The organism is Aquisphaera insulae, from assembly GCF_011064615.1.
Taxonomy (GTDB): Bacteria; Planctomycetota; Planctomycetia; order Isosphaerales; family Isosphaeraceae; genus Aquisphaera; species Aquisphaera insulae.
Genome location: NZ_JAALJH010000003.1, coordinates 57,672 through 172,553, shown reverse-complemented (window position 1 = coordinate 172,553; position 114,882 = coordinate 57,672). Strand labels below are relative to the sequence as shown.

General features: G+C 68.9%; 93 protein-coding genes (2 of these 93 running past the window's edge). 53 read left to right on the top strand and 40 right to left on the bottom strand.

Annotated elements, in window-relative coordinates:
• The 4 genes from G6O54_RS03015 to G6O54_RS03000 all read right to left on the bottom strand — a co-directional run.
• On the bottom strand, window positions 1-85 hold the beginning of the coding sequence (locus G6O54_RS03015) for a DinB family protein (protein ID WP_165220007.1). Its footprint begins 434 nt before the window's first position; 85 of the gene's 519 nt are visible here — the first part of the coding sequence; the start codon lies at window positions 83-85; its stop codon lies off the left edge, out of view.
• A 25-nt stretch (window positions 86-110) separates the two neighbouring features.
• Window positions 111-938: a class I SAM-dependent methyltransferase gene (locus tag G6O54_RS03010; RefSeq protein ID WP_165220005.1), complete on the bottom strand. Its 828-nt coding sequence runs from the start codon at window positions 936-938 to the stop codon at window positions 111-113.
• 39 nt (window positions 939-977) lie between these two features.
• Window positions 978-1,865: a glycosyltransferase family 2 protein gene (locus tag G6O54_RS03005; RefSeq protein WP_165220003.1), complete on the bottom strand. Its 888-nt coding sequence runs from the start codon at window positions 1,863-1,865 to the stop codon at window positions 978-980.
• A 327-nt stretch (window positions 1,866-2,192) separates the two neighbouring features.
• Window positions 2,193-2,936 carry a hypothetical protein gene (locus G6O54_RS03000; RefSeq protein WP_165220001.1) on the bottom strand — a complete coding sequence of 248 codons (744 nt, stop codon included), beginning with the start codon at window positions 2,934-2,936 and terminating at the stop codon, window positions 2,193-2,195.
• Window positions 2,937-3,443: 507 nt separating this feature from the next.
• Between G6O54_RS03000 and G6O54_RS02995 the strand changes: the two genes are divergently transcribed.
• Genes G6O54_RS02995 through G6O54_RS02985 form a run of 3 tightly spaced genes read left to right on the top strand, consistent with a single transcriptional unit; the run spans window position 3,444 to window position 5,877 of the window.
• Window positions 3,444-4,061, top strand: coding sequence for a hypothetical protein (locus G6O54_RS02995; protein WP_165220000.1), 618 nt, complete (start codon window positions 3,444-3,446; stop codon window positions 4,059-4,061).
• Window positions 4,058-5,530, top strand: a complete 1,473-nt coding sequence (locus G6O54_RS02990; protein WP_250846691.1) for a DCC1-like thiol-disulfide oxidoreductase family protein — start codon at window positions 4,058-4,060, stop codon at window positions 5,528-5,530. Before G6O54_RS02995 ends, G6O54_RS02990 begins: the two co-directional genes overlap by 4 nt.
• The gene (locus tag G6O54_RS02985; RefSeq protein ID WP_165219998.1) at window positions 5,527-5,877 is read left to right on the top strand and encodes a hypothetical protein; all 351 of its coding nucleotides are present in this window, start codon (window positions 5,527-5,529) and stop codon (window positions 5,875-5,877) included. The genes G6O54_RS02990 and G6O54_RS02985 overlap by 4 nt, the downstream gene beginning before the upstream one ends.
• A gap of 101 nt (window positions 5,878-5,978) precedes the next feature.
• On the opposite strand, the gene G6O54_RS02980 is transcribed toward G6O54_RS02985, so the two are convergent.
• Window positions 5,979-7,568 (bottom strand): M20/M25/M40 family metallo-hydrolase, encoded by a 1,590-nt coding sequence (locus G6O54_RS02980; RefSeq protein WP_165219997.1) that lies wholly within the window; start codon window positions 7,566-7,568, stop codon window positions 5,979-5,981.
• 48 nt (window positions 7,569-7,616) lie between these two features.
• Window positions 7,617-7,739: a hypothetical protein gene (locus G6O54_RS38330; RefSeq protein WP_256368968.1), complete on the bottom strand. Its 123-nt coding sequence runs from the start codon at window positions 7,737-7,739 to the stop codon at window positions 7,617-7,619.
• A gap of 236 nt (window positions 7,740-7,975) precedes the next feature.
• On the opposite strand from G6O54_RS38330, the gene G6O54_RS02975 reads away from it, so the two are divergent.
• The 5 genes from G6O54_RS02975 to G6O54_RS02955 all read left to right on the top strand — a co-directional run bounded on the left by G6O54_RS02975 (window position 7,976) and on the right by G6O54_RS02955 (window position 10,323).
• Window positions 7,976-8,218 carry a hypothetical protein gene (locus tag G6O54_RS02975; RefSeq protein WP_165219996.1) on the top strand — a complete coding sequence of 81 codons (243 nt, stop codon included), beginning with the start codon at window positions 7,976-7,978 and terminating at the stop codon, window positions 8,216-8,218.
• A 41-nt stretch (window positions 8,219-8,259) separates the two neighbouring features.
• Entirely contained in the window at window positions 8,260-8,607 is a 348-nt protein-coding gene (locus G6O54_RS02970; protein WP_165219995.1) for a hypothetical protein, read from the top strand.
• 62 nt (window positions 8,608-8,669) lie between these two features.
• A complete protein-coding gene (locus tag G6O54_RS02965; RefSeq protein WP_165219994.1) occupies window positions 8,670-9,413 on the top strand; it encodes a hypothetical protein in 744 nt (247 codons plus the stop codon).
• A gap of 88 nt (window positions 9,414-9,501) precedes the next feature.
• Entirely contained in the window at window positions 9,502-9,849 is a 348-nt protein-coding gene (locus tag G6O54_RS02960; RefSeq protein ID WP_165219993.1) for a VOC family protein, read from the top strand.
• 60 nt (window positions 9,850-9,909) lie between these two features.
• Entirely contained in the window at window positions 9,910-10,323 is a 414-nt protein-coding gene (locus G6O54_RS02955) for a Rossmann-fold NAD(P)-binding domain-containing protein (protein ID WP_205678655.1), read from the top strand.
• A 13-nt stretch (window positions 10,324-10,336) separates the two neighbouring features.
• Here G6O54_RS02955 and G6O54_RS02950 read toward each other — a convergent pair whose 3' ends face one another.
• Window positions 10,337-11,047, bottom strand: coding sequence for a zinc metallopeptidase (locus G6O54_RS02950; protein ID WP_165219991.1), 711 nt, complete (start codon window positions 11,045-11,047; stop codon window positions 10,337-10,339).
• Window positions 11,048-11,170: 123 nt separating this feature from the next.
• The gene (locus tag G6O54_RS02945) at window positions 11,171-12,043 is read right to left on the bottom strand and encodes a dienelactone hydrolase family protein (RefSeq protein ID WP_165219989.1); all 873 of its coding nucleotides are present in this window, start codon (window positions 12,041-12,043) and stop codon (window positions 11,171-11,173) included.
• A 379-nt stretch (window positions 12,044-12,422) separates the two neighbouring features.
• Here G6O54_RS02945 and G6O54_RS02940 point away from each other — a divergent pair, with 379 nt between their 5' ends.
• Window positions 12,423-13,091, top strand: coding sequence for a tetratricopeptide repeat protein (locus G6O54_RS02940; RefSeq protein ID WP_165219987.1), 669 nt, complete (start codon window positions 12,423-12,425; stop codon window positions 13,089-13,091).
• 30 nt (window positions 13,092-13,121) lie between these two features.
• Here G6O54_RS02940 and G6O54_RS02935 read toward each other — a convergent pair whose 3' ends face one another.
• The 7 genes from G6O54_RS02935 to G6O54_RS02905 all read right to left on the bottom strand — a co-directional run bounded on the left by G6O54_RS02935 (window position 13,122) and on the right by G6O54_RS02905 (window position 24,835).
• Complete coding sequence (locus G6O54_RS02935) at window positions 13,122-14,543, bottom strand: monooxygenase (protein ID WP_165219985.1); 1,422 nt, start codon at window positions 14,541-14,543, stop codon at window positions 13,122-13,124.
• Window positions 14,544-14,755: 212 nt separating this feature from the next.
• Window positions 14,756-16,327 carry a permease gene (locus G6O54_RS02930; protein ID WP_165219983.1) on the bottom strand — a complete coding sequence of 524 codons (1,572 nt, stop codon included), beginning with the start codon at window positions 16,325-16,327 and terminating at the stop codon, window positions 14,756-14,758.
• Window positions 16,328-16,384: 57 nt separating this feature from the next.
• Window positions 16,385-17,308 carry an AAA family ATPase gene (locus tag G6O54_RS02925; protein ID WP_369432122.1) on the bottom strand — a complete coding sequence of 308 codons (924 nt, stop codon included), beginning with the start codon at window positions 17,306-17,308 and terminating at the stop codon, window positions 16,385-16,387.
• A 62-nt stretch (window positions 17,309-17,370) separates the two neighbouring features.
• On the bottom strand, window positions 17,371-19,677 hold the full coding sequence (locus G6O54_RS37730; RefSeq protein WP_165219979.1) for a transglutaminase-like domain-containing protein: 2,307 nt from the start codon (window positions 19,675-19,677) through the stop codon (window positions 17,371-17,373).
• Window positions 19,678-19,705: 28 nt separating this feature from the next.
• On the bottom strand, window positions 19,706-20,974 hold the full coding sequence (locus tag G6O54_RS02915) for a DUF58 domain-containing protein (protein ID WP_165219977.1): 1,269 nt from the start codon (window positions 20,972-20,974) through the stop codon (window positions 19,706-19,708).
• A gap of 39 nt (window positions 20,975-21,013) precedes the next feature.
• Window positions 21,014-22,699, bottom strand: a complete 1,686-nt coding sequence (locus G6O54_RS02910; RefSeq protein WP_165219975.1) for a sigma-70 family RNA polymerase sigma factor — start codon at window positions 22,697-22,699, stop codon at window positions 21,014-21,016.
• Window positions 22,700-23,503: 804 nt separating this feature from the next.
• Window positions 23,504-24,835: an IS701 family transposase gene (locus tag G6O54_RS02905; protein ID WP_165219973.1), complete on the bottom strand. Its 1,332-nt coding sequence runs from the start codon at window positions 24,833-24,835 to the stop codon at window positions 23,504-23,506.
• A 98-nt stretch (window positions 24,836-24,933) separates the two neighbouring features.
• On the opposite strand from G6O54_RS02905, the gene G6O54_RS02900 reads away from it, so the two are divergent.
• The gene (locus tag G6O54_RS02900) at window positions 24,934-25,230 is read left to right on the top strand and encodes a MafI family immunity protein (RefSeq protein WP_165219971.1); all 297 of its coding nucleotides are present in this window, start codon (window positions 24,934-24,936) and stop codon (window positions 25,228-25,230) included.
• Between the two features lie 74 nt (window positions 25,231-25,304).
• Here G6O54_RS02900 and G6O54_RS02895 read toward each other — a convergent pair whose 3' ends face one another.
• Window positions 25,305-25,736, bottom strand: a complete 432-nt coding sequence (locus tag G6O54_RS02895) for a hypothetical protein (protein WP_165219969.1) — start codon at window positions 25,734-25,736, stop codon at window positions 25,305-25,307.
• A 184-nt stretch (window positions 25,737-25,920) separates the two neighbouring features.
• Here G6O54_RS02895 and G6O54_RS02890 point away from each other — a divergent pair, with 184 nt between their 5' ends.
• Window positions 25,921-26,982, top strand: coding sequence for a PP2C family protein-serine/threonine phosphatase (locus G6O54_RS02890; RefSeq protein ID WP_165219967.1), 1,062 nt, complete (start codon window positions 25,921-25,923; stop codon window positions 26,980-26,982).
• A gap of 175 nt (window positions 26,983-27,157) precedes the next feature.
• On the opposite strand, the gene G6O54_RS02885 is transcribed toward G6O54_RS02890, so the two are convergent.
• Complete coding sequence (locus tag G6O54_RS02885; protein ID WP_165220150.1) at window positions 27,158-27,832, bottom strand: choice-of-anchor E domain-containing protein; 675 nt, start codon at window positions 27,830-27,832, stop codon at window positions 27,158-27,160.
• 886 nt (window positions 27,833-28,718) lie between these two features.
• Between G6O54_RS02885 and G6O54_RS02880 the strand changes: the two genes are divergently transcribed.
• Window positions 28,719-32,348: an SdrD B-like domain-containing protein gene (locus G6O54_RS02880; RefSeq protein ID WP_165219965.1), complete on the top strand. Its 3,630-nt coding sequence runs from the start codon at window positions 28,719-28,721 to the stop codon at window positions 32,346-32,348.
• 119 nt (window positions 32,349-32,467) lie between these two features.
• Here G6O54_RS02880 and G6O54_RS02875 read toward each other — a convergent pair whose 3' ends face one another.
• On the bottom strand, window positions 32,468-33,364 hold the full coding sequence (locus G6O54_RS02875; protein WP_165219963.1) for an RluA family pseudouridine synthase: 897 nt from the start codon (window positions 33,362-33,364) through the stop codon (window positions 32,468-32,470).
• Between the two features lie 417 nt (window positions 33,365-33,781).
• Here G6O54_RS02875 and G6O54_RS02870 point away from each other — a divergent pair, with 417 nt between their 5' ends.
• A complete protein-coding gene (locus G6O54_RS02870) occupies window positions 33,782-34,303 on the top strand; it encodes a hypothetical protein (protein ID WP_165219961.1) in 522 nt (173 codons plus the stop codon).
• Between the two features lie 252 nt (window positions 34,304-34,555).
• Window positions 34,556-34,879: a TMEM14 family protein gene (locus G6O54_RS02865; RefSeq protein ID WP_165219959.1), complete on the top strand. Its 324-nt coding sequence runs from the start codon at window positions 34,556-34,558 to the stop codon at window positions 34,877-34,879.
• Between the two features lie 7 nt (window positions 34,880-34,886).
• Here the strand turns inward: G6O54_RS02865 and G6O54_RS02860 are convergent, their stop codons facing one another.
• On the bottom strand, window positions 34,887-35,642 hold the full coding sequence (locus tag G6O54_RS02860; protein WP_165219957.1) for a DeoR/GlpR family DNA-binding transcription regulator: 756 nt from the start codon (window positions 35,640-35,642) through the stop codon (window positions 34,887-34,889).
• Between the two features lie 175 nt (window positions 35,643-35,817).
• Here G6O54_RS02860 and G6O54_RS02855 point away from each other — a divergent pair, with 175 nt between their 5' ends.
• The gene (locus tag G6O54_RS02855) at window positions 35,818-37,059 is read left to right on the top strand and encodes an MFS transporter (protein ID WP_250846689.1); all 1,242 of its coding nucleotides are present in this window, start codon (window positions 35,818-35,820) and stop codon (window positions 37,057-37,059) included.
• A gap of 78 nt (window positions 37,060-37,137) precedes the next feature.
• Window positions 37,138-37,995 carry a Cof-type HAD-IIB family hydrolase gene (locus G6O54_RS02850; protein ID WP_165219955.1) on the top strand — a complete coding sequence of 286 codons (858 nt, stop codon included), beginning with the start codon at window positions 37,138-37,140 and terminating at the stop codon, window positions 37,993-37,995.
• Window positions 37,996-38,005: 10 nt separating this feature from the next.
• Here the strand turns inward: G6O54_RS02850 and G6O54_RS02845 are convergent, their stop codons facing one another.
• Window positions 38,006-39,790: a trehalase family glycosidase gene (locus tag G6O54_RS02845; protein WP_165219953.1), complete on the bottom strand. Its 1,785-nt coding sequence runs from the start codon at window positions 39,788-39,790 to the stop codon at window positions 38,006-38,008.
• A 271-nt stretch (window positions 39,791-40,061) separates the two neighbouring features.
• Window positions 40,062-40,844: a hypothetical protein gene (locus tag G6O54_RS02840; RefSeq protein WP_165219951.1), complete on the bottom strand. Its 783-nt coding sequence runs from the start codon at window positions 40,842-40,844 to the stop codon at window positions 40,062-40,064.
• A gap of 529 nt (window positions 40,845-41,373) precedes the next feature.
• Between G6O54_RS02840 and G6O54_RS02835 the strand changes: the two genes are divergently transcribed.
• The 5 genes from G6O54_RS02835 (at window position 41,374) to G6O54_RS02815 (ending at window position 48,048) form a co-directional block, all read left to right on the top strand.
• Complete coding sequence (locus G6O54_RS02835; RefSeq protein WP_165219949.1) at window positions 41,374-42,129, top strand: TetR/AcrR family transcriptional regulator; 756 nt, start codon at window positions 41,374-41,376, stop codon at window positions 42,127-42,129.
• Between the two features lie 224 nt (window positions 42,130-42,353).
• Complete coding sequence (locus tag G6O54_RS02830; RefSeq protein ID WP_165219947.1) at window positions 42,354-43,532, top strand: efflux RND transporter periplasmic adaptor subunit; 1,179 nt, start codon at window positions 42,354-42,356, stop codon at window positions 43,530-43,532.
• Between the two features lie 13 nt (window positions 43,533-43,545).
• Window positions 43,546-47,208 carry an efflux RND transporter permease subunit gene (locus G6O54_RS02825; protein ID WP_165220148.1) on the top strand — a complete coding sequence of 1,221 codons (3,663 nt, stop codon included), beginning with the start codon at window positions 43,546-43,548 and terminating at the stop codon, window positions 47,206-47,208.
• Between the two features lie 103 nt (window positions 47,209-47,311).
• On the top strand, window positions 47,312-47,629 hold the full coding sequence (locus tag G6O54_RS02820; RefSeq protein ID WP_165219945.1) for a hypothetical protein: 318 nt from the start codon (window positions 47,312-47,314) through the stop codon (window positions 47,627-47,629).
• A 14-nt stretch (window positions 47,630-47,643) separates the two neighbouring features.
• Window positions 47,644-48,048, top strand: a complete 405-nt coding sequence (locus tag G6O54_RS02815; protein WP_165219943.1) for an HNH endonuclease — start codon at window positions 47,644-47,646, stop codon at window positions 48,046-48,048.
• A 362-nt stretch (window positions 48,049-48,410) separates the two neighbouring features.
• Here G6O54_RS02815 and G6O54_RS02810 read toward each other — a convergent pair whose 3' ends face one another.
• A complete protein-coding gene (locus G6O54_RS02810) occupies window positions 48,411-49,202 on the bottom strand; it encodes a hypothetical protein (protein WP_165219941.1) in 792 nt (263 codons plus the stop codon).
• 206 nt (window positions 49,203-49,408) lie between these two features.
• Between G6O54_RS02810 and G6O54_RS02805 the strand changes: the two genes are divergently transcribed.
• On the top strand, window positions 49,409-50,563 hold the full coding sequence (locus G6O54_RS02805) for a hypothetical protein (protein WP_165219939.1): 1,155 nt from the start codon (window positions 49,409-49,411) through the stop codon (window positions 50,561-50,563).
• Window positions 50,564-50,728: 165 nt separating this feature from the next.
• Here the strand turns inward: G6O54_RS02805 and G6O54_RS02800 are convergent, their stop codons facing one another.
• Together G6O54_RS02800 and G6O54_RS02795 are read right to left on the bottom strand one after the other, a co-directional pair.
• Window positions 50,729-51,208, bottom strand: coding sequence for an STAS domain-containing protein (locus tag G6O54_RS02800; protein WP_165219937.1), 480 nt, complete (start codon window positions 51,206-51,208; stop codon window positions 50,729-50,731).
• A gap of 85 nt (window positions 51,209-51,293) precedes the next feature.
• Entirely contained in the window at window positions 51,294-52,238 is a 945-nt protein-coding gene (locus tag G6O54_RS02795; protein WP_165219935.1) for a hypothetical protein, read from the bottom strand.
• A 567-nt stretch (window positions 52,239-52,805) separates the two neighbouring features.
• On the opposite strand from G6O54_RS02795, the gene G6O54_RS02790 reads away from it, so the two are divergent.
• Window positions 52,806-53,378, top strand: a complete 573-nt coding sequence (locus G6O54_RS02790) for an ECF-type sigma factor (RefSeq protein ID WP_165219933.1) — start codon at window positions 52,806-52,808, stop codon at window positions 53,376-53,378.
• A complete protein-coding gene (locus G6O54_RS02785) occupies window positions 53,368-56,337 on the top strand; it encodes a serine/threonine-protein kinase (RefSeq protein ID WP_165219931.1) in 2,970 nt (989 codons plus the stop codon). Before G6O54_RS02790 ends, G6O54_RS02785 begins: the two co-directional genes overlap by 11 nt.
• 61 nt (window positions 56,338-56,398) lie before the next feature.
• Here the strand turns inward: G6O54_RS02785 and G6O54_RS02780 are convergent, their stop codons facing one another.
• The gene (locus G6O54_RS02780; protein ID WP_165219929.1) at window positions 56,399-56,782 is read right to left on the bottom strand and encodes a hypothetical protein; all 384 of its coding nucleotides are present in this window, start codon (window positions 56,780-56,782) and stop codon (window positions 56,399-56,401) included.
• Between the two features lie 456 nt (window positions 56,783-57,238).
• On the opposite strand from G6O54_RS02780, the gene G6O54_RS02775 reads away from it, so the two are divergent.
• Window positions 57,239-59,242 carry a DUF1549 domain-containing protein gene (locus G6O54_RS02775; protein WP_165219927.1) on the top strand — a complete coding sequence of 668 codons (2,004 nt, stop codon included), beginning with the start codon at window positions 57,239-57,241 and terminating at the stop codon, window positions 59,240-59,242.
• Window positions 59,243-59,282: 40 nt separating this feature from the next.
• Window positions 59,283-60,599 (top strand): DUF1501 domain-containing protein, encoded by a 1,317-nt coding sequence (locus G6O54_RS02770; RefSeq protein WP_165219925.1) that lies wholly within the window; start codon window positions 59,283-59,285, stop codon window positions 60,597-60,599.
• Between the two features lie 385 nt (window positions 60,600-60,984).
• On the opposite strand, the gene G6O54_RS39030 is transcribed toward G6O54_RS02770, so the two are convergent.
• The gene (locus G6O54_RS39030; protein ID WP_250846698.1) at window positions 60,985-61,407 is read right to left on the bottom strand and encodes a hypothetical protein; all 423 of its coding nucleotides are present in this window, start codon (window positions 61,405-61,407) and stop codon (window positions 60,985-60,987) included.
• On the opposite strand from G6O54_RS39030, the gene G6O54_RS39025 reads away from it, so the two are divergent.
• The 7 genes from G6O54_RS39025 to G6O54_RS02735 all read left to right on the top strand — a co-directional run bounded on the left by G6O54_RS39025 (window position 61,345) and on the right by G6O54_RS02735 (window position 71,934).
• On the top strand, window positions 61,345-62,280 hold the full coding sequence (locus G6O54_RS39025) for a HEAT repeat domain-containing protein (RefSeq protein WP_250846697.1): 936 nt from the start codon (window positions 61,345-61,347) through the stop codon (window positions 62,278-62,280). The two genes, G6O54_RS39030 and G6O54_RS39025, sit on opposite strands and share 63 nt — an antisense overlap.
• A 331-nt stretch (window positions 62,281-62,611) precedes the next feature.
• Window positions 62,612-63,427 (top strand): hypothetical protein, encoded by an 816-nt coding sequence (locus G6O54_RS02760; RefSeq protein WP_165219921.1) that lies wholly within the window; start codon window positions 62,612-62,614, stop codon window positions 63,425-63,427.
• Between the two features lie 492 nt (window positions 63,428-63,919).
• On the top strand, window positions 63,920-65,032 hold the full coding sequence (locus tag G6O54_RS38500; protein ID WP_165219795.1) for a hypothetical protein: 1,113 nt from the start codon (window positions 63,920-63,922) through the stop codon (window positions 65,030-65,032).
• A 127-nt stretch (window positions 65,033-65,159) separates the two neighbouring features.
• A complete protein-coding gene (locus tag G6O54_RS02750) occupies window positions 65,160-65,732 on the top strand; it encodes a hypothetical protein (protein ID WP_165219919.1) in 573 nt (190 codons plus the stop codon).
• A gap of 352 nt (window positions 65,733-66,084) precedes the next feature.
• Window positions 66,085-69,648, top strand: a complete 3,564-nt coding sequence (locus tag G6O54_RS02745; RefSeq protein WP_165219918.1) for a Tex-like N-terminal domain-containing protein — start codon at window positions 66,085-66,087, stop codon at window positions 69,646-69,648.
• Window positions 69,649-69,858: 210 nt separating this feature from the next.
• A complete protein-coding gene (locus tag G6O54_RS02740; protein WP_165219917.1) occupies window positions 69,859-71,070 on the top strand; it encodes an ABC transporter permease in 1,212 nt (403 codons plus the stop codon).
• Window positions 71,071-71,184: 114 nt separating this feature from the next.
• Complete coding sequence (locus G6O54_RS02735) at window positions 71,185-71,934, top strand: ABC transporter ATP-binding protein (RefSeq protein ID WP_165219916.1); 750 nt, start codon at window positions 71,185-71,187, stop codon at window positions 71,932-71,934.
• Here G6O54_RS02735 and G6O54_RS02730 read toward each other — a convergent pair.
• Both G6O54_RS02730 and G6O54_RS02725 read right to left on the bottom strand, forming a co-directional pair.
• On the bottom strand, window positions 71,918-72,901 hold the full coding sequence (locus G6O54_RS02730; RefSeq protein ID WP_165219915.1) for an NAD(P)H-quinone oxidoreductase: 984 nt from the start codon (window positions 72,899-72,901) through the stop codon (window positions 71,918-71,920). The two genes, G6O54_RS02735 and G6O54_RS02730, sit on opposite strands and share 17 nt — an antisense overlap.
• Before the next feature lie 69 nt (window positions 72,902-72,970).
• A complete protein-coding gene (locus G6O54_RS02725) occupies window positions 72,971-74,191 on the bottom strand; it encodes an FG-GAP repeat domain-containing protein (protein WP_250846687.1) in 1,221 nt (406 codons plus the stop codon).
• A gap of 211 nt (window positions 74,192-74,402) precedes the next feature.
• Here G6O54_RS02725 and G6O54_RS02720 point away from each other — a divergent pair, with 211 nt between their 5' ends.
• Window positions 74,403-74,879 carry a hypothetical protein gene (locus G6O54_RS02720; protein ID WP_165219914.1) on the top strand — a complete coding sequence of 159 codons (477 nt, stop codon included), beginning with the start codon at window positions 74,403-74,405 and terminating at the stop codon, window positions 74,877-74,879.
• Between the two features lie 4 nt (window positions 74,880-74,883).
• Here the strand turns inward: G6O54_RS02720 and G6O54_RS02715 are convergent, their stop codons facing one another.
• Window positions 74,884-75,858 carry a S1 family peptidase gene (locus tag G6O54_RS02715; protein WP_165219913.1) on the bottom strand — a complete coding sequence of 325 codons (975 nt, stop codon included), beginning with the start codon at window positions 75,856-75,858 and terminating at the stop codon, window positions 74,884-74,886.
• 287 nt (window positions 75,859-76,145) lie between these two features.
• On the opposite strand from G6O54_RS02715, the gene G6O54_RS02710 reads away from it, so the two are divergent.
• Window positions 76,146-76,610 (top strand): TIGR03067 domain-containing protein, encoded by a 465-nt coding sequence (locus G6O54_RS02710; protein WP_165219912.1) that lies wholly within the window; start codon window positions 76,146-76,148, stop codon window positions 76,608-76,610.
• 86 nt (window positions 76,611-76,696) lie between these two features.
• On the opposite strand, the gene G6O54_RS02705 is transcribed toward G6O54_RS02710, so the two are convergent.
• The 5 genes from G6O54_RS02705 to G6O54_RS02685 form a co-directional block, all read right to left on the bottom strand.
• Entirely contained in the window at window positions 76,697-78,391 is a 1,695-nt protein-coding gene (locus G6O54_RS02705; protein ID WP_165219911.1) for a hypothetical protein, read from the bottom strand.
• Between the two features lie 388 nt (window positions 78,392-78,779).
• A complete protein-coding gene (locus G6O54_RS02700) occupies window positions 78,780-79,268 on the bottom strand; it encodes a DUF1569 domain-containing protein (RefSeq protein ID WP_165219910.1) in 489 nt (162 codons plus the stop codon).
• 16 nt (window positions 79,269-79,284) lie between these two features.
• The gene (locus tag G6O54_RS02695) at window positions 79,285-79,716 is read right to left on the bottom strand and encodes a hypothetical protein (protein ID WP_165219908.1); all 432 of its coding nucleotides are present in this window, start codon (window positions 79,714-79,716) and stop codon (window positions 79,285-79,287) included.
• Between the two features lie 2 nt (window positions 79,717-79,718).
• The gene (locus G6O54_RS02690) at window positions 79,719-80,522 is read right to left on the bottom strand and encodes an inositol monophosphatase family protein (protein WP_165219906.1); all 804 of its coding nucleotides are present in this window, start codon (window positions 80,520-80,522) and stop codon (window positions 79,719-79,721) included.
• Between the two features lie 127 nt (window positions 80,523-80,649).
• Window positions 80,650-81,186: a hypothetical protein gene (locus G6O54_RS02685; protein WP_165219904.1), complete on the bottom strand. Its 537-nt coding sequence runs from the start codon at window positions 81,184-81,186 to the stop codon at window positions 80,650-80,652.
• Between the two features lie 216 nt (window positions 81,187-81,402).
• Between G6O54_RS02685 and G6O54_RS02680 the strand changes: the two genes are divergently transcribed.
• From G6O54_RS02680 to G6O54_RS02625, 12 genes are all read left to right on the top strand, one after another.
• A complete protein-coding gene (locus G6O54_RS02680) occupies window positions 81,403-83,079 on the top strand; it encodes an O-linked N-acetylglucosamine transferase, SPINDLY family protein (protein WP_165219901.1) in 1,677 nt (558 codons plus the stop codon).
• 66 nt (window positions 83,080-83,145) lie between these two features.
• A complete protein-coding gene (locus G6O54_RS02675; protein WP_165219899.1) occupies window positions 83,146-83,583 on the top strand; it encodes a GntR family transcriptional regulator in 438 nt (145 codons plus the stop codon).
• Window positions 83,580-84,545 carry an ABC transporter ATP-binding protein gene (locus G6O54_RS02670; protein ID WP_165219897.1) on the top strand — a complete coding sequence of 322 codons (966 nt, stop codon included), beginning with the start codon at window positions 83,580-83,582 and terminating at the stop codon, window positions 84,543-84,545. The genes G6O54_RS02675 and G6O54_RS02670 overlap by 4 nt, the downstream gene beginning before the upstream one ends.
• On the top strand, window positions 84,542-86,050 hold the full coding sequence (locus tag G6O54_RS02665; RefSeq protein ID WP_165219895.1) for a transposase: 1,509 nt from the start codon (window positions 84,542-84,544) through the stop codon (window positions 86,048-86,050). Before G6O54_RS02670 ends, G6O54_RS02665 begins: the two co-directional genes overlap by 4 nt.
• Window positions 86,051-86,096: 46 nt before the next feature.
• Window positions 86,097-86,777 (top strand): ABC transporter permease subunit, encoded by a 681-nt coding sequence (locus G6O54_RS02660; RefSeq protein WP_165219893.1) that lies wholly within the window; start codon window positions 86,097-86,099, stop codon window positions 86,775-86,777.
• Between the two features lie 155 nt (window positions 86,778-86,932).
• A complete protein-coding gene (locus tag G6O54_RS02655; RefSeq protein ID WP_250846686.1) occupies window positions 86,933-87,943 on the top strand; it encodes a 6-bladed beta-propeller in 1,011 nt (336 codons plus the stop codon).
• Window positions 87,944-88,099: 156 nt separating this feature from the next.
• Window positions 88,100-89,623 carry a methyltransferase gene (locus G6O54_RS02650; protein ID WP_165219891.1) on the top strand — a complete coding sequence of 508 codons (1,524 nt, stop codon included), beginning with the start codon at window positions 88,100-88,102 and terminating at the stop codon, window positions 89,621-89,623.
• The gene (locus G6O54_RS02645; RefSeq protein ID WP_165219889.1) at window positions 89,610-90,362 is read left to right on the top strand and encodes a YkgJ family cysteine cluster protein; all 753 of its coding nucleotides are present in this window, start codon (window positions 89,610-89,612) and stop codon (window positions 90,360-90,362) included. Before G6O54_RS02650 ends, G6O54_RS02645 begins: the two co-directional genes overlap by 14 nt.
• A gap of 111 nt (window positions 90,363-90,473) precedes the next feature.
• Complete coding sequence (locus G6O54_RS02640) at window positions 90,474-91,049, top strand: ECF-type sigma factor (protein ID WP_165219887.1); 576 nt, start codon at window positions 90,474-90,476, stop codon at window positions 91,047-91,049.
• A 219-nt stretch (window positions 91,050-91,268) separates the two neighbouring features.
• Window positions 91,269-93,446 carry a serine/threonine-protein kinase gene (locus G6O54_RS02635; RefSeq protein ID WP_165219885.1) on the top strand — a complete coding sequence of 726 codons (2,178 nt, stop codon included), beginning with the start codon at window positions 91,269-91,271 and terminating at the stop codon, window positions 93,444-93,446.
• Window positions 93,447-93,678: 232 nt separating this feature from the next.
• On the top strand, window positions 93,679-96,048 hold the full coding sequence (locus tag G6O54_RS02630; protein WP_165219884.1) for a DUF1592 domain-containing protein: 2,370 nt from the start codon (window positions 93,679-93,681) through the stop codon (window positions 96,046-96,048).
• Window positions 96,049-96,135: 87 nt separating this feature from the next.
• On the top strand, window positions 96,136-97,455 hold the full coding sequence (locus G6O54_RS02625) for a DUF1552 domain-containing protein (protein WP_165219883.1): 1,320 nt from the start codon (window positions 96,136-96,138) through the stop codon (window positions 97,453-97,455).
• Window positions 97,456-97,503: 48 nt separating this feature from the next.
• Here the strand turns inward: G6O54_RS02625 and G6O54_RS02620 are convergent, their stop codons facing one another.
• Window positions 97,504-99,258 carry an amidase gene (locus G6O54_RS02620; protein ID WP_165219882.1) on the bottom strand — a complete coding sequence of 585 codons (1,755 nt, stop codon included), beginning with the start codon at window positions 99,256-99,258 and terminating at the stop codon, window positions 97,504-97,506.
• A gap of 215 nt (window positions 99,259-99,473) precedes the next feature.
• On the opposite strand from G6O54_RS02620, the gene G6O54_RS02615 reads away from it, so the two are divergent.
• Entirely contained in the window at window positions 99,474-100,871 is a 1,398-nt protein-coding gene (locus tag G6O54_RS02615; RefSeq protein WP_165219881.1) for a Gfo/Idh/MocA family protein, read from the top strand.
• A 49-nt stretch (window positions 100,872-100,920) separates the two neighbouring features.
• Here the strand turns inward: G6O54_RS02615 and G6O54_RS02610 are convergent, their stop codons facing one another.
• The 5 genes from G6O54_RS02610 to G6O54_RS02590 form a co-directional block, all read right to left on the bottom strand.
• Window positions 100,921-101,868, bottom strand: coding sequence for an N-acetylglucosamine kinase (locus tag G6O54_RS02610; protein ID WP_165219880.1), 948 nt, complete (start codon window positions 101,866-101,868; stop codon window positions 100,921-100,923).
• A complete protein-coding gene (murQ, locus tag G6O54_RS02605) occupies window positions 101,865-102,782 on the bottom strand; it encodes an N-acetylmuramic acid 6-phosphate etherase (protein WP_165219879.1) in 918 nt (305 codons plus the stop codon). The genes G6O54_RS02610 and murQ overlap by 4 nt, the downstream gene beginning before the upstream one ends.
• Entirely contained in the window at window positions 102,779-104,224 is a 1,446-nt protein-coding gene (locus G6O54_RS02600) for a sodium:solute symporter (RefSeq protein WP_165219878.1), read from the bottom strand. The genes murQ and G6O54_RS02600 overlap by 4 nt, the downstream gene beginning before the upstream one ends.
• 107 nt (window positions 104,225-104,331) lie before the next feature.
• Entirely contained in the window at window positions 104,332-105,519 is a 1,188-nt protein-coding gene (locus G6O54_RS02595) for an anhydro-N-acetylmuramic acid kinase (RefSeq protein WP_165219877.1), read from the bottom strand.
• 186 nt (window positions 105,520-105,705) lie between these two features.
• Window positions 105,706-108,117: an RNA polymerase sigma factor gene (locus G6O54_RS02590; protein ID WP_165219876.1), complete on the bottom strand. Its 2,412-nt coding sequence runs from the start codon at window positions 108,115-108,117 to the stop codon at window positions 105,706-105,708.
• Between the two features lie 389 nt (window positions 108,118-108,506).
• Here G6O54_RS02590 and G6O54_RS02585 point away from each other — a divergent pair, with 389 nt between their 5' ends.
• From G6O54_RS02585 to G6O54_RS02565, 5 genes are all read left to right on the top strand, one after another.
• Complete coding sequence (locus tag G6O54_RS02585) at window positions 108,507-109,535, top strand: AAA family ATPase (protein ID WP_165219875.1); 1,029 nt, start codon at window positions 108,507-108,509, stop codon at window positions 109,533-109,535.
• Between the two features lie 64 nt (window positions 109,536-109,599).
• Window positions 109,600-110,511, top strand: a complete 912-nt coding sequence (locus G6O54_RS02580; RefSeq protein WP_165219873.1) for a DUF58 domain-containing protein — start codon at window positions 109,600-109,602, stop codon at window positions 110,509-110,511.
• Complete coding sequence (locus G6O54_RS02575; protein ID WP_165219871.1) at window positions 110,508-112,535, top strand: BatA domain-containing protein; 2,028 nt, start codon at window positions 110,508-110,510, stop codon at window positions 112,533-112,535. Before G6O54_RS02580 ends, G6O54_RS02575 begins: the two co-directional genes overlap by 4 nt.
• Before the next feature lie 2 nt (window positions 112,536-112,537).
• Window positions 112,538-114,736 carry a hypothetical protein gene (locus tag G6O54_RS02570; protein WP_165220143.1) on the top strand — a complete coding sequence of 733 codons (2,199 nt, stop codon included), beginning with the start codon at window positions 112,538-112,540 and terminating at the stop codon, window positions 114,734-114,736.
• A gap of 54 nt (window positions 114,737-114,790) precedes the next feature.
• On the top strand, window positions 114,791-114,882 hold the start of the coding sequence (locus G6O54_RS02565; RefSeq protein WP_165219869.1) for a hypothetical protein. It continues 3,193 nt past the right edge of the window; 92 of the gene's 3,285 nt are visible here — the first part of the coding sequence; its start codon is at window positions 114,791-114,793; the stop codon falls past the right edge of the window.

The window sequence follows — 114,882 nt, the reverse complement described above, 5'->3', positions numbered from 1 at the left end:
TCTCGAACGAGGCCAGGGTCGTGCGATGGACAGCATCCTCGTACTCGAGCCATCGGCAATAGCTCGCGATGATCGTGCCCGGCATGGTTTCGGATCCTCCGAGGGTAAGGTCATCGGCCCGGCGTCGCGATCGGCGCCCCGGCCTTCTGCGTGTTGTTGTTCGGGCTTGCGGTCCCCGGCTTGTCCTCGGGCTTCTCGAAGACGATGACGTGCTGCCAGGGGAGGAACTCGTGCGAGTCGACGAATCGGAAGCCCTGGGGCTCGACCTCGCGGCGGGCCTGCTTGAGGGTCATCTTGTGCTCGGGCTTGATGGGGACCTCCGGGTCCTCGCCTCGGAACTCGACCAGGACGAGTCGGCCGCCGGGTCGGAGGGCCTTGAAGAGTCCCTTCAGCAGGGTCTCCGGGTCGGTCGCCTCGTGGTAGACGTCCACCATCAGGATCAGGTCCACCTTGCCGTCGGGGAGCTTCGTGTTCCGCTGGGTGCAGAGCAGCGGCTTGATGTTGGCCAGCCCCGCCTGGCGGGCGTTCCGCTCGAGCATGGTGATCATCTCGGGCTGGACGTCGGTGGCCAGCACGGTCCCCTTCTCGCCCACGCGGCGTGCCAGGCGAATGCTGTGGTACCCGGCCCCGGCGCCGACGTCCGCCACCGTGTCGCCGGGCCGGATCTTGAGCGCATCGAGCATCGCCTCGGGCTGTTCCTCCTCCACGCGGGTCTCGCGGAAGAGCCAGTCCACGCCCTCCCACGACATGACGTCGGCGATCCGCCGGCCCTTGTAGAAGCCGGGGCGGTCGGCCCTGGCCCTGGCCGCAGGCTGGCCCGCGGGCCGCTCCTGGGCGGACGCCTCCCCTGCGATGGCGATCGCGGCGATCAGGCCCACCGTCGCGATCGCCCGGATGGGCCTGGAATCGCGGGCGCGATGTCGATCCGGTCGCCGCATGGCGTCCCCCTTTGGCGATGGTGGCCGCCGGCCGCCGGGTCAATCGGCGAGGGCGTAGCGGACGATGCAGTAGAGCGCCTGGAATCCGTCCTTGATGCCGATCTTCTTCCCTTCGCGGTAGGTCCGGCCGTGGTACGAGACCGGGATCTCGTAGATCCGGCAGAGCCGGGAATGGCCGGCCTCGTCCTTGATCTCGTGCCGGGCCACCTTGGCGGTGACCTCGGGCTCGAAGCCGAACCGGTCGCTCTTGAGCACGATCCCCTGGATGATCTCGCGGCGGAAGAGCTTGTAGCAGACTTCCATGTCGGTGAGATTCAGGTTCGTGAACATGTTCGAGAGCAAGGTGAGGCCGCGGTTGGCGACCGAGTGCCAGAAGTAGAGCACGCGGTGGGTCTCGCCGATGAACCGCGATCCGAAGACGACGTCGGCCTTGCCCTCGATGATGGGCTGGAGGAGCTCGGGATACTGCTCGGGCTCGTACTCGAGGTCGGCATCCTGGACGATGACGACGTCGCCGGTTGCGTGCTGGAACCCGGTCCGGAGCGCCGCGCCCTTGCCGCGATTCACCTCGTGACAGACGACGGTCAGGTCGCCGTCGGTCTCGGCCATCTCGCGGAGGATCTCGCGGGTGCCGTCCTTCGAGCAGTCGTCCACGACGATGATCTGCTTGGGGATGGGGACCGCCCGGACGCGGCGGAGGATCTCGTGGATCGTCTTCCGCTCGTTGTAGGCGGGGATGACGACGGAGAGGACGAAGCCCGCCGGGAGTCGATAGACGCCCAGCTTGCGGCAGTAGGCCTCGCCCAGGGTCTCGATGAGCCATTCCCGCCGTCGTTCGTCGCCCTCGACGTCGGGGATCGATGCGGGCGGGCTCCCCGGCCCGTCGGCGGGCAATGATGGCGTCTCGATCGAGGAAGTCTCGTGCATCGCCTGATCGGCCTCCGGTCCGGGCCGGCCCGGGGATCGCGTGCTTCCGCCCCGGCGTGGGGACGTCGCCCGGACCCGAGCCCATGTGCTCCCGCGCGACGGCCGCTCGATCAATCGCGGCGGCCGGTCGACAATTCAGGATAAGCAACCGGAGAAATCAGGGGAAGGCGATTGCCGCGCGCAACAAAAACCGCCCGGGGCAGGGCCCTGCCCCCAGCGGCTTTGGCGAGGGCGGGTTTGGGCCCGCCTCCGCTTTTCTCGGCCCCCGGCCGATCCCCGTTCGGATCGGCCGGGGGGAGCAAATCTCTGCCGAGCCCGCGACGAGGCTCAGACGGCCGGCTTGGGGGTACCGGGGACCGCGGGGGTGGTCGGGATTGACGGCACCGGCGGGGTGGGGACGCCGGGCGCGGGCGGGGTGGTCGCACCCGGGACCGGCGGGGCCGGCGGGGTGGTCGTACCGGGGAGCGGCGGGACCGGGGCCGAGGTCTCCTCGGGCTTGGCCGGCTTCGCGGTCGGCTTGTCCGCGGCCGGGGCGGCGGGGGCCGAGGCCGGTGCCGGGGTCGTCATGCCCTGGCCCGAGCTCATCGGCGTCTCATAGATCGGCATGCTCGAGCCGAAGACGGCCGGCGAGTAGTCGCCGTACACGCCCGCGTACGAGCCGCTGTAGCAGCCCGAATAGCAACTGTCGTAGCTGGCCGGGAAGCACGAGTCGCAGTCGCTGTAGGACTTGTGATGCCGGCCGAAGAGGCCGCATCCGCCACCGCCGCCATAGCTCTTCCGCCCGAAGCAGCTAAAGAGGCCGCCGAACAGCCCGCAGCGCTTCCGTCCGCTGTAGCAACTGTCGTAGCTGCCGCCGTAGCAGCTATCGTAGGCCTCGCCGTAGCAGCCGCTGTAGCAACTGCTGTAGCTGGCCGCGTAGCAGCCGCTGTAGCACGAAGGCTCGACCACGGTCGAGTAGTCCGAGCCGTAGCAGCCGCCGCTGTAGCACGACGGGGTAAATGTCACGTCACACGACTTGTGATGACAGCCCAGCCCGCTGAGCGCCATCAGCATCACGATCGTCCCTTGCATGTCTTTTCTCCGGGTGCGTGATCAACGGGTCGCGCAGCCGCACGACCAAACCGGCACCTGAACCCGTTGCGAATTCGGAAATGGCCGGCCAATACCGGGCATCGCTCGCCCCGCAGAGCTTGCGCACGCCCTCTGTCCCTGCGATCTGCCCTGGTCCGCAATCTTTGCTCAGAACGGTCAAATTCTAAGTCCGGACTCCCGGCCGTGCAACATGACTCGTCAGAATGGTGAGGAGACACAGGCTGGATAAAATGATTGTGCGGGTCATCTTGGTCGGACGACGCAGAGGCTGCGGGTTTCCTCGCCCGGATCGGCCGGCCGGGTTATGCTCGATGCGGTCTCCGGGCTAACGGCAGGGTGATTGAGGATCGCGAGGCGCCGATGGGATCGAGATCGCCGAGGAAACGAGGGCAGCCGCGGGCGGATGAGCTCGCGATCCCCGCGGTGGTGGAGCCTGGTCGGACGCCCGCCGCCGAATCGAGGGGGACGAGCCCGGAGGCAGGTCCCGTGGCCGGGGGTTCGGGCTCGGAAGCCGTCGTCTCCCCCACCTGGCCGAGGTGGGCGAAGGTCGTGGTGAGCCTGGCAATCCTCTACCACGTCGCCGCGGTGGTCGCCGGGGCCATCGGGGTGCCGCCCTCCTCACCCCTGGAGCGCCGGGTCGCGGACGCCTTCACGGCCTATCACGACCTGGTCGATCAGGGGTACGCGTATCGGTATTACGCGGAGCCGCCGCCGACGCCGGTCGCGACGGCGGTCGTCCGGTTCGACGACGGTCGACCGGACGTGACGGTCCGGCTTCCGGATCGGTCGCTGGGCGGCCCCAGGATGCGACACCAGCGGCAGCTCGCCCTGGCCAATGCGCTGTTCGCCGACGTCCAGGAGGCGAAGCGGGCGGGCCTGGAACCGAGCCGGAGCCGGATGGGCCGGGCCTATGCACGGCACCTCGGCGCCGCCTTCCCCGGGAGCCGGAGCGTGACCCTGCACGTCCAGCAGCATCTCATCCCGAGCCCGGACCACGTCCGGCGGGCGCTCGCCGCACCCGGGAACGCCGGCTTCGATCTCTTCGACGAGGACCTCTTCACGTCGCCCGAGTGGGTGGGAGACTACGAGTGCGATCGATCGTGAGCGAGCCGTTGGCGTACCTCCGCGAGCTGGTCCGGTCCGTCCGCCAAGGCTGGGACGCCTTCTTCTTCCGGCCGGCCGACCCGACGCCCCTGGGCCTGGTCCGGATCGTCACGGCGAGCCTGGCGCTCTGGAGCCTCTTCGTCCTGGGGCTGGACCTGCACGACCACTTCGGATCGAGCGGCTGGGCCGACCCCGCCCTGATCCGCCAGAACCAGCTCGAGCGGCAGCCGTGGGCCTGGTCGTTCTGGTTCCTGGTCCCGGATTCGCTGCTGCGGCCAGCCTGGCTCGGTTGCCTCGCGGTCTTCGGGCTCCTCGCCGCCGGCTTATTCAGCCGGATCGCCGCGGTCGTCGGCTGGATCATCTACGTCTCGACCGTGCGGCGGGTGCCGATCGCGCTCTTCGGCTTCGACCAGGTGATCTCCACCTTGCTCTTCTACCTGATGATCACCGGGGCCAGCGGGCAGGCCCTGTCCCTGGACCGATTTCTGAGGAGATGGCGAGACGCCCGGGGCGTGGCGGCGTCGCGGGCGTTCGTCGCGGGCGTCGGCCGGCTCGTCTCGCCGCGAATCCCGGCGGTGCCGGTGCCGACGGTCTCGGCCGGCCTGGCGCTCCGTCTGATCCAGCTCCACCTGGCGTTCATCTACCTGATGGCCGGGCTGGCGAAGCTCCAGGGGCCGTCGTGGTGGAACGGGACGGCGCTCTGGGGGACCATGATGGCCGGCGAGTTCGTCACCCGGGACTTCTCCGGCCTGGCCGAATGGCCGCTCCTCATCAACTTCCTGACGCACGCCAGCATCGCCTTCGAGATCCTCTACCCGGCGCTGATCTGGGTCGGCATCCTTCGGCCGCTCTTTCTCGCCGGGGCCGTGGCGCTCCACCTGGGAATCGGCTACGTCGCGCCGGGCCTGGCCGAGTTCGGGCTGGCGATGATCGGCGCCAATCTCGCGTTCGCCTCCGGGCCGTGGTTGAGGAGCCTGGTCGCCGGCCGGTCCGGGTCGCAGCCGGCGCTGCGGGTCCTCTTCGACGGCCAGTGCCCGCGGTGCCGGGCCACGATGGCCGCGCTGACCGCGGCGGATCCGGACCACGTCCTGGAGCCGATCGACCTCAACGCCGTCGAGCCGGCCTCGGTCCACCCGTCGCTGACGAAGGCGGCCTGCATGGCCTCGATGCACGCGGTCGCGGCCTCCGGGAAGGTGTACGGCGGATTCGACGCGATGCGGGCCATCGGGGGCCGACTGCCGCTGGCCTGGCCGCTCGCCGTGGCGGCCTGGATTCCGGGGGTCGCATGGATCGGTCGCAGGGTCTATAATCGGATCGCCGGCGCACGCACCCGGGACGTCCCCTGCACGGATGCCGCCTGTTCGCTCCCAGGGCAAGGACCGGCTTCGACGAGTCCTGATCGCGACCGAGATCCCCGGGAGCCTCCCCGCCCGGCTCCGATTCCCGCCCAGGAGATGCAGCCGCAATGAGTTCGAATTCTCAGGCCGAGGCCTCGCCCAAGAGGTCACTCGGCAGCCGGACCGGCACCGTGGAGGGCGTCTCACACCTGTATGTCTTTGAGCCCGGCTGGCGGACCAGCATCAAGCGCGGCAGCCACCGCGAGTTCTGCCATTCCCAGGCCCCGGGGCAGGATTTCTACCATCGCCTGCAGGACGGAGAGATCTACCTCCATCAGGGCGAGGAGAAGCTCTGCCTGAGCTGCGCCAGCCGTCGCGGAATCCTCTGCAATGAACCTCGCGGGCTGAGGAACCCGATCGACATCTCCCTGGCCGACTCCGCCGAGCTCCCCACCTTCCGACCCGACGATAACCTGTGAGGCCGGGAGGACGGACCACGGAGGCACGGAGAAGACTTCGGGACGGGCGGGCTATCATCCTTTAGAAGCCGGCGCCGTCCGGCGACCGGGTGAGCCGTGGCCTACCGGGCTTTTCCGTCCGGTTTGATCTTCGCCGGTGGCTGATCGGACGTCGCGAACGTCCAACCCAGGCGAAAGGCCGCGCGGGCGACGCGGGCGGACTTCTCGAAATCGGCCTTCTCGACGTCGTCGGTCGGCCGGTGATAGTCCTCGTGGATGCCGGCGAAGAAGAAGATCACCGGCACGCCCTTGTGGGCGAAGCTGGCGCTGTCGGTCCGGTGGAAATACTCGTCGGAGTCATAGACGACCTCGAGATCCTCCGCCTTGCAGGAGCGGACGGCCGCGGGGACGAGGGCGTTGTACTCGTCGTGGTCCGGCGACGGCGTCACGCCGATCTTGTGGGGATCGTTGCGGCTGACCATGTCCAGGTTGATGTCGGCGACGACCTTGTAGCCCTCCGGAAGCGTCATGTGCCCGGCGAACCACTGGCTGCCGAGGAGGCCCTTCTCCTCGCCGGAGACCCACAGGAACGCCACGCTCCGGGCCGCCCGGGGCGCCTGACCGAACGCCTCGGCAATCTCGAGCAGGGTGCTCGTGCCCGAGGCGTTGTCGTCGGAGCCGTTGAAGATCTCCCCCTTGTCGTTCACCCCCACGTGGTCGTAATGCGCGCTGAAGACGACGATTTCCTTCTTCTTCTCCGGATCCGAGCCGGGGAAGTAGCCGATCACGTTGCGATCGGATTTCGGCTCCTTGCGGGCGGCGAAGGTGAAGTGGGCACGGAGGTCGAGCACCGGAATGGGCTTGCTGTCGGCGGCCAGCGACAGACGGGCGGCCAGGACGTCTCGGACTGAATCCGCCAGGCCGATCGCCGGGATCTCGGCCGAGGAGGAGGCCAGTCCCATGACGGGCCGTTCGAAGCCCATGGCGCGGGCGTCCAGCGCCCGGGCGTCGGCCGGCCATCCGCGGCCGGGGGGTGGGATGATGAGGACGCCGATCGCCCCGTGTGCGCGAGCGGCGGCGAGCTTGGCAAACGGGTTGAAGGCCGGCCTCGGGCCCTGGGGCGCGGCCGTCGCGTCGGGCTGGCCATCGAACACGAGCACAAACTTGCCGCGGCTATCGATCCCCGCGTAATCGTCGACTTTCGGGTCGGACTGCGAGCGGCCGTATCCGGCGAAGACCACCGGGGCGTCGATCTCACCGGCCATCAGCCCGCGAGGGTAGAAGAAGAACTCGCTCCCGAGCTTGCAGGGGACGACCTGCCGGGCCCCGTTCGCCTCGAGGGTCAGGGTCAGCGAGGTCCCCTGCTCCAGCGCCGTGACGGACTCGAGGGGGATCGTCTGGAAGTAACTCGGCTTGCCGTTCTCCCGCTCGCCGAGCGGCTCGGCCCCGGCCGCGAACAGGTGTGAGGCGAGGTACTGCCCGGCCAGCTTCGATTCGGGAGAGGCCGTGTCCCTCCCCCGCATCAGGTCCGAGGCGAGGAACCTCAGGTGGCCGCCGATCTCCTTGCCGGTGATCGACTTCACCGCGGCGGGGACTTCCGACTCCTTCGGGCCTGGGCCGGGCTCCTGCCCCAGGACCGGCGACCCCGAGCCATGCCCCAGCAGGATCACCGCGCCGAAGGCGCACGCCGAAAGGCCCCTCAGTCTGCTCATCGAGGCTCCATCAAGGGTTCCGGGGGACGGAAGTCGGCCGTCTCGGCCTCAGCGCTGCGATTCGGAGCACTTCTTGCAGCGGAAGGCACGCTTGCGGACCTGGCCGCCACAGCGCGGGCAGCGATGGAACTTCGCCTGGCGGGACTTGTTCTTGCGGGGACGGAGAGCCACGAGACACCTCGGGGAGTTCAGTCGAAACCAATGAAGACACGGCCGGTGCACCTGGCCCGGCGACGAGACCCATGAGTTTAGCCGACCACGCGCCCCGCGGCCAGCCCAACGAACCGCCGAAATGGCTGCATGCCCCGATACCGAGATTCAGGCAGGTTGTTGACAAATGTCATACGAGTGATCATGCTGCCAGTGATCGGGCGGATGCGGAACTCGCACGCGGAGGAGCTTTCGCGATGATGACGCCGGCTGCGACCCAGGCCCCGGGACGAACCGCGAGACTGCTGGCCGTCCTCAGCATCGCCTGTTTCTGGCTCCTGCCGTTCTCTCCTCTGGTCGCGATCGGGGCGGTCTCGAAGACCCGAGCGACGTCGGGATGGCCGCGACGGCTCGCCCTGGCGGGGGCTTTTCTCTGCATCGCGTACACCATCCTCCTGGCGCTCCTGTTCCTCCGGGCGTTGATCGAGCTGCGCGGGTGAGCGATCGAGGTGAAGGACGATGTAACTGGAGGGGCCGTCTCATGCCGATCCCTTCGGATTGGCTCTGCATTGAGACCACGGTCGAAGCGGTTGAGGCGGAACTCGTGGATCTCGACGTCCCCGAGCTCTGGCTCCGCGCCTGGTGGTCCATGCTCGATCGCAGGATGCCCGGTGATGAGATCTGGCGTTACTTCGCCGTGGAGACGCTGATCGAGGCCGATCCACCACCCGAGGAGACGACTGGGCTCGATCAGGTTTTCGATTATGGATGGCCCTTGCGCTTCGAGTCCGTGGAAGAGTACGAGCCGGTCGGTGACCTTAGAGTCGGTTACGCCGTGGTTCGTGGCGGCCATGTCGTCGATTCGATCGAGGAGCCTCCGACTCTTTGAACGGGACCCACGAGAAAGTCGTTTCGAGCGACCGTGGCCGAGGCAACCGGCGTGGAGGCACGATGGATGGGGCTGGCCGGGGCCGGATCAAGCGGGCGTTCGTCGCAACCCTGGTGATCTGGCAGTTGCTGCTTTCCATCGCGCTTCAGCTCGCCGGGGCGAATGACCGCCTGGTGAGGGCGCTGGCCGGGATGCTCTGGGGTCTGGACATCTTCTGGATCGGCCTGGCGGGCCTGTTCAGTCTCTTCGGGCGGGACCGAGCCCGTTCGGTCGTCGGCCGCCTGCCGCTGCCGGATGGCCTGAAATTCGTCCTCCTCGCGACGGGGCTCGCGCTCCTGGAGGAGGTCGTCACGACGGCCATGACCAATTGTGCACCCTTGTTCGGGTGTCGGATCGGGGAGGTTTACATCACGGCCTCGGCCGATTACCTGGACGTCGTGGCCTTGCACAGCGTCGTGGTCTTCATCCCTCAGTTCGCGGCCTGGGCGTGGCTGCTCTCGCGGTACGCGTTCCGCCCGTTCCAGGTGTTCCTCCTGTTCGGGCTGACGGGGTTCCTCAACGAGGCGATGTTCTCCGGGTTGAATCCGCTGGCGTTGGCCCAGTGGCTCCTTGTCTATGGCCTGATGGTCTACCTGCCGGCCTGTGCTTACCCCGAGACGCCGGGCCGGCGCATCGTACGCTGGTGGCATTTCCCCGTGGCGGTCCTTCTTCCCATCCTCGCGGCGATCCCGATGGTGATCCTGCTCACCGTCGTCATCGCCCCCGGCCACCCGAGGCTCCATTTCCCGCCGATCGGGACGCGTTAGGCGATGTGTTCGCGATCTTGTTATCATGATCATGCGGACCACGGCAGGGCGCCCTGCCGACAGTGGTGGCGAAAAGGAGGAGTCGTGGATGGCGTCCCCGATCGTGTTTTTCGACATCGCCGGGCCGGATGACGGCGCGTTGCGGGACTTCTATTCGGCCGTCTTCGGCTGGCAGCTCGACCCCTTCGGGCAACTCAAGGTGGAGGTCACCGGGCCCCTGTCCGGGGCATTCCGGAAGGATCCGATGGACAAACGGATCTACATCGGCGTGCCCGATGTCGCCGCGTCGCTCGCCGAGGTGGTGGCCCGGGGCGGCACGATCGACGCCCCCCGGTTCGAGGTCCCCGGCGTCGTGGTCCTCGGGCTTTTCCGGGATCCCGCGGGCAACACGATGGGCCTGGTCGAGATGGACGGAGAGAAGCCGAGGATCCCCTGACACCGCGGCCGGCGGCGCGGCTCGCCGGCGCGATTCCTCCGGAACGCGGAGATCGATTCGGTGACGAAACCCGCGGGCTACTCGGGCACCCCGCTCGCGCGGAAGCTCGGCATCGCGGCCGGCTCCCGGGTCGCGACCCGGCACGCCCCGGACGGTTATGAGGAATGGCTCGCTCCACTCCCGGCCGACGTCGTCTTCGGCACGAAGGTCGAGAGGACGACCGACCTGGTCCACCTCTTCGCCACCGAGCGGTCGGTCCTCGAGGAGGAACTGGCTGCGCTCCGTCCGGCGATCCGACCGGACGCCATGGTCTGGGTGTCCTGGCCCAAGAAGGCTTCCAGGGTCCCCACCGACATCACCGAGGACATCATCCGGGAGGTCTGCCTCCCGCTCGGGTTCGTGGATGTCAAGGTCTGCGCGGTCACCGACATCTGGTCGGGGCTCAAGCTCGTGATTCGCAAGGAGCTGCGATAGCCACGGGACCCGCTCAGACGTAGTCGTCATCCCGCCGGTTCGAGGAGGACGAGCCCATGGCGCGGAGGACGAAGTAGAGGAGCTGGAAGATGCTCGTGAGCGTGGCGGCCACATACGTCATGGCGGCGGCGTTGAGCACCTTGCCGACGACCTGGTCTTCCTCCGGGGAGATGAGGCCCGTCCTCTGGAGCTCACGCCGGGCGCGCCGGCTGGCGTCGAACTCGACGGGCAGGTTCACGAGCTGGAAGAGGACGGTGGTCGAGAAGAGGATGATCCCGGCCCAGATGAACAGCATCGAATGCGCCATCATGCCCACGATGAGGGCGACGAACGAGAGATTCGGCCCGATGCTGGCGAGCGGGACGATCAGGTTGCGGACCGTCATCAGCGGGTAGTGATGGGCGTCCTGCAAGGCGTGGCCGGCCTCGTGGGCCGCGACGCCGACGGCGGCCAGGGTGTTGTAGCCGTAGTTCGTCTCGGAGAGCCGGAGGACCTTCTTCGCGGGATCGTAATGGTCGGTGAGCTGGCCGGCCACGGGCTCGATGGGGACGTCCCGGACCCCCTCGGCCTGCATGATCGCCGCCGCGGCCTGGGCGCCCGTCGCGCCCGAGGAGGCTCGATAGCGAGAGCCCTCCCGGTAGGCCGAGGCGATCTTCGACTGGGCCCAGCCGGCGATCAGCATCCCCGGCAGCATCATCAGGATGTAGAGCGGATCGAACACCATGCGAGGGGCTCCGTCTCGTGACGCCGAGGTGGGAGCCTCGCGCCGGGAACGACCGGCGCGAGGACGTACCGCCCTCCATCAGGATAGGTGTCGCCGCGGCGGTTTCAAGCGGGGTGCCCCCGGTCAGGCCACGCCGTTGGCCTTGAACCAGGCGAGGAGCCGCTTCCAGCCGTCCTCGGCCTGCTCCTTGCGGTAGCTCGGGCGGTAGTCGGCGAAGAAGGCGTGCGGCGTCTTAGGATAGAGGACGATCTCGGCGGTCTTCTTCTCCCGCTTCAGCGCCTCGCGCATGGCCTCGACCGAGCTAACGGGGATGCCCCCGTCGTCCTCGCCGTAGAGGCCCAGGATCGGGGCCCCGATCTTCGCGACCACGTCGATCGGGCTCTTCGGGTGGAGGTCGTCGGCCCTGTCGACGAGGCGCCCGTACCAGGCGACGCCCGCCTTCAGGTCGGGGTTGTGGGCGGCGTAGAGCCAGACGATCCGGCCGCCCCAACAGAAGCCGGTGATGCCGAGCTTCGCCGTGTCCGCCTTGCCCGACGCCTTCGCGAACGAGACGGCCGCGTCCAGGTCGGACATGACCTGCTCGTCGGGGACCTTCGAGACGACCTTGCCGATGATGTCGCGGAAGTCCGTGAACTTCGACACGTCCCCCTGGCGGGCGTAGAGCTCGGGGGCGACGGCGAAGTAGCCGAGCTTGGCGAACCGGCGGCAGATGTCCTTGATGTGCTCGTGGACGCCGAAGATCTCCTGGACGACCAGGACGGTCGGGAAAGGTCCCCCTTCTGCGGGGCAGGCGCGATACGCCGGGATCTCGCCGTCCCGGACCGGGATCTTCACCTCGCCGGCGGTCAGGCCCTTCGCGTCGGTGGCGATGGTCTGGGCCGAGACCGGCTGCGTCGCGGCCGCGAAGCCAGTCGCCAGGGTCGTGACGACGAACCCACGTCGCGACACGTCCATCCCGCTCGTGCTCGTCGTCCTGTCGCGTTCCTCGGTCTGCATGGGTGGGGTCCTGCTGGCTGTTACTGGAGTAGCCTCATGGTCGATCGTTCTGATGCCGCCGCGCGGGTTAGGTGGGCCGTACGGGGCGTCGGTGGGTCACCATCTTATCGGGGGTTATGCCCTCGGGTCGACGGACTTTGAGATGGCTCGATCGTTAGTTCCCGCCTGGCGGGATGAGCATCGATGTCGCTGGGATCAGGTTCTCGAATCTGACCTATGATTCTCACGGCGAGATGTCGACGGCCGAAGCGCGGGGCGGTGCATTCTATCGTTCGGCGAGGGTCGAACCGGCGAAGATGCTGACCAGCATTTCCCCATCGCCGGTGCATCTCGGGACAGGCGCTGTGGGCCTGGAATTCCGCAATCGAGAGGTTCAGCGATGAATCTGCACTCCTTGAGGGCGTTACTGCTTCTCGTCGTGCTCGGAGCAACCTATCCGCTCTGGGAGCGAGACTCACGGACTCCCCGGCCCTCTCGTCTTGTCCAGGAGGCTGCGGCGCTGGGAACGAAAGGGGACCTCAAGGGGGCATCGGACCTGGCGGACCGCGCAGTCAGGGCGAACCCGCGCGACTCCATTGCGCTGTGCATCCGTGGGACAGCCAATCGGAAGATGGGCAAATATGCACAGGCGATTGCGGACCTCGACGAGGCCGTTCGCCTGAACCCCCGGCTCGCCGATGCCTACGTACAACGAGCATTCGCGCACCAGCAGGCCGGTGATGCCGGCGAGGGCGTCATTCTGCGGGATGTGAACCGTGCGATCGAACTCGATCCGTCGTCATCACTCGCCTACATTCTCCGTGCGAATGCCTACATGGCTCGAGGCCAGGAAGATCTTGCCCTCGCGGACTCCAATCGGGCGATCACGCTGAATCCCAAATCCTGGTCGGCCTATGCGAGTCGCGCCTCCATCCGTTGGGGCCGAGGGGCGACCGTCGGGGCGTTGCGCGACATCGACACAGCGCTGAAACTCGATCCCCCGGCGACGGATCGGGCTCAGATCTTCCGACTTCGCGCCATGATCGTGGACCGGGCCGTGAAGCAATAATCCTGGGCTAGGGGCGAGCGAATCTGCCGCTCACCGTCCCGCGCGGGCCGACTGGTCGCGGATGGTCTTCCGCATGTACTGCTTCGTGAGGATCTCGAAGAGGTCGTCCTGCTCGCCCGGCCGGGTCAGGTCCTGCCCCTTCTTGACCACACCGATGTACCCGACGCACATCTCGTCCCCGACCGATGGCCCCCAGCCCACGGCCTTCGGCGGGCTGTGCGGGTTCCTCGGGTGGGCGGAGTTGTCGTAATGGGCGACGAGCTTCACGATCGCCCCCTTCGGCAGCGTGATCGGCTTGTCGAAGTAATACGTGTTCTGCCAGTTCGGATCCCAGGCATCGATGTGCAGGAGGTCCTCGGTCCGCCCCCCCGGGAAGACGGCGAACATCCGGAAGGAGCGGCCGAGCTGGTGCATGTGGGGCGTCACGCCCAGGGCCTCGACGTCCACCGGGACGTTCCAGGTGGCCTTCACCTCCACGTCCGCCTGGCCGGCGGGGAGCTTGAAACGGTCGTTGGTGGCGTTGGCCCAGTGGAGCATCTGGCGGACCGGCTTCTTGCAGAAGTGCAGGCCCAGCCGGGTCCGGTCGGTCTCGCGCTTGCCGGTCGGGTGATAGTGGACCTGGAGCAGGACGTCGGAGTAGGCCGGGACGGGGCGGCCGATGCCGTCGGGGAGGTGGTGCACGGAGTTCCCCGCGGCCCAGCCGCCGAGGTCCCCCTCCACCGGGACGCCGGCGCTGGAATAGGAGGTGTAGCCCGGCCCGGGGTCGCTCGCGTCCTTATCTCGCCCCGCGCCGGTCGTGTCCAGGAAGGCCATCACGTGGTGGACCACCCGCCGGTTGCCGGGCTGGTACTCGACCGCGGAGATGGCGAGGTCCCGACGCAGGTTCGTCGGGATCACGAAGCATCGGTAGAGGTCCGGCCCCGAGGCGGGGACCTCGAACGGCTCGGTCATCTCGAGGATCATGTCCGGGGTCCCGAGCGCCCAACCCTCGGCGTACTTGACCGGCGGGGGGGCGTCCTTCTCGTCGCCCCGCGGGGCCCCTGCCATCGCCCAGGACTCGAATCGGGAGAGCTCCGCCGCCGTCAGCGACGGGTCATGCTTGAGCCGCGGCCCCTTGCCGCTCGCCGGCTGCCACGGCGGCATGGATCGATCGCCGGCCACCGAGGCGATGTCGTCGGCCCGCTTCTTCGCCTGTTCGTACGTCTCGAGCGGGAAGGGACCGACCTGGTTCGAGCGATGGCAGTGCATGCAGCTCTTCTGGAGGATCGGCAGGATGTCCTTCGTGTACGTCGTCGTCGAGCCGCCCACCCCCTTCCGGCCGTCCCGACGGGGCCCCGCCGAGTCGTCGGCCGCGGGGGCGCTGCTCTGGGCCGCTACCATCAGGCAAGCCAGGAGCGCAATCGCCCAGACGCCGCGGGGGGAGCGGTCCCCCCGGGGATCTCCGTACGTCATCGCGGTGTTTTCCTTTGGGTGCGGCTCGAAGGACGATCGGAGCCCCCGAGGGGAAATCGGGGGCGAGGAGACTCCTTCTGCAAGGGCACGCGCGTGATCGCGAGGCGGTTGCAAGAAGGAGCATGTAGGTCGGAGAAACGGTATCGACACCGCAGTTCCGATTCAAGCGGTACGGATCGTTTTCGACGATTTTCTTCGGATTGCGCGTGCGGTCAACGGACCTGAAATGCAATCCTGCAACGTTCGAGGCGATCCTGGATCTCGGGGAAACGACGCCGGGCGAGATCGGATCGTCCCTGCTCGAGATCGGACCGGAGCGAGCCCAGCCCCTCCTTCAACTCCCGGACCCGCCGCGACGCTTCGGGTCCGGGCGAGGTCAGGCGAATCCAGGCGCCGACCTCGAGCCGGCCCGCCTGGCGATCCCACAGGTCCAGGTGGTAGAGCGAGGCATCGGGGCTCGGGCTCCCGAGCTCGCCGTAGAAATCCGCCTTGATGATCGCCATGTCGCGGAAGGCGTCGGCCGGAGAGGGAAAGTAGGCGAGGAATCCCGCAGCCACGATCGCCGGGACTCCTGCGAGCATCGTCGCGGGGGCGAGCCAGGCCGGCAGGGGTCGATTCCAGAGGGCCGGCGCGTCCTCGACGCGCCCGGTCCGGCTTGGTCCCCCGATCGATTTCAGGCGTTCTCGAAGGGGCGGATTCCTCATGGCGAAGCCCACGCCGGACAGCAGGATCAGGAGGCCGGCGGCCGCCACATTCGCCGCGCCGGCCCGCGAGACGATTCGTCGGGCCGCCCTGGCGAGGTCGCTCGGGCCATGATGCCCGGAGAACGGGTTCGACAGCAGGTCGAAGTGGTCGTTGTCCTCGTTCGCCGTGCCGACCGGGGGCAACAAGCGATCGGCGATGGCGGCGAAGCCCAGCGTCGGGATGGCGACGAGCAAAAGCCAGGTGCCGGCGATCCGTCGGCCGTATTCCCGGCGGATCCAGGTCACGTGCCCGAGGGACATCCCCACCCCCAGGATCATGAGCACGACCATCGCGCCGGCCGATTGTCGGAACTTGATCATCTCCGGGACGATCACCATCCCCTGCTCCGGCGTGAGGTAGGACAGGGGGGCCGCCAGGGCCATCGCCGGGATCGCCATCCGGTCGCCCGCGAAGGTGGCCGAGGAGAGGAAGCTCGGAGACACGATCGCCGCGACGAACCCCGCGCCCAGGATCCCCGCGGCGATGTCGCCGAGCGCCGGCCCGGAGGCCGCGGCCGCCGCATTCGCGACCGCTGCGGCGATTCGGCTCGACCCGGGGGCGGGCGCCGCGGATTCCTCGCCGTCCGCGGCGGCCTCGCCCCGCCCGCGATCCTCGGGGGAGAAGTAGCCCAGCGCGATGCCGGCCCCGGCGGAGACGACGAACGTACCGAGCATGAGGATCGCGAGCACCCGAGGGCCCAGGTAGGACGCCCCGTAGGACAGGGACAGTGGATTGAGCGTCGGCGCCGCGATCGCGAAGGTCAGGATCGCCGGCGTGGTCACGCCCGCCCGCCTCAGCTCGCGGAGGATGGGCAGGACTCCCAGCGAGCAGACCGGCAGGAGCATCGCGGCCAACCAGGCCTTCAGCGGTGCGGGCCAGCGGCCGCCCTCGAACAGCGCTCGCCATCGGTCCGACCCGGCCAGCGTCCGCAGCGCCCCGGCCGTCAGGAAGCCGATCAGGAGGTAGGGCGAGGCATGGAGAGAGACGCGAAGGAGGCTCAGGAGGAATCCGAAGCCGATTGTTTCCGCCTGGGATAGCATCTGTCATTTGCTCCGGAGAAGGCGAGGTTTCGTCGTTCGGCCCCGAGGTCGATGCCCTCAGGCGGGGCCGTGCCCGGGATACACGGGCGCCGGCACGGAGGTGATCAACTCCTCGATCAGCCGGGGGGCGAGGTCGGGTTCGACGCCGAGGCGGGCCAGGAGCACGGGCTCGGCCACGTCGAGGACGTCATCCGGCGTGACGTAATTCCGGCCGCCCAGGAACGCCCTCGCCTGCGCCAGTCGCTGCCAGGTGAGGAGGCCGCGGGGGCTGACTCCCAGCGTCACCTGCCGATGCGATCGCGTGGCATGAGCCAGGTTGACCAGGTATTCCCGGACCGGGGGGCCGACGGCGACCCTCGCCGCTCGGGCCTGGAGCTCGCGGAGGTCGCCGGGACTCATCACGGCGGGATGGTGATGGTCGTCCCGGGCGGCCCGGCCGACATCCTCGGCCAGCATCGTCATCTCGTCCTGGCGGCCCGGGTAGCCGATCCGCAGCTTGATCGCGAACCGGTCGAGCTGGGCCTCCGGCAACGGGAAGGTCCCATGCTGATCCACGGGGTTCTGGGTGGCGATCACGAGGAACGATTCGGAGAGGACGTGGCGGATGCCGTCGACCGTCACCTGGCGCTCCGCCATCGCCTCGAGCAACGCGCTCTGCGTCCGCGGGGAGGTGCGGTTGATCTCGTCGGCGAGCAGGACGTCGGAGAAGACCGGCCCGGCGAGGAACTCGAATTCGCGGGTGTGCTGGTCGTAGACGCGGAAGCCCGTGATGTCTCCCGGCAGCAGGTCCGGCGTGCACTGGACCCTGGCGAACTTCCCTCCGATCGACGCAGCCAGGGCCCGGGCCAGCGTCGTCTTCCCCAGCCCCGGGAGATCTTCCAGCAGCAGGTGGCCCCGGGCCAGCAGGCAGGCGAGGACATGCTCCAGCACGGGCCCCTTCCCGCGGATGGCCGTGTTCAGGGCGAAGCGTATCTGGTCGATCCGCCGATCCCCGACCGCCGCACAGGGCGACTCGGCCGTGCGGTCGGTTCGGTCCCTCTCTCTCACTTCCGGGCGCAAGGGAAGTCCTCCTTCGTGTTTTCCGGCAATCGACGGCCGGCCGCGCGAAAGCGATCGAGCGTCCAGGCCCGGATGGCGTCGCGGCAGGTGGAGTCGGGGGGATCCTGGGCCGGGACTCCGTCCGCCGCATGGACCGCCCATCCGGCGAGGTGGATCAGGCGATCGAGCGCGTCGAGTGGCTCCCCGGCGGTCGCGAATCGCGGATACCAGCGGGCCGGCGTGAGTCCCGGCGGCCTCATCAGCCCGGCCCAGCGGGCACGCCGCTCGACCAGCCGGAGGGCACCGAGGATCCGCCGCCGGGGATCGACCCCGGGCCGGATGGTGTAGGCGAGCGTCGCCAGGGCGTCGAGGATCCGCGTCCGCCGGATCGCCGTCAGGACCGTGACCATCGCCGCGACGGCCAGCCCGATCGCATGCTCGGCGAGCCATCGACGGACCCGGGCCAGCGCCGTGGCCAGCCGATTGGACCACGTGTCAACCGGCGCGGCGAGGTCGTACCCGGGGGTCGGCTCGACGCAGATCCAGCAGGCGTCCGGCAGCCGCACCTCGACCCAGAAATGGACGTCCTCGCGGGCGACCGCCGTGTGCCGGGTCCGCGGATCGTACCGCGCCGGATCGGCGTACAGCCCGCTCACGACCCGGGCCGGATAGCCCAGCGAGCGGATCAGGACCGCGGCCGCCGAGGCGAAGAGGTAATCCGGCCCGCGGCGGGAGCGGAGCAGGAACTCCGCGACGATGTCGTCGCAGGTCTCGGGCATCGTGGCCGCCCGGTCGTGGACGAAGTCGCGCCGGAGCCGCGCCGTGATCGCCTCCACGCAAGCCCAACCGGACGGCACGCCGGTCGTCCAGGCCCTCGCCAGCTCGGCGACCTCGGCGTCGATGGAGTAGCCGTCGAAGTCGACGTCATGCGTCGGGCCGCCGGGGGACTGGCCGGCGAATTCCTGGGCATGCAGCCGGTCCCAGTAGACGGTGCGCGTCTCCGCCTCGATGACCGTCCCCGCCGGTACCGGCCGATCCGTCATCCGCAGGATGCCCGCCTGCGCCCAGCCGAAGAAGTCGAGGCGGTCCACGGCCCCGACGCGGATCCGGCAGGCGTGTGGCGGGATGGCCAGGGGGCTCGAATCGAGCGTCCCGATCTTCACCTGATGGGAGGCGATGCCCGCCAGATAGGGCGCCTCGCGCCACGGCAGCCTGAGCCACGAGCCGCCGGCCTCCTTCTCGGCGTCGAAGATCCGCCCGCAACACGGCTGCTCGCGCCAGGATGTGCCGTCGAAATGGCTGTAGGCGGCCAGCGGGAGGTGAAGCGGCGTCGCCCCCTTCACGTAGACCAGGGCCTCGGCCCCGTTCGTCCTCGGCCGGCCGGCGCGGGGCGAGGGCCTGCGGCGGACCGCGGCGAACTCGCGGCCGGCCCTGAGATTCTCGGCGGGGGGCTCCTTCAGCTCGCCGACATCCTGCGGCCCCATCGCAATCATCTTCTGATGCGGGCGAGGTTTGAAGGGTTCGCCGTAGGTTTCATTGAAGGCGTCGTAGAGGCTCGGCTTGTCCGTCTCCAGGTAGACGTCGCTGGCGGTGAAGCCGACCGACTGCGGGTGCTCGCTGGCCGCGACCTCGTTGTCGCCGTCGCCGACCCCCGACGAGGAGTCCGGGTCGCTCCAGCGATCGCCGCCGGAGCTCGGGATGAGACAGGCCAGGAAGTCCGCCGCTCGGGCCGGGGCCATGGCCAGGATCAGCCCCAGGCTCGCGGCGAGCCCCAGCGCGCAGGCGGCCGCGGCCACCTGCGGGATCCGGACGCCGGAATTCCCGTCGAGGTTCAGGCCCTGCCAGTAGACGCCCATCAGCCAGCCGATCCCCGCCGCCGCGAAGCCCAGCACGGGGACCATCACCGCCGGCCCGCCATCTCCCCCCACGGCCGTCGCGGCGGTCACGAGGAAGACGCTCGCCAGCGCCGCGGCCCTCGACTCGGCCCGGCCCCGTGACCAGGCCGACAGGCCCAGGACGAGGTTGCGAAGGGCCGCCAGGAGCGGGACCTCCGCCAGGTGGCAACGTCCCGTGGCGACGAGACTCCACGCCTCTCCAAGGAACGGCAAGGCGATCAGGGACAGGAGGATCCCGACCCGCGCCCGGTCCCTGCATCCGGCCAGATACCCTCGGTTGAGGGCCAGCGCGGCCAGGACGGCCGGCACGATCAGGCCCCCGATGGTCCAGATGAGTGCCGGCCAGCGCGAGCGGCCCGGCTCGACCATCGCCTGCTCGATCGCCACCGCGGCGAACGCCGCCATCAAAAGGGTCATCGCCTGGATTGGCGCGTCGGATTGCCGCTCAGCGTGCATGGCCGGCCACCCCCCTGGCACCACGAAGGCTCGAGGCGACGCGTTCGGGCCCCTCGATCCAGAGCCAGGGGGACACGTCGTGCGCCTCCGGCCCGAGGTCGATGGTCGGATCGAAGCCGCGCGTCGACAGCACGACCCAGAGATCGCCGCGCGACGGGGACGCGTCGCGGGCCGGTCGGAGGAGACCGAGGTCGGTCGTGATTCGGATGCACGCCTCATTCGGGGCGAGTCGGTGGCTCCTGGCCTGGGACTCGGCGAGCCGCGGGCCGGCGTCGAGTTGCAGCCTCGCCAGCGCGTCGAGGAGTGCGACCTGGCCGGAGCGGCCCGCGTCGGCCGTCGCCACGATCGTCCGCCCGCCGCAGGCGAGGGAGACATCCGCGCCGAGGAGGGCCCCCCGCTCCGCCAGGCTGGCTGCGACCCGGATGGCCCATTCCCGCGATCCCACCGACCCCTCGCCGGCGTGGACCTCGCGCCGCGGGTCCAGGTCGATTCGGATCCTGGGCGCGGCCGTCGAGCACGCCTCGCAGACGATCAACTCCGCCCGTCGGGCCGTCTGCCCCCAGTGGATGCGGCCGATCGGCTCGCCCCGCCGGTACGGGCGGACGCCCATCAGGTCGCCTCGTCCCCCGGCCCTGTCCCGGGGCGAGAGCCCCCGGCCATCGGTCCCCCCCGCGGCCTCGATGGCCAGGCCGACGGGGTAGGTCCGCGGCCAGACCAGTAGACGCCCCCGGACCTCGATCGGCCGGCTCGCCTCCCAGAGGCCGAACGGGAAACCGCAGGCCAGCCGAGGGACGCCCGAGGGATACTCACCCCGCATGGACGGGACGAAGTCGGCCCGGATCTCCGCCGTGTCGCGAGCCTTCACGCGGGGCAGCGAGACGACAGGGCCGGAGCCCTTGGCACTCCCGAAGTCCCCCACGACGGAGAGGCCCCACACGCCCCAGGGGAGCCGGTTCCGGATCCTCAGCCGAAACGTCGCCGCCTCCCCTTCCCGCCCCCGGCGACGATCGAACTCGATCGAGGCGGAAAGTCCGCGGATGCTCAACCAGGGCCAGGCCGTGCCGATCGCGGCGACCCCGGCCGCCCCCGCCGCGGCGACCAGCCCTCGCGGGTGGAGGAAGAGCCCGCAGAGCAGCGACGCCAGGCCCACCAGGCCGAGGCATCCCAGGGTTGTCCCCAGCCCGCGGCCGATGGCCGGGATCGCGGCGCGGACGATGGACGGGACATGCGTTCGCATGTTGATCAAGAAGATGTTCATTGTCTTTTCCGGAGTACCAGGGGGCCGTCGCCGCGGGCGTCAGTAGGAGTCCGCCGAGATCACCTCGCCGAAATTCCGGGTCGCCATCGCCCGCCAGGAGATGGGGTTGATCGAGGACTTGAGGAAGCGGACCGAGCCGTCCCCCATCAGGAAATTGGCGCCGCCGGGGTGGCGACTCCAGTAGTCCTCGACGTGGGCTTCCTCCTGGTTGATCGTCCGATTCCCGTCCTCCAGGCCGGCCGGGCCCATGACCTGGGTCCAGCATTCCTCCGGGGACGGATTGAATTTATCCGTCCCACCCTCGATGGCCGACGTCTTGCCGAGCCAGCCTCCGATCGATCGGGCCGTCCAGGTGACGTAGCTCAGGTTGTGGCTCCGCTCGCCGACGGCGATCGTGTTGCTCGTGCCGTCGGTGATCGCGGCGATCCGGGTGGCGCTGTTGCGGCGGAAGATCCCGGCCGGGCTTCCGATCGATCCCACGTTGGGGGCATCCGCCGGGCCCGAGCCCGCGCAGATCTCTCCGACGCCCCACATGCCGACGTAATTCCCCCGCGAGACATAGTCCACGATGTTCGAGCCCGTGAAGGTGCCCGGGTCGTTGGGATCCGGCGGGTCCGCAAGGACCGGGACCACCGACGGGCCGTCGTCGGACGGGCAGAGGTACACGCCCAGCGAGAGCGTGCTGCACGTGTCGTTCGCCCTGTAAGCGACGGAGAGGCTGAAATTGATCGCGTTGGAGACGTTCTGCTGCTCCATCTGGGCGAGGATCATGCTCCCCCAGGCCCAGCCCGGCCCCAGGTCGATCGAGGAGGCATTCTCCGCATCCTGATCGCAGGGATCGGCTATCGTCTTGTCGACCGCGCTGATGTAGCCGGGGGCGAAGGTATCGAAGGCCGAATGATAGTTGTGCAGGGCCAGGCCGATCTGCTTCAGGTTGTTCACGCACTGGGCGCGGCGAGCGGCCTCGCGTGCGGACTGGACCGCCGGGAGCAGCAGCGCGATCAGCACCGCAATGATGGAGATGACGACGAGCAGCTCGATCAGCGTGAAGCCGCGGGCGCGATGCGGGCGGGGCGTCTTCATGGTCTGGTCTTTCGTTGAGATTCGCTCTGTGTTCGGCATGCCGGTCGCCCCGGCCCGGCCGTCGGGCTCCGGATCGAAGGCCGATCGCAGGTGATTCCGCGCCCGGTTCAGCCTGGACCTTACCGTGCCGATCGGGATGCCGAGGGATTCCGCGATCCCGGCGTAGTCCATTCGCTCCTCGTTCCAGAGGCGGACGACCGCGCGCTGCTCGGGGGGCAGGGTCTGCATCGCGGCGTCGAGGTGGTGACGGAGCTCCGCGATCTGGGCCCGCCCCGACGGCTCGTCCCCGGTGCTGGCCTCGGACCTCTGCTCGCCCGCCCGGCGCTCGTACTTGCGGCGTCGGGCGCGCGTCCGGGACTGATGCAAACTGTGGAGGACCACCGCCCTGGCCAGCCAGCCGGACGGACGTCGCGGCATTTCGGGCTCGTTCCAGAGGGCGATCAGGGCCTCCTGGACGGCATCCGCCGCCTCGGCGTCATCGCCGAGGATTCGCCGCGCCAGGGCCTGCATGCGCCCGGTGATCGAGGATGCGGTGCGAGCGAGGGACTCGAATTCCGGCCCGTTTGCGGGCCGAGGCGAGGCCGGATGGCCGTGGGGATCTCCGTCCAGTCCGGCGAATCGCAGGGTCGTGAACAGGCTCATCGGTCCGTCTTCCCGTCGGTCGAGGTGCGCGCGTGTCTGGGGCGTTCCGGCTTGCTGCGGGTGGGGACGGCTCGCCGCCCGATCCCGCGGGACGATTTCGTCACGCCGCGGCCGTGCTGGACCGGCGGGACAGGATCTCGTCGCGAGGCCGTGCGGAATGCCGCCGAACTTCGAGGGAGCCGAGCCGCAATGGGGAGGGCGCGTTGGCGGGATCGGAGCGTCCCACGAGGTCAGACGACGATCGGGGACCGGGAGGGAGGGGCTCGAGACGATCGGAGCTGGACGGTCGTCCTGGCGGTGGGATCCGTATCGGGTGCCGATACCCACTCGCGGCGTCGCCAGGCGGTCTCGATGAAGACGTGAGGAGCCGTAAGCTGAGGCTGGCCCAGGCACTGGCAGATGGGGCAGTCGTCGCCTTGCGGATGAATGGCACCGGGGGGGAAGGCCGATTCGTCGGCCGCGGTGGCATCCGACCCGGGGGGCTCGTCATGCCCGGCCGTTCGCGAGAGGGCGGGAGAGTGTTCCCATCCCGGCATCCCGTGCAGGCAAGGTCCGCACAGCATCGCGACCGCATGGATCGCGATGAGGCAGAAAGCCGGCGTCGGACGAACGAGGCGGAACATGTCGGATGAGTGACTCTCAGGACCAATCCATCGGGTCGAAACGGGCCGGGGCGGTTAGGCTCCCCTGCCCGTCCGTCCGTGGACGAAAAGCCAACAAGGATATGTTGCCGCCCGGGTCGCGGAAGTTCCAGCGCATTTACGCGGCTCGGACTCATCTGCACTTTCCGTGATTCGCTGGATGTCAGGCGGCGAGACTCAGCAGCCGATCGGCCGCGGCCTGGATTTCCGCGCCGGTCGGCCCGGCCCGCATAATCGCGAGAATCTCGCCGGCCAGGATCTCGCGGCGCCAGGCCCGCCGCTTGTCGGCGTGGCTGGGGCGGCGCGTCGGCGAGTCCCACGGCGAGTCCGAACGGTCCACCAACTCCGCCTCCGACCGCTCCCAGGCCCACGCCTCGGTCAGGGTGAAGGTCCAGAGGCAGACGTGGAACGACCCGACGCTCGCGTGGACGAACCGGACTTGCTGTTTCCCCGCGCCGATGACTTCCTTCACTTCGCGGAAGGTGATCTCCAGGCTGAAGCGATCTGCGATCGTACCCAGGATGTCGGCAACGTTCGCCGAGGTATCGGTGCAGAAGTACGCCCGCCAGCCGGTCGGCTCATCCACCAGGACGACCCGGATCACGCCCCCGGCCGGCCGCCACGTCGCTAGGAACGTCTTGTACCGCTTGACCTCCTTGCCGTCGTAGATGTCGAACGCCCCCCTGGACCAGCCTCGCTTCTGGCCGGCCCGCTTGGCCAGGTCGATGGTGCGTTCGCCGTAGATACGCGGGCGGCCCCGTCGGCCCACAGGCCTCGGCCCGGGGACGGTCCGCAGGGCCGCGTCCTTGCGGAGCCGGCTGATGACCGTCATTCCCAGGGCGTTCGCCGGCTTAAGGAACTCCTTCTTGGCATACGCCCCGTCGGCCACGACCCAGATCGGCCTGCTCAGCAGGTCGAGCCGCGGCTTGGCCCACCGTAGCAGCTCGACGGCCAGCTCCAGCTTGGTGCGAAAGGCGGGCCGGTGCTTCGTGCCGATCGCCGGCAGATCCTTCTTGCGGACGTAGAGCCGCGAGGGCAGCGGCAGCGCGATCACGCCCCAGGCCTGATGCTTGACGAGCAGCGCGAGCACCACGAAGACATGACCGTAGACGTAGGGCGAGCCGGCCGGACCGGGGGGCGGATTATGGTGGATGCCGGCCCCCTGCAAATGCGGGCCGTAGCGCCGCGTCGGCGTATCGTCGAGGGCGAGCGTCAGCCGGCCTGGGCCCGCCGCCAGCGGCGCTACGACCTCGGTCAGCAGTCGTCGCGCGATCCGGTCCGCTCGCTTGCCGACGGCGGCGACGGCGATGTAGCAGGAGCGGAAGCGGCCGCTCAGCCCCGCGGCGCGGATCCACGTCGTGACGGTGCGCTGGCCGCGAGCCAGGGCCGCCCCGACGAACAGCGATGCGAGCCTCGGGGCCGATCGGCGGTCGAGTGCGGCGGCGAGCCAGGAGAACCACTGGCACGGCACGGGCTCTGGATGCGAGGATGTCATGGCTGGCTCCGTCCGGGGTGATGGGCTGGTGTGGTAACCTCCAGAGTTCCGGACGGGCTGGCTCTCGTCTACTTGTCGTTCGCCGGGCGCCGACGCCGATGCATCCTTACCAGCGGCAGATCGATCTCTGCGGCGAGGCCCTCGAGGCTGTACGCTCCAGCATCCCCCCCGATCTCTTCCGCGACGTCGACGACTACATCAACCGCTTCGACGAGTGGGGCTTGGGCATGGAAGTGCTGATCGATCAGCTCGGCGAGCTCGACATCGTGATCAGCCCCGAGCAGTTCGACCTGATCCGCGCCGCGATGGACTCGATAGGCCAAGGCGAGAGCGACCGACTCGCCCACCTCCGGACCCACGGCGTATCTCGCCCGCCAGAGTCGCCGGCGTCATGAACGCGACGCTCGTGATCTAGGCTTAATCTCCGCAATCATGAAGTTGCGGAAAGTGCAGATTCATCGCCGGATGCCTAATGGCCGGTGGCCCTGGGGGCGGCGGCGAACTCCGCCGCCGTCAGGGTGCGGATGGTCCGGCAATCCTGCATCAGGACGCCGCCCCCGCGATCGGGTGCCGACCTCGGGAAGGCAAGGATGGTGTCCCTCCGGTCCTCGGCCGGCGCCGAACCCCAGGCGACGACGAGCTCGCCCGAGTTCACCTGCTCGAGCGCGTTGGGCAGGCCCTGCCCGGGCCGCTTGCCCCGGAAGTCCTTCGCGTCCTTCGGGGCTCGGTGATTCTTCGCGTAGAAGTCCCGATAAGCCGCGGCGAGCTCACGGAGGGCTTGTTGGTCCGCAGGGACCGCCCCCGGGAGTTGAGAACCGCCGCACCCGGGCTGTGCGAGCATGGCGATCAGGGCCGGGAGGGCGAAGAGATGGGGACGGGCCCACGAGGTTCGTCGTTCCATGCGGGGAGCGGCTCCTGGAAGGGCGGGGCATGTTGCTCCATCCTTCATGGTTGCCGCCCGAGGATACCGGGTTCCGGGGATGGTCCGAGATCGGCCCGCAGCCGTCGCGCGGGGAGTCTACCTCGGGGTACCCTCATTAATATATAATCTCTCCGTGCATCTCCATCTGGGGAGGGAACGAATCATGTCGGCGACGCCGCTGAGCCTCGAGACGGCCGAGTTGGAGTTCCTGGTCGGCCCATACAGTTCCTCGGCCGAGGTCTCGCTCGAGCCGCCGAGCCGGATGATCCGGGTCAAGTACGGGGCGGTCAGCGATCCCGGCCGGGTCCGGCCGAGGAACGAGGACCATTACATGGTGGCGCGGGTCCGGCGGACGTTCGACGTGCTGGCCCACAACCTTCCCAAGGAGGAGCTGACGGAGTCGCTCGCCGAGGACGCCTACGTCATGGTCGTGGCCGACGGCATGGGGGGGATGAACGCGGGCGACGTGGCCAGCATGCTGGCGGTCAGCACGGGCGTCCAGCTCGCCGACCGCTCGGTCAAGTGGGGCTTCAAGATCAACGATCGCGAGGCCCGTGAGCTGCAGCGCCGGATGAGCATGTACTTCCGCCTGATCGACCGCAGGATCACCCGCAAGAGCGAGGAGAACCGCCGGTATTTCGGGATGGGGACCACGATGACGCTCGCCTACAGCGTGGGGGTCCACCTGTTCGTGATCCACGTGGGAGACTCCCGCGCCTATCTCTATCGCCGCGGCGAGCTCCGGCAGTTGACCCACGACCACACCGTCGCTCAGGCCCTCGCCGATGCGGGCCACATCGATCAGAGCGAGGTCCGCACCCACAGCAAGCGGAACACCCTGACCAACTACCTGGGGGGCCACCGGGGCCGGGTCAAGGCGGACGTCCTCCACCTCCAGCTCGAGGACGACGATCGCGTCCTCTTGTGCAGCGACGGCCTCAGCGACATGGTCGAGGATCCGGGCATCGCCGCCGTCCTGTCCGCCCACCCGGAGCCGGACGCCGCCGCCCTGGCCCTGACCCGGGCGGCCCTGGACGCCGGCGGCCGGGACAATGTCACGGTGATCGTGACGCGGTACGGCATGCCCTTCCCGTTCAGCTCAGCCGGACCCGCCGCCGAAACCAGCACCCTGGGCCGGGCCCCCGAGCCATCCGAGCCCGCGACCGAGGAGTTCGAGGCGAAGGACGCGACCGATGCAGGTCCCGGCAGGCTACCCGACGCCTGACGCCCGGGCTGCCGGTGACGCGTGGGAGTCGCCCTTCCTGGGCTTCCCTCGCGGCCCCGGCCCACAAGCAACCCAAGGCTGGTCTCCCGCGGGGGCGGGAGCCAGCCTTAATCCTGGATCTCAGGGGCCGCGAGGCGAATCGGGCGGGAAGCCGGCATCCTGCCCCGCGCGTGAATCAGGCGCAGGCCTTTCGCCGCCGCACCGCCGCGCCGCCGACCATGGTGCCGGCGACTCCCAGCAGCACGACCGATGACGGCTCGGGCACGGCCGGCGTGTACAGGTACTGCACCGTCACCGAGGCGATGCCGGTGGTGAGCTGGGCGTACTCGATGTTGCCGGTATTGCCCGTGTCGTGGGTGTCCGCCGTCGTGAGCACGTGGAAGGTGAACTCTCCCGGGCCCTTGAAGAGCGACAGGTCCGCATCGGACGTATACGTGAAAGACTTGTTGTCGGAGTCGGTGATCGGCGGGTCGATGTTGTATTGCTCATTGGCGCCGAGGGTCTTCGCGATCTGGATCGAGTTCGAGAGCACCTGCGTGCTGATCAGCGTCGAGATGCCCGCGTCGTCCACGACGTTGAACTTGAAGTCCATGGTCGACGTCCGCGTGTTCGATTGCGGGTCGGTGACGAGGTTCTTCCAGTATCCGGAGGCCCCCAACTGGCTATCGAGCCGGATCTTCACCTGGATCAGGTCGCCGAGCGCGGTGTTGAACTTCGGGAGCGCCTGGAGAAGGTCATCGAGCTCGGTGTAGGGGCCCACGTTGACGGAGTGTTCGTCAACCAGGGTGCCAGCCTGCGCCAGGGCCGGAGCCAGGAACAGGAGCGTTGCGAGTGCTGCGCGGTGGAACATGATGTCTCCTTGAGGATCGGGGGCGGATGATCGTGGGCAGGCTTGGGCGGTCGACCTCGGCCGCCCCTGCTATCCCGGCCCATGAATCTAGGACGGCTGACATCGGCGATCCAAGTACGTTTTCTTTTATCAACGGATGATGTTACTCTTTCGGAACGGTCCGCGCGTGGGGACCGCGGGATTCGGACATCCACTCGGATAGAGTAGGTGAGTGCCCCCGGAAATCCCGCCTGAGGCTCGAATTCAACGCGGGAGTGATTTCTGTCTTCATTTGTCAGGTTATGCCGGAGGCCGGGGTGATTTGGCATATCCGTGACGCAACGAATTGATAGGTCGTTGGTTGCGTCGAAACTCGGGGCGGGGTGGAGTCTCGGCCAGTGGCGTAAAAATAGGAATCGGATGGGATTGGGTGAGGAAGACCTTGTTCGCCACCGGCTCAGGAGAATATTACTCCATCGGGTGATGGCATCGTCAGGCATCGCTTGACCGCTTGCACGGTATCGGAGTGCGAGCTGTGGTAGTCGGGATCTCGCGAAGCGACCAGGTTCCGGTCCGGATCTCGGCCCACCATCCGCTCACTGCGTCGCAGCCACGAGCCCTCGTCGGCGAGCCGCCCCCTGTCGATAAGAATCCAAGAGACCTGATATAAATATAATTACAATGACGAATTTGTCGGCTCGTTGAAGCCCCCCCCGGGGTCTGCCCTCCGCCCGATTCACCCTCCGTGCCGCGGGGCTTTCGAGCCCGGCGAGGCCGGAGTCCGTGCAGACGCGATCTCGCCTCGATGGGATGGCCATGGACCCCGCGCAGAGGCGCGGGGTGTTGCCTCGCGGCCCCCATCCCGTTCGTGACGGCATCCTGGATTTTCAACCCTTCGGAGAATCTCATGGTTCGCTTGCAGCAGCCTCCCCTGTCACGGTCTGCGTGTGCCCAGCCTCGTTCAAGGTCACGCGGCAGCCATCGCAAGCGCCAGACACGGCCGTCCGTCGAGCACCTGGAGCAGATGCTCCTCCTCTCGACGATGACCATGACCCCGGACCCCGTCGTGATCGCGTCGCACACGACTCCTTTCACCGCGGACGTGGAGTTGCCGAAATTCAACCCGGCACTGGGGGTGCTCCAGTCGGTCAGGCTCTATGAGACCGTGAGCGTGACCGATCAGATCCAGTTGGAGAATCTCTCGAGGTTCGCCAAGACCATCTCCGTCACCGACAGCGGGGTGGTGACGCTCCATGCCCCCACGGACTCGACGAACTATCCCGACCCGCTCCTCAAGTCAGAGTTCAGCGACGGCGTCACGGACCTGACGCTGCCGGGATTCGACGGAGTCGACAATTTCGCCGGCGCGAGCGGATACACGGGCCCGGTCAACTCCTACAGCCTGCCGACCACCTCGGTGACCCTGGATAGCGCTTCCTACGACCTGAGCCCCTACATCATCCAGGGCGCCACCGATTCCACGGTGAAGCACCTCGAGACGGCCATCGCCAGCACTTCGTCCCAGGTGAATGGAGGAAGTTTCCATATCTTGATTCAAACGAGTGTCGGTGCCACGGTCGGCATCCAGTACACCTACATCCCCTACGGCAGCCTCGGCGACACCGTCTACCTGGACACCGATGCCGACGGTTACCAGGGATCCGGCGAGCCGGGGGTCGAGGGGGTCACCGTCGATCTCCTGGATGGGAGCGGCAATCCCGTCCTGGACTCGTCGAGCCAGCCGATCACCACGACGACGAATTCCAGCGGCAACTACCTCTTCTCGCAGTTGCTCCCGGGCGATTACAGCGTCAAGTTCGAGCTCCCCCCCGGCTATCAGTTCACGAAGCACACGGGCACCGACGCCACGACCGACCTGGATTCGAACGCCGACCTCGTCACGGGGAAGACCAACGTCGTCGCGATCGACGGGAATAGCAACCTGACGCTGGACGCGGGGCTGGTCCTCCCCGCGGCCCTGTCGGGCAACGTGTATTACGACGCCAACGACAACGGGCAGTTCGAGTCCACCGAAGCGGGCATCGGCGGGGTGCTGGTTAGCCTGTCGGGGACGGATTATCTCGGCAATTCCGTGAGCCTCTCGACCACGACGTCGTCAGCCACGGGGAGCGTCGGGGCCTACTCGTTCCCGAACCTGCTGCCCGGGACCTACACCGTGTCCGAGACGCAGCCGAGCTCCTACCTGGATGGGCAGGACACGGCCGGATCGAGCGGCGGGGTCACGACGGTCAACGACGTGATCTCGGCCATCACGCTCAACGGCGGCGACAACTCGGTCGACAACAACTTCGGCGAGCTGCTGCCGGCGAAGCTGTCGGGCTACGTCTACGCCGACGCCAACAACAACGGCGTGAAGGAGACGGGCGAGGCACCGATCCCGGGCACGGGGGTGACGCTGTACGCGAGCGACGGGACGACGGTGCTGGGTACGGCGACGACGGACGCGAACGGCTACTACGAGTTCCCGAACCTGCTGCCCGGCTCGTACGTGATCAAGGAGGCGCAGCCGTCGGGCTACCTGGACGGGCTGGACGCGATCGGTAGCCAGGGCGGGACGCCGGGCAACGACGTGCTGACGACGGCGGCGCTGGTCGCGGGCACGAACGGGATCAACAACAACTTCGGCGAGTTACTGCCGGCGAAGCTGTCGGGCTACGTCTACGCCGACGCCAACAACAACGGCGTGAAGGAGACGGGCGAGGCGCCGATTAGCGGCGTGACGGTGAAGCTGTACGACAGCACGGGGACGACGGTGCTGGGTACGGCGACGACCAATGCGAGCGGCTACTACGAGTTCACGAACCTGGTTCCCGGCTCGTACGTGATCAAGGAGACTCAGCCGTCCGCGTACCTGGATGGTAAGGACGCGATCGGGAGCCAGGGGGGGACGACGGGCAACGACGTGCTGACGACGGCGGCGCTGGTCGCGGGCACGAACGGGATCAACAACAACTTCGGCGAGTTGCTGCCCGCCACGGCCAGCATCTGCGGCACGGTCTGGTACGACTGCAACGCCAACGCCACCATCGACTCGACGGAGATGGGGCGGTCCGGCGTGACGGTCTACCTGGACGCCAACGGCAATGGCCAGCTCGACGCCGGAGAGACCTCGACCACGACCGACTCGAACGGGAACTACACGTTCACGGGCCTCGCAGCCGGATCGTACAAGGTTCGCGAGGTCATCCCGCTCTCGTTCCGGCAGTCCACGGCCAACCCGGCGACGATCACGCTGGCGTCCAATGGGAAGGCTTCGAAGGTCAACTTCGGGCTCACGGCCACGACGGACGGGATCTCGAACTTCACCGTGCTGGTGAACGGGACCACGACCTACGGCGATCTCCGCGGCAACACGAGCGCCGGGGACCTGGTGCAGATCACGTTCACGGTCGCGCCGGGCGTGGTCAACCTGCCCGTGAACCTGGTCTCGTACACGGCGCCGGATTCCTCCTTCGTCGCGTCGCATGCCTACCAGCAGAAGGTGTATGACGTGGACGGCGGGCTCTTCTCCACCGGGACGTACACGCTGACGGTGGTGAACCCGAACAGCTACTTCCAGGTCGACTTCGTCGTCGGCTGCGTGATCGAGACCCTCGGCGGCAGCGCGTGCAATTACGATGCGAACGACTTCTACACGCCGCAGGGCCGGTTGATCTCGGCCGACAATGGCGATTCGTGCGCCACCGCGCCGCTATCGAACCCGGGCGTGATCACCGGTACGGTCTTCCGCGACGCGGATTGCGACGGCAAGCTCGACAGCGGCGAGCAGGGCGTCGGGCCGGTCAAGGTCTACCTGGACACCAACAACAACGGCAAGTTCGACGCCGGCGAGTACGCGACGTTCACGCACCCCGACGGCAGCTACCAGTTCGGCAACCTCGCCCCCGGCACCTACCGGGTGCGGATGGTGACGCCGGCCGGGCAGACGAAGACCTCGACCGATCTGGCCAGCGTGAAGGTGACGGCCGGCTCGACGGTCGCCGGCGGCAACTTCGGGCTCAAGCTCGTCTCGGGCAACACGGTCGGCCTGCGGACGACGGAGAGCATCGACTGGTGGAACGGTGCGACGGGCCAGGCGCTGATCAAGGCCTTCGGCGGCAGCTCGAGCTCCACGGGCCTGGGCACCTGGCTCGCCACGACCTTCCCGAAGCTCTACGGCTCGGGCTCGTCGTGCAACCTGAGCGGCAAGTCCAACTCGTATGTCGCCAGCCGGTTCCAGTCGCTCTACGGCGCCAGCGGCGACAAGCTCGAAGCCAAGGCCATGTCGCTGGCCCTGTCGGTCTACGCCACCACCTCCAGCCTCGGCGGCGTCACGGGCATGTTCTACGGGTTCGCCGTCACGACCCAGGGCCTGGGCGCGTCGACGTACTCCGGCTCGACCATCCTGTCGATCCTGACCGACCTCAACAGCAGCGTCTCGGGCGGCAAGATCTACGGGAGCAGCAGCTCGCAGCGGACCTCGGCCGGCACTCTCCTCGACCAGGTCCTCCTGGCGGGAGACTCCGACCGGGCCTGATCGCCACGAAAATCCGATCGGGCGGAACCTTCCCGGCCGCCCGATCTCTCTCCCGGCCCCGGACGACCCGCAAGGATCGGCCGGGGCCGGTTCGCTTCGAAACGAGGGCGGATCGGCGATCAGGACGGGTTGCCGTATCGCTCGCGGAGCGTACCGAGCAGTCCGCCCAGGTCCGCCGGCAGCGGAGCCTCCGCGCGGATCGCCGTCCCGAGGGACGGATGGACGAGCTCCAGCGAGGTCGCGTGCAGCGCCTGGCGTCCGAAGGGGGCGGGGAATTTCGGCAGGCTCCGATCGCGATAGACCGGATCGGCCACGACCGGATGGCCGATCTCGGCGAGGTGGATCCGGACCTGGTGCGTCCGCCCGGTCTCGAGCCGGCAGGAGATCAGGCTGGCGACCGTGCCGAAAGTTTCCACCACCTCATAGTGGGTCACCGCCGAGATCCCTCGCGAGGGGTCGCGGCCCCTGGCAACGCCCCGGCGGCCGTCGCCCCGGTCCTCGGTGAGCGGCAGGTCGATCGTCCCGGAGGGCGTGAGGAACGCCCCCTCGACCACCGCCAGGTAAGTCCGCCGGACGGTGTGGGCGCGAAACATCGCCTGCAGGGGGCGAAGGACCTGGGGGGACGTGGCCACCAGGATCGTGCCCGTGGTGTCGCGATCCAGCCGGTGGACGATGCCGACGAACGGGCGCGACTTCCCACGCTTCTTCATCAGATAGCGGCCGACACGCTCGAGGAGCGTGTCCTTCTCGCGTTCCTGGGTCGGCTGGCTGAGAAGCCCGGCCGGCTTGTCGACGATCAGGAGCTCGGGATCCTCATAGAGGACGGAGAGGTGGCGGTCGTCGCCGCCGAATCGCGGGCGGTTGACGTCGAAGGCGACCTGCGAGTCGGGCCCAACCTCCCGGCCGGGATCCAGGCAGCGGGAGCCTTCCAGATCCACCTGTCCCTTCCGGACAGCCTCCGTCGCGGCCCTCCGGGACAGGCCGTATCGCTCGGAGACGAACTTGTCGATTCTCATGGGGTGAGTGCTTGGGGGCGTGATGTCGAATCTCGTGCCTGGCCCGGAGGGCGATTATATCGAAGTCGTGAATCGGCGGCTTCCTCAGACCGGATGCCGCGGGGCCGGATTCAGGTTGGCGGATCGGCCGCCGATACTTGAAGGGAGATCGCGCCAGCCCGCACGACCCAAATTGCGGAAACGCGAGGATTGACTGTTCTCAGGCCGGCGATCCGGCCGATCTGGTAACCAAGCAAGAAGCCCGACGACCGCACCATGCGGCGGGGGGGCTGGCCGTCGCGTGGACGGGCCGGGCCTCCCGGACTTAGCCATCGCATCCGGTTGGGCGGGAACAGGATCAGGACTTTCCACGGCGGTGGATCCTCCCACTCAGGATGGGTGGGCGGGCCGTCGGAGATGCCAAGGAGGGTGGAAACGATGGGGTTGCCCCGCAGGAAATCGCCGCGAGGCGCCGGCAGCCGCCGGCTGGCGCTCTGGTCGGCGCTGGCGATGGGCGGAATCTTGCCCTCGGTCGGCTGCCAGGTGGAATACGCGGGCATGACGTTGCCTTCGGGCAAGTACATGCACGACGACGTCCAGTACTTCCCCGCCGGTCCGGAGTTCCCCTGGGCCAACACCCAGGCCGCGACCCAGCGGGCCCGGATGCGGGCCATGGGGATTGAGCCCCCGGCGCCGGAGACGAGTTCCCCGACGGTGGGCGCGGGGACCATCCCGCGGCTCCAGAATCTCCAGGGTCGTCCGACTGACACGAACGCGGGTTCCTTCGGTGCCGACCCGAGCTCGATGAACCCGGCCCCTGCGCCTCCCGCGCCGGGCATCCCGGGCGGTCCGACCGTCCCCGCCGGCGGCGCCCCTCCGGCCGGTGCCGCTCCGGCCCCGGGCGGTGCTCCTCCGGCCGGCGGCAACACGCCCCCGCCCCCGCCGCCCGGCAACGGATAAGCGGCTTCGAGCCTGCGGCGTCGTCGCCCCGAGGATCCGGGATCCGGGGCGATCCGCGCCGCATGGCCGACCGCTCGGGCTGCGACGCGTAAAGTGCGGAACGGGACGATCGTGGGTGACGACCCGACCAGGCAGGACGGGCCGTGACCTCGCTCGATTCCCGTTCCGCGTCTTTATGCGCCCGCCGATTGACGCCCGCCGGCGCCGCCCCTAGAGTGATTGCGAGATCCGTCCCATCAAGAGTCTCGCACCATGATCACTCCGCTCGCGATCCAGATCGTCCTGGGAATCTATGCCGTACTCCTCGCCGTCGGCGGGGTCATGGGCTACGTGAAGGCCGGCAGCAAGCCGTCCCTGATCGCCGGGCTGGCGAGCGCCGCGCTCACGGCCCTTGGCGTGGCTCTCTCCTTCGCCTCCCCGGTCCTGGGGCTGGGGTTGGGCCTCTTCGTGGCGGTCGCACTCGTTTACGTGTTCGGCCGGCGCTTCATGCAGACCCGCAAGGTGATGCCCGCCGGGATGCTGGCCATCGTCAGCTCGCTGGTCGCCTTCCTGGCGGCCCTGGCCCTCGCCGGCTGAACTCCGCTCAGGCCACCACGATCTCCACGCCCAGCTCGCGGAGCGACTGCATCACCTCCGGCGACGCGCTCGGATCGGTGACCAGGTGGGTGATCCGGCTTGCGGGGATCAAGAGGTAGGGGGCGACGGTCCCCAGCTTCTCCCCCGCCACGACGACGATCACGCGGCTGGCGTGCTCGACCATCGCTCGCTTCACCTCGGCTTCCTCGCCGTCATAGATCGTCACCCCCGCCGCGGGGTGGACGCCGGCGGCCCCCATCACGCACGCGTCCGGGCGGATCATCCGGTAAGCGTCCACCGCGGCGATCCCCACCGTCGCCCGATACCGCTTGATGAGCCGCCCGCCCACGACGACGCATTCCGCGCTCGGATGCGCGGAGAGCACCTCGACCGCCGGCAAGCTATGGGTGACCACGGTGAGCGCCAGGTCGGCCGGCAATCGTTCAGCCACCGCCAGCGGCGTCGTCCCGCCGTCGATCACCACCACCTCCCCGGGCTTCAGGAGGCGGGCCGCCGCCTCCCCGATCTCCCCCTTCGCCTCGGCGGATTCCTTCTCGCGTTCGGCGTACTCGATCGACGTCGGCGACCGCGGCAAGGCCCCGCCGTGCACCCGCTGCAAGAGTCCCGCCTTGTCCAGCTCCCGGAGATCCCGGCGGACCGTGTCCTCGGACACCCCTAGCCGTTTACTCAGGTCCGAGGCGAGGAGCTTCCCCTCGGTCTTCAACACGTCCAGCAGCCATCGCTTACGTTCGGCGGTCAGCATGGAGAGGCCTCCCGGTGATGCCCGGAGCTTAATCGTTTCTGCACGAGATTGCAGCATCCCTCTTGTGGATTGCGTGAAATTTCACGAAATCTCTTGATTCAAAGGGGCTGTATCCTATGATTCCGCTGGAACGGGAAGGTTCAGGCGGTATCGTGCAGGTTTTGGAAAGGTGGACATGATGTCGTTCCCATGGCTTCGGACGGCTCGCGAGAAACCGGGAGAGTCGAGCCTCGAGCGGTCGAGGTGGGCCGTGCTTGCGATGTTCGCGGTGGACGGGCTGGGTTTCGGGCCGTGGGCGGCGCACCTGCCGACCTTCAAGGACTCGCTCAGGCTGAGCGACGGCGGGCTGAGTGTGCCGCTCTTCGCGATGGTGATCGGAAGCCTGGTGGCGATGCCCGTCGCCGGTCGCCTGATCCCTCGCCACGGGAGTCGGCGAGTGCTCCTGGTCGCGGCCTTCCTCTATGCGATGATCGTCCCGCTGATCGCCCTGGCGGTCGTGGTCGGGGGAGGGCTCCCGCTGTTCACCGCCGCCGCGTTCCTCTATGGGGCCATCAAGGGGACGATCGACGTCTCCGCCAACGCCCAGGCGGTCGGGGTCGAGCGCGAGGCGGCCAGGCCGATCCTGTCGAGCTGCCACGGCTGCTGGAGCCTCGGTTCGCTCGCGGGGGCCGGGGGGGCCGCAGTCGCCCTGCGGCTCGGTTCTCCGCCGCTGCTGACGATGGGACTGGCGAGCGTGGTCCTGCTCGCGCTGACGATCGCCTCGGCTCCTCACCTGCGGACGGGCGACGATGCCGAGGCCGCGGCTCCGGACGGGTCGCCTCGCGGGGCATCGATCTGGCCGAAGGGCCGGCTCCTGCCGCTGGGGCTGCTGGCGTTCCTGGGACTGTTCTGCGAGGGCTCGGTGGCGGACTGGTCGGCGGTCTATCTCGCGGGGACGTTGGGGGTGTCGGCCGCGTCGGCCGCGGTCGGGTTCACGTCCTACATGACCGCCATGACGCTCGCGCGGTTCCTGGGCGATCGGCTGACCCAGCGGCTTGGGCCCGCGGCGGTGCTCCGCGGCGGCGGCCTGCTGGTGGCGATCGGCCTGGGTCTGGCGCTCGCCGGACGAACGTTGCCGGCGGCGATGATCGGCTTCGCGATGGTCGGCGTCGGGCTGGCCAATGCCGTGCCGGTGATCTTCCGCTCGGCCGGGAGCGGGGCCGACCCCGGCGGCGCGATCGCGTCGGTCTCGACGATCGGCTACCTCGGCTTCCTCGCCGGCCCGCCCGTGATCGGCGTGCTCTCCGAGGCGATGGGGCTGCCGGTCGCCCTGCTCCTGGTGGTGGCCTTCGGCCTGGCGATCGCGATCGCCGCGGGCGCCACGCTCGGCCGCGGCGAGGATCGCGGGGCCATCCCGGCCCCTGCCCTGACTTCCTGAGTGGACCGGCCGTCGAGGGGGCGATCCCTCTCCCGCAGGCGGAATCGAATCTGGCTCTAACGGACCGAGGAGAGACCCATGGTGAGAAGCACATTCCCCTACGCACTGGCGGCGATCGACATCGACGACACGCTCGTCGGCCCGGACAAGCGGATCGGCCGCGCCAATCGCCGCGCGGTGAAGCGGCTCCAGGACCTGGGCTGCCGGGTGATCCTGGCCTCGGGCCGCCGGCATGCCAACATGCTGCCCTACTGCGAGGAGCTCGGGCTGGACGATTATGTCGTGAGCAGCCACGGGGCCCGGGTCGAGCACCCGAGGACCGGCGAGGTCCTCCATCGCGCCTGGCTCGCCCCGGAGGTCGCCGCCTCGCTCGTGGCCGAGGGCCTGGACCGGGGCCATACCGTGATGCTCTGGCTGGAAGGCGGCATCTTCGTCCAGGCTGAGACCCACTGGGTGGACGCCTACCGGCAGGCGACCGGGAACGACCACGTGACGGTCGCCGACCTGCGGACCTTGTCGAACCAACCGGCGGAGAAGGTGACCTGGTCGGCCGTCCCCGCGCGGATCGCGGCGGATTTCGCCGAGCTGTCCGCCCGCCGCGACCCGCGGGTCTACGCGATGATCACCGATGACTGGAGCCTGGAGCTGACCGCCGCCGAGGCCCACAAGGCCGACGGCGTCGCGGCCGTCGCGACGTCGGCGGGCATCCCGCGGGAAGCGGTGCTCGCCTTCGGCGACGGCAACAACGACGTCTCGATGCTCTCCTGGGCGGGCCTGGGCGTCGCGATGCCCCACGGCCGCCCCTCCGCCCGTGCCGCCGCCCGCGTCGTCGCCGCCCACGGCGACCCCGAATCCGCCCTCGCCCGCGCCGTCGACCACATCGCCGCCGGGTTCCCGGCGGCGAGCACGGAGTCGGACATGGCGGGGAGTGTTTGAACGCTGCGATCTATTCCATGAGGCCCTTCATCATGGGGTCTTCGTTCCACTCCCGGCGGAACTCGTGGATCAGGGCCTTGACGACCCCGTTCGTCCAGCCGAACCCGTCCTGGACGGCGTATTCTCCCCCTCCGGCGATGACAGCGGGGTCGCAGACGTTGTACTTCTCCATGATTCGGCCGTGCCGCTCGTAGGTGATCCCCACGCAGGCGACGAACCGCCGGGCGATCTCCCGGGCGAGGTCCCGTTCGCCGTAGTTCAGGAGTCCCCGGATGACGACCCACTGGAGGGGGGCCCAGCCGTTGGGCGAGTCCCACTGTTCGCCCGTCTCCAGCAAGGTGCTGACGACGCCGCCTTCCTTCAGGAACCGGTCGCTGTCACGGAGGGTCGCGATCATGCGGCCCAGCCTCGTCTTGTCCGCCGGGTCTTCCGGGTCCAGGAGCTTTGCGAACAGCGGATAGGCGCCGGCCAGGCTCCAGACATCGGTCTGGGCCCTGTCTTCGCGGGAGTAGTCGAAGAACCAGCCGTGTTCCTCGTTCCAGAAGGTCTCGATGATCGCCCGTTTCCGGCGCTCCGCGACCTGTTTGTACTCCGGCTTTCCGGTCCATCGGTGGAGGCTCGTCTCCATGGCGAACAGGAGGGCGTTGAGGTCGACGGGCAAGATCTCGGTCGTGCGGATCGTGTGAAGTTCGCGGCGAATGACTCCCTGGTCATCCGGGATCGGCCGGAACCATCGGCTGCAAAAGTCCCAGCCCGATTCGGCCGAGGCGCGGAGGTGGCGATAGAGGGTTTCAGCCTCTTGATCCGTCTTCAGACCCGAGCGGGTGAACGTGGCGATGTCCTCGTAATACGCTTCGGGTCGGGGCTGGACGCGAGGATGGGCGGACTCGTCCCGGAAGTGATCCCAGTAGCGGTTGAGGACGAGACCGTTCTCGAGCGTGACGACGCGGCCCTGAAAGGTGCCCACCTGATCCATCCAGAACTTATGCTCGTCCTCCAGCATCTCGACGAGCCCGATCGAGCCCCCCTGCCCGTCCGGCACGCGGGCCTGCTCCACGAACTCGGTCTCTCCGTGGCGGGCGAGCAGGTCGAGCATCGCGTGATAGAACGGGGCCTGTGACCGCGTGGCGAAGTACGTCCGGCTGCCGTTGGGGATGAACCCGAGGCGTCGGATCATCAGTGTCTGGTTCCGGACGATGTCCTTGACGAGGTCGACGTGCTTGGACAGGGCTAGCCCCTCGGCGGTGAAGTACGCGTCCCAGTAGAAGACCTCGTCGAACCGCCCCCCCGCCACGACGTAGGGGTAATCCAGCTTCATGAGCGTCCCCTGGAAGGCCGCCGGAGGCATCGACGCGGGGTCTCGCCTCAGGGCATCCCATTCGGCGTCGATGTACGCTTCCAGGGTCAGGCCTGGAAGCTCGAACTTCGAGAACCTCGCCGTCCGCGTGGGGAGTTTCTGGAAGTGGTCGTCGACGAAATCCTTCAGGCGGCTGCGGAAACTGGCGAGGGATTCGCCGAGCCCCCTCGACCCTCCGAACCGGTCGAGTCGGCCGGCGTGTTCTCCGCGAGTTGTTGTCGCGAGTCCTGCTGCGAATCTCTCGATCGGATTGAGGAACGACTCCTCGCAGATCTTCGCGAATCCCTCCAGGATCTCCTCCGTGTTCTCCTCCGTGAGATCGAACTTACGCGGGACCATGTCGGGAAACGTCTTGGAGTCCGGGAAAAGACGCAGGGACTGGACGGCCTCGAAGAGCAATCCCCGTGTGAAAAGCTGGGTAGATCTAGCCTGGTCCATTTCTGCGCATCTCCCTGCGATTTCAGGCAGCTCTTGATAATTCGAAAGGTCTGCCCCCCTCCGCACCAGCCAAGATGTGGAGAGAAACCCCCAGGGGAGATTCGCACGCGGGGATTGCGGATTGCCAAGTAGCTAGGGTCTGTCCGACTCGAGAAAGTGGTTAGCAGAGATCGCGTCGACCGGTTCACTTCTCAAAGGTCAATCCAACCAAGGATGGCTGATTTCGAATTCGAAGATTCGCCATCCTACACCAGCCATGCTCGCAATCAAGTTAAAGAAGCGATCTGAAGCCAAAAACCGCCACTAAAAGGAAACAAAATGTCCAAAAAACACCTAAAATAATCGGCAGGTGGCTTAGTTGAAATATCTCACACCTAAATATGCCGTTGATCGGCGGGTATTTGGTGTCCAGAGCATGTCTCATGAAATCATAATTGCTCAAATAGAATTCCGCGCGTGTTCGCGATCGCGTTTGTTCGATTGATTTAATACAATTTGTCTTGAACAATTTGTCAATGATTGATCTGGTGGTGGCCTGTGGTGTGTGCCCGCTCGTCGTTCCCTGGGCGGTCTCGTCCTCTGTTGGTAAGCCCGAATTTGCGTATTGGAGAAGCCACCACATTTCCAGATAATCAATCTGCTTTCCAGCTAGATAGATTGACCTCCCTATGTATAAACAAAACAATATACCAAGAATGCATATCAGGCCATACATCACGAGAATCTCGATTTTGTCATGATGATTGACGGGCGGGGTGTGAGATATTGTCATTTGGAGAAATCCCATCCGAAAAATACCGGAGACTTCCCCAGGAGATTCGTAAGTCCGAGTCCAAATGAACCCCAGGGCGGCAAATAGAAACGTGTGGGTGGCAAATAGCCAAGTGAAGCGGTGATTCAAGAGGTTGTTCTCGTGCTCGATCCCCGCGCGGACTAGCTTGTAATCTCTGTAGAGCTTCTTGGTGGGCATTCTTGGGTCGCGTGGCGTGGGAGTGCCCGGGGCGGGATCCGTGACGGGTTCAGGTTTGTCATTGGGCAGAATCTTGTCGGCCATCAGAGTTCTCCATCATGTGAGTTAGGGCTTGTTGCCTCGGGCTCATATTATCTGATATACGTGATTGCATGAATGTTGGAAATTAACGGATCAATTGCCCATGGAGCCTTTTGGTGAGTTTGCGGGGGTGTGATGTGCGAGGCAGGCGATAGCGACGAGCAAGTCCGGCCAGGTGGCGGTTCTCGAGTGCGTTTCTAATCATTATTTTATATATTGAATAATATGATGTATTGTTTGGTTTCCGAACAGAGCTTCCGATTCTGCGCGGTCAGCGTTGACCGCAAGGCAGGCTTGGTGTGTTAGTTCGTCGGTTTCATCAACTCGGCGTGCATGAGCGAAGAATCTGCACTTGGGGATTGCCATTGCCACTCCTCTTCGACTTGTTCCGATCACCAAGTCATTCTAAGCGCATCGCCGTCACTAATCGTACCAAAGCGAAACGCCTAAGCGAGACTTCAGCCCCGCCCGGCTGGTTTTTCCTCACCCCCCCAACTCGACAACCCCTCCGAACCGCCCGCATAATAACGGCATGAGCACGCTCACCCGGAAACAGCGCGAGGTTCAGCAGCGGGAGCTGATGCTCCTGGACGTGGCGCGGAAGATCCTCATCGAGCAGGGGTATGCCGGGCTGACGATGGACCGGGTGGCGGAGGCGACCGAGTACTCCAAGTGGACGGTCTATCAGCACTTCGCCACCAAGGAGGACCTCGTCGCCGCGCTTTTGATCCAGAGCACCGAACACCGGCTGGCCCTCTTCACCAGGGCCCTCACGTTCCAGGGCCGGCCTCGCGAGCGGCTCTGCGCCCTCGGGGTCGCCGACGAGCTGTTCACCATCAAGCACCCCCATTCCTTCCGGTCCGAGCAGATCATCAAGATGGCCGACCTGGAGAACCGGGCCTCCGCCGCCCGCCGCGAGGCCATGGAGCGACAGGACGATTGTGTCATGGGCTGGATCCGCGGGGTCGTCGATGAGGCCATCGCCGCCGGCGACCTCGCCCTGCCCTCCCCGCTCACCTCGGGTGACCTCACCTTCGCGATGCTCGCGATGGTCCTCGGCTCCCACAACCTGAGGGTCAATCACGGCCGGATGCTCGAAGGCCTCCTGTCGGCGACGCCGCTCGCCATCCTCCGCTCCAGCATCCACGTCCTGCTCGACGGCTACGGCTGGAAGCCCCTCCAGGCTGAATGGGACTATCCATCCACTTATCTCCGAATCTATGAGCATGCCTTCGCCGACGAACCGGCCATCAAGGCGATCACATCCCTCGTCGAAGTAGCACCTTAGGCATCCTCTTTCCTGGTCCGAGGCCGCCACGGCTTGACTCCTGTCGGTCCCCCCCTTATTCTTGACCTACGAATCGTCGGAAATCGACGGTCCGTAGAACCCCGGTTCCCGGGAGGGACTTCGAAATGGCGACCGTGTCCTCGCTCGGCCTTGCTGCGCCACGAGGCGTTTTTTTGTCTTCGCGACCTACGGATCGTCGGAAAGCGACGATTCGGATCTTGCTCTTGTTTGCGTTTGCGGGCCTGGCCGTCTGGGGACGAGGTTGGGTGGCGGATCGCGTGGCGGCGCGGGCGGAGAAGCCCGGCGCGGAGCAGCCAGCGACGGTCCGGGTGGCGGTCCTCAGGCCGGAACGGCTGGAGGCGGGACTGAATTACCACGCGGCGGTTAAGGAGGTCCAGCGGGCTGAGTTGTCGTTCCGGGTGGCCGGGACGGTCGATTCGTTGCGGGAGGTGGCCGGGCCGGACGGGCGGACTCACACGCTGCACGAAGGCGACGTGATCCCGCGGGGGACCCCGCTGGCGAAGCTCGATGCGCGGGACCACCGCCGCGATCGGGACATGGCGGCGGAACGGCTGGCGGCGGCCGAGGCGAAACGCGACCAGGCGGATGCGGAGGCGGGGCTCGCCCGGGTCGAATGCGACCGTGCGGAGCGGCTCCTCAAGCGGGCCTCGGCCACGGCCTCGGAAATGGACACGGCCCGCGCCCGGGATGCCTCCGCGCGTGCGGCGGTCGCGGTGGCCCGTCGCGAGGTGCAGTCGGCCCGGATTGCGCTCGATCAGGCCGAGGCGAACCTGTCCTATTGCTCGCTGGTCTCCCCTTTCGAGCGGGCGACGGTCGCGTCGCGGTCGGTGGACCTCGGCCAGCGAGTGGCCGCGGGGCAGCCGGCGTTCGTCGTCCATGACCTGTCGAGCGTGGTCATCGCCTTCGGCGTGCCCGACACGCTAGTCGGCCGGATCAGGCTCGGTGCCCCCACGGAGGTCACCAGCGACGCCCTCCCCGAGGAGCGATTCCGCGGCGTTGTCTACAAGATCGGTTCGGCGGCCGACCCCAGGACGCGGACGTATTCGGTCGAGATCCGCGTCGACGAACCCCGGGGGCTACGACCCGGGATGATCGCCACGGTCCACCTTGGCCGAGAGTCGATCGCCCCGCTCCTCCCCCTGGCGGCGCTCGTGCCGAGGACGGCCGGTCCCGGCTGCGACGCGTTCGTCGTCGTGGATGAGCCGAACGGCCGGGTCGTCCGCCGCCGACAGGCGACGATCGAGGACGTCATCGACGACAGGGCGGTCATCTCCGCCGCCCCGACGTCCGGCTCGAGCCAGGTCCTCGCGACCGGGGACCGGGTGGTGATCGCCGGCGTCCACCGGCTGACCGACGGCCGCGCCGTCGTGGTGGAGGAGTAGCCCCGTGGAAGGCATGGAGCCCGCCCCCGCCCCCGCCCCCGATCACGCCCGCCCTTCCCACGGCGACCGCCTCACCGTGGCCCAGTTCTTCGTCTACCGGGGGCCGATCGCCTGGACCCTCCTGGTCGCGACCCTGGCCTGGGGTGCCTACGCCTACACCGCCATGCCGCAGCGCCAGGATCCCCTGATTCAGATCCGCAGCGGCGTCGTGCTGACGTCCTATCCGGGGGCCTCGGCCCAGGAGGTCGAGCTCGAGCTGTCGCGCAAGGTCGAGAAGCGCCTGGCGGAGAACCCGGCCGTCGAGCACGTCCGTTCGGTCAGCCGCCAGGACCTTTCCGTCGTCTTCGTGGACCTCTACGACTCCACGAAGGATGCCCAGGAGGTCTGGCACGATCTCGAGGGCAAGCTCGCCGCGATGTCCGACCTGCCGACCGTGGGCGGCGTCCCGCTCCGGCCGAGGCTCGACAAGGACTTCGGCGACACCGTCGCCCTGATGCTGACGCTCTCCAGCCCGCCGGTCCCGGACTTCGAGATCGACCGCCACGCCGAGGCCGTCGCCCGTCGGCTGGCCGAGGTCCGGACCGCTCGGCCCGAGGGGCTCCGCGACCGCAGGGCCAGCGTCGTGCTCGTCCACCCGGCCGGCCTCGATCCATCGCTGGTGGAGCGTCTTGGCCGGGCGTTCCTTCGCGACCTGGCCGGACGGAAGATCGCCGAGGACGGTCGATTCGTCGGCATGCTCGGCGCGGGGGCCATCGACGTCCGCCTGGCGCCGGGCGTCGATCGGGGGAGGCTCGACGCGGAGCTCACGCGATGGAAGGCGGAGACGCTCGCCGCCGGCCTGGGCCATCCCGACATCTGGCCCCCCGCCATCGTCGAGTCGCTCGACGACCTGCCGGCCGCGCTGCGGCGGGCGGTCCGCGACGAGCCCGGCGGGGTCGCCCGCTACTCCTACGAGCAGCTCCACCGCTTCGCCGACCGGATCCAGGACCGGCTCCGCCAGTCGCCCCGCGTGGGCAAGATCGAGCTGCTCGGCGTCGTCGAGGAGGCCGTCTACCTCTACCTGAGCGGCCGTCGGCTCGGCGCTTCGGGCCTGGACATGCAGACGCTCGGCCGCCTCCTCGCCGCCCGGAACCTCGACGTACCCGGCGGCGAGGTCGAGCTCAGCCGGGGCTCGCTCGTGGTCAAGCCGACCGGCAAGCTGCTGGGCCACGCGGATCTCGCGGACATCGTCGTCGACGGCAAGGACGGCTATCCCGTCTATCTCCGCGACCTCGCCGAGATCGTCCGCGGCTACGAGGACCCGCCGCGAGCCCTCAACTTCCGGAGCGTGAAGGGGGAGCCCGGTGCGGGCGCCGATCGGCCGGCCCCGCTCATCACGACCCGGGCAGTCACGCTGGCCGTCCGCCACGTCAAGGGGACGCACATCGCGGACTTCTCGCGCGACGTCGACGCGGCGCTCGAGTCCCTCCGGGGCGTCCTCCCCGCCGACCTCCGGGTCGAGCGGACCAGCGATGAGGCCGAGCGGGTGGAACGGAAGATCCACGAGTTCGACGACTGCCTGATCGAGGCCGTGGTCATCGTGGTCGTGGTCGCGCTGCTGTTCATGGAGTGGCGGAGCGCCCTGCTCGTGGCGCTCTCGATCCCGATCACTCTGGCGATGACCCTGGGGGCCTGCGCCGCGGTCGGGATCGACCTCCAGCAGGTCTCGATCGCCGCGCTGATCATCGCGCTGGGGCTGCTCGTCGACGACCCGGTGGTGGCCGGCGACGCGATCAACCGGGAGATGGCCCACGGCGCACCCCGGGACGTGGCCGCCTGGCTGGGCCCCCAGAAGCTCGCCCGCGCGATCCTCTATGCGACGATCACCAACTGCGTGGCCTTCCTGCCGCTCCTGCTGGTGACGGGCGTGGTCGGCGAGTTCATCTACTCCCTGCCGGTCGTCGTGACGGCCTCGCTGGTGGCCAGCCGGATCGTCTCCATGACGTTCGTGCCGATGCTCGGCCGGATCATGCTGCGGGGCCAGCTCGGGCTCGAGGCCGGGCTCGCGGACGGCGGCAAGGGCTCGCGGTTCGCTCGGCTGTACAACGGCTTCTCCGAGGTCTGCATGGAGTACAAGTGGACCTCGCTGGCCGTCTGCCTGATCGTCCTGGCCGGGGGCGCCAGCCTGATCCCGCTGATCGGCTCCAGCTTCTTCCCCAAGGACCTGCACAACGTCTTCACCGTGGACCTCTTCCTGGCCGAAGGCTCGCCGATCCGGCAGACCAAGGAGGAGGCGATGCACGCGATCGCCGAGATCGACGCCCTGGTCGGCGACGAGGTCGAGTCCTACACCACCTTCCTCGGCGCGGGGGGGCCGCGATTCTGGCTCTCCGTCGTCCCGGAGCAGCCGGCGCCGCGATACGCCCAGATCATGGTGCATGCGAAGGATCGCCACCGCACGGGCAAGCTCGCGGAGAAGCTGGGCCGCGAGCTGCCGCCGCGGATCGCGTCGGCCCGCGTCCGGGTGAACCAGCTCGAGACCGGCCCGCCGATCGGCATCCCCGTCCAGGTCCGCCTAACCGGCCCCGACCTGGCCACGATCCGCCGCCTGGGCGAGCAGGTCAAGGACCTGATGCGAGAGCATCCCGGCGCCACCGACGTCCAGGATGACTGGGACCCGGAGATCTTCCGCCTCGGCCTGAAGATCGACCCCGACCGCGCCAACGCGGCGGGCGTGACCAACGAGGCGGCCGCGACCGTGGTCCACGGCGCCGTCTCCGGTTCGACCGCAACGACGATCCGCGAACGCGACCGATTAATCCCGGTCGTCCTCCGCCTCCGGCCCGACGAGCGGAGCCGCGTGACCGACCTGAGCACCTTGAGCGTCCCGGCCACCGAGGGTTCGCGGGTGCCGCTCGACCAGATCGCCGCCTTCCGCGCCGAGGCCGCCGCGCCGAAGATCGCCCGCCGCGATCACGAGCGGTGCCTGACCGTCAAGTGCGACGCCGCGCCGGGTTTCCTGCCCAGCCGGATCGTCGAGCACCTGGAGAAGCGACTCGCCGCGGTGACGCCGTCGTGGCCGGCCGGCTACCGGGTCTCGTTCGGCGGCGAGAAGGAGGAGCAGGCCAAGGGGTTCGCCTCGATGCGAGTCGCGATGATCGTGTCGATCCTGTCGATCTACGTCGCGCTCGTCCTGCAGTTCAATAGCGTGACGAAGCCGCTGGTGGTCTTCGCCGCCGTCCCTTTCGGGATGGTCGGCGGCCTGATGGGCCTGCTCCTGTTCGACGTCCCGCTCGGGTTCTTCGCCCTCCTCGGACTCTCCTCACTGGCCGGCGTGGTGATCAGCCACGTGATCGTGCTCTTCGAGTACATCGAGGAGGCCCACGAGCGCGGCGAGCCCCTCCGGCGGGCGGTCATCGACGCCGCCCTCGTGCGACTTCGCCCGGTCCTCGTGACGGTGCTCGCCACCGTCGGCGGCCTGGTCCCCCTGGTCATCCGCGGCGGCCCGCTCTGGGAGCCGCTCTGCTACGTCCAGATCGTCGGGCTCCTGCTGGCGACGCTCGTCACCAAGGTCGTGGTGCCGGTGCTGTATGTCCTCTTCGTCGAGGATTTCCACCTGATCCCGTGGGAGGAGAAAGGCGTGACGGCCGAGCCCTCAGCCACGGATCAGAAGACGCTGGGGCTGGCTCCGGCATGACTCGCGGGGCACGGCCTGGCTCTTTCAGGATTGGGCGGGTCGACCACCTCCGTTATGGTTCGATGGCTTTCCCAGACCAGCACTGCTAGGATTGAGGGCGTCTATGATTTCAGGAGAAATCGAGATGAGCAGGACTCTTGTTGACGCAAATGAGGCTTCGATCCTCAAGCGAGTCTTCAGGCCCGATGGACCAACATTTTCTCCTGAGGCGGCGAGGGAACTGCTGGCCCTCGATTTTGACCAGGTTGACAAGGACCGCATGCGCGAGCTGTCCGCCAGGGCGAGAGCCGGGACTCTCACCACGGAAGAGGACGCCGAAGCGGGACGATATGAGCTCGTCGGCCATTTGCTGAACATCATCCAGTCGAAGGCTCGGCGATCACTGAACGAGTTCCGCAAGGGCCAAGGGGATCCTCGCTGACGGATCGAGCACACATGGAACGCGCCCTGGAGGAACTCGTCTGGCGTCGGGCGGGCGGCCGGTGCGAATACTGCTGTGTTCCACAGTTGCGAGACAGGCTTCCGTTTGAGATCGACCACATCATCGCGGAGCACCATGGAGGATCGACGACAGGTGGTAATACCTGCTTATGCTGTTTCGCGTGCAATCGTCACAAGGGCCCGAACATAGCCGGGATCGATCCGAAGTCACGTAAGATCGTTCCGCTCTTCAATCCTCGACGGCACAAATGGTCCCGCCATTTCCGCTGGGATGGTCCACGACTCGTGGGATTGACGCCGGCCGGCCGGGCGACGATCCAGGTGCTCAAGCTCAATCTGGACTACCGCGTGGAGTTTCGCCGGGAACTGATCGATGAGGGGGATTTCCCTCCGGAATAAAGGAAGGCTTCGTGTCGCTGTCAGCAGGTGCGACCGGAGACTTCACGAAGCTGGAGTCCGTAACGGACAAGCCTCTCGTCTCCCCCTCATCCGGGGGGCCCCGGAATGAGCGGTTACACAACCTGCACCATCGAGTCTGTTCCTGGACGGGGACGGGAGGATGATACGGCCTGGCGTGATCCAGGGACCTCGTCCCGCAGTCGGGGCAACGCGCCGGCAGGAGGTGCCGGAGTGTGTAGAACGGCACGTACGCCGGGATGAGAGCGAACAGCGAGACGACGGTCTTCTCCTTCCCGGTCAGTGACCGATCCTCGCGGACCGCGCTGTACGCGGCCAGGAAAGCACAGACGTAGACGTTGAGTTCAAGAAACGGCCCGATGCGTTTCATGTCCGCCCTCCTGTCCGTCCCCGCTTTCGGCCAGACAACGGGCGAGGTCCCGGAAGGTCCGGAGGTCGCCGAACTCGACTCGCTCGGGCGGCAACCCGGCCGTGAGCCAGCTCCCGGCCCATCCGACCAGAAACACGACGACGCCGGCGATCGTCCATCCTGGGCCGAGGAAGAGCCCCGCGATCAGGAGAAGCAAGCCGATGCAGGGGATGGCAAAGGAAGACGCCTCGTACCAGGGCATGCTCACTCCGACTGCCGGGAGTGTGTTCGGGGCCAGGCGAGAGATCGGGCCGAGGAAGACGGCGGGATGCCGGCGGGTGTAGTCGTGGAGGGGCGTCGAGGGGGAGACCTGATCCACGTCGGTCCCCGCCTCGCGGAGCAGGGAACGGATCGCGAGGAAGGCCCCTGCCGGTCGGCAGGAGCGGCCCAGGGTCGTCAACGGCCTGATGACCGGTCGCGAGGCCCCGGTCGCAATGAACTCGCAGACGTCCCGGAGCGTCTGCGATCGGGCGGGTTCCAGGACAGCTCGCCAGGACGCGTCCGGGCGTCCCAGCCGCCACTCCTGGTCGAGCGCACGGCCGAGCCTTCGCCAGTCGACCAGGTCGCACGCGTCTCGCCATTCGGCGACCGTGGTCTCGAACGTCAGCGCGACACTCGGATCGGCCTCGGGATCAAACCGGCACTGCTGCCGATGCGAGTCGCGAATCACGTCGAGCACGTACTCCGGCGTCGCCGGGACGAGGTCCGTCGTCCGGTCGTCCTTCATGAGTTGAACCTCCCTCCATCTGGGCCGTTTGGGGCCGGCCGACTTCAGGCTACTTCTCGTGAAGGATTGATGCAATCTCGCCGACGCCGGGCATGCGGGACGTTCCGCCGAGGTATAATGTGGCGCGTCTCGAATCGTGGAACAAGTCGGCCGCTCGGGCGGCGCCAGCGGGACGAACGCCGAGGACTCGAGCCTGGGGAGGACGAATGCTCCGCCGTGACTTGCTCCGGTCCTCCCTGGCGGCTCCCCTGAGCCGCTGGCTGGGGCGATTCGTGCCGCTCGTTTATCCTCGCCAGCGCGTCGAAGATCGGGACGCGGCCGAGGAGTATTCCCGGGCCGTGGACTGGGTAAGGGCCCTGGGTGACGACGACCGCCGCCGGCTCCGCGAGTCCAGGACCGCGCCCCTCGACGACCCGCGCATCGTGGACCTGATCCGACGAGCGGACTCGGTGCTTGGTCGCCTGCGCGCGGCGGCCGGCATCGACCGATGCAGTTGGCGCGATCGAGCGATCACCAGCTCGGAGCAATTGAATCGGGGCCAAGTCGACGTCATTCATACCCAGGTCATCCGCGTCGCGTGTCTCTCCGCCCGGCGGCACATGGCGGCGGGTCGCACGGCGGATGCCCTCGACGATCTCTTCGCCGGCTGGACGCTGGCCCGCCGGCTCGGCGAGGCGGGCGTCCAGTTTGCACGGCTACTGGAGTGCGGCGGCGAATTCTACGTGATCGAAACCCTGGGCGAGATCCTGCCCGCGCTGGGACGTCTCGGCCTGGACGACCTCGTGAAACGACTCGACGCCTTCCCCGCGGCTGCGCCGGCCTCGGCGTCCATCGGGCCCGAAGCGCGCTTCATGCTGGCGCCGCTCCGTGCCAGGCTCGCGACGGGCAAGCCGGTATTCGACGTCGCCGACTGGGCCGACGCCGGATGGGACGAGAAGGAGTCGGGACCGCTCCTGCGGCTGGCCGGCGGCGATCGAGCGAAGGTGCTTGTGCATCTCGAAGCGACGACTCCGGCCATCGAGGAACTCGCCCGTCGTAGCGACCTGCCCCACCCGTCCTGGCACGCATCGCTCGACGAGTTCGCCGCGAAGGAACGCGAGGTCCACCCGATCGCGGCGAGCTTCGCGGGGATCGCCAGGAACATCCGGCGGCTGGTCGATCGGATGACCGTCAACCGCGCCCTGCTCCGTGCCGGCATCACGCTCGTCCGCGACGGAGAGCCCGCCTTTCGCGCGGTGGCCGATCCGTTCGGTCACGGCCCATTCGGCCTCGACCGCGAGGGGAACGGCTGGCGGATCCGGTCGGCGCTCCATGACGAAGCGCCCGCGGAGGCGAGCCTGCGGATCGGCTCGCGGGGGTGATGTGAAGGACGGGGCCGATCGCGATGAAACAGGCTCATCGCTCGACCCGTCCCCAACGATCGTCCCTCTCGACCCTGGGCCAGGCATGCGAGGTCACACCAGAGGGCCGATCCCGCGATCCTGGCCTGAGATTCGGACGGATGCAGATCCTGCCTTGCCGGCGCCTTATCGGAGCAAGAGGCCGAGGGCCTCGGCCTCGTCGGAGCAGATGTCGAGGACCTGCTCCAGCCTGCTGAGGTGAAGGATGTCGCGCGTCAGCGGGTCCAGGCCGCAGGCCAGGACCCTGCCGCCGCGTCCCAGGACCTCGCGGCAGAAAAGAGCCAGCACGCTCAGCATCTCGCTCGAAAGGTATCGGACGGCCTCGAAGTTCAGCAGGAATCGCGGGTTGCCGGGTGTGTCCAGGAGACGTTGCAACTCGGCGAGGGCCTCGCTCGCGGCGATGTCGCCGAGGTGAAGCTCGGCGCCGAGGCGGATGATCAGGGTCCGCTCGATGAGCTGCTTGCGGAGCGGCGATGGTCGATGAAAGCTCTCCGCCGAGGCGGGCGGGTGGGCGGGCGTAAGCTGCGGGGCTCCCTCCCCACGGGCCACCGTGCGGTCATGGAAGTCGTGCCCGTTCGTGACCTTCGAAGTATTGGACCACATCATGCGTTCTCCGGGTCGGTTGGTCGGGTTCTTGGGGGAGGGGCAATCGTCACGCGGCCTGGCGCGGGCGGTTCGAATGCGAGGCGACTCAGCGCCCCGCGAGCCGAGGAGCCGGCTCCGCCATGCGGAGGTTCCGGATCGGTCTGGCGGACCGGCGAGCTTGGTCGCCGAGGAGGCGCGATCGCTGATTCACGAGGACGAGATGAAGCTCCCTGTAGAGATCCTGCTCCTCGGGGCTGACCGCGGGGGCGAGCTGGAGATGGAACCGCGACATGAGCTGCACGACGTCCGCCGTGGTTGTCGCGGGATGACCGTGCACGTAGCGGATGATCTCCACCGCATCGGGTTCTCGGAGCATTCGGGATGCGGCGGCGAGCCCTTCCAGGAACGAACCGGCGTGGTCCCGCTCCCGGGCTGTTCCGGACGAGAGGCTCCGTCCGACCTGGTCTCGCAGTGACGCCACGGCCTGATCGAGCGCTGTCGTCGCGGCCGACAGCGGCATACCGCCGGCAGCCCGCGCCAGGCTGTCGTCCACGAGGCGCTCGACGGCTTGCCGCTGCCGGGCGAAGCTCGGATCGAGGAGGTACCCTGGCCAGCGATGGCTCACCCGAAGGCGGCCGGGGGCGATGATCACGTTGTGGGCGCGATTCAGGATGAGCGGCATCGGATCGCCGACCGCACGGGGCAACGGCAGGGCCAGGGCTCGGAGGGCCGAGGGACTGACCTCGGGGCCGGTGAGATAGCGGATGAGCGCATTGGGGGCGTCGCCCGAATCGATGTCTCGAATCTCGGGATGAAAGAGCAGCCGATCCTCGATCAGCGCCCGGGCTCGGTCGCATCGGAGCTTCCGTCGCTCGAGGTGGTCCCCGCGCCTCCGCACCTGCTCGAGGTAGCAATTCCACGCATACTGGTTGACTCGCATCGCCGTGTCGGCATGGATCGACTCCGCGATGGCCCCGTCGTGGAGCAGGCTCCCGGTCCCGCGGGCCAGGTCGCCCATCCCCGAGGCCGCATCGGCGAGGCCGTGGAGCATCGCGCTCTCCGGCGTTTCCGCGGTCCAGGTGCCCCAGAACGGCCAGCCGGAGCCCCATCCCCAGCCCCAGCCGGGCCAGCCACCCCAGGTCGTCCTGGGAGGTCGGGGTGGCCCACCCGCGCGGCCCTCGAAGGGGGCGGCGAGGAGCCACGTCGCTGCGAGGCATGCGAGCCAGGGTCGGCTCCTCCGCCCGCGGAGCGCGCCGCAACCTGCTCCCGGGTATCCAGTCTCCCGCTCGCTCGGCTTCGTCCGAAACATCGATGGTGTCCTCTCGCGATGAAGGGGGCACGGCGTCGCGATGGCTCGCCGCGGCATGGGTCGAGAATCCCGCCATCAGTCAGATGGCCTGGGCGTGCCCCGATCCCTCATCGAATCTCAGGAATCGTGAGAGCCAAGGGGGGGATCGCCCGCGCCCGCCCTGGTGTGAGGATGAGGCGTCCTGGACCCCGCGCGTCGGGGCGGGGTATGAGGCTGGAATCCGGCAATCGGGGTGGGATAGAATCCAACCGCATTTCTCCGCCGGATCGTCCGCCCGCGGGCCGGACCGCCTCGCTCCAGGGGGAGCCCATGGATCACGAGTCGTCTTTGACCCGATTGCTCGACGACCTCAAGAATCGCGACGCGGCGGCGGCGGAGGCGCTCTGGGACGCCTACTACGGGCGGATGGTCAGCCTGGCTTCCGGATATGTTCACTCGCGGGGTGCGCCGCTGGACGCCGAGAGCGCCGCCGGGAGCGCCATGGCGACGTTCGTCCTCCGCGTCCGGGAGGGCCGGTTCCCGGACCTGAAGGATCGCGATGGGCTCTGGGGGCTCCTCTTCGTGCTGACGATCCGCAAGGTCATCAAGCGGATGCGGCGGCGGTCGCGACGGCCGGAAGTGGCGTTCTCGGACCTGGGCGATCTCGACAACGAGGATCTCGATGCCGTCCTCGGCTCGTCGCCCGACCCCGCGGTCGTCGATGCCCTCTGGACGGAGTTCCTGGAGGCGCTCGACGGCCGGCGGCGGCGGGTGGCCCGGCTCAAGCTCGAGGGCTTCTGCAACAACGAGATCGCTCGGGACCTGTCGCTCTCCGAGGCCACCGTGGAGCGGGACCTTCGCAAGATCCGCGAGACCTGGACGAGGTGGGATCATGTCGCATGACGGAGAGGAATCCACGCTCGATCCGACGGGACGGCATGGCCTCCCCACGACCGACGGCGGTACGGGCTCGCCGCCCGGAGGCCGCGGCGAGGACACGGTCTACGATCGCTTCGAGCAGTCGCTGCAGGCCGGAGGCTACCCCCGGATCGAGGACGTGCTGGGTGAGGTCCCGGAAGACGAACGGGCCGAGCTCCTCGGCGACCTGATCGCCCTGGAGCTGACGTATCGCCGGCGCCGTGGTGAGACGCCCCGGGAACAGGAATACCTCACGCGGTTCCCCGGCCACGAGCCGGCGATCCGCGGGGCCTTCGCGGCCACGCCCGATCCGCGCATCGCCCTCCACTACGGGGCCCTCGCCCTGGGCCTGGGGCTGGTCTCCCGGGCCGATCTGGAGTCCGCGATCGGCGAGTGGGTCCGGGCCAAACGTCGGCCTATCGGGGAAGTCTTGCTGGGGCGACAAGCCATCCGCCCCGACGGGGCAAGCCTGCTCGACCGGCTCGTCGTAGACCACCTCAGGCTTCATGACGACGACCCGCTCCGCGGCCTGACGGCGATCGGCCTGCCCCCCTCGGTGCGCGCCATGCTCGCCGCGATTGACGATCCCGAGCTTCGGGCCGCCGTCTCGACGCTTTGCGTCCCCGAGGGCGAACGGGAGAACGGCGCGCACCGATTCCGGATCGTCGATCCCGTGCCTCGAGAAGGGGGCCAGGGCGCCGTGTTCAGGGCGGTCGACGAGCAATTCGGGCGGATCGTGGCCTTGAAACAGGTCCGCCCGCGGTTCGGGTCCGACGCGACCCTGGAGGCTCGCCTCGAGCGGGAGGCCAAGATCACGGGCCGGCTCGAGCACCCGGCAATCGTCCCGGCCTACGCCCGTGGCCGCCTGGATGACGGGCGTCCCTATTACGTCATGCGGTTCATCGACGGTCCGACCCTGCTCGATGAGATCCGGGCGTTCCACGGCGACGGCGGTCCGCGATCGCCGGCGGAGCGGAACCGCGCCCTGCGGAGGCTCCTGGGCCAGTTCGTCGCTGCCTGCCGGGCGATCGACTACGCCCACAGCCGCGGGGTCATCCATCGGGACGTCAAGCCGCACAACGTCCTGCTCCGCGATCATTACAAGTTCGGCGAGACCCTCGTCGCCGACTGGGGGCTGGCGACCCTGCTGGACCCCGAGCACGAGGGCGATGGCGGCCCGGAAGACGTCTGGTCCGGCGAGGTCACGATGCCTCAGGCGGAGGGCGTCGTCCAGGGGACTCCCCAGTACATGGCTCCGGAACAGGCGGAGGGCAGGGCCACGGCATCCAGCGACGTCTTCGGCCTGGGGGCCACGCTCTATCATTTGCTCGCGGGGACGGCCCCGTATCCGCCGCGGGCGGACTGCCCCGACGCGCCCGGTGTGATGCTCGAGCGGATTCGACGGGCCGACTTCCCCCCGCCCCGCCGCCTTAATTCGCGGGTCCCCCGCGTGCTCGAGGCCATCTGCCTCAGGGCGATGGCCGCGAAGCCCTCCGATCGCTATGCCTCCGTGAAGGAGCTGGCCGACGACGTGGAGAGCTGGCTCGCCGGCGAACGCGTGTCCGCACACGATCCGATCTCGGCCCGTTTCTACCGGAGCGTGCACCGCCATCGCGTCCTCGCGACGGCGATGGTCGCCGGGCTCCTGCTGGTACTGACCGGAGGCGTTTTTTCGCTTCGACTCGTTGATTATTCGATGCTGCTCGATGCGTACAAAGCCTTGCTGAGCGATTACGTCCGGGTGTCCATGAAGACGATGGCTAAATCGAATGCTCCACAGGCGAGGGATCTGCAAGGCCGAATGGCGCGTCTCTACGCTGATCAGGCTGATCAACTCCTCCACCGGATGAAGGAGGATCCGAACCTGGTGCTGCCCGTCGCCGACGTCCACCATGGAGCCGGCGCCCTCTTGAGAGTGGCGCGGGATCTCGACGGGGCCCAGGACCAGTATTCTCGCGGCCTGTCGCTCGTCGAGCAGAAGCGGCCCGCTGGTCCGGCGAACGAAACGGCGATACTCGATATTTATAAGCTTGTTTTTATGTGTGACCAGGCGGAGACTTCCAGGATGGCAGGTCGGTCACAGGAGGCGGGTTCGCTCCTGGACCGTGCGGGGAAGTTGTTGGAGGTCATCCGGAAATCGCCCGTTGACCCGTCGACGGTGGCCATGTACGACGCCAATGTTTGCGTCTATCGCGGCGCCTTCAAGGCGGACGTCGACTCACGGGCCGACGCCTTTGAGGAGTACAGTCGCGCCGTGGAGATCCTGGCGGGGATTCATCCCAAAAATCCAGAGAATTGGGGCCAGCGATCCCTGGCCATCCTGGGAATGGCGGAAAGCTCGCCCGGGCCAGAGCCTCCTCCCGGACTGGAGAAGGAGATCAACGAGATGATCCCCGAGTTGAGAAACCTGGACTCCCCGCCTAACCCGAGCGTCGATGCCCGGTTCTTCCTCGCGGAGATGCTGCATCAACGCGCCCGCCTGGAAAGCGCGTCGATCAGGCACCGCGATTCTTGCGACGCGGATTTTCGGGAAGCCATCACGCTCCTTACGGACCTGGCGGAGCTTGCCCCTTGGCATGAGGGATATGCGCTGGCCCTGGCCGCGGGACTTAACGACAGGGCTGACTGGCGGCTTGACGGAGGTGAATCGCGCAGAGCTGACGAGGACGCCCTGACCGCGCTCTCCGCGGTCTCCACTCTGCTCGAGGGATCCGAGGCTGAGGCATCGACACGCCGGAGAGCCCGACGCGAGACGGGTCGTTCGCTCTTCAATCTGGCGAGGGTGGCAAAGGCCCGCGACGACGTTTCTGGTGCTCGAACCTGGGTCACCCGCGCGATCGCTATGCTCTGCGAGAAGGGCGGCGAACCGCTCGCGACCGATCGCGAGCGGTTCGCCGCCTACTCATCCTGGAGCGAACAGCTCGGCCGGCCCTCCGTCCGCTGACGAGGGATTAGGGAAAAGGGGCGCAGGCTCCGTCCGTCGCCGCGACGGGAGGGGCTGTCTCTTATGGTGCGGTAGGAGCATAGGGGTTTGACTTCGGAGGCAGGGGAGTCGGTGTGATCGGAGTTCCAATATCACCGGGACCGGTTACGGCGAGCAGGGCCTTAGGGGCCGCGAGAGTATCCGGGCCTTCCTTGACCGCAATGACTTCCCAGTTCTTATCCAGTAGCCAGATCGTCACTTTACGGAGTTTCTGGTCCTCCGTCAGCGATTTCCCGGGCGATTCCAGGAGTCTTTCAGGTGTTAGGGGTCTCGTGGAGGAAAGGATGGCGGTGACCTCCGTTGACTGGGCGGGCTTTTTCACATCGAAGGCGACGAATGTCGGGCGTTCTTCTCGGAAGGTCACAACAACGAAGCTGCATTTCTCTAGATTCTGACCCTTGATCACGACTCGCCTGGGCTCTCGTGGGCGCATCTGGAAATCCGGCTCGATTGTGATCTTCGAAGCCGAGTAATCATGGGGACTCTGGCCTCGCACGGCTCCTGGCGGCCCTCCGACGATGCAGATGACCGAGGCAAGGCAGAACACGATGGACAGGAGGCTGGTAGCGCCCATGTGCAGGTCCTTAAAGAGAGGCGGTCCTTGCCTGTCGTCGAGAAATGGGGCAACAGATTTTGACCGAAATCGTTGAAATGAGGATGAATATCAGAGTTAGCGTATCGGAGAAGCAAGTCAAGCAAAAAACTATGGGCTAAGCTCCGCATAACTGACCTTCGGTTGTTTCCGAAGCAACAGTCTTCAGCGAACGGTGATACCTCGGGCGAAACCTGGGGTTCAATGGAGTGAACACTCGGAAACGAGCTGGCAGGGGACGAGATGGAGTCGCGGCGGGGGGATCGATCCATGAGTGAGAGTCGAGGCGATCGGCGGGGTTGGGTGGGTTTCCTGCGAGTCGTGACGATCGGCCTCGCGATCGAGTTCGTCGGCGGGGCGGTCCACGCCCATCAGGACTCGAATAAGCCCACGCCCCCTGCCCCCGGGCAGTCGGAAATGTCACGGGACACGGACGGCGAGCAAGCCATGAAGGATGAGCCGGCCGCAACGCCGGCGAAGTCCGGCGCGGGCGAATCGCGGGAATTGCTCAAGGCCCTGCGCGATCTGAATGGGGCCGTCCGAAAGGACGCGGCCGACTCGAAGCGGCAGGCGGCGAAGACCCCGATGCCGAAGCGGCCGGCGAGGACGGTCACGCCGCCGACGCTGACGCCGGCGCAGCTCGACGCCATGCTGGCGAGGTTCCTCAGGGAGAAGAGCCCGAAGGTTGAGCCCGCGCCGCCGACCAGCGACGTGGAGTTCGTCCGGCGGATCCACCTCGACCTGGCCGGTTCGCCGCCGACTCCCGAGCAGGTGGCCGTCTTCGTGAACGATCGCGCCAAGGACAAGAGGGCGAAGCTCATCGACGCCCTGCTCGAGAGCCCCGGCATGGCCCAGAACTGGGCCCGCTACTGGCGGGATACGATCCGGTTCCACGCGACGAACCAGAACCCCGGTCAGGTCCGCTACGACCTGCTCGAGGAATGGCTGGAGGCGCAGTTCCGCAAGAACCGGCCCTGGGACGAGATCGTCACCGCGATGATCACGGCGACCGGCCGGGTGGACGAGAACGGCGCCGTGGCCTTCTCGCTCGCCAGCGAGGCCAAGCCCGTGGAGATGGCCGGCGAGGTCTCCAGGCTCTTCCTGGGCGTCCAGATCCAGTGTGCCGAATGCCACGACCACAAGACCGACTCCTGGAAGCGGCAGCAGTTCCACGAGCTGGCCGCCTTCTTCTCCGGCACGCGAGCCCGCAACGTCGAGCGCGGCATGGCCGGGCAACTGCCGGTCTTCAGCGTGGAGGCCGTCCCTCGCGCCCGGTACGCGATGCCCGATCTCGCCGACCCCAAGAAGCAGATACCCGTGGCGCCGAGGTTCTTCCTGGCGTCCTCCACCAAGGAGGTCTCCAGCCTCCCGGAGACGCTCGACGCCCCCGGCCGGCGGGTGCTCGGGGCCTCGTACATCACGGGCCAGGACAACCCCTGGTTCGCCCGGGCCTTCGTCAACCGGATCTGGTTCGTGCTCATGGGCGACTCGTTCTATGACCTGGTCGATGACATCGGGCCCGAGCGGACCCCGAAGGCGAAGGAGGTCGTGGAGACGCTCGCGGACCAGTGGCAGAAGGGGGGCTATGACGTCCGCTGGCTGCTGCGGACGATCACCAACACCGAGGCCTACCAGCGTCGGGTCCGCTCGACGGCCAACCCGGCGGGCAAGGCGTCGTTCGCCGCCGCCTGCCCGAGCCGGCTCCGGCCGGACCAGATCGCCGATTCGCTGGTCCAGGCGCTGGGACTGCCCGAGGACCTTCGGCCGGCGCCCCTCCCCGCGGACGGGAAGAAGGGGAAGGCCGCCAAGGGTGCCGACGGCAAGACGCCGGTGGCGAAGGTGAAGAACCCGGCGCAGCTCGCCCAGGCGACGGGGCTCGGCGGCGCCCCGATCCAGGGCAAGGGCGCCAACAAGCAGGTCCGTGCCGGCGGCCCCCGCGCCCTGTTCGGTGCCCTCTTCGCGATGGACCCCTCGGCCAGCCCGGACGAGATCCTCGGGACCATCCCCCAGGCCCTCTTCCTGATGAACGGGCCGCTCGTCCAGGCCCGCACGCAGGCCCGGCCGGGGACCGTCCTGGCGGAGATCCTGGCGTCGTCCTCGAGCGATCGCGAGGCCCTCAACCGGCTCTACCTGCGCACGCTCTCGCGGCAGCCGAACGCGAAGGAGGTGGAGACCTGCTCCGCCTATATCGGCCGGGTCGGCAACCGCGCCGAGGCGTTCGAGGACATCAACTGGGCCCTCGTCAACAGCACCGAGTTCATCTCGCGGCGGTGAGCGTCTACGATCCGGAAGCACCAGACCACGGGAGTCAGACATGACGGACGAGTCGAGCATCGTGAAGGTGGGGATGAACGGCCAGGGCGTGGTGAGCCGCCGCGGCTTCATCCGGACGATGAGCTGGGGGATTGCCGGCCTCGCCGCCGGCGCGGGTTCGGGCGTGCTCCCCGCGACCTTCACGGACCTGATGGTCCTGAAGGCGGATGAGCTGCGGAAGCGGCAGATGGCCTGCATCCTCCTCTGGATGGGCGGCGGCCCGAGCCAGCTCGAGACCTTCGACCCCAAGCCGGGCACCGAGCACGGCGGCGCCACCAAGGCCATCGAGACCTCGGTGCCGGGGATCTCGATCGCCGAAGGCTGGGGCCAGACCGCGAAGGTCATGAAGGAGATCGCGCTCGTCCGCTCGATGACCAACAAGGAGGCGAACCATCAGCGGGCGACCTATCAGCTCCACACCGGTTACGTCCCCTCGGCCACCCTCAAGCACCCGCACATCGGCTGCTCGATCGCCGCGGAGCTCGGCGAGAGCAAGTTCGACCTGCCTCACATCGTCAGCATCGGCGGGGCAACCGCCGGGGCCGGGTTCCTTGGGGCGTCACTCGAGCCGTTCGTGATCCAGAACGCGGAACGACCGCCGGACAACACCCAGCCGAGGGTGGCCACCGACCGCTTCAAGCGGCGGCTCGGCCTGCTCAATCATCTCGAGACCGCCGGCTTCGGCACCAACGGCGGCGCCGATCGCGTGCGGGACCACCGGGCGGTCTACACGCAGACGGCGCGGATGGTGCTGTCGCCGGAGATGAAGGCGTTCAACCTCGATCAGGAGAGTCCCGCCCTGCGGGATGCCTACGGCCGGACCGCCTTCGGCCAGGGGTGCCTGCTGGCCCGCCGCCTGGTGGAGACGGGCGTGACCTTCGTGGAGGTCCGCTCGAATGGCTGGGATACGCACCAGGAGGTCAACAACCGGGTCAAGACCCTGGCCGGCCAGGTGGATCCCGCCTTCGCGACGCTGATCCGCGACCTGAAGGAGCGCGGGATGCTCGGCAAGACCCTGGTAATCTGGATGGGCGAGTTCGGCCGGACGCCGAAGATCAACGCGAACGCCGGCCGCGACCACTTCCCCCGGGTCTTCAACGTCGCCCTGGCCGGCGGCGGCGTCCGCGGCGGGCAGGTCATCGGGGCGTCGAACCCGGACGGGACCGAGGTCAAGGACCGGCCCGTGAGCGTCCCCGACCTGATGGCCTCGTTCTGCCACGGCCTGGGCGTGAACGCAACGAAGGAGGTCGACACGCCGATCGGCCGGCCCATCAAGGTCGTCGATGGCGGCAAGTTCGTGCCGGAGTTGTTCGGCTGAGATCGGGGTTCGATCGAGACGAGATGCCCGACACGCCCTTGGGGCGGTGCCCGCTCCCTCCTCCGAGGACGGTCCCGGTATGCCTTCCGTGAGACTCGCGATCCGCGTCCTGCAGGTCGTCGCCCTGATCGCGATCGCGGCAGCGTTCGCGATCGAATTCACGAGAGGACGCCCGAAGGCCGAGAACCTGGGGGCACTCCTCCTGGCCCTCCAAAGTCCCGATGCCGACACGCGCCGCGACGCCGTGCTGGGCCTTCGCCAATTGCGGCTTTCCGGAGAAGAGGCATCACCCATGGCCGTCGCCCTTGGGGATCGCCTCGACGACCGCGACGAGGGGGTCTGCGAGGCCGCCGCGGACGTCCTGGTCGGGTTGGGAACCGGCGCGTCACCGGCGGTCCCGGCGGCCTTGCGCCTGGTTCGAGGGCAGCCCGATCATGTCCGGGCTCGTGCCCTGCTCGTGCTGGCGGTCGCCGGCACACCCGAGGGGGATGGGGCGCTGGAATCGGCCCTTGGCGATGCGGAGGCTCGCGTCCGCCTTCAGGCGGTGCATGCCGTGAACGTCGCGCGGCGGCCGGCTCTCGTCCCGATGGTCGTCCGCCGCCTCGCGAGCGAACCCGATCCAGCCGTGCGGATGAGCGCCCACCGGGCCCTGGCCGCGACGGACCCGCATTCCGATCCGGTTGTCGACGCGGAGTGCCTGGGCCTGCGCGATCCCGACTTCGCCATTCGGCGCGAAGTCGCAACCATGCTTCGGAAGTCGGCGAGCCCGCGAGTGGAGGTTGCGGAGGCCCTCCGCGGGGCGATCCATGATCCGGACCCGCGGGTGCGGACCATCGCCTACGAGGCCCTGGTGGCGATCGGGCTGGCACAGCCGAAAGCCCTCTCCGTGCTCTTCGAGGCCGCGAAGGCCCCGACCACCCGTGACGAGGCGCGGATCATGGTGAAGGCACTCGGGCACAGCGAATCACTCCTTGATCGCCGCAGTGAGGCTCGGAGAGTCTCCCGAAGGGGCAGCCATCCAACGCTCTTCCGCGTCTTGCACGAGTCGGACCCTTGGCTCCGCGGGACCGTCGCCGAATTCTTGGTGAGCTACCTGGATACGCTTGAGTCGGTGTGTGGATCGGAATGTGAGGTCGATCGGGCTGAACTCATCTCCGCTCTGGCCTCGAGGTGGCGGTCTCGAGACCAGGCTATCCGCCGCCCGGTCCTGGTGCGACTGCTACGGAGTTATCCAAGGAAAACGCTCCTGTCTCTGTTCAGGACGCTGATGGAGATCGATGCAGAGTCATCGGGATCCACCCGTAGGAACCCTCGCGAAGGCGGGGGAACAAGAGTATCCCTCTTTCTGGCGACCTTGAGCCCGCGCGATCCGGCGCCCGATTACAAGTCCTTCATCAAGCTCCTGCCGGACCAGGCCCTTCGGCAACTACTTCCTGAAATCCGCGATTGGCTTTCAGATGGCGACGGGATGTCACCGTCCGAGGCGTTCTCCCTGATCAAGTGGGATCTCTTGGTCGCGCGCCAAGAGCTATTCCCGCCGGGGGGATCAACCAGGCACTGGATGCTGGAGGCCATGCAGGAGGCCGTCGGGCGTGGCGCGATGGCGGACGAGGCATACTGGATCAGCCAGGAGCTCGAGGTTTTCCATCGTCGTGGCCGGAAAACCACCCTCACGCATTGATTTTCCTCAAGGGGCCGGCACCCGCCGAAACGCTCGAGGGAGAAGTTTGACGCAAGCGGCCCTCGGGTGATGCCGATCATAGGGGATGTATCGGGAGGTCCGGTCCTCCGGCGCGGGCGTTTCGCGACGGTCGGGCCGGTTCCGGTGTCCTGGCCGAGGATCTTCGACGGGCGGTGGGGAAGGACATCCAGCCGCCAGCGGCGATCGTCGTGACAGGAGCAGCGCCCGCGTTCCCGATGGAATCCGCATGGATCTTCCGGTTCGGTTCGGTCGCACCGCCCGTGGATGCCGGCGGCGCGCAAGGCGCGAGCCTGGGAAAGGAGTTCCCCGTATGCGTACCCTCGCTCGAATTGGCCTGGGCCTCTGCGGCCTGGCGCTGGTGGCACCGTCGATGGCGAAGGCGGCCGATGATCCGGTGGCGGCCGGCGGCGAGGTCGTCACGGCCGTCGTCCAGGCGCCCAAGCATCAGCACAAGGGCCTGTTCGGATCGCGATACTGCGTCGAATGCCAGCGGGCCCGCGCGAAGAAGCGGGACGGCGTGGACGTCCCCCCGCCCCCGGCGGTCCTGCCGGCCGGTGCGATCCCCGGCCAGGTGGTGCACTCGCACGGCCAGCCCGGCGTCCCGTGCGCGGCCTGCGAGGCGGGCACGGTCGTGTCCGGCCCGGTGACGATCGTGGAGAATTACCCGGCGGGCCACGCCAGCGTCGGCGGCCCGGCGATGGCGAGCGCGAATGCCCCCGGCCATGCCGTGGTCGGCCCCGGCGAGATGAATCCGTCCGCGATGGCCGACGCCGGCCCGTCACCCGTGGGCGTCTCCCGGTCGGCGATGCCCTATCGGCCGGCCGGGCCGCAGACCGCGGCGCTCGGCACGCGTCCGGGCTCGGGCTCCAGCCCGTACGACCCGGCCGTCAAGACCTCGAGCATCCCGGCGGCCCAGACGGGCATCGACGGCGCGTCCACGGGCAGGCCGCACGTCATCGGCCACCTGATCGGCGTCAGCGGGCTGCGGCATGACATCCAGGCCAGGCGGGCGGCCCGCGGCGACAAGGCGCGGGAGGCCCACGCGGCCATCACCTACGACCCGGCGGGCCAGTCCGTCAGCGACCTGCCGGCGGAGATGGTCTACGGCAAGGGCAAGGGGCACTGAGCGGAATCGGATCGGGAGCGGGCGGCATCGGTTCGCCGCTCCCATTCGAGTCGATTCGATTTTCGGAAAAGTCCGGTCCTCTCGCCTGGCGCGGGGGATCGGACTTTCCTCGCGCGCCGGCCGTCGATTTCGGTCGAGAAGACGTCGGCAAGAGGTCGATCCACAAGGTCGAGGCCAGATCAGGGACCGAAGGCCGCCCCCGCGCCAGGCGGGGGCCGCGCCGCGGAGGACGCAGGGACCGAGGATCCCCGTGGAGCGAACGGGGATCGGGAGCGTCCCGGGGCGTCGTCGGCGCGAGCGATCGGACGCGACGGGACGGGACGGCAGCCTTGCTCATTCCTCCCCGCGATCCGACTCGCCCTCGCGACCCTGCTCGCGGCCGGGGCAGATGGCGTCGCCCGTGCGCAGGACAGCCCGGGCACACCCACCGCTTGCTCGCTTGATTCCGGACACTCCAGGAGGATCCATGGAAGTACAGGTAAGGGATTGACCATGCGTTTCGGAAAATGGCGAGGCGTGCCCCTGGCGATCACCCTGGCGGCCGTCCTCGGGCTCGGCATCAGCCGGGCGAGGGGCGACGGCTGGCACACGATGCCGCGCGAGGTCCCGGCGTATGACTACTCGACGGGCGGCGAATACTTCGCCCCGCCCGTCCCCTATGGCCACTATGCCAAGGACTATCACGCGGAGGCCGCCAAGGCCCTGGGCACGGTGACCGGGCCGATCCACGGCCTGTTCGGCAAGGCCGCGGGGCTCTTCCACGGTCACGACGGCGACGGCCACGGCCACGGCCACGGTGGCTGCGGCGATGGAGGCTGTGGCCACGGGCTGGGCTGCGGTGCGGGCGCCGGCCACGGCGCCGGCGGCTGCGGGTTCTGCCTCGGCAAGGGGCTCTTCCACGGCGACGGCTGCGGTAGCGGGCTCGGCGGCAAGGGCTGCGGCCTCTTCGGCAAGGGCGGCGACGGCCTGGCCTGCGGCGACCCGGTGACCGTCACCGGCTCGGGACACAAGAAGCACTTCGCCCCGTGCCACGCCTCCACGGTCGCGGCGACCGGCCAGTCGGCGGCCCCGGCCCCGGTCCCGACGTCCCAGACGGTGGCCCCCTCGGGCCAGTCGGCCTGCGGCGACCCGGGCTGCAAGGTCGGCGGGATCCACTCGCACCTGGGCAACCTGCTGAACAAGCTGCACTGCAAGTTCTGCGGCGGGCGGGGCTGCGGCGGCTGCGGCGGGTTCGGCATCGGCACCGCGTGCGACGCCTGCGGCGGCAACGGCTGCAATGCCTGCGGCGGCTGCGGCCTGCTCAAGAAGCTCTGCGGCCTCTGCGGCGGCAAGGGCTGCGGCTCGTGCGGCGGCAGCGGCCTCTGCGGTCGGACCTGCGGCCTCTGCGGCGGCAAGGGCTGCGCCAACTGCCTGAAGGGGCTGGCCTCCAAGGCGCACGGCCTGCTCGGTTCGGCCCTGGGCCTCTTCCACCACGACAAGTTCGAGTACTTCGTCGGCCCCGGTGGCCCGGTGCCGCTCCGGCCCGGATATGTCCCCTATATTGTCACGACGAGGTCACCTCGCGACTACTTCGCGTTCCCGCCAATGAATCCGGATGTCCCTTGACGATCTAAGAGGAAGGGACGTTTGTCGCGGTCCAGGAGGCCCGGCACCCGCCGGGCCTCTTCACGTTCGGGGCGAGTGAGCGGGAATGCGGGCCAGGATGGCCGATCCACAAGAAGAGGAGCGATCCATGCGAACGGAAGTGGTGCGATCCGCGGTCGCGGGCCGCCCGGATGGACCTGTCGTGCTCCCCGCGCGGCGGCTCCGGCGGGCGGCGACTCTGGCAGGGCTGCTGCTCGGGCTCCTGCCCGCGACGGCCCGGGCCCAGTATCCGGCCCCCAATCTCCAGGACCTGAGCGAGCGTAGCGGCCTGATGATGCGTTTCGCGGGGGTCCAGGAGAAGCTGCCCCCGGATCCCCTTCGCGACAACTTCTACAACACACGCTATGCCGACCGCGGGCTCGTGAAGCACAGGGACGGCATCAAGGATCAGGGGTTCTACGGCATGGGCTGGAAGGCCCGCCACACGGAAAGCGTCTACCCCTTCTTCTACGGCAGCCCCGGCTCCGGGAAGGTGGACTCCTCGAGCCTTCCCTGGCCCCGCCCCTTCCGTTTCTTCCAGACGGTCACCAATCCCTACCGCCCGGTCGGCATGTACTATTCGATGGGGAGCTACGTCCCCATTTATGACTTCGATGCGATCGCGCCGGGCCCCGGTCCCTACCCGTTCCCATTCTACTTCAACTGGTGGAAGGGAGGCTGAGCGGGACGCCCTTGGGCGTCCCGTCGGCCCGGGTCGAGATCGCAGCTTTGTTGAAGGCGCGTACCTGAAGGGGGCGGAAGCGAGGGCTTCCGATCCCCCTTCCTATTTTCCCCAGAACCCCGCCTGCCGGTCGCAAGCCACGATATTCCAGGACCTTGGGAACGGCGGGGCCGAACGCCGGGTGCTTGACAGGGGGGAATCGTTCCTATACATTGTCCCCACTTAATGCAAGGTGGGGGCGACATCGTGCGCCCTGACCCATGCGAGCGAGCCGCTCCCGCGGCGGGGATCAGCCGACCCGACCTGCCTCCGGGCGTCTCCGTCGTCACTCCTGGTGCAGAGTTAAGTCTCGATGGACAACCCGATTTCGGTTGACCTGGGCAGAGTCGCGCAGGATCTGCAAATTCGGCGGGTTCAGGTTGAAAGCGTCGTCCAGTTGCTGGATGAAGGGAACACCGTTCCCTTCATCACTCGCTACCGCAAGGAGCGGACCGGCAATCTGAACGAGGTTGTCATCCACGAGATCCAGGTTCGCGTCCAGCGTCTGCGAGAGCTCGCGGAGCGGAAGGCGACGATCCTCAAGGCGATCGAGGCCCAGGGCAAGCTCAACGACGAGCTCGCCGCCGCGATCCGGGCGGCCGAGAACCCGAAGCGGCTGGAGGACCTGTATCTCCCCTTCAAGCCGAAGAAGCGGACGAAGGCCTCGGATGCCCGCGAGAAGGGCCTGGAGCCGCTGGCCGCTCGGGTCTGGAACCGGGACGAGACGCTCTCCGACCTGCCCGCCGCCGCGGCCGAGTTCGTCAACGCCGAGAAGGGGCTGGAGACGCCCGAGAAGGTGCTCGAGGGCGTGGGGCACATCCTCGCCGAGGCCATCAGCGAGATGGCGGCCGTCCGCGACGCCGTCCGCAAGGTCGTCTGGAAGACCGGCAAGGTCGTCACCAGCAAGGGGGAGGTCGCCGAGGGCCAGGGGCTCGAGTACCGCGACTATTTCGACTACTCCGAGCCCCTCTCTCAGGTCCCGCCGCACCGGGTCCTGGCGATCAATCGGGGCGACAAGGAAGGCCCCCTCAAGCTCCGCTTCGAGGTGTCCCGTCCCGACCTCGAGGCCGCCTTCTTCCACCAGCTCCCGCTCGAGGGCCACCCGCAGGCCGAACTCTTCCGGGGGGCGGCGATCGACGCCCTGGATCGCCTGATCATGCCCAGCATGGAGCGGGAGGTCCGCCGGGATCTCACCGAGGCGGCCGAGCGCCACGCCGTGGACGTCTTCGCCCGCAACCTCCGCAGCCTGCTCCTCCAGCCGCCGATTCCCCGCCAGCCGGTGCTGGCCATCGACCCGGGGCTGCGGACCGGGTGCAAGGTCGCGGTCCTGGACCCCCAGGGGGGCCTCCTCGACCAGACCGTGATCTACCCCCATCCGCCGCAGAACCGCCGGTCCGAGGCCAAGATCGTCCTCAAGGATCTGGTCGGCAAGCACGGGATCGGGGTCGTCGCCATCGGCAACGGGACCGCCTGCCGGGAGACCGAGGAGCTGATCGCCGAGATCATCGCCGAGGGGACGGAGTTCAGCCAGCAGGCCGAATCCGGAGCGCTGGCCCCCGCCCCGTCCGAGGTCGAGTCCGCCGGCCCGCAAGTCCAGGCCGAGGCCGCACCGGAATCGAGCCCGGATGCAACCCCGCCCGCCGAGGGGCCGCCTGCCGCGGAGCCGCAGCCCAATGGCGAGGTGGTGCATCCGCCGGACCCGAGCACGGTGACGGAAGCCCAGCCAACGTCAACTGATGCGTCGAGCTCCCTGGGAGACGAGACGCTGCCTCCCATCGTGGGCGGTGCCCCGGACGACGAGCCGCCTCCGCACGAGGCCGAGCCGCCCGCCCCTGGCGGGGAGGGCGCCGCTCACGAACCGGTGGCCGAGGGGAGCCTCACCCCGCCCCATCTCCCGGAGCCGACCGAGCCGATCCAAACCGAGGCTGTCGCCTCGATGGTCTCCGAGGGGGGGCCGGTCGCGGCCCCGGCCCCGGACGAGGCCGTCCCCGCCGACCAGCTCGAACAGCCCGCGACCCCCCCGCCCGTGGCGGAGACGCCCGGCGAGGGAGCATCCCCCGTCGAGCCGTCGGCACCGCCCCAGGGTGAGCCGACCGGCACCAAACCGGCCGGTGAGGGCCGTCGCGGCAAGGACCACAATCGTCAGCGCGAACGCGGGCAGCGGTCCAGGCCGCCATCGTCCCCGCCGCCGCCCCAGACGCCTCCCGCCCCGCATCCGGCGGACAAGATCCTGGCGCAGCTCGCCTACGTGATCGTCAACGAGGCCGGGGCGAGCGTCTACTCGACCAGCCCGGTCGGCCGCGAGGAGCTGCCGGAGTTCGACGCCACCCTTCGCAGCGCCATCTCGATCGGCCGTCGGCTCCAGGATCCGCTCGCGGAGCTCGTGAAGATCGAGCCCCAGAATATCGGCGTCGGCCTCTACCAGCACGACGTCAACCCGAAGCAGCTCAAGGAGACGCTCGATTCGGTGATCTCGAGCTGCGTCAACTTCGTCGGCGTGGACCTGAACACCGCGAGCGTCCCCCTCCTTCGGCACGTCTCCGGCCTGAACTCGCTGACCGCCCGCCGGATCGTCGATCGCCGCAACGAGAAGGGCCGCTTCTCGGGCCGCGAGGAGCTCATCGAGGTGGAAGGGGTGGGGCCGGCGAGCTTCACGCAGGCCGCGGGCTTCCTCAAGATCCTCGGCGGTGCCCATCCGCTCGATCGGACCTGGGTCCACCCCGAAAGCTATGAGGCGGCCACGAAGCTGCTCGCGAAGTTCGAGTTCACCCCGGACGTCGTCAGCCACAAGGAGAAGCTGCCGGAGCTCCACGAGAAGCTCCGCACGGCGGATACCGCCGAGCTCTCGAAGGAACTGGGGGTGGGCGAGCTCACGCTCAGGGATATCATCGAGGCGCTGGGCCGTCCCGAGCGGGACCCCCGCGACGACCTCCCCAAGCCCATCTTCAAGCAGGGCATCCTCAAGATCGAGGACCTCGCCGCGGGGATGGAGCTGAAGGGGACGGTGCTCAACGTCGTCGACTTCGGGGCCTTCGTGGACATCGGCCTGAAGGACTCCGGCCTCGTCCACATCAGCCAGCTCGCCAATCGCTACATCAAGAGCCCGCACGACGTCGTGAGCGTCGGCGACGTGGTGACGGTCTGGGTGATGAGCGTGGATCAGGAGCGGAAGCGGGTCAGCCTCACGATGGTCAAGCCCGGCACCGAGCGCCAGCGCGGGGGACAGGGCGGACCGCGGCGGGGCGGCGAGCCGAGGGAGGGCCAGGGGCAAGGCCAGGGGCGCCGGGATCGTGGCCGTTCGCCGCGGCCGGCGGGCTCCAACCTGACCTCTCCGCCGGTCGGCGCCGCGCCGATCGCCGCACTCAACGAGGCCCCTCCCCGACGCGGTGACGGCCCGGGAGCTCACGCGCCCGGCAGCCACGAAGGGGGCGGCCATTCGGAGCGGCAGGGACACGGTCCGGGCCCGGGTCACGGGCACGGCGGTCGACCGTCCGGCCCCGGCAGGGGCGGATCCGGAGCCCGTGGCGGCGCCTTCGGGCGGTCGTCGGGCGGGCCCGGCGGCCCCGGCCGCATGGAGAGCCGGCCGCAAGCCCCTCGGCCCCAGGCCCCTCGGCCTCCCAGGCCGAGCACGCCGCCGCCACCGCTTTCCAAGGATGCCCTCGCGGGCAAGGCACCGGTTCGATCGTTCGGCCAGCTCAAGCAGCTCTGGGAGGCGCGCGACACCCCCGAGGACGAGAAGGATTCGGCCCAGGCTCCTACCGAGGCGAAGGCCGTCGAAGTCTCCCCACCCTCCCAGACGTCCGAGGCTCCCCCGGAAGCTCGCGAAACCTCCTCGCCGCCATCGGAGAGCCCCGAGGCCCCTGCCCAGGATTCCTGACGGTCCGCCGGTGGCGCCGGGGTGGTGGCTCGATCCCCCGCCGGAGGATCGCCGGGAAGTCTGCCCGTCGTCGCGGCCTCGCTGGTATCATGAGGATCGACGGCTGTCACCCGCGCCGCGAGGCGAGAGGGCCGGCCGGCCGCCCCAGGAGAAACGGGGCGCCGCGATGGACACGATCGGTGGCTTCCCTTTTGCCCGGATCGAGAGACCATGGGTATCTTCGCCTGGCGCAATTTGCTGACTCGCCCGCTCCGGACCATCCTCGCCCTGATCGGGCTCTCGGTGCCGATCCTGGGGGTGATGGGCCTTTTCAGCGTCTCGGACGCGGTCCGCAACCTCGTCGGCGAGACCCTCAGCCAGATCGACGGCCTGATCCTCACCCGCGAGAACGCCATGAGCCCGGTCGTCAGCACGCTCCCCGCGAGCCTGGCCGGCGAGCTCCGAAAACTCCAAGGGGTGCGCGCGGTCGCCCCCGAGGTCTGGGGGATCTCGCCCCCCGTCGAGGGGCAGGGCCTGCTCACCCGGGGGCTCTTCTCGAACAAGGGGATGGCCTCGCTCCTGGATCAGCCGGTGGTTTCCGGCCAGGACATCCCGGCCCACCAGAACCTCCGCAGCGCCGTCTTCCCCAGGGCGCTGAAGGACAAAGGCGAGGGGCGATTCCTGACGGAGGCCGACCGGGGCACGTCCAACATCGTCATCAGCCGGAAGCTCGCGCGCGACTTCCCTCGCCCCGACGGCAAGCCGCGGCAGATCGGCGACTCGCTCCGGATCGCCGACAAGTCGTACACGATCATCGGCCTCTACGAGACCGGCTCCATGCTCCTGGACGTGGTGATCGTCATGGACATCGACGCCGCCCGCCAGGTGCTCAACGTGGGCAAGGACACGGTCTCCAGCATCTACGTGGAGGGGAATGACCCCGGCGCCAACGAGGACCTCTCGGCCCGGATCGAGAAGGCCCACCCGGGCGTGGACGCCCGCGGCATGAACGAGGTCCAGGCCAACTTCGGCAGCCTGATGGGCCATGTGGACAAGCTGCTGATGCTCCTGGTCAGCCTGGCCCTGGTGGTCGGGATCGTGGGGATCATCAACACCATGCTCATGAGCACGACCGAACGATTCACGGAGTTCGGCGTCCTGCGGACCAACGGATGGTCGGAGGGGAACATCCTGGCTTTGGTCACGCTCGAGAGCGCCTTCCTTGGCCTCCTGGCGGGGCTCGCCGGCTGCATCCTGGCCCTGCTCGGGACGGCGATCGCCAACAGGTTCCTCAGCGGCGGGGTCCATCTTGGCGTCTCGCCGGGGACGCTCGGCCTGGGGATCGCCCTCTCCGTCGTCATGGGGACGCTCGGGGGGCTCTACCCCGCCTGGAGGGCGGCGCGTATGGTCCCCATGGAGGCCATCCGGATCGGATCACACTGAGGACGGGGCGAGGGCCCAGAGAATTCGGAGGAGACGAGCGACGAGGGGCTGACCGCATGACTCTGGCTCGCCCCTCACCCCTCGTCCCTCGCCCCTATTTTCAGAGGCCCGACGATGATAGACGTGGTGGGGGTCTGGAAGTCGTATCGAAGCGGCACCCGCATGGTCGACGCCCTGCGCGGGATCGATTGTCGGATCGATCGCGGCCGGTTCGCGTTCATCGTCGGGCCCAGCGGCTCGGGGAAGAGCACGCTCCTCTACATGCTCGGGGCGCTCGACCGCCCGACCGCCGGCAAGATCGTCGTGGACGGCCAGGACCTGATGGCGATGTCCGAGTCGGCCCAGAACGCCTATCGTCGCGAGCAGGTCGGCTTCATCTTCCAGTCGTTCAACCTGATCAGCAACCTGACCGCGATGGAGAACGTGCTGGTCCCGTTCCTGCCCCGCGGCGTGACCCAGGCCCAACGTGACCGGGCTGCCGAGCTGCTCACGATCACCGGCCTGGGCAACCGGCTGGACCATCATCCCTACCAGCTCTCCGGCGGCGAGCAGCAGCGGGTGGCCATCGCCCGGGCGCTGGTGAAGGATCCGATCCTGGTCCTCGCCGACGAGCCGACCGGCGAGCTCGACTCGAAGACCGGGGATGAGATCTATCGGATCCTCCGGTCGATGCAGGAGACCTCCCAGACGACCCTGGTCGTCGTGACCCACGACCGGCGGTTCATCACCCCGGACGACCTCGTCCTGGAGATCCAGGACGGCCGGCTCGCCGAGCAGCCCGAGCCCGCCGGGGGGAACGGAGACGGGAACGGGAACGGCGCCTCCGCGGCGGGACTCGAATCGCCCGTCAGAACGTCAGAATGACCTTGCCGAAAGACCCGTTGGAGGCCATCCGCTCGTGGGCCTCCTTGACCCGATCGGCCGGGAAGACTGCGTCGACGATCGGTCGGACCTTGCCCTCGGCCAGCCAGGGGACGACCTGGTCGGCGAAGAGGCGGGTCGCGGCGATCTTCTCCTCGAGCGGCCGCGAGCGGAGCGTCGTGCCGACGATCGTCAGCCGCTTCGTGAGCATCGCCTGGAGGTCCAGCGGAGCTTCCCGCCCCGCCAGCAGCCCCACCAGCACGAGGCTCCCGCGCGTCGCCAGCGCCTTGAGGTTTCCCGCCAGGACCTTGCCCCCCAGCAGGTCCAGGACGACGTGCACCCCCTCGCCGCCGGTCTTATCCCGGATGACCTCGGCGAAGTCCTCGTGCGAGGTGTCGATGCCGACGTCCAGGCCCAGCGGTTTGGACCGCTCGAGCTTGTCCGCGGTCCGCGACGTGCCGAAGACGGTGCAGCCCATCGCATGAGCGATCTGGGAAGCCGCCGTGCCGACGCCGCTCCCGACGGCGTGGATCAGCACGCGCTGGCCGGGGAAGAGGCGTCCCCGGGTGATCAGGGCGTCGTGGGCCGTGACGAAGACCTCCGGGACCGCCGCGGCCTGCTCCATGTCCAGGCTCGCCGGGATCGGCACGGCCATCCGCTCCTGGGTGACCAGATATTCGGCCTGCGAACCCCCGCCGACGATCCCGAAGACGCGGTCGCCGACCTTGAGCCTGCCGGTGACGTCCGGTCCCAGGGCGTCGATCTCGCCCGCGAACTCCATGCCCGGGATATCCGCCGGCACGCCGGCCGGGGCCGGGTACAGCCCCCGGGTCTGGAGCAGGTCCGCCCGGTTCAGCCCGCTCGCATGGACCCGGACGCGCACCTGGTCCCCCCGAGGCTCCGGCGTCGGCAGCTCGCGAACCTGAAGCACTTCGGGCCCGCCGACGCCCGCGATGACGATGGCTTTCATGATGAGATCGATCCTCCTCTTCCGTTGCGATTCCTCGGGCGGCCCCGATCGACGTGCCCTGCCCGGCCTTCAAGGCCTTCGATTCCAGTAGATCTTCACGTTGTGCGTGGCCCGGCCGCCGGCGATGAGGTCGGGGCGGCCGTCGCCGTTGAGGTCGGCGGAAAGGGCGTCCTCGCAGGCCATCCCGCCGTCGTCGACGGTCTGACGCGTGAATGAAATCGGGGATGATCCGGGGGTGATGTCGAGGACGAAGATCCCGGGGCCCTTCGGGCCGGGCGATCCGGCGGGATTGGGATCGCGCTGGCCGATGATCAGCTCGTCATCCGCGTCGTCGTCGAGGTTGTCACACCAGACGGCATGGCCCCAGGTGAGCGGCTCGGCGAGGACCGTGCGGGGCCAGAGCTCGCCGGCCTTCGCCGGGGGCGTATAGGCGACGACCTGGAAGCCGTGCCAGGGCTCGATCGTGGCGATGTAGGGCACGCCCGCGGCGGTCCGGCCGACCTTGATCTCGCTGGCCCCCTTGTTCGGGGTCGACGCCTGGTTGCCGGCGCCGAGCTTGGTGCGGGCCCACTTGCCGTCGGCCCCGCGATCGAGTCGGAAGACCCCCTCCCAGGCGGCCACGACCATCTCGTTGTGATGGTCGCCGTCCAGGTCCAGGATCTGGAGGTTGTGGATCGTGTGCAGCGAGTCGTCCGCGACCTCGGCCGGCCAGTCCTTGCTCGTCGGGTCGGTCGGGACCTCGAGGACGAGGACGCGCGAGCCGTTCCCCTTGCCCCAGTCCGGAGGTTTCGTGCCGCGGCCCTGGAGCGGGGCGATCACGAGCTGCGGCTTGCCCGTCCCCTTCACGTCGCCCCAGCGGAGGCGGTGGAGCGAGGGCTCGTCGTAGGCGATCGGGTGCACCTTCCAGGCGCCGGATGCATCGCGGCCGAGCCACTGGAGGGTACTCGCCCGGTTCGTGTCGGGGGGACGCCAGCCCGCGCCCAGGACGAAGTCGACCCGGCCGTCGCCGTCGATGTCGTGGGGCTGGATGCAGACGTTGTCCCGCTCGGTCGTCCCCCGGACGATGTCCCGCCGGGCCCACCCGGGGTTCTCGTACCAGACGACAGCGTCCTCGGAGACGGCCACGACGTCGGGCTTGCCGTCGCCGTTGACGTCGGCCACGGTCAGCGCATAGCAGACGTTGCCCACGTGGGGGTCGATCTCCTGGGGCTCGAAGCGGAGCCCGTCCGCCAGCGCCGGTTCGAGCATCAGTCCGAGGGCGATCGCCGTGAGGAGGGTCGGGGCTCGCATCGCGTCCTCCGCGTGGAGAGGATGTGTCCTCGGCGGGGTGTCGCGGACCGATGCGCGCGATCGACTACCCGACGGACAAGACGCCCATCGTAAGGGCGGCGACTTCTCTCCCGGAAGGGGGATGTTAGGATACGTGGGACGAGCCGGGGGCCCCAAAACCAAGAGACGATGGTGCGATCGGTCGGCCCTTCGAGCATGGGGGAGGTGGAGCTTGGCGGCGAAGGTCACGGTCTTTCCCCGCTATCTGTGCCCATCCTGCGGCGTGGGCCTGGTGGCCGACTTCCCCCGGTGGGGCGGGTGGGCGCTTTGCCCGAGCTGCGGCAGTCCGGGACGACCCCCGTCGACGGTCCGCATCATCGCGGCCCCGCCGGCGCCGGCCCTGGAGGTGATGCCCGAGGAACTGGGCCGGCCGGGAGGGCTCTTGCCGCCGCGTCCGCCGTCGCACCCGGCCCGGACGAGGATCCACCGGCCGGCCCGGGTCGTCGGCACGGCCCAGTGGATCGCGTCCACGGGGCTGTTCGTATCGGCCTTCCTCCTGCTGGTCTCCTACCTGGACCGCAAGGGCATTCACATGGCGGTCTTCGGGACCCTGGCCGCCGCCTTCTGCGTCGGGCTCATCGTCCTGCGATGGCTGTCTCGCCGGGGGACGGGGGATGGCGTCGGCGGGGACGGGCGAGCTGCCCGATAGGAGGTCACGGCCGGTCGGAAACGGCCGGCTCCGGTTCCGGCACCGACCTCGGGGACGGAGCCGCGTCCGAGGTGATCGGGGCCTCGGTCGCCGTGACCGCGGGGAGAGGAGGCCTCCGGGAGCGCCGGGCAAGGACCTCGGATCGGCGGGTCATTCGGGCGAGCCTGGCCTCGGAGCGGCTCATGATGGAGCTCAGCTCCGGGCCGTGAAGGAGCTCGAGGAGATTCTCCGCCGACGAAAAGATGCCCATCCGCCGGCCCTTGACGACCTCGGCATGACCGACGCAAACGCCTACGAGCCGCCCATCACGATCGAAGAGTCCGCCGCCGGATCGGCCGTGCTCCGGGATTCGGGCGGTCACCAGGAACGGCCGCTCGGCCCGGCTGTCGTTGAGCTCGAACCAGAGGACGTCCACCAGCCGGCTGTCCCAGCTCCCGAGCTTCGTGCCGAGGTCGATGCCCAGCGACGTCACCTGCACGTCGGCCGCCGGCTCCTCCTCGGGCTGGACGATTCGGGCGACGTAGGGGAGCGCGACGCGGCTCCGGATCCGGAGGATCGCCACGTCCGCCGAGGGGTCGATCGCCGCCTGCTCCGCCTCGAGCCGGCGCGGCCATTTCCCGGGGGTCGCCGGGGTCTTCTCGAGGCCGAGGTTGTACCGGTGCAGCTCGACCTGGATCGGTCCGTCGCCGCGGATCACGTGGCCGGCTGTGGCGACGAGGGTCTCCCCCTCGAGCGAGGCGATGATCGTGCCGGTCCCCTGGGAAGTCCCCCGGCGCACCAGGACCGTGGGGCGAAAGGTCCGGTCATTCCACCGCGATTCCGCGTCCCGTTCCCTCCGCGATCGGACGCGTTCGGCGACCTCGGCCGTCGGGCTGCGAGGGAGATCCTCCCCGGCCATGGTCGCGGCCGCGGGGGCCAGCACCAGCGCGATCGTCAGGACGGTGGACCGGAATGAGGTCGCGAATGCGAGCCGCGGCATCGCCTCTCCCGAAGGGCCGACCGGAGGACTCATGGCGATGGAGTTCCTTCCTGCGTTCGAGACGCGTCCGATCGCTCCCGCACCGGGATTCGAGCAGGGCTCCGCCTTGGCGAGCCGGATCGAATTCTATCGTGGCGAGGCGACGGGGCGGAAGAGATCCTTGAAGCGGGGCGGGCGAGATGCTTCAATCCGGCAACGGGTCTTCGCGGCCAGCCGAAGGAACCGTAGGGCCTGGGAGGCCCGACAACCTGGCCCGCCCGCTCCTAGCCACCGAGGATTTCCGTCCGATGTTGCGAATTGCTCCGAGCCTCCGAAGATCCTTCGTCGCGGCGATCGCCCTCGCCGCCTGCTGCGCACTAACCCTGACGAGCGCGCGGGCGGCGGACGAGACCGCGCCCGCCGCTGCCCTGAAGGCCCTCGAGGGGACCTGGGCCACTTCCTCTTCCGATGCCCTCGACTCCAAGTGGATCATCAAGGGGGAGACCGTCGAGGTCACCGTCAACGGCATGGAGTACAAGGGCAAGCTCAAGGCCGACGACAAGGCCAAGCCGAGCTCGACCCTGGACATCGAGCTGACCGAGGCGCCCGGCGACGCCAAGGGGAAGACCGCCAAGGCGATCTACAAGCTCGAGGGCGAGAAGCTGACCGTGGCCATCGCCGTGCCGGGCAACGACCGCCCCAAGGAGTTCGAGCAGTCGCCCGACGAGGTCTACCTCTTCGAGCTGAAGAAGGAGGCCGAGAAGAAGGGCTGAGCGGCCGACGACCCGACCCCGGGCCGGCGGCTTAGCGTCGCCGGCCCGCCCCCCGGGGCAGGTGACAAGACTCGTCTTCCGACGACTCACGGCCGCTTCTTGCCGAAAATCCGGATGTTCTCCCGCGCGCCGATCACTTCGAACCACCGCTCGGTGATCGCGTCGAGCGCCGGATCGCGGCCCCAGACGACGATCTCGTCGATCACCGCGGCGTGCTTCTCCAGGATCGACCGCCAGAGGGCCACGGCGTCCTCCGTGGCCCGGGGATCCGTCTGGAGCGCGACCCGCTCGAAATCGAGCGGGTCCGGGTGGTCGAGCCCCGGCCGGAACTGCACGGGGAAGTAATAGTGCTGCGCCTCGTAGTTGTTCCAGAGGATGTTGCCGTTCTCCAGGCCGAGCCAGCCGTCGGCGTGCAGGAGCGGGTTGGTCCGGAACCTGTCCTTGATCCCCGCCGTCAGGACGGCGATCCTCCGATTGCTCCCCACCAGGTCGCGAACGGTCGCAACCTGGCCGGCCGTCCGCTGGCTGTACAGGGCGTAGTCCCAGACGATCGCCGATTGCACGACCAGGCCGACCGTCAGGCAGCCCGCGGCCAGGCGGCCGAAGTCCCGGCCGGTCCCCAGGTCCAGCGCGGGCACCATGGCCGCGAGGGCGAGGAGGACCAGCCGCTGGGGAAGATAGCCGCCATGCGACGGGCCGAGCGTGTCGGGACTGAACAGGCCCGCGAGCAGCAGCCCGACGGCGAGGAACCGCCAGACCTCCCCCGGGCCTGCCTTCATCCCTCCCCGTCGCGAGGCCAGGAAGCCGCCGTAAAGCCAGACCACCGCCGCGCCGAAGAACCAGATCGCGGGGGCGAAGACGGCGAACAAGGGGCTGGTCCCGTCGTGGAACGGGATCATGTTCTTGACCGCCAGCGTCAGGGGATCGATCCAGGTGAGTCGGATCTTCCAGCCCGCCACGGTTCGTGGGTCGGCGATGTTCTCCCAGACCGGTTGCATCGGCCCGCCCCGCCCGGCGAGGCGAAGATAGGACGGCAGCAACCCGAGCAGGGGCAGCCCGCAGGCCATCGTTCGCGCGAGCCTTCGGAGCCGTCCGGGACCGTCCAGGGGAGCCCCCGTCGCGGACGGGGCGAAGACCGCCAGGAATCCGAGCGACAGGACCGTCAGCCCCAGGCTCACGAGGTGGCAGAAGTAGCCGACCACCAGCAACATCCCGACCCCGGCGATCGCGGCCGGGCCCAGCCGATCTCGGGCCGCCCACCAGGCCCCGAGCGTGATCGCGAAGAAGGTCGAGCCGAGGAGGAAGCTCGTGAACCCGAACAGCCAGGGGAGATTCACCGCCAGGACGGCCGCGACGAGCCCCGCGCCGATCAGGCCGCGATCGCCGCGGACGACCCATCTCAGCCAGACGATCGCCAGGGCGAAGCCGAGGAGCGTGATCGTCATCGCGATCCGGTCCGCGGTCCAGGGCGGGACGACCTTCAGGAGGATCGCCAGCAGCAGGTGGCCCGACCAGTTCGGGAGCGGCTGCCAGTGGACTTCGAAGTGCGAAGCGTAGGGCGAACCCGGGGAGAAGGACCGGGCGATGATCCCCGCGTTATAGAGATGCGCCGGGCCGTCCTGGGTGAGGAAGTACGGGACCGTCCAGGTCGCGACCAGGATCGGGCCCAGGAGCAAGGTGGTCGCCAGGCACGCCCGCCCGAGCGCCCGCGGCGTGGCCTCGTCGATCGAGAGGGGGGCGGAGAGGCCGCCCGGCGCCGGGCTTTCGGTGAGCTTGGCCAAGCAGCGATGCTCCGGTCCGGAAACGCCAGCCCGGGCCTTCCCGTCCGGCCCGCTTCGCCCCGGGGAGGGGAGAATTGGACCGGGCCGGTGGGCCCGGGTTCGGGTGCATGACAACAGGGATGACGATCGTAATGGGTCTCTTGCCGTTTCGCGACAGCCGGCAGTCGGAAGGGCTCGGAGATGCGATCGCAGCCGCAAGTGCGCGGCAAGGTCCAAAATCAAGTTGACCCGCCCCCCGCGTTCAGGCCGAGGGGTCCGACGGCAGCCGGCCAGGTGTTCCTGCCCGACTCGTTAGTAGGACTATAACGCACGAATCCGGGGTCGGCAAAAAGAATTCAAGTCGCCGGGGGCCTCCCGCGCCGTCGCCATCATCCAGGAGCGCGAATCGTCACACATCGCCCGATCTCCCCGGAGGCGTCGGGCGAAGGAAGCTCAGATGATGGGCGCAGTGGATGCACTGGAGCTGCTCGAACTGGTGTCGCGAGAGGGGCCCGAAGACGGGGTGCTCGATCGGGGTGTCGGGAAGCCCGGCGAAGTACCGGATGGCCCCGCGGAGGGCCTCGGCCTCGGCGCGGTCTTCGGGCCCGTCTTGCGGAGTCAGCGCTCCGCTCCGGGGGAGCGGGATGCCCTCGGGCATGCGGCCCCGCGCGATCACGCGGCGGGCGATGAAGGCCCCGATCGTCCGGCGGAAGATCCGGGGAAATCGTCCGGCCTCGCCCTCCAGCGAGGACTGCATCGTCCTGGCCAGGTGCTGGCAGATCTGCCCGAGGGACCACCGCCCCGAGGGGGTGTACCCGCCCAGGAGCAGGCGGTCGACCTCCGGCATCACGTCGGCGAGGCTCCGGAAGGCGAGCGGCCTCCGGTCGACACTGGGCATGTTCCCGGCTCCTCCCTCAGGCCGGCCGCTCCGCCTGGCGGCGGAGCAGCGCGATTTCCTTCTCCCGCCGGAGCCGCCGCTTCGTCTCCTCGTCCCAGTCGATATCCTCCGCCTCCAGGAAGGCGATGGCCCGTTCGCGGAGGGCCTGCGGGATGGAGACGCCGAACTCCGCGTGCCGGACGACCACGCCGGCCAGCGCCAGGCGGGCCTCCGGATCCCAGCGATCGGGCTCGGCCTCGAGCGGGCCGCCGATCATCCCCTCGAGCGCCCGGATGGCCTCCTCGAGCGTCCTCGGGCTGGCGAGCTTCTTCTGGACCTGGTCGAACGAGAGCGGATTTCGGTCATCCATCAGGTCCTCGTACTCGGCGCCGCAGGCCGCCTCGAAGCCGGCGTCGATCGCGTCGTCGGCGTCGTCGTTGTCGTAGCTCCGGACGCCCCAGTGTCCCATGGTCAGGCGTCCCCGCGAGGCGGCAGGGGGCGGGCATCTCGGACGAGGGCGGCGAGCCGCAGCGGCGGGGCCACGAACGTCGGCGACGGGACCGGGGTCCGGCCGACGAGCGTCGCCCCATCGATGGCCTCGCCGCCGAGCCTGGCGTACCGGCAACCGGCCTCGCTGGTGATCACCGCGCCGGCGGCCACGTCGTGGGTGGCCTCTCCCAGGAAGACGCACGCCTGGAGGCGATTGCCGGCCACGAAGACCTGCTCGCAGCAGGCGCTCCCCAGGTCGCGGAGCCGGCCGGGGACGGTCCTCAGGTCGAGCTTCCGCATGGCGTTGGTGCCGACGCAGATGTTGTCCTGGTTGTGGATCGTCTCGGCGTCGCGGGCGACCAGGCGTTCGCCATCCCGGAAGGCCCCCTGCCCCTTCACGGCCCAGTAGAGCTCGCCGAGCGGCGGGACGGCGATCACGCCGAGCACCGGCTCGCCGCCGTCGATCAGGCCGATGCTCACCGCCCAGAGCGGCAGCCCGTGGACGAGGTTCCCGGTCCCGTCGATCGGGTCGATCGACCACCGCCGCGGCCCCGTGCCCCCCTCCGCCGCGTACTCCTCCCCGGTGATCTGGTCGTTCGGGAATCTCGCCTTGAGCCGGCCGCGGATGAGCTGCTCGAGGTCCCGGTCCAGGTCGGTGACGTAGCTCGTGTTCGCCTTCTCGACGGGCGTCACGCTCCGGGCCCGTTCGAGTGCCAGCGCCGCCGCCTCGACGGCCAAAGCCCTCGCGAATTCCAGCTCCTCGTCCAGCATCCGTTTCTCGGCCATGTTCCAGGTGGTCTCGCGGCGGGGTAGGGCGACGTCTCTCGGCGGGATCGACGGCGTCTCCGGGGAGGGCCTTCGTCCCTCAAGCCTAAGCCAGCAGGGCCCGCGCGGGCAAGCCTGCGGCGACGGCTCAGTCCTCCTCCGCTTCCCACGAGGTCGGCAGCCCGCCGGCCTCGATCTGCGCCCGCCGCCGGGCGCCGAGCGACGTCCGGGCCATCTGCTTTAGCTTGTCCGACGGGACGTCGCGAGCCGGGCCCCCGATGCCGACGAGGCCGCCGAGGTTCCGGAGCACCTGCACCGGGGTCATGATCAGCCCCCAGGGGAAGCCCCACCAGCCCAGGATCAGGGAGGTGGCCCCGTGCTTGAGGTACTTCTTCCTGGCGCACGACACGCAGCAGACCTCCGGGTGGCTGCTCCACGAGGTGAAGACGAGCGCCGAGTAGACCCGGTGCGAGGTGTGGACGTCCACCGGCCCCGGCCCGCCGCACTTCGGGCAGGGCCCCTGATGGATCAGTCCGGCGTGCTGGTCCACCGCCTCGTCGGGGACCGCTCGCGAGGCCCGGAGTAGCGGCAGGTTGGCCGCACATTTCTGATTGCAGAACCGGAGATCCCCTTCCCTCACGCCGCCGAACAGGATGCTCGTCCCGCAGAAGTCGCACGTGGCCATCGACGAGAATCCTCCCTCGTCCCTCCGAGAATCGACGCCGCGTTCACCATATCGATGCGGCCACGGACCCCGCAACTGGCCGCCCCGGGCCGGCCGATCCTGCCGGCCGGCACCCGAGGAGACGAGCTTCGACATCCGGTATCGGACCGGGGTCCGCCGTGCGAAAATCGTCGGCCGTACGCGTCGTGGGCCGATCGAGGAAGCGGAGGACGGATCATGAGCGACGACTTCTCTCGCCTGCTGGACGAGGCTCGGGCCCATCGCGACGCCGGCCGGCTCGACGAAGCCGTCGCCGCGTATCGCCGTGCGCTGGAATCGTCGCCGGGTCAGGCCGACGCGAACGCGGAGGCGGCCGACGTCCTCCACGCCCTCGGCGATCGCGAGGCCGCCGTCGGACTCTACCGCCGGGCGGTGGCGGCGGATCCGTCCCGCGCGGGGGCCTGGTGGGGGCTCGGCTGCGCGCTCGACGCCCTGGGGGACCATGCGGGCGCCGCGGAAGCCTTCCGAACGCTCGCCGGCCTCGCGCCGGAGCACGGCCAGACCCTCCACAACCTGGGGAGGTCGCTCTACGAGCTCGGCCGGGTGGACGAGGCGATGGACTGCTTCGAACGGGCCATCGGCGCGCTCCCGGGAGACGCCGCGTGCGTCCCCCTGACCAACATGGCCATGATCGTCCCCGGCTCCTCGGCCGCGAGCCCGGCGGCAATCCTCGACTGCCGCCGCCGATGGGCATCGCGCTGCTTGCCTCAGCCGGCTCCGCCCCGCCGCGGCGCCGGATCGGCCGCACGGCCGCGGATCGGCTACGTCTCCGCGAGCTTCGATCGGCGGAACTGGATGAAGCCCGTCTTCGGCCTGCTCAACCACCACGACCGCGAGCGGTTCGAGATCCATCTCTTCTCCGACGGCCCGCCGCCCCCCGCCGGCTCCGGCTATCACGCGGACCCGCGAGATCGGTGGCACGCCACCGGCCCGCTCGCGAACGAGGCCCTGGTGGGGCGGATCGTCGCCGAGCGGATCGACGTCCTCGTCGACCTGAACGGCCACGGCCGACCGTCCCGCCTGGGCGTCTTCGCCTCGCGTCCCGCGCCGGTCCAGGTTGCCTGGTTCAACGCCTACGCGACGTCCGGCCTGGACGTCTTCGACGCGATGATCGGCGACGCCCACGTCTGCCCGCCGGGCCGCGGCGAGGAATCCCTCTTCTCCGAGCCGATCGTCCGACTGCCGGGGACCTACCTCCCCTTCGAGGTCGGCTATCCCGTCCCGGAGGTCGCGCCGCCGCCTTGCCTGGAAGCGGGCCAGACCACCTTCGGTTGCCTGGCCCCGCAGTACAAGATCACCCCCGAGGTCATCGAGGCCTGGGCGCGGATCCTCGAGATGGCCCCGGATAGCCGCTTGCTGCTCAAGAGCGTGGTCCTGGGCAAGGCCGCCGCGCGCGAGCTCGTCCGCGGCGAGTTCGCCCGCCGGGGCGTCTCGCCCGATCGCCTGACCCTGGAAGGTCCCGACGAGCACTTCGCCTTCCTGGAACGGTACGCGGCGATCGACATCGCCCTCGACACGTTCCCGTACAACGGCGGCACCACGACGATGGAAGCCCTCTGGCAGGGTGTCCCGGTCCTCTGCTTCGACGGCGACCGCTGGGCCTCACGCATCAGCGCCTCGATCGTCCGCGAGGCGGGGCTGCCGGAGCTCGTCGCGAGCGACCGCGACGCCCACGTCGCCCAGGCCATCGCGATGGCCCTCGATCCGGCCACGCCCGAGCGCCTGGCCGACCTTCGCCGCTCGCTCCGCGATCGCCTTCGCGCCTCCCCTGCGTGCGCTGCCGCCGCCCTGGCGCGGGGCATGGAGCGGATCTACGAGGACCTGCTCGCGGGCCGCCGACCCGCCGAAAGTTGACGACCGGGCCTTGACGCCTCTGTTAACTGTATTATGATTCCTAGTACGGTGAATCGAGGTGGCGTCATGCAGTATCGGATCGAGGGCTCGAGCCTGCCGATCTACCAGCAACTGGTGCGGCAGGTGCGAGAGGCGGTGGCGCGGGGGGACCTGAAGGCCGGGGGGCAGCTCCCGTCGGTCCGCCAGATGGCGCGCGACCTGGTGGTCAACCCGAACACGGTGGCGCGGGCCTACACCGAGCTCGAGCGCGAGGGGCTGGTCACCAACCGCCCCGGGCGCGGGGTGTTCGTCGCCGAGCCGCGGGACGACCGCACCAAGGAGGCGCGGCGGAAACAGCTCGTCGAGAGCCTGGACCGGTTCCTCACCGAGGCCGTGCACCTCGGCTTCTCGGAGGACGAGGTCGCGAAGCTCGTGGCGAGCCGGTCGCGGCAGTTCCAGTGGATTCCGGCTCGGCCGGCTCCGGCGGTGAAGGGCAATGAACCGGGGGGGAGGGACGCGTCATGACGCACGCGATCGTGACGAGCGGGCTGACGAAGTTCTACGGCCCGCGTTGCGTGGTGGACCACCTGGACCTGAGGGTCCCGGCCGGGGGCGTCTACGGCTTCCTCGGCCGCAACGGGGCGGGGAAGTCCACGACGATCAAGATGCTCATGGGGATGGTCCAGCCCGACCGGGGTCGGGTCGAGCTGCTCGGGCACGACGTCGCGAGCCTGCCCTCCGAGGTTCGGGGCCGCGTGGCCTACCTGGCGGAGGGGCATCCGCTCTACGGCTGGATGACGGTCGGCGAGGCGTCGCGGTTCGCCGCACGATTCCACCCGGGCCGCTGGGACGGACGGCTGCTCGCCGCGATCCTCGACCATTTCGATCTCCCCGCGCGGGCGAAGGTCAGGCGACTCTCGAACGGCCAGCGTGCCAGCCTCTCGCTGGCCCTGGCGATCGCGCCCGACCCCGACCTGCTGGTCATGGACGACCCCACGCTGGGCCTGGACACCGTGGCCCGGCGCGACTTCCTGTCGTCGATGATCCACCTGGTCCAGCGGAGGGGCCGGACGATCCTCTTCAGCTCGCACATCCTGGCCGACGTGGAGCGGGTGGCCGACCGGATCGGCATCCTCGTGGATGGCGTCCTCCGCGTCGATTGCCCGACCGACCGCTTCAAGGAGGCCGTCAGTCGGGTCGTTCTTGAGTTCCCGGGCAGGCCGCCGGCCTTCCCCGGATGCGCCGGGCTGGTGCAGTCGTGGGAGGTCGGCCATCGGCTCGAGCTCGTCATCGTCGACTTCGGCGAGCGCCAGCAACGCGTCGTCGAGTCGCTCTCGCCGCTCTCGTGGGACGTCGTGGCGATGAACCTCGAGGATGCCTTCGTGGACTACACCCGCGGGCCGCGGCGGTCGCTGCCCATCCTCGGAGACGAAATCGAGCCGGCCCCGGTGGGCGTCGGCGCCGGTGACCAGGGAGGTGCCGCATGAACACGGCAACGGGACATCGCTCGCTCTCGCGTTCCCTCCTGCTCGCCGGGACGATCGCACTCGGCTTCGCCACGCTCTGGCTCGTGCTGCTGGCCTGGATCGGGGCGACGGTCCTGGAGTCCCGGCGGGACGGCATCCGTCCCCCGGTCGAGCGGGCCGCGGTCGCGGCGGATGGCACGCCGCTGATCGAGCTCTACTCCTACGACGACCGTGACCAGGCGAAGGTGACGTACCGCGAGGCGGACGGCCGGGAGCGAGTGATCCAGGATCGCCGCGACCTCCTCGGGCCGATCACCCTGGGCGGAGAACTCGACGGGGAGGCGACGGGAATGCAGGCGGGATGGCCGGCCAGAATCCGCCCGTTCGAGGACGAGAACGCGCCCGAGCGTGCCTGGTATTTCGTGCACGACGGGAAGGCGGACGGGTCGGGCGAGTTCATCCTCCACGACCGCAGGAACAGGCGAGAGATCGGCCGCCTGGGCCTGGCCGGCTTCCGCGACGGTCCGTTGCCACCGGCCGAGCGGATCCCCGTCCTCGGCGAGGTTGCCCTCAATTACTCGTTCTGGAGTTCCGCCCCCTTGTCGATCCACTCGCAAGGCCCGTCGTCGTTGCGGCCGACGGCGTCGGACATTCCGCCCCACCTGGTTTTCGTCCCCTCGGGGGACACGCTGCGAGTCGCCGACCTCGCCGCTCGCACCACGAAGGCGATCTTCCAGGCGCCCGAAACGATCGCGTCGGTCGGCGTGCCGACGCTTTGGTCCTACTTCCAGTACGGGAAGGAATCGACGGCGTCTCGGCCGATCCTGGTGAGAGCCGGATCGACGGTCTACCGGCTCGACCGCGGTGGCAAGGTGGCCGGCACGTTCCAGATCCCGGCGGACATCGATCGCCGATCCGGATTGAGCTGGTACGAACTCGACGACGGCCGGGCGCTCGTCGAGTACGCGGACCCGTCGGACCTGGGCGTCGACTCCCCGGCCCCGACACAGCGGGTCACCTACTTTCGAGTCGATCCGGACGGCAAGATCACCGGTAAGGAACAGCTCACGATCCGGACACAGTCGGGATGGGGGAGGAACCGGCGCGCGGAGGCGGCCTACACGGCGGCGGTGATTCCGGCGCCCGCCTTGCTGCTGGCCGTTTACATGTTCCTGGCGACGCGGGCAGACCCTCGGCGGAGCCTCTCGGCGGATCTCTGGGCGCTGCTGTCGGCCAACTGGGCGGCACCGGTGGTGGTCCTTGCCCTCGCCGCGATTCTTGCCCTGGCCGCCTGGCGGTGGTCCCGGGGGTTCGGCCTCTCGCCCCGCGAACGCGCCGCCTGGGCGACCTTCGTGCTCCTCCTCGGAATCCCGGGTCTCGTCGGATTCCTGCTCCATCGTCGCTGGCCGGCACGTGTGAGCTGCCCGGCTTGCGGCGAACGGTCGTCGTGCGACCACGACGCCTGCGCAAGCTGCCGAGAGCCCTTCCCGGCACCGGCCCTCAAGGGGACCGAGATCTTCGCCTGAGGCACCTCGGTGCCGGACATCCGGATGAATCCTGAGGGAGAGAATCATGATCATGGCACTCATCCGCAAGGAGCTGCGAGAGACGCGCGCGTTCGTCGGGCTCACGGTGCTCGTCTATTTCGCCTACGTCAGCAAGCTGACCGGGACCGGCGGCCCCATCTTCGGCAACCTCGTCTCGTTCGCCCCCGGGATGAACGTATCGCCGCGCGACATCCCCTTCGTCCAGGACAATTTCGTGTCGATCCTCATCTTCGTCGGCGCGGCGCTGGCGATCGCGCTGGGATTCCGCCAATCGGCCTGGGAGCCGAGCCAGGGCACCTCGCTCTACCTGCTCCACCTGCCGATGAGCCGCCGGGGCCTCTTCCTGACCAAGCTCGTCACGGGCTCGGTGCTCGTGCTCGCCTGCGCGCTCGTTCCGCTCCTCCTCTACGCATCGTGGGCTGCCACGCCCGGAACCCACGCGGGGCCGTTCGCCTGGTCGATGACAGTCCCGTCGATTCGGGCCTGGCTGACGCTTCCGCTCGTCTACCTCGGTGCCTTCGCCAGCGGCCTGCGGCCGGCTCGCTGGTTCGGCTCGCGGCTGTTTCCGCTCGTCGCCGTCGCGCCGCCGGCCATGCTGGCGGTCGCCGTCCCATACTGGTGGCTGGTCGGGCTTCCCGTGATCATCCTCGCGGGTGCGGTGCTCGTCAGCGACATCCTCCGGGTGGCGGCGACCCGCGATTACTGAGAGGAACGAGCGAGACGAGGGGGAACGATCCCCGAGTCCCCTGGAGGTTTCACCCCAGAAGAAACCTGCGCGGTCTTTCTCCCGACCTTCGGGCCCGTTAGGCTTTGCGAAGCCCTAAGTTTGGGGCTTCACCTCAGCCCGCAGGAGTTTCGCTCATGATCAGGCGTCTCTCTCCCGCCGCCCTCGCCATCGCTCTCGCCCTCGGGACCGCGCCAACAGGCTTTGCGGCGGACACGCCGCAGCCCGTCCGGATGGGATGCGGCGCGATGACCTTCGATACGGTGCCGGGCTGGGGGCTGAAGGCGGACGGCACGTCCGCGATCGGCCCGTGCCATGGCGGCGTCGCGGTGGGCAAGGACGGCAGCATCTACACGAGCGCCCACGCCGGGGTCTTCGTCTTCTCGCCCGACGGCAAGGTGATCCGCAGCTTCCTCGGCGACAAGTACTCGGACATGCACGACATCAAGATCCGCTCGGAGGACGGCGGAGAGTTTCTCTACGCCGCCCGCAACAACAACGCCGAGGGGCTCAAGCTCAACGCCCAGACCGGCGAGATCGTCCTCAAGCTCCCCTTCCCGAAGGAGTCGGGGCTGGACCTGAAGAAGTTCAACCCGACCGCGATCACCGTCGCTCCCAACGGCGACATCTTCCTGTCCGACGGCTACGCCAGCGACCACATCTTCAAGTTCGACAGGACCGGCAAGTACCTGATGCACTTCGGGACGCAAGGCGACGGCCTGAAGGAGTTCCACACCGCCCACGGCATGACCCTCGACACCCGTTACGAGCCGGCTCGCCTCCTGATCTGCGACCGCAACCATCAGCCCAAGGGGCGGCTCGTGCATTACGACCTGGACGGCAAATTCCTCGGCGAGGTCGTCACCGGCCTGGGGATGCCCACCTCGGCGAACGTGCAGGGTGATTTCGTCTCCGTCCCCGACCTCCACGGCCGGCTGGTGATCCTGGACAGGACCAACACGATCATCGCCGTCCTGGGCAACAACCCCGACCCCAAGCAGGGCGGCAACTACAACGTACCCCAGGACAAATGGGTCGAGGGCCTCTTCAGCGGCACCCACGGCTCCTCGTGGGATCTCGACGGGAACCTCTACGTCCAGGACTGGAACGTCGCCGGCCGGATCATGAAGCTGGTGCGCGTGAAGTGATCATCCCGGGCCCGGGCCGCCGCGGGAGTCGTGGGTAGGGGGCCGGCTGGCGGGGGAATTTCAGCACGCCTCGGTCGTCCCGGCCGGTATGCTAAGGTCGAGCTCCCATCTCGTCGACGCGACTTCACGATCGTCAACCCGTTCGGGGCATCCGCCATGACTCCTCTCAGTCGGGAAGTTCCCCTCGCGCTCGATCGGCCAGACCTGGCGAGCGGGGTCCGCGAGGTCCTTGGCCGGGTCGGGTATGACGAGAAGCACATCTACGAGCGGCTCGGGGTCGATGGCGAGGGGAAGCTCTCCTTCGGCCCGCTCGACCGGCCGCGGTTGCTCTGGCGGACTCGCGAGCCGGATCCCCTGGGCACCCTCATGCGTCTCTTCCTGATGGAGGTCCCCGTCACCTCGGAGGACTTCCGACGGGCCGTCGCGCCGATGGACCCGGCGGAATGGGCCGAGCTCGGGCTGGTCGCGAATCAGGGCGATGAGGTCCGCCCCCTGGTCGCGATGCGGGCCTCGCGGACGCTCATCATGGCGCACGATCGGTCGTGGCCGGAGGGGGGCAAGCAGCATGATTACGTCCTGGGAGTGACCGGATCCACCCTGAGCCTCGCCGAGATCACGGTGCGGCCCAGGGTGGGGCGGATGCTCGACCTCGGGACCGGCAGCGGCTTCCAGGCCCTCTCCGCCGCCGCCCACTCGGGACACGCGGTCGGCACCGATCGCAACGCCCGGGCGGTGGGGTTCGCCCGCTTCAACGCCATCCTCAACGGGATCGGCAACGTCGAGTTCCGCACCGGCGACCTCTTCCAGCCGGTGGCCGGCGAGCGTTTCGACCTGATCGTCACCAACCCGCCGTTCGTCATCTCGCCCGAGAACCAGCTCCAGTATCGCGACAGCGGCCTGCGCGGGGACGCGATCTGCGAGCGGATCGTCCGCGAGGCCCCGGTGCAGCTCGCCGAAGGGGGGATCTTCGAGCTGATCGGCAACTGGGTGCGGGACAAGGGAGACGAATGGCGCGGCCGGCTCCTGGACTGGTTCGACGGCTCGGGCTGCGACGCCCTCGTCTACCAGAATGCGACCCACCCGATCGACGTCTACGCCAGCCACTGGCTCCGCCAGGGCGACGTCGGCGACGAGGAAGGCATGTCCGAGGCATTCGGCCGCTGGATGGACCATTACCGGGAGATCGGCGTCGAGGCGATCGACACGGGTCTGATCGTCCTCCGGCGCCGCTCCGGCGGGAACAACTGGGTCCACTTCGAGACCGAGAAGAAGAAGAACCAGCCCAACGGGCCCGGCATCCTGGCGACGTTCGCGGCTCGCGACTGGCTCGACCGGATGGGCGGGACGCCCGGGGCCATGATGGACCTCCGGCTCCGCAGCCGCCCGGAGCTCCGGATCGTCCAGCGGCTCGAGCCCGGACCGTCGGGATGGGTCGTCGAGGATGCCCACTGCGTCATCGGCAAGGACCTGGAGTACGAGGGGCGGATGGACCAGTCCGTCTTCATCCTCCTGACGCTCTGCCGGGGCACCCTGCCCCTCTCCCAGGTGCTCTCCCAGGTGGCCGCGAAGGCGGGCCGGGACCTGGAGTCGATCGTGCCGGAGATGCTCGTGACGGTCCATCGACTCATCAGCCAGGGGTTCCTGCTGCCGGCGGAGGAGGTGTCGAATGAGCCCGCATGAGGCCGCGTCGGAGACGGTGTCGGCGAGCGTGGCCCTCCGGCTGGCGGGCGTGGACGTCCAGGCGGAGCTGACCGTGCCGGCCGGTGCCGTCGCGCCGGGGGCCGTCCTGCCGGTGCTGCACATGCTCTCCGCCGTCGTCGGCCAGGACGCGGAGGCCCGGCTCGAGGCCGTGGGGCGGCGAGTCTCCTGCCGGGCCGGCTGCGGGGCCTGCTGCCGCCAGCTCGTCCCGGTCACGGAGGTGGAGGCGAGGCACCTGGCGGACCTCGTCGCGTCGCTCCCCCCGCCGAGGCGGGACGCTGTCCTTGCCCGGTTCGAAGCCTCGGTCGCCCGGCTCGCGGAGGCCGGCCTACTGGAGACGCTCCGGAAGCCCGATTCCGTCCCCCGCTCGGAACGTGAGGCGGTCGGCCTGGCCTACTTCGAGCAGGGGATCCCCTGCCCGTTCCTGGAGGACGAGAGCTGCTCGATCCACGAGGAACGTCCCCTGATCTGCCGCGAATACCTCGTCTCATCCGACCCGGCCCTCTGCTCCGACCCGGGCGGCGGACGCGTCGAGGGGGTGATACTCCCGGTCCACCTTTCGAAGCTCCTGGCCCGGCTCCCCGATCCGGGGGCCACCGCGCCTTCGCCGCGCGTGGCACTCCCCCTGATCCTCGAGTTCGTCGCCACCCATCCGGACCAGCTCCCTCGGCGGCCGGGGCCGGAGTGGGTGGATGCCCTCTTCGGGCTCCTCCAGGCCTGACGGGACCACCTCGCCACCGACCTGGACGAGGCCGATCGACACCCCTGGCATTCGGGCCCGGTGGATGGCTATCATGGGATTGCGTACACCCAGCGAAGACCTGCGGGATGCATGCTCCTGGTGCCGCCGATGCCCGACCTCGCCATGCAGCGGCCGCCGATTGATCCCGAATTGATGGGCCTCGTCTACGACGAGCTTCGCGGCATCGCGCGGCGGATCGTCAGGGGCGAGCATGATGAAAGGTCGCTCGGGGCGACCGGACTGGTCCACGAGGCGATGGGACGGTTGCTGGCGTCCGAAGGATACAAGCCGGGGGCCACACCGGCGACGGTCCTGGCGCTGACGACCCGGGTCATGGGCCATGTGCTGATCGATCGCGCCCGCGCCCGCCGCTGCCTGAAGCGAGGCGGCCTGCGACGCCGCCTCCCGCTCGACCACATCCTGGACGCCATCGAGCCCCTCGGCGGCGATTTCGAGGACCTCCACGAGGCGATCGAGCGGCTCAATGCGCGGCACGAGCGCCTGGGCCGGCTGGTCCTGCTGCGCTACCTGGTCGGCCTGACCAACGAGGAGATCGCGCAGGCCGAGGGCGTCGGGGTGCGTGCGATCGAGGCCTCCCTCCGGGCGGCCCGGGCCTGGCTGCACCGGGACTTGTTGAACGGTGAGGAACGGGCGGGCGCTGTCTAGGTTGTGGGCTCACCGTGGCAGCCCCGAAGACGGGCCACAAGGCTCGCCGGGGCGGAGGGCCGGGCGCGGCCGAGGAGACCCGATCCGGAATTCGAGGTTTTTTGCCGGAACGTCGTGGTACGATCTGCATGCGTGCTCTTGCCTACCTAAACGGGAGCATCAGTTGGCGGATTCGCGACGGGACGACACGGCGTGCCGATCGCGGCGGATGGGGGGACGATGATGGTCCCGACGAAGATCAGCTCGGATTCCTCGGCCAGGCGGCTGGAGCGGCTCCAGGCCCTGCTCCAGCTCGACAGCGGCGAACGGCGGCGGGAGCTCGAGCGGATTCGCGAGGAGGATCCCCGGACCGGAGCGGCGCTCGACGACCTGCTCGCCCACGAGACCTCGGCGCGGGCCGAGGGGTTCCTGGCCTCGGAGCCTTCGCCGGATCCGGATCCCTTGATCGGGACCTGGGTCGGACCGTATCAGGTGGAGCGGATCCTCGGTCGCGGCGGGATGGGGACGGTCTACCTCGCCCATCGCCGCGAGCCGTACCGGCAGCCGGTCGCGATCAAGCGGATGCACGCGGGGCTGTCCGGCCGGCTGGCCTCGCGGTTCGACGCCGAGCGGCAGATCCTCGCCACGCTCATCCACCCCGGCATCGTCCGCCTCCTCGATGGCGGCTCCGGCGCCGACGGGATCCCCTACCTGGTCATGGAATACGTGGCCGGGTCGCGGCTCGACGACCACTGCCGCGACCACCGGGCGACGCCCGAGGAGCGGGTCCGCCTGGTCCTCGCCACGGCCGACGCGCTGGGGTACGCCCATCGGCAGGGGACCGTCCATCGGGACCTGAAGCCGTCGAATATCCTGGTCGACGAACAGGGGAAGCCTCGGGTCACCGACTTCGGCCTGGCGAAGCTCATCCGGGCAGCAGCCCCCGAGGAAGCCACCGAGACGAACCTCATGCTGGGGACTCCTCCTTACATGGCTCCGGAGCGGCTCACGCTCGGCCCCGGCCGCAACGAGCCGGGAGTCGACGTCTATTCGCTGGGCGTGATCCTCTTCACCCTCATGGCCGACCGCCTCCCGTTTGAGTCCAGCCGGACCCTCGAAGGCTGCGTCCAGGCCATCCACGAGGACGCACCGCTCCTGCGCCGGATCAAGCTTGCCATCCCCCGAGATCTGGAGACGATCACGTCGCGGGCCCTTGCACGCGATCCCCGCGACCGGTTCGCCGACGCGGGCGTGATGGCCGAGCAACTGCGGCTATTTCTCGCCGGGGAGCCACTCACGATTCGTCCTCCCACGCCCGTTGATCGCCTGGCGAAATGGGCTGCCCGGCGACGTGGGGCACTCCTCGCCTGGGCGGCGAGCTTCGCCCTTGTCCTTCTGACGATGATCGGCATCCTCATCCAGTGGAACCGAAGCCTGCGCCGCGACCAGGCTGCGCTGCGGACCACGGTGAAGTCCATGTGGTTGGCGTCGACCCGCCTGTTCGAGGCCCTACCCCATTCCGACCCGGCTGTCTTGCCGTACCACGGCGACCTCGCCCGCTCGTTCGAATCGTCCCGCGAGCGTGGGCTAATCCGGCCCGAACCGGAACTCGACCGCCAGGGGGCCGTCCTGATCCGTCAGTACGCCGCGGCGCTCGAGGAAGGGGGCTGTCCCGACGAGGCCCTACCTTACATCGATCGGTCCATCGCGCTGCTCAGGCCCTTGCCGACCCGGATCGCCGACCCCGAGACTCGCGCCTGGACCGAGTTCGACCTGTTCCGCAGCCTCATCGTCCGCGTTTCCGTCTTGCGGAAGCTCCGCCGGTCGGATGAGGCACTGGCCGAGTCCGCCGAGGCCATCGACCTGGTTCGGGGGCTCACGGATCGGTTCCCCGACGACCCCGCCTGGTGGGAAGCGCGGGGCCGGCAACTGATCTATCACGCCCAGATCCTGAAGCGGCTGGGCCGCCGGGAGGACGCCTCCCGGGTGATCTTGGAGGCGCTGGAGTTCGCCCGGCGGAGCGTGAACCTTGCCGGGGACGATGCCGACCTCGTGAAGCTGAATACACTCCTGCAGTCGCTTTCCGACGCGGCCGACGAATTCCCGGTCCCGGAAGATCAGGAGCGATGCCTCCGCGAGCTGTGCGCGCTCGCCGATCGGATCGCCCGAATCTCGGACGACGTGACGGCCCGCGAGGCGGGGACGAGCGCGCAGGATCGGTTGGGGAGGTTCCTCCGCGAGCAAGGACGGTTCGCCGAGGCCGTCGTGCCGCTGCGGCGGGCGCTGGAGATGATCGACCTCCGCCGCGCGTCGCCGGGGGCGGGCCCGGGGCTGGTCGAGTATCGTCGCCAGGTCGCCATGGCCCTGGAAGCGTGTCGGGAGGCGGCCGGGCTGATTCCCGAACGCCAGGACCGATGAGATCGGTGTCCTGATCCGGGTTTCGGTCCCCCGATCCTATGGGATCTTGCTTGACCCCCTCTCGAAGCGGGTGTCGGTCCACCCGTCCTGATCCGAAGCTTGTCCTGTGTGTAATAATCCGGTACAACGATCATTGAACAGGCCCTCCACCCGCCGATGCCCATGCCCGCCGTCCGAACCTCCTCCGCCGCCCTCCTTCGCGGCGGAATCCCAAGAGAGGGTTGACCTCGCCATGACGACGAATCGAGAGTCCCACGAGTCAGCCTCCCGGGTCGCCTTGCTCCTCCTGACCATCCTCGTTGCGCCGGCCGCCCGCACGGCCCTCGCCGACGCCCCCGACCGCTCCGGCGAGGCGATCTATCAGAAGCAGTGCCTTTCCTGCCACGGCAAGCACGGCGAGGGGAGCAAGGAATACGGCCAGCCCCTGGAGGGGGACCGCTCGGTCGGCCAGCTCGCGAAGTACATCGCGAAGTCGATGCCGGAGGACGACCCGGGGACCTGCGTCGGGCCGGACGCGGAGAAGGTGGCCGCCTACATTTACGAGGCCTTCTACTCGAAGACCGCCCAGGCCCGGAACAAGCCGCCGCGGATCGAGCTCTCCCGGCTCACGGTCCGCCAGTATCAGAACACCGTCGCGGACCTGATCGGCGGCTTCAGGGGGCCGACGACCTGGGAGGGCCCGACGGGACTGCACGGGCAATACTACAAGTCCCATCAAATCTGGAAGAAGGAAGACCGGATCATCGACCGCGTCGACCCCTCGATCCAGCTCGATTTCGGGGTGAATCTCCCGGGCGATCCCAAGACCATCGGCCACCGGTTCGCCGCCCGCTGGGAGGGCTCCGTGATGGCGCCGGAGACGGGGGATTATGAGTTCATCGTCCGGACCGAGCACTCGGTCAAGCTCTGGGTGAACGACCCGAGGAAGCCGCTCATCGACCGCTGGGTGAAGTCCGGCCACGACACCGAGTTCCGCGAGACGATCCGGCTGCTGGGGGGACGCGCGTACCCGATCCGGATGGAGTTCTCCAAGGGGAAGCAGGGGGAAAAGGACGGCAAGAAGGACCCCGACCCGCCGCCGACAAAGGCGAGCATCGCCCTCCTCTGGAAGCCGCCCCAGCAGGCCGTCGAGGTCATCCCGGCCGTCTACCTGAGGCCGAGCGAGACCCCACCGGTCTTCGTCCTCCAGACTGCCTTCCCGCCCGACGACCGCAGCATCGGCTACGAGCGCGGCTCGACCATCTCGAAGGCCTGGGACCAGGCCACGACCGACGCGGCCTTCGAGATCGCCGATTACGTGGTCGCCCACCTCGGGGACCTCGCCGGGGCCAAGGAGGAGGACCGCGATCGCGAGACCAAGGCGCGTGCCTTCTGCCGGACCTTCGCCGAGCGGGCCTTCCGCCGGCCGCTCACCGACGGGCAGTCCGCGGCCATCGTCGATCGCTCCTTCAAGGCCGTGAAGGGGACCGATGCGGCCGTCAAGCGGGTGGTGCTGGCGACCCTGAAGTCGCCCCGGTTCCTCTACCACGAGGTCGGCGGCAAGGCGGATTCGTACGACGTGGCCTGCCGGCTGTCTTACGAGCTCTGGGATTCGCTCCCCGATCAGGTCCTCGCCGACGCCGCCAGGCGGGACGAGCTGAAGACGCGTGACCAGGTGCTCAGGCAGGCCGAGCGGATGGCCGGCAACCTGAAGACGCGAGCGAAGCTCCGCGAGTTCCTCCTCCAGTGGCTCCGGGTCGACCGGGTGCCGGACGTCACCAAGGATCCGAAGCTGTTCCCCGGCTTCACGCCGGAGGTCGCCTCGGACCTGCGGACCTCGCTGAACCTCTTCCTGGACGACGTCGCCTGGGCCGACGGAGCGAGCTTCCGCCGGCTCCTGCAGGCGGACGACCTGTACCTGAACGGCCGACTCGCGGCCTTCTACGGGGCGAAGCTGCCGGCCGACGCCCCCTTCCAGAAGGTCAAGCTCGACGAGGCCGAACGGGCCGGCCTGCTCACGCATCCCTACCTGATGGCGGCCTTCGCCTACACGGCCGCGAGCTCCCCCATCCACCGGGGTGTGCTGATCTCACGCGGCGTGCTCGGCCGGACGCTCAGGCCGCCGCCGGAGGCCGTCGCGCCCCTGGCGCCGGACCTCCACGCCGGGCTCACCACGCGGGAGCGGGTGTCCCTCCAGACCAGCCCGAAGTCCTGCCAGATGTGCCACGGGATGATCAACCCGCTGGGCTACACGCTCGAGCACTTCGACGCCGTGGGCCGGTTCCGCAAGGAGGAGCATGGCAAGTCCATCGACGCCACCGGCACCTATCAGAGTCGCTCCGGGGAGACCGTGACCCTCCACGGCGCCCGCGAGCTGGCCGCATTCCTGGCCCGGAGCGACGAGACGCACTCGGCCTTCGTCCGCCAGCTCTTCCATTACCTGGTCAAGCAGCCCATCCGCGCCTTCTCCGCGAAGGAAGAGGACGAGCTGCGGGACTTCTTCGTCAAGCATGACGATAATATCCGCACCCTGATCGTCGAGATCGCGACCCAGGCCGCCCTGGCCCCTCGCGACCCGAACGGCAAGCCGGCCTCCGCGATTCCCGTCGCGGCGGGCCGCTGATCCGGCGCATACTATCCTTGCCGCGACCGCGGCAGGGTCCCTCGCGTTCCGTCCCCCCGGTTTCCGATGATCCCCCGGAGGCATCCCATGGCCAAGACGACTCACCGACGCGAGTTCCTCCGCGACCTGGGCATCGGCGCGGGGGCGGTCCCGTTCCTGCTCAACCTGCCGAGCCTGGCCTTCGCCAACCAGCAGACCCGGAAGAAGCGGCTGGTCCTGATGTTCAGCCCCAACGGCGTGATCCCGGGCGCCTTCTGGCCGGATGCCGAGGGGAAGGACTTCGCGCTCAAGGAGAGCCTCAAGCCGCTCGATCCGTTCAAGAGCAAGACGCTGATCCTCCACGGCGTCTGCGACAAAGTCCGCGGCGACGGCGACAACCACATGCGGGGCATGGGCTGCCTGCTGACCGGTTCCGAGTTGTTCCCGGGCAACATCCAGGGGGGCTCGGACACGCCGGCGGGCTGGTCGAGCGGGCTGTCGATCGACCAGGAGATCAAGAACTTCCTCCAGAAGGATCCGGCCACCAGGACGCGGTTCGGCTCGCTCGAGATGGGGGTGATGGTCCCCGAGCGGGCCGACACCTGGACGCGATGGGTCTACGCCGGCCCGAACAAGCCGCTGGCCCCGATCGACAACCCGTATCGGACCTTCTCGAAGCTCTACGGCCGGGTGAAGGATCAGGAGAACCTGAAGAGCGTCCTCGACGACATCCAGGCGGACCTCGGGAAGATCCGCTCTGCGGTCTCGGCCGAGGATCGCCAGATCCTGGAGGAGCACGCCACCTTCGTCCGCGAGATGGAGCAGGAGCTCCAGGCCTCGTCGAAGGACCCGGTCGGCCACGCCGTCCCCGAGCTCGAGCCGGGCGTGAAGGAAGACAACGACAACATGCCGAAGATCAGCAAGATGCAGATCGAGTTGATGGTGCAGTCGTTCGCCGCCGACTTCGCCCGGGTGGCGACGCTCCAGTACACGAACTCCGTCGGCATGGCCCGGATGAAGTGGCTGGGCATCAGCGAGGGCCATCACGAGCTCTCGCACAACCCGGACAGCGACAAGGCATCGGTGGAGAAGCTGATCAAGATCAACACCTGGTTCTGCGAGCAGATGGCCTACCTGGCGAAGCGTCTGTCCGAGACCCCCGAGCCGGGCGGCGGCGGCTCGCTGCTGGACAACACCACGATCCTCTGGACCAACGAGCTGGGCAAGGGGAACTCGCACACGCTCGAGGACATCCCCTTCGTCCTCGTCGGCAACGGCCTGGGCTTCCAGATGGGCCGCTCCGTGAAATACAAGAAGCTCCCCCACAACCGCCTCCTCATGTCCCTGGCCCACGCCTTCGACCACCGCGTCAAGACCTTCGGCAACCCCGACTTCTGCGGCGACGGGCCGCTGCCGGGGCTGGTGTGAGCTCGCCGGGTCGGCGATGATGCGGGCCGGGGGGGCCGGCCGACGGACTCACGTCTGCGGCCCGGACTTCCCCTGGCCGTCCTCCGCCAGGAATCGCTCCACCGGCGGATGCAGCCGATGATAGCCCGTGGCCTCTTGATAGGCATGGGCGACGGCCATCAGGGTGGACTCGTCGTAGAGACGGCCGGTGAGGGTGATCGACCGCGGGCCGGGGCGGCCGTTGATGTCGCGCAAGGGGCCCGGGAAGACGGCGGTGGGGTGGCCGGTCAGGTTGGTGATCACGAGGTCGTCGCCCGAGCCGACGTAGACGTCAACGGTCTCCATCAGGCGGGCCATCGATCGCATCAGCAGGGTCCGCGCCCGGGCGGCGCGGAGGTACTCGACGGCCGGGATGAACTGGCCTTCCAGGAAGGTCGCGGGCCACTCGTTCAGGCCCTCGGTGACGTGGTTCCGCGTCAGCTCGTCGAAGGCCGCGGCGCACTCGGCGGTGAGCATGACCAGGATGTCGCGCGCGGGGACGTTCGAAGGGAGCTCGATCGGCCGAAGGTCGAGGCCCAGCGACTTCAGGACGTGAAGCTCCTCGCGACGCTCAAAAGGCCGGTCTCGCTCCTCGATGTAGCCGATCTTCAGGCCGGACAGTTCGCCCTTCGGCGGCCAGGCGAAGGGCTGGTCGACGGCCGTGGCGTCGCGGCCGTCGTGGCCGTGGATCGCGTCGAACACGAGGGCGCAGTCCTCGATCGACCGGGCGATCGGGCCGATCTTGTCCATCGACCAGGAGAGCGCCATGCAGCCGTGACGGCTGACCCGGCCGAAGGTGGGTCGGAGGCCGGAGGCGCCACAGGCCCGGCTCGGGGAGACGATGCTGCCGAGCGTCTCGCTGCCGATGGCGAAGCCGACGAGGCCCGCGGCGACCGCCGAGGCGGAGCCGGCCGATGAGCCGCTCGAGCCCCGGCGCGGATCCCAGGGACTCCGCGTCTGGCCTCCGTACCATTTGTCCCCCATCGCCAGCGCGCCCAGGCTGAGCTTGGCCACGAGGACCGCGCCGGCCTCTTCCAGCCGGGCCGCCACCGTCGCCTTCTCATCGACCATCCGCCCCTTGAACTGGGGGGCGCCCCAGCCCGTCGGGTAGCCGGGGTAAGCGATCAGGTCCTTCGCTCCCCAGGGGATGCCGTGGAGCGGGCCGCGGTACTTGCCCGCGGCGATCTCGGCGTCCGCGGCGGCCGCCTGTTTCAGGGCGAGATCCTCGGTGAGCGTGACCACGCACTTCAGGATCGGGTCATATCGCCTGAGCCGCGCCAGGTAGAGCTTCGTCAGCTCGGTGGAGCGGACCCGACGCGAGCGGACCAGCGCCGCGAGCTTCGAAACGGGGAGGAACGCGAGGTCCTCGTCGTTCGAAGGCCGGGCCGGCACCGTGTCGTCGATCGGAGTCGCTTTTCCGCGCTCCACTCCCGGTGCGGGCCGCAGTCCGGGCGCCGGGACGAACGACAGGGCCGGCGGGACGTCGTACGGGATCGCGACGGAGCGGAGGGACTGGAACGAGCCGATCGTCCCCTTCAGCTCCTTGACCGTCTGGTCGCGCTCCTTTTCCGTGAGGGAGAGCCCCGCGATCCATTCGGCCTGATGGACCATCGCCACCGTCACTTCCCCGCCCGCGGCGGCCTGCGCGGCCAGGGCCCGGCGGAACGTAGCCGTACCGAGGCCGAGGCTCCCCAGCGTCGCGAGCACGGCCCGTCGGCTGGGCTCGCGCTCCGGCCAGCCGGCCCGTTCATCGCCGTTCCCGTCATCGTTGGGTCGTATGCTCATTTGGCCCCCGTCCGCGATTTCAGGAACCTGCTGCGGCGTCGACCAGCGACCCGCCTCGGGGTTCCGCCTGCTTGACACGGCCTCGCCGTCGCCATACGTTCCATAGCATCCGAGATCGTCGTGCCGATCAATCCTACCTCGTTCCTTACCTACCGCACCGGGGTCCCGCGGGCCCGACTGCAACGCCCGTACCCTCCCCGAATCGGAGCCCAAGCATGAAGGACGCGAATCGTCCGGTATCTTCTCGTCGCGAACTGTTCAAGGACGCGGGTCGCATCGCGGCGGCCTCCGCGCTCGCCGGGGTCGCCGTGCCGTCGGTCCACGCCGCGGGGTCGGACCTGATCCAGTTGGCTCTCGTCGGCTGCGGCGGTCGCGGCACGGGCGCGGCGAACAATGCCCTGTCGACCAAGAGCGGCCCCATCAAGCTCGTCGCCATGGCGGACATCTTCGAGGAGAAGCTCTGGAGGAGCTACAAGAACCTGGCCGAGGACAAGGACCTGCAAGGCAAGATTGACGTCCCGATCGACCGGCAGTTCATCGGGTTCGATGGCTACAAGAAGGCGATCGACTCGCTGAAGAAGGGCGACGTGGTCATCTTCACCACCCCGCCGGCCTTCCGCTGGGTGCACTTCACCTACGCGATCGAGAAGGGCGTGAACGTCTTCATGGAGAAGCCGGTCACCGTGGACGGGCCCACCTCGAAGCGGATGCTCGGGCTGGCCGAGGCGGCCTCCAAGAAGAACCTCAAGGTCGGCGTCGGCCTCATGTCCCGGCACAACCGGGCGATGCAGGAGCTGGCCAAGCGGGTGCACAACGGCGACCTCGGCGAGATCATCCTCCAGCGCGGCTACCGGATGCACGGGCCCGACGGCTACTTCCACTCGCTCCCCACGCCCCAGGGGATGCGCGAGCTCTACTATCAGATCTCGCGGTTCCACAGCTTCCTCTGGGCCAGCGGCGGGAACTACAGCGATTTCTACATCCACGGCATCGACCACCTTTGCTGGATGAAGAACGCCTGGCCGGTGAAGGCCGAGGCCGTGGGCGGTCGCCACTACCGCAAGAGCCCGGAAGGGCTGACGTACATCGACCAGAACCTGGACGTCTACTCGGTGGAATACACCTACGCCGACGGGACCAAGTTCATCTACGACGGCCGCTGCATGGACGGCTGCGAGGGCCGGTACGCGAGCTTCCTGCACGGATCGAAGGGCTCCGCGATCGTCTCCAAGGCCGGCGACGTCGGCCAGCCGTCGAGCATCTACAAGACCCAGAGCATGAAGCGCCCGGACCTGGTCTGGGAGTCCAAGGTCGCCCCGGAGGAGCGTGACCCGTACTTGAACGAGTGGAACGACCTGATCGATGCGATCCGCAAGGACCAGCCGTACAACGAGGCCAAGCGGGGCGTCGAGGCCAGCCTGGTGACCTCCATGGGCCGGATGGCCGCCCACACCGGGCAGGAGATCACCTTCGACGACATGCTCAACTGCAAGCACGAGTTCGCCCCGGGCGTGGACAAGCTCTCGGCCGATTCGCCGGCCCCCTTGCAGGCCGACAAGGACGGCAAGTACCCGATCCCCAACCCGGGGATCACCACGACCCAGGAGTATTGAGCCCGACCGACCGCGCCATCCCCGGCGGATCGCCGGGGATGGCCGTGAGTCATCGGCCCTCGAGTCGTCGCCGGGCCAGCACCAGCGCCCCGACGGCCGGTTCGGGGACGAGGGTTGCGGCCGGTTCATATCCCTGGGCGCGCAGGTCCTCCAGCAGGGCATCGCGGACGACCGACGCCGAGAGCAGGAATCCGCCGGCCAGGGCGAGGTCGAGCGGGCCGTGGGTCCATCCCAGGACCTGCGCGGCCGCCCGGGCCATCCGGGCGAGCTCGAGCCCGGCAGGACGCAAGATCTCGTCGCCGATCGCGGGATCGAACTGGGCCGCGGCCAGGATCGCGGGCGCGAGGCCCGCGATCCGCGGGCGATCGAAACCCGGGGCGTAGACGGTCCTGACGAGGCTCTCCGGCCCTGAGATCGAGAGGGCCTCGCACACGGCTCGCGTCAGGGGATCCGGCCGGATCGCCGCCGGTTCCCGGCCGTCAGCCCGGCGGGCGATCCGCCGGAGTGCCGCGAGGGCCACGGCGTAGCCGCTCCCCTCGTCGCCCATGAGCGGGCCCCAGCCCCCCGAGCGGCTGCCCCGCCCGTCCGGGCCGCGGGCGACGGCGATGGACCCGGTGCCGGCGATGACGCCGACCCCCGCGCCGTGCGGGGTGCCGGCGGCGACCACGAGGTCCCCGTCGTTGCCGAGGACCAGCTCATCGGCCCAGCCGGCCGAGCCGGACCATTCGCCCAGGAGTTGCCGGTCCTCGGGCCGATCGAAGCCGGCGAGGCCCAGGCAGGCGGCGGCGGCCGCCCGCGGCACCAGTCCCGCGTCGGCGAAGGCCGCGGCGATGGCCTGCGCGAGCGCGGCGTGGGCCCGCTCGACGCCGACGGCCTTGGCGTTCGACGGGCCTGCAAGGCCCCGGCCCAGGATCGTGCCGTCGCCCCGGCCCACGAGCGCGACCGTGCTGGTCCCGCCGCCGTCCACCCCCAGGAGCAGCCGCTCGTCCGGCGTCATCGCGGGTCGGCTCCGGTCCGGGATTTCACCGCCTCGCGGACCTTGCCGTCGTGGGCGTCGAGGAGGGCCCGAGCCTCGTCCGGCGGGACGTCCGCGAGCGCGGCGACGAGGGCCGGCTTGAGCTGTCCGCCGCAGCCGTCGAGGAGCTCGGCCGCCCGTGCCTCATCGAGGCCCGCGACCTCGCGGAGGATCCGCCGGCAGCGGATCCGCAGCTTCTCGTTGGCGGGCTGGAGGTCGATCATCCGGTTCCCCAGCGTCTTGCCGATCAGGACCATCGCCCCGGTGGTGATCGTGTTCAGGATCAGCTTGGTCACGGTCCCGGCCTTGAGCCGCGTCGATCCGGCGATGACCTCCGGCCCGACGATCGCCGCGATCTCGAGGTCCACCTCGCGGCCGAGCAGGCTCGGGCGGTTGCACGCGATGCCGACCGTCGCCGCCCGGCGAGATCGCGCCTCGCGGACGGCGCCCAGGACATATGGCGTCCTCCCCGAGGTGGCGATGCCGACGACCAGGTCCCGGTCGCCCACGTCCAGGTTCGCCACGTCGGCAGCCCCCTGCTCCGGGCGATCCTCGGCCCCCTCGACGGCCCGGGTCAGGGCCGCCGGGCCTCCCGCAATCAGGCCCACGACCATCCCCGGCGGCGTGCCGAAGGTGGGGGGACACTCCGAGGCGTCGAGCACCCCGAGCCGGCCCGACGTCCCGGCGCCGACGTAGATCAGGCGACCGCCGCGACGGAAACGGTCCGCGGCCCATTCCACCGCCCTGGCGATGGCCGGCGCCTCGGCGCGGACGGCCTCGACCGCGGCCGCGTCCTCGGCGTTCATCAGGGTCACGATCCCGAGCGGATCGAGGGTGTCGATGGCCTCGGAGCGAGGGTTCCGCGCCTCGGTGAGCAGGCTGTCCTCGAGCGTCATGGTTCTCCCTTCGGCTCGGGCGGGACGAGATAGCTGGTAGCCAGTCCCACCGCGAAGACGGTCGAAGCTCCGACCAGGGCGAACCAGGGCCACGCCAGCGGGGTGCGGAGCTTGGCGAAGCTCACCGCGACGATGCCGACGATCATCCCCGCGAGGGCCGCCCTCTGGCCGACCCGGTCGGTGAGGATCCCCAGCAGGAAGAGGCCCAGGAGGATCCCCGTGGCGAAGGACGCGATCGCCAGGGCGTTGTTCACCACGCTGTCCTCGAGCTGCGTTGCGCCCATCGCGACCACGGCCTGGACGGCCCCCCAGGCCACCGTCAGCCCGCGGGAGATCCGCACCAGCGTCCTCTCGTCCTTGCCGCCGACGATCGGCCGGTAGAGGTCGTTCATCAGGGTGGAGACCGACGCATTGAGCGAGCCCGACAGCGAGCTCATCGCCGCGGCGAAGATGGCCGCGATCACGACCCCTTTCACGCCCACCGGGAGGTAGCCGACGATGAACGAGGAGAACGCGTCGTCGGGCTTCAGCGTGGTCGTCGGCGGATGGACCTGGTAGAAGGCGAAGAGCGCCACGCCGATGAGCAGGAAGAAGGCGAACTGGGCCAGGATCACGACCCCGCTGGCCACGAGCGCCCCGGCGGCCTGACGCTGCGATCTCGCCGACAGGTAGCGCTGGACCATGATCTGATCGGCCCCGTGCGTCGCCGTGTTCAGGACCATGCCGCCGATCAGGCCGGCCCAGAAGGTGTAGGGCTGCGCGAGATCGAGGCGGAAGTCGAGCACGCGGAACTTGCTCGCGGCCTCGCCGCGATCGATCAGCTCGGCCCAGCCCCCGGGGAGCTTTCCCACCAGGATCAGGAGCGCGATCACGGACCCCGCGATGTAGATGCCGAACTGCAGGACGTCGGCCCAGACCACGGCCTTGATCCCGCCCAGATACGTGTACACGATCGTGGCGGCCTCGACCAGGACGATCGCCGTCCCGATCGAGATCGACGAGCCCGTGACGAGCTGGAGGACCCTGGCGGCCAGGAACAGCCGCAGGCCGTCGGCGAGGAGCCGCGTGAAGAGGAAGACGAGCGACGACGTCCGCCGCGTCGTCTCCCCGAACCGATTCCCCAGGACCTGGTAGGCGGTCTCGATCTGCCCGCGGAAGTACGCCGGCAGCAGGACCGCCGCCACGATCGCGCGGCCGAACAGGTAGCCCATCGGGAGCTGGAGGAACGTCATGTCGCCCGAGTACGAGATGCCCGGGACGGACAGGACGGTCACGGCGCTCGTCTCGGTGGCGACGATCGAGATCATGACGGCCCAGGCGGGGATGTTCCGCTCGCCCAGGAAGTAGCTGTTGAGCCCTTTCGTGTCCGAGCCGAGCCACCAGCCCAGCGCGATGCAGCCCGCGATGTAGGTCGCGATCACGACGATGTCGATCGAGCTCATGCGAGGGCCCACGGGTTCGAGTGAGCCGAGGCCCCCGGGGTCCTCGGGCGACCCATCATAATCAAGTCCGGTCGATCAGGCGAATTGTCCATGCCCCAAGGACGGTCTCAACTCGGGAACGAGAGCTTCCCCAGCACCGCGGCGCGGCGGGCTCCGGTGACGGACGGCAGGGCCGTCGCGTGGCCGTGGATCGCCTCGTTGGCGAGGATGGCGAAGGCCATGGCCTCTCTCGCGTCGCCCGGGACCCCGAGCTCGTCGCTGATCCGCACGCGGGCCGGCGCGAGCAGCGCGGCGATCCGCCCCAGCAAGGCCGGATTGCGGACGCCTCCCCCCGCGGCGATCACCTCGTCGCGAGGCGGGACGAACGCCGCGAAGGCCCCGGCGATCGACCGGGCCGTGAACTCCGTGAGCGTGGCCATCAGGTCGGCGTCGCATCGGCCGAGCAGCCCGGCGGCGTGGTCCACGAAGGCATCGCCGTACATCTCGAAGCCGGTGGACTTGGGCGGCCGACGGTCCAGATAGGAGTCCTCGCGGAGGAGTCGCGCCACGAGCGGCTCGTCGACCTTTCCGGCCCGCGCGATCTGGCCGTCGCGATCACAGGGCAGTCGCCCGTCGGTCAGCCGGCGGGCCAGCCGATCCAGGAGAGAATTGGCCGGCCCGGTGTCGAAGCCGAGGACGGCGGCGGGATCGGGATCGAGGACCGTGACGTTGGCGATCCCCCCGAGGTTCAGCACCGCCCGCCGCGTCCCGGCCGACGAGCCGAAGAGGACGAGGTCGGCGTACGGCGAGATCGGCGCCCCTTCTCCACCGGCCGCGATGTCGCGGGCGCGAAAGTCGCTGACGACCGGCACGCCCAGGCGCTCGGCGATGACGTCGCCGTCGCCGAGCTGGAGCGTCGCCTTGATCGCACCCGGGACCGAGCTGTGATGATAGACCGTCTGGCCGTGCGAGCCGACCAGGTCCAGTTCGTCCTCCGCCAGGCCTGCCCGCCGGAGCCCCTCGGCGCAGGCCTCGGCGAACGCCGCTCCGAGCCGGACGTTCAGCTCCGCGATCGTCCGGACGTTCAGCTTGTCCAGCTCCAGGACCATCCGCCGCGTCTCGGGCTCGTGGGCCGCCTCATGGTAATGGAGCAGCGTGACCGTCGCCCCCGGCCTGCCGGGCCCGGGGACGCCGTCGCCGACGATGGAGCAAATCGCGACGTCGATCGAATCCGCGCTCGTGCCCGACATGAGCCCGGCGACGATCCGGGGATTCTTGCGGGTCGGTTCAACGAGCCGTTGGATGGGAGTGCTCATCGGATGGGCATTTCTTCGACTTCATGTTGGCTTCCCGCGGCAAGGATCGAATTGTACGCGGATTGCCCCGTTACGTGGAACGCCTCGCGTTCGAGTCGGGTCCAGCGGGACACGCCATGGACCCGCTCCGAGGGTTGCAGTCCCGCATCGACCTGAGAGCTTCGCCCGAAGAGTCGCGGTCCGTGCTCAGTCCACCTGGATCGTCGCCCCTTCCTTCCGCGCCTCGTCCAGGAATTGCTGGCCGTCGAAGATCCCCGCCGGGAACTGATCGGGAGTCATCGGAGTGATCACGACGCGGCGGATCGTGGTGAAGTCGGGCTGCTGCTGGGGCTCGGGCTTGCCCGCGGCGTCGAACCGGTCCAGGTGGTGCAACTGCTGCCATTCCGAGACGTACCAGGCGCCGCCGGGGAGCTGGGCCCAGCGGACGGCCTTCGAATCGGTCCGGAACTTCAGGCGGCCGTCGCCGGACCACGCGACCTTGCGGGCCACGGCGTGGCCGTGCTCCGGGTCCACATCATACAGCCTGCGGGTCTGGGGATAATCGACCTGGATCGTGACGCATCCCCGCGGCGTGCCGGGCTCGGCGGGGACAATCTTCATGAATCTCCGGTTGTCGAAGGCGAACTCCCAGGTCGCCTCGATCGCCAGCGGGAGGGGGCGGACCTCGACGCCCCGGTGGACGTGAAGGAGGACCTGTCTGCTCTTGCCGGTCTCGCCGACCGTCCGCGTCAGGTCGTAAGCCCTCTCGCTATCGTGGAGCCGGACGTTTACCGACTCCTTGATGGGGAGCCATGCGGCCAGCGCATCGGCCCGGAGGTCCTCGCCGGGCGGCGTCCGCAAGTTTCCGGGGATCTTTCCCCCGGACAGGGACTGGTGGTCGGCCAGGAACGAACGAGGTTTCCCGCCGCGATAGCTCGACCACCCCCTGCTCCGGTCCCGCATGTACGCGGCCGTGGCCTCGACATAGCCCTCCGGGGCCAACCACCAGGTCAGTTGCAGTCTGTCGCTGTCGTCGTCCACGATTCGAAGCGAGCGAGGGAGCCGCTCGATGCCTCTCGCGGCCCCTTCGAGAGCCTGCTGGAGCGAGGGCGGGGTCTCCACCTTCCTGTATGTCTCCTCGTCGATGATCTTCGTCTCCGCGGGCACGCCCAGGGCGTACAGGTCGGCCGGGCCGGTCTCGCCGTACGTGATGGTCATCGTCCCGAACTCACGCTTGTACCGAGTCTGCTGGCTGAGCTGTAGGCGGTCCCGGCGCCGGATCGGCCGGCGTGTTTCGACGTCGTACCATGTCTGCTGGGCCAGCCTCAAATTGCCCAGTGCGTCGGCCGTGGACATGTCGATGCGAAGGCAACGACGGCCGTCAAGTTCCACGACCTCAGCGTCCGACGCGAAGTTCCCCCCTTCGATCCGCCGCCCCTTTGCGGTCATCCGCCTGCCCATCTCGTCCGGTTCGAGCGGCCGGACGCCGGCGCGTTCGAGAGCTTCCCCGTCGCTGCGGCTCTCTTCGATGTCCGGGATTCGCACGATCGGCCCGCCGCGCCGATAGGTAAGCTCCGTCCGAGACGCCGGGTCGTAGACTCCGGCATGGTCCCCAGATTTCCAGAGGTAACGCCCGTCCTCGAGCCTCACCCACGATTCGTAATCGGTATCGGACGTCAGATGCGCCCATTTCGGTGTGGCCGGCGTCATCGCCTTCACTACCGGAGGGGTCTGGGCCTGCGCCGGGGCTTCAATCCGGCCCCACGGCCCCGCACCGACGACCCGTGCCCCGCTCCAAACGAGCCCTGCACCGGCCAGGAGCAACGGCAGTACGAACTTGAGCCTGGAAAGAAGCATGGCCTTCAGGACCTCCCCGGTCAGATTCATGACGTTGGCCGAAACCGCCCCCGCGGCGGCTCTCGTCGCGATGAGGTGAGCCGCCCGGGCCGTGGAGCCGGCCAGCCCCGCCGGCACGATCGCCGACTCCGCCTCCCGCGCCATCGCCGCCGCCAGCGATCCCGCCGCGAGCGTGACGCCGCGCCGGGCGAGCCGCCTCGCGAGCATCGCCCGCCCGCGTGACAACCGACTCGAGACCGTGCCGGGCGGACATCCCAGCCGGCTCGCCGCGTCCTGCTGGGTCTTCCCCTCCAGGTCGCAGAGGACGATGGGCGTCCGGAACCGATCGGGGAGCCGGGCGAGTTCCTCGTCCAGGATCGCCAGCAGGTCATCGCCACGGTCTTCCGAGGGGGCTTCGGGCTCCGGCATGGGCACCACCTGTTGTTCCCTCGCCCGTCGCCGGGCCGCGATCGCCCGGGCCCTCGTGGCAGTCCGACGTGCCACGGCGTGGAGCCAGCCCGCGAGCAGCTCTCGATGGGCGATCGCTGCCGCTTTTCGGGCCAGCACCAGGAACGTGGCCTGGAACGCGTCCTCGGCGTCGTGCGGATCGCGAAGGAGCCGCCGGCAGACGCCCCAGACCATCGGGCCATGACGTCCGACCAGGGTCTCGAACACGGCCTCGTCGCGGCTGGCGGCGAAATGCTCCAGGAGCTGGCCGTCCGAGCGCCCGCTGGTCGCGCCGACCTCGAAGAGCGTCGTGAGATCTCGCCTGGGTACGTCCATCCCGCTTCGTCCCTCGCGACCTTGCCGTGGATCCGAAAGATCCCCTCTCATTGTGATAACTGCCGCTCGACCCGGGATTCATCCGGAAAAATTCCCCGGACGCGGAATCACCGGATCCGCGGGCTAACTCCGCCTTCGCGTCGAACACCCCGCGGGCTCGCGTCGTCTAACTTCTCGGCAACCGGCGGATGGTCCGCTTGCGGGCTTGCCGGGCCGGCGTTAAGTTTGACATCCTTAGGAGTCGGGACGGGGCGGCCGCGGGGTGCCTGGAGCGGCCTCTGACTTTTGTCGGGAAAGGGCTGGCCGGCGGCCGGCCGATCGCCGACAATGGCCCGGCGCGTTGAAGGCACGGACCGGGCCCTTTGCCGGGCGAACAGGGGAGCGACTTCATGGCACAGCCGGAGGCCACGACGGCCCAGCCGAAGCTCAACGAGGACGACGTCCAGGCCATCGACAAGCTCCGCGACGCGTACGCGCGGCTGAGGTCGGAGATCGGCCGGGTGATCGTCGGTCAGCACCCCGTGGTGGAACGACTGGCCATCTGCCTCTTCGCCAGGGGGCACGCGCTGCTGATGGGCGTCCCCGGGCTGGCCAAGACGCTGCTCGTGAGCAAGCTCGCCGAGACGCTCTCGCTCAAGTTCAGCCGGATCCAGTTCACGCCCGACCTGATGCCGATGGACATCACCGGGACCGACATCCTCCAGGACACCGCCGAGGGCCGCCGCGAATTCCAGTTCGTCCACGGGCCGGTGTTCGCCAACATCGTCCTGGCCGACGAGATCAACCGCGCCCCGGCCAAGACCCAGGCGGCGATGCTCGAGGCGATGCAGGAGCACAACGTCACGGTCCTGGGCAAGTCGTTCCACCTCGACGAGCCCTTCCTGGTGCTGGCCACGCAGAACCCGGTCGAGCAGGAGGGGACGTATCCCCTGCCCGAGGCCCAGCTCGACCGCTTCATGTTCCTGATCGAGCTGGATTACCCCTCGGAGGCCGAGGAGATCCAGATCGCCCGGACGACCACCGGCGAGCGGCTGCCGAAGCTCGACCGGCTGATGACCCCGGAGGAGATCCTCGCCCACCAGGCGCTGGTGCGGCGGGTCCCGGTCCCGGACCACATCTACGCCTTCGCGGCGCGGCTGGTCCGCAAGACCCGGCCCACCAACCCGACGGCGCCGGCCTGGCTCAAGCCCCTGGTCTCGTGGGGGGCCGGCCCCCGCGCCGTGCAGTACCTGATCCTGGGCGCCAAGGCCCGCGCGGCGCTCCTGGGGAGCTACATGGTGCGGCTCGAGGACATCCAGGAAGTGGCCGTCCCGGTCCTGACCCACCGGATCATCACCACGTTCGCCGCCCAGGCCGAGTCCATCGACGCCCGGCAGATCGCGCGGCGGCTCATCGAGGAGACGGCCACCGACGCCTGACGTCGGCCGGCGTCCTCCTCCTCCGACCCGCCACCGCCGGACCCACTCGAGGCCATCCCCACCCATGTTCCCCGAACGCCGCCAGCGGAGCTTCCTCGACACCCGGGTGCTGTCGCGCCTCTCGGGCTTCCCGCTGGCGGCGCGGACGCCCATGCTGGGATCGGTCTCCGGCCGGCACCCGAGCCCGCACCGGGGCTCGAGCGTCGAGTTCGCGGAGTATCGGAAGTACGTCCCGGGGGACGACCTCCGCCGGCTGGACTGGCGGGCCTACGGCCGCTCCGACCGCTTCTACGTCAAGGAGTTCGAGGCCGACACCAACCTGCGGTGCTGCCTGGTCCTGGACACGAGCGGCTCGATGGGCTACGGCTCGAAGGAGGTCTCCAAGCTCGAGTACGCCCGCCGCCTCTGCGGAGGGATCGCCCACCTCGCCATCCAGCAGGGTGACGCCGCGGGGGTCGCCTGCGTCGCCGGGGGCGTGGTCCGCAACCTGCCGCCGAGGCGCAACCCGGCCCACCTCGCCGCGCTCTATGACGTGCTCGAGCAGGCCCGGCCGAAGGGGGAGACCCGGGTCGACGAGGTCCTCCACGAGCTGGCCGAGACGGTCCGCCAGCGGGCCCTCGTCGTGATCCTCTCCGACCTCTTCATCGAGCCCCGCAAGCTCGCCGGCGGCTTCCAGCACCTGCGGTTCCGCAAGCACGACGTCGCCGTCTTCCACCTGCTGGACCCGAAGGAGCTGAGCTTCGACTTCCGCCGGCCGACCCGGTTCGTCGACATGGAAGGGGGGCCGGCCCTCTTCGCCGACCCCAGCGAGATCGCCGACCGCTACCGCAAGGCGATCGGCGGATATCTCGACGACATCAAGAAGGTCATGCTGGAGTCGGTCGTCGATTACCACCGCGTGGGCATCGACGAGGATTATGAGCAGGTCCTGATGCGATTCCTGATCGGCCGGGCCCGGGGGAAGGGCGCGCGATGAGCTTCCTCCAGCCGATGTTCCTGGTCGCGATGCCGCTGGTCGCCCTGCCGATCATCATCCACCTGATCAACCAGCGGCGATACCAGACGGTGCGCTGGGGGGCGATGATGTTCCTCCTGGCGGCCAACCGGATGTCGCGCGGGTTCGCGCGGATCCGCCAGTGGCTGATCATGGCCTTCCGGATGCTGGCCATCGCCGGCCTCATCGTCGCGATCAGCCGGCCGCTCGCCGGCGGCTGGCTGGGCATGGCGGCCGGGACCAAGCCCGACACGACCGTCGTCCTGCTGGACCGGTCGCCGAGCATGCAGCAGTCCGAGGAAGGGGGCGGCGGGTCGAAGCTGGAGACCGGCCGACGGCAAATCGTCCGGACGCTGCCGACGCTCGGCTCCGGCCACTGGCTGCTGGTCGAGGGGGCGACCAACACGCCCCGCGAGCTCGAGGCGCCGGAGGCCCTGGCCAGCACGCCCGGCGCGGAGCCCGTCAGCGCGTCGTCGGACATCCCGGCGATGCTCCTGGCCGCCCGCGATTACATCCGGGCCAACAAGACCGGGCGGACCGAAGTCTGGATCTGCTCCGACCTGCGGGCGAATGACTGGGATCCCGAGGGGGGACGCTGGTCGTCGCTCCGGGAGGCCTTCCTGGAGATGTCGCAGTCGGTCCGCTTCCACGTCCTGGCCTACCCCCGCCCGGCGCCGGGGAACCTGGCGGTGCGGGTGACCGGGGTCCGCCGCCAGCCGACGGCCAACGGGGCCGAGCTGCTGCTCTCGCTGAGCATCCGCCGCGAGGGGGCGAAGGAGGGCGAGCCCCCCGGCGAGGGCGAATCACGGCGATCGATCCCCATCCAGGTCGAGATCGACGGGGCGAGATCGGAGCTGACCGTCGAGATGACCGGGCCGACGTTCGAGCTCAAGGACCACAAGCTGCCGATCGAGCGGACCCACGTGAAGGGCTGGGGCCGGGTCTCGATCCCGGCCGACGCCAACCCGGCCGACGATGACGACTGGTTCGTCTTCGACGAGCCGGCGCCCCGGCACGCGGTGATCGTGGCGGAGGACGCCCAGGCGGGCCGCCCGCTCCAGCTCGCCGCGTCGATCCCGCCGGCCCCGACCGTGAAAGCCTCGGCCGAGGTCGTGGCGCCGGACAAGGTGGCCGGCATCGAGTGGGAGAAGGTTTCGGTCCTGCTCTGGCAGGCCCCCCTGCCCGACCCGGCCGCGGCCAAGTCGATCGAGGCCTACCTCGGGCGCGGCGGTCAGGTCCTCTTCTTCCCGCCCCGCAACCCCGGCAAGGAGGAGTTCCGCGGCGTCCGCTGGACGGCCTGGGAACAGCCCGCGAAGGCCCTGACGGTGACCTCCTGGCGGGGGGATCAGGATATCCTCTCGCAGACGCTCAGCGGCGGCCCTCTGCCGGTCGGCCAGTTGCAGGTGGACCGTCATTGCGGGCTCGAGGGGGAGGTCACCGCGCTGGGGACCCTGGACGGCGGCGCCCCATTGCTGGCCCGGCTCTCGACGGACTCCGGCGGCGCCTACTTCTGCGGGACCACGCCGGCCCCGACCGATTCCTCCATGGCCGCGAACGGCGTCGTCCTCTACGTCATGATCCAGCGCCTCTCCGAGGCCGGCGCGAAGGTCCTTGGCTCGACGCGTGAGCTGATCGCGGGCCCGGCCCCCGCGGGCGAGCAGCCCGCGACCTGGAAGCGCATCGCCGGCGCCGACCAGGGGCTCTCCACCGACGCCTCGCTCCACCGCGGCATCTACCAGGCCGGCGAGCGGATGATCGCCGTCACGAGGGCGCCCGCGGAGGACCTGGCGCCCGTGGTCGCCGACGAACGCCTCGCCGGCCTCTTCCGCGGGCTCGATTACTCCCGCGTCGACGATCGGGCCGGCAACATCGGCTCGCTGATCCAGGAGACCTGGCGGATCTTCCTGGTCGCCATGATGGTGGCCATGGTCGTGGAGGCCGCACTCTGCATGCCCCGGCCGCGGCCGGCCGCGTCGGGCGGGACGCCGGGAGGAGCCGCGGCATGAAGATGGACGTGGTCCGCTCGCTGACCTTCCTCTGGACCCCCTGGTCGCTCGCCATCTCGATCGCGATGGTGCTGATCACGGCCGGGCTCTGTTTCGTCGCCTGGCGGCGGACCGGCTACCACCGCGGCATGGGCCTGCTCGAGCTCATCCGGCTGGCGCTCGTGACCCTGGCGGCCGTCATGCTCAACCAGCCGGAATGGGTCGAGGAGTATCGCCCCGAGGAGCGGCCGACGATCGCCGTCCTGTACGACGACTCCACCAGCATGGACACCCGCGACGTCCTGCCCCGGGGGAAGCCGCCGACCTCCGCGGCGACCCGCCGCGAGGCGATCGCCCCGTTCACGAAGGAGCCGGCCTGGGCGAAGGTCCGCGAGCGGATGAACGTGGTGATCCAGCCCTTCTCCACGGCCAGGGCCGGCCACGGGACCGACCTTTTCGAGCCGCTCGCCGGGGCGCTCGAGAAGGTCCAGAACCTCCGCGGCGTCGTCCTCGCCAGCGACGGCGACTGGAACGAGGGCCCCCCGCCCGTCGAGGCGGCGGCCCGGCTCCGCGTCAGGGACATCCCGATCTTCGCCGTCCCCGCGGGCAGCCCCACCAGGCTCCCCGACGTGGAGCTGCTCAGCCTGGACGCGCCGACGTTCGGCGTCGCCGGCAAGTCGGTCCGGATCCCGTTCACCATCGAGAGCTCGCTGCCGCGCGAGTACGTCGCGACGGTCACGCTCCGGACGTCCGAGGGGGAGACGCTCACGAAGGAGGTGGCGATCGCCCCGATGAGCCGGACGGCCGACTGGATCCTCTGGAGGCCGAAGGCCACCGGCAACGTCACGCTCACCGTGGACATCCCCCGCCACGGCGACGAGGTCCTGGCCGACAACAACGCGATGAGCGCCCCGATCGCGATCCGCGAGGAGAAGCTCAAGGTGCTCGTCGTGGAGTCGGTCCCGCGGTGGGAGTACCGCTACCTCCGCAACGCCCTCTCGCGGGACCCGGGCGTGGAGGTCTCCTGCCTGCTCTTCCACCCCGGGCTGAGCAAGGTGGGGGGCGGCAACAAGGACTACATCAAGCAATTCCCGGCGGGGCTGGACGAGCTCTCGAAATACGACGTCGTCTTCCTCGGCGACGTCGGCGTCGGCGACGGCCAGCTCACCGTCGAGCAGTGCCGGCTGCTGAAGGGGCTGGTGGAGTTCCAGGCCAGCGGCCTGGTCTTCATGCCCGGATTGCAGGGGCGGGAGTTCTCGCTCATGGACACCGAGCTCGCCGACCTCTGCCCGGTGACGATGGACACCGCGCAGCCCTCCGGCTGGGGCTCGCGGACGCCCAACCACTTCGAGCTCACGGAGACCGGCCGGGCCAGCCTGCTGACGAAGCTGGCCGACACGACCGACGACAACGCCGAGGTCTGGGAGGCACTGCCCGGCTTCCAGTGGTACGCCCCGGTGCTCAAGGCGAAGGCCGGCAGCGAGGTCCTCGCCGTCCACAAGGACGCCACCAACGAGTACGGCCGCCTGCCGCTGCTGGCCACCCGGACCTTCGGCGCCGGCAAGGTCCTCTTCATGGGGACCGACGGCGCCTGGCGGTGGCGCAAGGGCGTCGAGGACAAGTACCACTACCGGTTCTGGGGCCAGGTCGTCCGCTGGATGGCCTACCAGCGGAACATGGCGAAGGGGGAGACCATGCGGCTCTACTACACCCCCGACCAGCCGAAGATGCACCAGACCATGGCCCTCCACGCCAACGTGATGGATCGCGGCGGCGAGCCGCTCCACGGCGGCGAGGTCTCGGCGCTGATCACCGCGCCGTCGGGCAAGTCGGAGCGGGTCCGCTTCACCTCGGCGGGCGACGAGTGGGGCGTCTTCGCCGGCCGGTTCACCGCCGCGGAGCCGGGCAAGCACGAGGTGGTCCTCACCTGCAAGGAGACCGGGGCGAAGCTCGAGGCCTCGTTCTTCGTCCAGGGCGTCGCCGCCGAGCGCCTGGGGCGGCCGGCGCGGCCGGAGGTCCTCGACGAGCTGGCGCGGGTCACCCGGGGCAAGGTGATCGAGCCGGGGAACCTCGACGAGGTCGTCCGGTCGATCGCGGAGCTGCCGGAGCCGCCCCCTTCGGTGCGCCGGCTCCAGCTCTGGGGCCATCCCGCACTGGCCGCCACCATCGTCCTCCTGCTCGGCGTTTTCTGGGTGGGACGGAAGGTCATCGGTCTTGTATGATGGGCGTTGTCAAGGGCTCTCTACTCATCTCGACAGGAATCGCGGGGGATCGCCATGAGCACCGTCCCTTCCCACGATCGACTCCAACTGCCGGAGAGCCTGAGGGCCCAACTCCTGGCCTTCCGCCGCCGCGTCTGGTCGATCAA

Excerpts from the sequence above, each read along its gene's own strand:
- G6O54_RS03010 (WP_165220005.1), bottom strand. The coding sequence starts at position 938 with ATGCGGCGACCGGATCGACATCGCGCCCGCGATTCCAGGCCCATCCGG.
- G6O54_RS03005 (WP_165220003.1), bottom strand. The coding sequence starts at position 1,865 with ATGCACGAGACTTCCTCGATCGAGACGCCATCATTGCCCGCCGACGGG.
- G6O54_RS03000 (WP_165220001.1), bottom strand. The coding sequence starts at position 2,936 with ATGCAAGGGACGATCGTGATGCTGATGGCGCTCAGCGGGCTGGGCTGT.
- G6O54_RS02985 (WP_165219998.1), top strand. The coding sequence starts at position 5,527 with ATGAGTTCGAATTCTCAGGCCGAGGCCTCGCCCAAGAGGTCACTCGGC.
- G6O54_RS02980 (WP_165219997.1), bottom strand. The coding sequence starts at position 7,568 with ATGAGCAGACTGAGGGGCCTTTCGGCGTGCGCCTTCGGCGCGGTGATC.
- G6O54_RS02975 (WP_165219996.1), top strand. The coding sequence starts at position 7,976 with ATGATGACGCCGGCTGCGACCCAGGCCCCGGGACGAACCGCGAGACTG.
- G6O54_RS02970 (WP_165219995.1), top strand. The coding sequence starts at position 8,260 with ATGCCGATCCCTTCGGATTGGCTCTGCATTGAGACCACGGTCGAAGCG.
- G6O54_RS02965 (WP_165219994.1), top strand. The coding sequence starts at position 8,670 with ATGGATGGGGCTGGCCGGGGCCGGATCAAGCGGGCGTTCGTCGCAACC.
- G6O54_RS02960 (WP_165219993.1), top strand. The coding sequence starts at position 9,502 with ATGGCGTCCCCGATCGTGTTTTTCGACATCGCCGGGCCGGATGACGGC.
- G6O54_RS02950 (WP_165219991.1), bottom strand. The coding sequence starts at position 11,047 with ATGGTGTTCGATCCGCTCTACATCCTGATGATGCTGCCGGGGATGCTG.
- G6O54_RS02945 (WP_165219989.1), bottom strand. The coding sequence starts at position 12,043 with ATGCAGACCGAGGAACGCGACAGGACGACGAGCACGAGCGGGATGGAC.
- G6O54_RS02940 (WP_165219987.1), top strand. The coding sequence starts at position 12,423 with ATGAATCTGCACTCCTTGAGGGCGTTACTGCTTCTCGTCGTGCTCGGA.
- G6O54_RS02935 (WP_165219985.1), bottom strand. The coding sequence starts at position 14,543 with ATGACGTACGGAGATCCCCGGGGGGACCGCTCCCCCCGCGGCGTCTGG.
- G6O54_RS02930 (WP_165219983.1), bottom strand. The coding sequence starts at position 16,327 with ATGCTATCCCAGGCGGAAACAATCGGCTTCGGATTCCTCCTGAGCCTC.
- G6O54_RS37730 (WP_165219979.1), bottom strand. The coding sequence starts at position 19,677 with ATGACCCTTTTGATGGCGGCGTTCGCCGCGGTGGCGATCGAGCAGGCG.
- G6O54_RS02915 (WP_165219977.1), bottom strand. The coding sequence starts at position 20,974 with ATGAACATCTTCTTGATCAACATGCGAACGCATGTCCCGTCCATCGTC.
- G6O54_RS02910 (WP_165219975.1), bottom strand. The coding sequence starts at position 22,699 with ATGAGCCTGTTCACGACCCTGCGATTCGCCGGACTGGACGGAGATCCC.
- G6O54_RS02905 (WP_165219973.1), bottom strand. The coding sequence starts at position 24,835 with ATGACATCCTCGCATCCAGAGCCCGTGCCGTGCCAGTGGTTCTCCTGG.
- G6O54_RS02900 (WP_165219971.1), top strand. The coding sequence starts at position 24,934 with ATGCATCCTTACCAGCGGCAGATCGATCTCTGCGGCGAGGCCCTCGAG.
- G6O54_RS02895 (WP_165219969.1), bottom strand. The coding sequence starts at position 25,736 with ATGGAACGACGAACCTCGTGGGCCCGTCCCCATCTCTTCGCCCTCCCG.
- G6O54_RS02890 (WP_165219967.1), top strand. The coding sequence starts at position 25,921 with ATGTCGGCGACGCCGCTGAGCCTCGAGACGGCCGAGTTGGAGTTCCTG.
- G6O54_RS02885 (WP_165220150.1), bottom strand. The coding sequence starts at position 27,832 with ATGTTCCACCGCGCAGCACTCGCAACGCTCCTGTTCCTGGCTCCGGCC.
- G6O54_RS02880 (WP_165219965.1), top strand. The coding sequence starts at position 28,719 with ATGGTTCGCTTGCAGCAGCCTCCCCTGTCACGGTCTGCGTGTGCCCAG.
- G6O54_RS02875 (WP_165219963.1), bottom strand. The coding sequence starts at position 33,364 with ATGAGAATCGACAAGTTCGTCTCCGAGCGATACGGCCTGTCCCGGAGG.
- G6O54_RS02870 (WP_165219961.1), top strand. The coding sequence starts at position 33,782 with ATGGGGTTGCCCCGCAGGAAATCGCCGCGAGGCGCCGGCAGCCGCCGG.
- G6O54_RS02865 (WP_165219959.1), top strand. The coding sequence starts at position 34,556 with ATGATCACTCCGCTCGCGATCCAGATCGTCCTGGGAATCTATGCCGTA.
- G6O54_RS02860 (WP_165219957.1), bottom strand. The coding sequence starts at position 35,642 with ATGCTGACCGCCGAACGTAAGCGATGGCTGCTGGACGTGTTGAAGACC.
- G6O54_RS02855 (WP_250846689.1), top strand. The coding sequence starts at position 35,818 with ATGATGTCGTTCCCATGGCTTCGGACGGCTCGCGAGAAACCGGGAGAG.
- G6O54_RS02850 (WP_165219955.1), top strand. The coding sequence starts at position 37,138 with ATGGTGAGAAGCACATTCCCCTACGCACTGGCGGCGATCGACATCGAC.
- G6O54_RS02845 (WP_165219953.1), bottom strand. The coding sequence starts at position 39,790 with ATGGACCAGGCTAGATCTACCCAGCTTTTCACACGGGGATTGCTCTTC.
- G6O54_RS02840 (WP_165219951.1), bottom strand. The coding sequence starts at position 40,844 with ATGGCCGACAAGATTCTGCCCAATGACAAACCTGAACCCGTCACGGAT.
- G6O54_RS02835 (WP_165219949.1), top strand. The coding sequence starts at position 41,374 with ATGAGCACGCTCACCCGGAAACAGCGCGAGGTTCAGCAGCGGGAGCTG.
- G6O54_RS02825 (WP_165220148.1), top strand. The coding sequence starts at position 43,546 with ATGGAGCCCGCCCCCGCCCCCGCCCCCGATCACGCCCGCCCTTCCCAC.
- G6O54_RS02820 (WP_165219945.1), top strand. The coding sequence starts at position 47,312 with ATGATTTCAGGAGAAATCGAGATGAGCAGGACTCTTGTTGACGCAAAT.
- G6O54_RS02815 (WP_165219943.1), top strand. The coding sequence starts at position 47,644 with ATGGAACGCGCCCTGGAGGAACTCGTCTGGCGTCGGGCGGGCGGCCGG.
- G6O54_RS02810 (WP_165219941.1), bottom strand. The coding sequence starts at position 49,202 with ATGAAGGACGACCGGACGACGGACCTCGTCCCGGCGACGCCGGAGTAC.
- G6O54_RS02805 (WP_165219939.1), top strand. The coding sequence starts at position 49,409 with ATGCTCCGCCGTGACTTGCTCCGGTCCTCCCTGGCGGCTCCCCTGAGC.
- G6O54_RS02800 (WP_165219937.1), bottom strand. The coding sequence starts at position 51,208 with ATGATGTGGTCCAATACTTCGAAGGTCACGAACGGGCACGACTTCCAT.
- G6O54_RS02795 (WP_165219935.1), bottom strand. The coding sequence starts at position 52,238 with ATGCTCCACGGCCTCGCCGATGCGGCCTCGGGGATGGGCGACCTGGCC.
- G6O54_RS02790 (WP_165219933.1), top strand. The coding sequence starts at position 52,806 with ATGGATCACGAGTCGTCTTTGACCCGATTGCTCGACGACCTCAAGAAT.
- G6O54_RS02785 (WP_165219931.1), top strand. The coding sequence starts at position 53,368 with ATGTCGCATGACGGAGAGGAATCCACGCTCGATCCGACGGGACGGCAT.
- G6O54_RS02775 (WP_165219927.1), top strand. The coding sequence starts at position 57,239 with ATGAGTGAGAGTCGAGGCGATCGGCGGGGTTGGGTGGGTTTCCTGCGA.
- G6O54_RS02770 (WP_165219925.1), top strand. The coding sequence starts at position 59,283 with ATGACGGACGAGTCGAGCATCGTGAAGGTGGGGATGAACGGCCAGGGC.
- G6O54_RS39025 (WP_250846697.1), top strand. The coding sequence starts at position 61,345 with ATGCTTCGGAAGTCGGCGAGCCCGCGAGTGGAGGTTGCGGAGGCCCTC.
- G6O54_RS39030 (WP_250846698.1), bottom strand. The coding sequence starts at position 61,407 with ATGGATCGCCCCGCGGAGGGCCTCCGCAACCTCCACTCGCGGGCTCGC.
- G6O54_RS02760 (WP_165219921.1), top strand. The coding sequence starts at position 62,612 with ATGCGTACCCTCGCTCGAATTGGCCTGGGCCTCTGCGGCCTGGCGCTG.
- G6O54_RS38500 (WP_165219795.1), top strand. The coding sequence starts at position 63,920 with ATGCGTTTCGGAAAATGGCGAGGCGTGCCCCTGGCGATCACCCTGGCG.
- G6O54_RS02750 (WP_165219919.1), top strand. The coding sequence starts at position 65,160 with ATGCGAACGGAAGTGGTGCGATCCGCGGTCGCGGGCCGCCCGGATGGA.
- G6O54_RS02745 (WP_165219918.1), top strand. The coding sequence starts at position 66,085 with ATGGACAACCCGATTTCGGTTGACCTGGGCAGAGTCGCGCAGGATCTG.
- G6O54_RS02740 (WP_165219917.1), top strand. The coding sequence starts at position 69,859 with ATGGGTATCTTCGCCTGGCGCAATTTGCTGACTCGCCCGCTCCGGACC.
- G6O54_RS02735 (WP_165219916.1), top strand. The coding sequence starts at position 71,185 with ATGATAGACGTGGTGGGGGTCTGGAAGTCGTATCGAAGCGGCACCCGC.
- G6O54_RS02730 (WP_165219915.1), bottom strand. The coding sequence starts at position 72,901 with ATGAAAGCCATCGTCATCGCGGGCGTCGGCGGGCCCGAAGTGCTTCAG.
- G6O54_RS02725 (WP_250846687.1), bottom strand. The coding sequence starts at position 74,191 with ATGCGAGCCCCGACCCTCCTCACGGCGATCGCCCTCGGACTGATGCTC.
- G6O54_RS02715 (WP_165219913.1), bottom strand. The coding sequence starts at position 75,858 with ATGCCGCGGCTCGCATTCGCGACCTCATTCCGGTCCACCGTCCTGACG.
- G6O54_RS02710 (WP_165219912.1), top strand. The coding sequence starts at position 76,146 with ATGTTGCGAATTGCTCCGAGCCTCCGAAGATCCTTCGTCGCGGCGATC.
- G6O54_RS02700 (WP_165219910.1), bottom strand. The coding sequence starts at position 79,268 with ATGCCCAGTGTCGACCGGAGGCCGCTCGCCTTCCGGAGCCTCGCCGAC.
- G6O54_RS02695 (WP_165219908.1), bottom strand. The coding sequence starts at position 79,716 with ATGGGACACTGGGGCGTCCGGAGCTACGACAACGACGACGCCGACGAC.
- G6O54_RS02690 (WP_165219906.1), bottom strand. The coding sequence starts at position 80,522 with ATGGCCGAGAAACGGATGCTGGACGAGGAGCTGGAATTCGCGAGGGCT.
- G6O54_RS02685 (WP_165219904.1), bottom strand. The coding sequence starts at position 81,186 with ATGGCCACGTGCGACTTCTGCGGGACGAGCATCCTGTTCGGCGGCGTG.
- G6O54_RS02680 (WP_165219901.1), top strand. The coding sequence starts at position 81,403 with ATGAGCGACGACTTCTCTCGCCTGCTGGACGAGGCTCGGGCCCATCGC.
- G6O54_RS02675 (WP_165219899.1), top strand. The coding sequence starts at position 83,146 with ATGCAGTATCGGATCGAGGGCTCGAGCCTGCCGATCTACCAGCAACTG.
- G6O54_RS02670 (WP_165219897.1), top strand. The coding sequence starts at position 83,580 with ATGACGCACGCGATCGTGACGAGCGGGCTGACGAAGTTCTACGGCCCG.
- G6O54_RS02665 (WP_165219895.1), top strand. The coding sequence starts at position 84,542 with ATGAACACGGCAACGGGACATCGCTCGCTCTCGCGTTCCCTCCTGCTC.
- G6O54_RS02660 (WP_165219893.1), top strand. The coding sequence starts at position 86,097 with ATGATCATGGCACTCATCCGCAAGGAGCTGCGAGAGACGCGCGCGTTC.
- G6O54_RS02655 (WP_250846686.1), top strand. The coding sequence starts at position 86,933 with ATGATCAGGCGTCTCTCTCCCGCCGCCCTCGCCATCGCTCTCGCCCTC.
- G6O54_RS02650 (WP_165219891.1), top strand. The coding sequence starts at position 88,100 with ATGACTCCTCTCAGTCGGGAAGTTCCCCTCGCGCTCGATCGGCCAGAC.
- G6O54_RS02645 (WP_165219889.1), top strand. The coding sequence starts at position 89,610 with ATGAGCCCGCATGAGGCCGCGTCGGAGACGGTGTCGGCGAGCGTGGCC.
- G6O54_RS02640 (WP_165219887.1), top strand. The coding sequence starts at position 90,474 with ATGCTCCTGGTGCCGCCGATGCCCGACCTCGCCATGCAGCGGCCGCCG.
- G6O54_RS02635 (WP_165219885.1), top strand. The coding sequence starts at position 91,269 with ATGATGGTCCCGACGAAGATCAGCTCGGATTCCTCGGCCAGGCGGCTG.
- G6O54_RS02630 (WP_165219884.1), top strand. The coding sequence starts at position 93,679 with ATGACGACGAATCGAGAGTCCCACGAGTCAGCCTCCCGGGTCGCCTTG.
- G6O54_RS02625 (WP_165219883.1), top strand. The coding sequence starts at position 96,136 with ATGGCCAAGACGACTCACCGACGCGAGTTCCTCCGCGACCTGGGCATC.
- G6O54_RS02620 (WP_165219882.1), bottom strand. The coding sequence starts at position 99,258 with ATGAGCATACGACCCAACGATGACGGGAACGGCGATGAACGGGCCGGC.
- G6O54_RS02615 (WP_165219881.1), top strand. The coding sequence starts at position 99,474 with ATGAAGGACGCGAATCGTCCGGTATCTTCTCGTCGCGAACTGTTCAAG.
- G6O54_RS02610 (WP_165219880.1), bottom strand. The coding sequence starts at position 101,868 with ATGACGCCGGACGAGCGGCTGCTCCTGGGGGTGGACGGCGGCGGGACC.
- murQ (WP_165219879.1), bottom strand. The coding sequence starts at position 102,782 with ATGACGCTCGAGGACAGCCTGCTCACCGAGGCGCGGAACCCTCGCTCC.
- G6O54_RS02600 (WP_165219878.1), bottom strand. The coding sequence starts at position 104,224 with ATGAGCTCGATCGACATCGTCGTGATCGCGACCTACATCGCGGGCTGC.
- G6O54_RS02595 (WP_165219877.1), bottom strand. The coding sequence starts at position 105,519 with ATGAGCACTCCCATCCAACGGCTCGTTGAACCGACCCGCAAGAATCCC.
- G6O54_RS02590 (WP_165219876.1), bottom strand. The coding sequence starts at position 108,117 with ATGGACGTACCCAGGCGAGATCTCACGACGCTCTTCGAGGTCGGCGCG.
- G6O54_RS02585 (WP_165219875.1), top strand. The coding sequence starts at position 108,507 with ATGGCACAGCCGGAGGCCACGACGGCCCAGCCGAAGCTCAACGAGGAC.
- G6O54_RS02580 (WP_165219873.1), top strand. The coding sequence starts at position 109,600 with ATGTTCCCCGAACGCCGCCAGCGGAGCTTCCTCGACACCCGGGTGCTG.
- G6O54_RS02575 (WP_165219871.1), top strand. The coding sequence starts at position 110,508 with ATGAGCTTCCTCCAGCCGATGTTCCTGGTCGCGATGCCGCTGGTCGCC.
- G6O54_RS02570 (WP_165220143.1), top strand. The coding sequence starts at position 112,538 with ATGGACGTGGTCCGCTCGCTGACCTTCCTCTGGACCCCCTGGTCGCTC.